This is a genomic window from Plantactinospora sp. ZYX-F-223 (genome assembly GCF_039649625.1).
Classification (GTDB): domain Bacteria; phylum Actinomycetota; class Actinomycetes; order Mycobacteriales; family Micromonosporaceae; genus Plantactinospora.
Genome location: NZ_JBDJAV010000001.1, coordinates 403,699 through 519,041, shown reverse-complemented (window position 1 = coordinate 519,041; position 115,343 = coordinate 403,699). Strand labels below are relative to the sequence as shown.

General features: G+C 72.8%; 97 protein-coding genes and 4 pseudogenes (1 of these 101 running past the window's edge). 38 read left to right on the top strand and 63 right to left on the bottom strand.

What is annotated here, in order from left to right; translation table 11 throughout:
* The first annotated feature begins 50 nt into the window (after positions 1–50).
* Together AAH979_RS02175 and AAH979_RS02170 are read left to right on the top strand one after the other, a co-directional pair.
* Positions 51–920, top strand: coding sequence for a shikimate dehydrogenase (locus AAH979_RS02175; protein ID WP_346256051.1), 870 nt, complete (start codon positions 51–53; stop codon positions 918–920).
* A 104-nt stretch (positions 921–1,024) separates the two neighbouring features.
* Positions 1,025–2,446, top strand: coding sequence for an Nramp family divalent metal transporter (locus AAH979_RS02170; protein WP_346256050.1), 1,422 nt, complete (start codon positions 1,025–1,027; stop codon positions 2,444–2,446).
* A 52-nt stretch (positions 2,447–2,498) separates the two neighbouring features.
* Here the strand turns inward: AAH979_RS02170 and AAH979_RS02165 are convergent, their stop codons facing one another.
* Both AAH979_RS02165 and AAH979_RS02160 read right to left on the bottom strand, forming a co-directional pair.
* The gene (locus AAH979_RS02165; protein WP_346256049.1) at positions 2,499–3,197 is read right to left on the bottom strand and encodes a UdgX family uracil-DNA binding protein; all 699 of its coding nucleotides are present in this window, start codon (positions 3,195–3,197) and stop codon (positions 2,499–2,501) included.
* A 29-nt stretch (positions 3,198–3,226) separates the two neighbouring features.
* A complete protein-coding gene (locus AAH979_RS02160; RefSeq protein WP_346256048.1) occupies positions 3,227–4,567 on the bottom strand; it encodes an aminotransferase class I/II-fold pyridoxal phosphate-dependent enzyme in 1,341 nt (446 codons plus the stop codon).
* Positions 4,568–4,606: 39 nt separating this feature from the next.
* On the opposite strand from AAH979_RS02160, the gene AAH979_RS02155 reads away from it, so the two are divergent.
* Complete coding sequence (locus AAH979_RS02155) at positions 4,607–5,902, top strand: bifunctional pyridoxamine 5'-phosphate oxidase family protein/GNAT family N-acetyltransferase (RefSeq protein WP_346256047.1); 1,296 nt, start codon at positions 4,607–4,609, stop codon at positions 5,900–5,902.
* Entirely contained in the window at positions 5,899–6,567 is a 669-nt protein-coding gene (gene leuE / locus AAH979_RS02150) for a leucine efflux protein LeuE (RefSeq protein WP_346256046.1), read from the top strand. The genes AAH979_RS02155 and leuE overlap by 4 nt, the downstream gene beginning before the upstream one ends.
* A gap of 33 nt (positions 6,568–6,600) precedes the next feature.
* Here the strand turns inward: leuE and AAH979_RS02145 are convergent, their stop codons facing one another.
* The 3 genes from AAH979_RS02145 to AAH979_RS02135 all read right to left on the bottom strand — a co-directional run bounded on the left by AAH979_RS02145 (position 6,601) and on the right by AAH979_RS02135 (position 10,145).
* Complete coding sequence (locus AAH979_RS02145; RefSeq protein ID WP_346256045.1) at positions 6,601–7,581, bottom strand: sporulation protein; 981 nt, start codon at positions 7,579–7,581, stop codon at positions 6,601–6,603.
* A gap of 138 nt (positions 7,582–7,719) precedes the next feature.
* Positions 7,720–8,784 (bottom strand): hemolysin family protein, encoded by a 1,065-nt coding sequence (locus AAH979_RS02140; protein ID WP_346256044.1) that lies wholly within the window; start codon positions 8,782–8,784, stop codon positions 7,720–7,722.
* Positions 8,781–10,145 carry a hemolysin family protein gene (locus AAH979_RS02135; RefSeq protein WP_346256043.1) on the bottom strand — a complete coding sequence of 455 codons (1,365 nt, stop codon included), beginning with the start codon at positions 10,143–10,145 and terminating at the stop codon, positions 8,781–8,783. Before AAH979_RS02135 ends, AAH979_RS02140 begins: the two co-directional genes overlap by 4 nt.
* Before the next feature lie 279 nt (positions 10,146–10,424).
* Here AAH979_RS02135 and AAH979_RS02130 point away from each other — a divergent pair, with 279 nt between their 5' ends.
* A complete protein-coding gene (locus tag AAH979_RS02130; RefSeq protein ID WP_346256042.1) occupies positions 10,425–11,615 on the top strand; it encodes a D-arabinono-1,4-lactone oxidase in 1,191 nt (396 codons plus the stop codon).
* Positions 11,615–11,995, top strand: a complete 381-nt coding sequence (locus AAH979_RS02125) for a sensory rhodopsin transducer (protein ID WP_346256041.1) — start codon at positions 11,615–11,617, stop codon at positions 11,993–11,995. The genes AAH979_RS02130 and AAH979_RS02125 overlap by 1 nt, the downstream gene beginning before the upstream one ends.
* Positions 11,996–12,143: 148 nt before the next feature.
* Here the strand turns inward: AAH979_RS02125 and AAH979_RS02120 are convergent, their stop codons facing one another.
* From AAH979_RS02120 to AAH979_RS02090, 7 genes are all read right to left on the bottom strand, one after another.
* The gene (locus tag AAH979_RS02120) at positions 12,144–12,989 is read right to left on the bottom strand and encodes an MOSC N-terminal beta barrel domain-containing protein (RefSeq protein ID WP_346256040.1); all 846 of its coding nucleotides are present in this window, start codon (positions 12,987–12,989) and stop codon (positions 12,144–12,146) included.
* Between the two features lie 123 nt (positions 12,990–13,112).
* A complete protein-coding gene (locus tag AAH979_RS02115) occupies positions 13,113–13,358 on the bottom strand; it encodes a VOC family protein (RefSeq protein ID WP_346256039.1) in 246 nt (81 codons plus the stop codon).
* A 213-nt stretch (positions 13,359–13,571) separates the two neighbouring features.
* On the bottom strand, positions 13,572–14,378 hold the full coding sequence (locus AAH979_RS02110) for an SDR family NAD(P)-dependent oxidoreductase (protein ID WP_346256038.1): 807 nt from the start codon (positions 14,376–14,378) through the stop codon (positions 13,572–13,574).
* Entirely contained in the window at positions 14,375–15,019 is a 645-nt protein-coding gene (locus AAH979_RS02105; protein WP_346256037.1) for an NAD(P)H-binding protein, read from the bottom strand. Before AAH979_RS02105 ends, AAH979_RS02110 begins: the two co-directional genes overlap by 4 nt.
* Before the next feature lie 3 nt (positions 15,020–15,022).
* Positions 15,023–15,280, bottom strand: coding sequence for a DUF3817 domain-containing protein (locus AAH979_RS02100; RefSeq protein WP_346256036.1), 258 nt, complete (start codon positions 15,278–15,280; stop codon positions 15,023–15,025).
* A 3-nt stretch (positions 15,281–15,283) separates the two neighbouring features.
* Complete coding sequence (locus AAH979_RS02095) at positions 15,284–15,748, bottom strand: DUF2269 family protein (protein WP_346256035.1); 465 nt, start codon at positions 15,746–15,748, stop codon at positions 15,284–15,286.
* 10 nt (positions 15,749–15,758) lie between these two features.
* A complete protein-coding gene (locus AAH979_RS02090; RefSeq protein WP_346256307.1) occupies positions 15,759–16,430 on the bottom strand; it encodes a DJ-1/PfpI family protein in 672 nt (223 codons plus the stop codon).
* A 159-nt stretch (positions 16,431–16,589) separates the two neighbouring features.
* Between AAH979_RS02090 and AAH979_RS02085 the strand changes: the two genes are divergently transcribed.
* Entirely contained in the window at positions 16,590–17,540 is a 951-nt protein-coding gene (locus tag AAH979_RS02085; RefSeq protein WP_346256034.1) for a helix-turn-helix domain-containing protein, read from the top strand.
* Between the two features lie 249 nt (positions 17,541–17,789).
* Here the strand turns inward: AAH979_RS02085 and AAH979_RS02080 are convergent.
* The 8 genes and pseudogenes from AAH979_RS02080 to AAH979_RS02045 all read right to left on the bottom strand — a co-directional run.
* Positions 17,790–18,020 (bottom strand): annotated as a pseudogene (locus AAH979_RS02080) (VOC family protein); the annotation flags it as partial.
* 111 nt (positions 18,021–18,131) lie between these two features.
* Positions 18,132–18,494, bottom strand: a complete 363-nt coding sequence (mnhG, locus tag AAH979_RS02075; RefSeq protein ID WP_346256033.1) for a monovalent cation/H(+) antiporter subunit G — start codon at positions 18,492–18,494, stop codon at positions 18,132–18,134.
* Positions 18,491–18,751: a monovalent cation/H+ antiporter complex subunit F gene (locus AAH979_RS02070; protein ID WP_346256032.1), complete on the bottom strand. Its 261-nt coding sequence runs from the start codon at positions 18,749–18,751 to the stop codon at positions 18,491–18,493. The genes mnhG and AAH979_RS02070 overlap by 4 nt, the downstream gene beginning before the upstream one ends.
* Entirely contained in the window at positions 18,748–19,425 is a 678-nt protein-coding gene (locus AAH979_RS02065) for a Na+/H+ antiporter subunit E (RefSeq protein WP_346256031.1), read from the bottom strand. Before AAH979_RS02065 ends, AAH979_RS02070 begins: the two co-directional genes overlap by 4 nt.
* Complete coding sequence (locus AAH979_RS02060) at positions 19,422–20,927, bottom strand: Na+/H+ antiporter subunit D (RefSeq protein ID WP_346256030.1); 1,506 nt, start codon at positions 20,925–20,927, stop codon at positions 19,422–19,424. Before AAH979_RS02060 ends, AAH979_RS02065 begins: the two co-directional genes overlap by 4 nt.
* Positions 20,924–21,418, bottom strand: a complete 495-nt coding sequence (locus AAH979_RS02055) for a Na(+)/H(+) antiporter subunit C (protein WP_346256029.1) — start codon at positions 21,416–21,418, stop codon at positions 20,924–20,926. The genes AAH979_RS02060 and AAH979_RS02055 overlap by 4 nt, the downstream gene beginning before the upstream one ends.
* Positions 21,415–24,324, bottom strand: a complete 2,910-nt coding sequence (locus AAH979_RS02050) for a Na+/H+ antiporter subunit A (protein ID WP_346256028.1) — start codon at positions 24,322–24,324, stop codon at positions 21,415–21,417. The genes AAH979_RS02055 and AAH979_RS02050 overlap by 4 nt, the downstream gene beginning before the upstream one ends.
* 424 nt (positions 24,325–24,748) lie before the next feature.
* Positions 24,749–25,075 (bottom strand): annotated as a pseudogene (locus AAH979_RS02045) (hypothetical protein); the annotation flags it as partial.
* Between the two features lie 181 nt (positions 25,076–25,256).
* On the opposite strand from AAH979_RS02045, the gene AAH979_RS02040 reads away from it, so the two are divergent.
* The 6 genes from AAH979_RS02040 (at position 25,257) to AAH979_RS02015 (ending at position 37,823) form a co-directional block, all read left to right on the top strand.
* Positions 25,257–29,948: a DEAD/DEAH box helicase gene (locus AAH979_RS02040; RefSeq protein WP_346256306.1), complete on the top strand. Its 4,692-nt coding sequence runs from the start codon at positions 25,257–25,259 to the stop codon at positions 29,946–29,948.
* Positions 29,949–30,378: 430 nt separating this feature from the next.
* Positions 30,379–31,314 carry a siderophore-interacting protein gene (locus tag AAH979_RS02035; protein WP_346256027.1) on the top strand — a complete coding sequence of 312 codons (936 nt, stop codon included), beginning with the start codon at positions 30,379–30,381 and terminating at the stop codon, positions 31,312–31,314.
* A gap of 208 nt (positions 31,315–31,522) precedes the next feature.
* On the top strand, positions 31,523–32,299 hold the full coding sequence (locus AAH979_RS02030) for an SAM-dependent chlorinase/fluorinase (protein WP_346256026.1): 777 nt from the start codon (positions 31,523–31,525) through the stop codon (positions 32,297–32,299).
* 144 nt (positions 32,300–32,443) lie between these two features.
* A complete protein-coding gene (locus AAH979_RS02025; RefSeq protein ID WP_346256025.1) occupies positions 32,444–32,689 on the top strand; it encodes a CPCC family cysteine-rich protein in 246 nt (81 codons plus the stop codon).
* Positions 32,690–33,022: 333 nt separating this feature from the next.
* A complete protein-coding gene (locus AAH979_RS02020; protein ID WP_346256024.1) occupies positions 33,023–33,853 on the top strand; it encodes a DNA-formamidopyrimidine glycosylase family protein in 831 nt (276 codons plus the stop codon).
* 310 nt (positions 33,854–34,163) lie between these two features.
* Positions 34,164–37,823: a multicopper oxidase domain-containing protein gene (locus AAH979_RS02015; protein ID WP_346256023.1), complete on the top strand. Its 3,660-nt coding sequence runs from the start codon at positions 34,164–34,166 to the stop codon at positions 37,821–37,823.
* A 41-nt stretch (positions 37,824–37,864) separates the two neighbouring features.
* Here the strand turns inward: AAH979_RS02015 and AAH979_RS02010 are convergent, their stop codons facing one another.
* The 10 genes and pseudogenes from AAH979_RS02010 to AAH979_RS01965 all read right to left on the bottom strand — a co-directional run bounded on the left by AAH979_RS02010 (position 37,865) and on the right by AAH979_RS01965 (position 48,851).
* Positions 37,865–38,644, bottom strand: a complete 780-nt coding sequence (locus tag AAH979_RS02010) for a hypothetical protein (RefSeq protein ID WP_346256022.1) — start codon at positions 38,642–38,644, stop codon at positions 37,865–37,867.
* Positions 38,645–38,776: 132 nt separating this feature from the next.
* Positions 38,777–39,640, bottom strand: a complete 864-nt coding sequence (locus tag AAH979_RS02005) for a PspA/IM30 family protein (protein ID WP_346256021.1) — start codon at positions 39,638–39,640, stop codon at positions 38,777–38,779.
* Positions 39,641–40,387: 747 nt separating this feature from the next.
* A pseudogene (locus AAH979_RS02000) lies at positions 40,388–40,654 on the bottom strand (helix-turn-helix transcriptional regulator); the annotation flags it as partial.
* A gap of 365 nt (positions 40,655–41,019) precedes the next feature.
* Positions 41,020–41,544 carry a CinA family protein gene (locus tag AAH979_RS01995; protein ID WP_346256020.1) on the bottom strand — a complete coding sequence of 175 codons (525 nt, stop codon included), beginning with the start codon at positions 41,542–41,544 and terminating at the stop codon, positions 41,020–41,022.
* 96 nt (positions 41,545–41,640) lie between these two features.
* Positions 41,641–42,183: a CDP-diacylglycerol--glycerol-3-phosphate 3-phosphatidyltransferase gene (pgsA, locus tag AAH979_RS01990; RefSeq protein ID WP_346256305.1), complete on the bottom strand. Its 543-nt coding sequence runs from the start codon at positions 42,181–42,183 to the stop codon at positions 41,641–41,643.
* A 220-nt stretch (positions 42,184–42,403) separates the two neighbouring features.
* Positions 42,404–43,915 carry a 30S ribosomal protein S12 methylthiotransferase RimO gene (gene rimO / locus AAH979_RS01985; protein ID WP_346256019.1) on the bottom strand — a complete coding sequence of 504 codons (1,512 nt, stop codon included), beginning with the start codon at positions 43,913–43,915 and terminating at the stop codon, positions 42,404–42,406.
* Positions 43,916–43,975: 60 nt separating this feature from the next.
* Entirely contained in the window at positions 43,976–44,935 is a 960-nt protein-coding gene (locus tag AAH979_RS01980) for an ornithine cyclodeaminase family protein (protein ID WP_346256018.1), read from the bottom strand.
* A 28-nt stretch (positions 44,936–44,963) separates the two neighbouring features.
* Positions 44,964–45,608, bottom strand: coding sequence for a DUF3291 domain-containing protein (locus AAH979_RS01975; protein ID WP_346256017.1), 645 nt, complete (start codon positions 45,606–45,608; stop codon positions 44,964–44,966).
* 32 nt (positions 45,609–45,640) lie between these two features.
* Positions 45,641–46,354 (bottom strand): transcriptional regulator, encoded by a 714-nt coding sequence (locus tag AAH979_RS01970; protein ID WP_346256016.1) that lies wholly within the window; start codon positions 46,352–46,354, stop codon positions 45,641–45,643.
* A gap of 28 nt (positions 46,355–46,382) precedes the next feature.
* Positions 46,383–48,851: a DNA translocase FtsK 4TM domain-containing protein gene (locus AAH979_RS01965; RefSeq protein ID WP_346256015.1), complete on the bottom strand. Its 2,469-nt coding sequence runs from the start codon at positions 48,849–48,851 to the stop codon at positions 46,383–46,385.
* Between the two features lie 190 nt (positions 48,852–49,041).
* Here AAH979_RS01965 and AAH979_RS01960 point away from each other — a divergent pair, with 190 nt between their 5' ends.
* Positions 49,042–49,500, top strand: coding sequence for a YbjN domain-containing protein (locus AAH979_RS01960; protein WP_346256014.1), 459 nt, complete (start codon positions 49,042–49,044; stop codon positions 49,498–49,500).
* A 94-nt stretch (positions 49,501–49,594) separates the two neighbouring features.
* Complete coding sequence (locus tag AAH979_RS01955) at positions 49,595–51,283, top strand: YbjN domain-containing protein (RefSeq protein ID WP_346256013.1); 1,689 nt, start codon at positions 49,595–49,597, stop codon at positions 51,281–51,283.
* Here AAH979_RS01955 and AAH979_RS01950 read toward each other — a convergent pair.
* The 5 genes from AAH979_RS01950 to thyX form a co-directional block, all read right to left on the bottom strand.
* Entirely contained in the window at positions 51,225–51,641 is a 417-nt protein-coding gene (locus AAH979_RS01950) for a DUF2784 domain-containing protein (protein ID WP_346256012.1), read from the bottom strand. The two genes, AAH979_RS01955 and AAH979_RS01950, sit on opposite strands and share 59 nt — an antisense overlap.
* A gap of 143 nt (positions 51,642–51,784) precedes the next feature.
* On the bottom strand, positions 51,785–53,458 hold the full coding sequence (locus AAH979_RS01945; protein ID WP_346256011.1) for a S1 family peptidase: 1,674 nt from the start codon (positions 53,456–53,458) through the stop codon (positions 51,785–51,787).
* 250 nt (positions 53,459–53,708) lie between these two features.
* Entirely contained in the window at positions 53,709–55,397 is a 1,689-nt protein-coding gene (locus AAH979_RS01940; protein ID WP_346256010.1) for a ribonuclease J, read from the bottom strand.
* Positions 55,398–55,464: 67 nt separating this feature from the next.
* Positions 55,465–56,385 carry a 4-hydroxy-tetrahydrodipicolinate synthase gene (gene dapA, locus AAH979_RS01935; RefSeq protein ID WP_346256009.1) on the bottom strand — a complete coding sequence of 307 codons (921 nt, stop codon included), beginning with the start codon at positions 56,383–56,385 and terminating at the stop codon, positions 55,465–55,467.
* A 46-nt stretch (positions 56,386–56,431) separates the two neighbouring features.
* Positions 56,432–57,175, bottom strand: coding sequence for an FAD-dependent thymidylate synthase (gene thyX, locus AAH979_RS01930; RefSeq protein WP_346256304.1), 744 nt, complete (start codon positions 57,173–57,175; stop codon positions 56,432–56,434).
* 228 nt (positions 57,176–57,403) lie between these two features.
* On the opposite strand from thyX, the gene AAH979_RS01925 reads away from it, so the two are divergent.
* Both AAH979_RS01925 and AAH979_RS01920 read left to right on the top strand, forming a co-directional pair.
* On the top strand, positions 57,404–57,916 hold the full coding sequence (locus AAH979_RS01925; RefSeq protein WP_346256008.1) for a toxin-antitoxin system HicB family antitoxin: 513 nt from the start codon (positions 57,404–57,406) through the stop codon (positions 57,914–57,916).
* 139 nt (positions 57,917–58,055) lie between these two features.
* On the top strand, positions 58,056–58,853 hold the full coding sequence (locus AAH979_RS01920; RefSeq protein WP_346256007.1) for a DUF4097 family beta strand repeat-containing protein: 798 nt from the start codon (positions 58,056–58,058) through the stop codon (positions 58,851–58,853).
* A 37-nt stretch (positions 58,854–58,890) separates the two neighbouring features.
* On the opposite strand, the gene AAH979_RS01915 is transcribed toward AAH979_RS01920, so the two are convergent.
* Both AAH979_RS01915 and AAH979_RS01910 read right to left on the bottom strand, forming a co-directional pair.
* Positions 58,891–59,070, bottom strand: coding sequence for a hypothetical protein (locus AAH979_RS01915; protein ID WP_346256006.1), 180 nt, complete (start codon positions 59,068–59,070; stop codon positions 58,891–58,893).
* An 82-nt stretch (positions 59,071–59,152) separates the two neighbouring features.
* Positions 59,153–62,149, bottom strand: coding sequence for a BTAD domain-containing putative transcriptional regulator (locus AAH979_RS01910; RefSeq protein WP_346256005.1), 2,997 nt, complete (start codon positions 62,147–62,149; stop codon positions 59,153–59,155).
* A 131-nt stretch (positions 62,150–62,280) separates the two neighbouring features.
* On the opposite strand from AAH979_RS01910, the gene AAH979_RS01905 reads away from it, so the two are divergent.
* From AAH979_RS01905 to AAH979_RS01885, 5 genes are all read left to right on the top strand, one after another.
* The gene (locus AAH979_RS01905) at positions 62,281–64,161 is read left to right on the top strand and encodes a serine/threonine-protein kinase (RefSeq protein ID WP_346256004.1); all 1,881 of its coding nucleotides are present in this window, start codon (positions 62,281–62,283) and stop codon (positions 64,159–64,161) included.
* Positions 64,158–66,641, top strand: a complete 2,484-nt coding sequence (locus tag AAH979_RS01900; protein WP_346256003.1) for an FHA domain-containing protein — start codon at positions 64,158–64,160, stop codon at positions 66,639–66,641. Before AAH979_RS01905 ends, AAH979_RS01900 begins: the two co-directional genes overlap by 4 nt.
* 47 nt (positions 66,642–66,688) lie before the next feature.
* Complete coding sequence (locus AAH979_RS01895) at positions 66,689–67,369, top strand: hypothetical protein (protein WP_346256002.1); 681 nt, start codon at positions 66,689–66,691, stop codon at positions 67,367–67,369.
* A 338-nt stretch (positions 67,370–67,707) separates the two neighbouring features.
* Positions 67,708–71,082 carry a S8 family serine peptidase gene (locus AAH979_RS01890; RefSeq protein ID WP_346256001.1) on the top strand — a complete coding sequence of 1,125 codons (3,375 nt, stop codon included), beginning with the start codon at positions 67,708–67,710 and terminating at the stop codon, positions 71,080–71,082.
* 152 nt (positions 71,083–71,234) lie between these two features.
* A complete protein-coding gene (locus tag AAH979_RS01885; protein WP_346256000.1) occupies positions 71,235–71,615 on the top strand; it encodes a VOC family protein in 381 nt (126 codons plus the stop codon).
* Between the two features lie 13 nt (positions 71,616–71,628).
* Here AAH979_RS01885 and AAH979_RS01880 read toward each other — a convergent pair whose 3' ends face one another.
* Together AAH979_RS01880 and AAH979_RS01875 are read right to left on the bottom strand one after the other, a co-directional pair.
* Positions 71,629–72,192, bottom strand: coding sequence for a DUF2752 domain-containing protein (locus AAH979_RS01880; RefSeq protein WP_346255999.1), 564 nt, complete (start codon positions 72,190–72,192; stop codon positions 71,629–71,631).
* A 103-nt stretch (positions 72,193–72,295) separates the two neighbouring features.
* A complete protein-coding gene (locus tag AAH979_RS01875) occupies positions 72,296–73,525 on the bottom strand; it encodes a crosslink repair DNA glycosylase YcaQ family protein (RefSeq protein ID WP_346255998.1) in 1,230 nt (409 codons plus the stop codon).
* An 80-nt stretch (positions 73,526–73,605) separates the two neighbouring features.
* On the opposite strand from AAH979_RS01875, the pseudogene AAH979_RS01870 reads away from it, so the two are divergent.
* A pseudogene (locus tag AAH979_RS01870) lies at positions 73,606–74,046 on the top strand (GNAT family N-acetyltransferase); the annotation flags it as partial.
* Between the two features lie 9 nt (positions 74,047–74,055).
* On the opposite strand, the gene AAH979_RS01865 reads toward AAH979_RS01870, so the two are convergent.
* Positions 74,056–75,360 carry a glycosyltransferase 87 family protein gene (locus AAH979_RS01865; RefSeq protein ID WP_346255997.1) on the bottom strand — a complete coding sequence of 435 codons (1,305 nt, stop codon included), beginning with the start codon at positions 75,358–75,360 and terminating at the stop codon, positions 74,056–74,058.
* Between the two features lie 35 nt (positions 75,361–75,395).
* Between AAH979_RS01865 and AAH979_RS01860 the strand changes: the two genes are divergently transcribed.
* On the top strand, positions 75,396–75,998 hold the full coding sequence (locus tag AAH979_RS01860) for a GNAT family N-acetyltransferase (protein WP_346255996.1): 603 nt from the start codon (positions 75,396–75,398) through the stop codon (positions 75,996–75,998).
* Positions 75,999–76,001: 3 nt separating this feature from the next.
* On the opposite strand, the gene AAH979_RS01855 is transcribed toward AAH979_RS01860, so the two are convergent.
* The 4 genes from AAH979_RS01855 to AAH979_RS01840 form a co-directional block, all read right to left on the bottom strand.
* Positions 76,002–76,922 (bottom strand): carbohydrate ABC transporter permease, encoded by a 921-nt coding sequence (locus AAH979_RS01855; protein ID WP_346255995.1) that lies wholly within the window; start codon positions 76,920–76,922, stop codon positions 76,002–76,004.
* Between the two features lie 2 nt (positions 76,923–76,924).
* Complete coding sequence (locus AAH979_RS01850) at positions 76,925–78,097, bottom strand: sugar ABC transporter permease (protein ID WP_346255994.1); 1,173 nt, start codon at positions 78,095–78,097, stop codon at positions 76,925–76,927.
* Positions 78,098–78,187: 90 nt separating this feature from the next.
* On the bottom strand, positions 78,188–79,432 hold the full coding sequence (locus tag AAH979_RS01845; protein WP_346255993.1) for an extracellular solute-binding protein: 1,245 nt from the start codon (positions 79,430–79,432) through the stop codon (positions 78,188–78,190).
* A gap of 109 nt (positions 79,433–79,541) precedes the next feature.
* Positions 79,542–80,627 (bottom strand): substrate-binding domain-containing protein, encoded by a 1,086-nt coding sequence (locus AAH979_RS01840; RefSeq protein ID WP_346255992.1) that lies wholly within the window; start codon positions 80,625–80,627, stop codon positions 79,542–79,544.
* A 156-nt stretch (positions 80,628–80,783) separates the two neighbouring features.
* Here AAH979_RS01840 and AAH979_RS01835 point away from each other — a divergent pair, with 156 nt between their 5' ends.
* Positions 80,784–82,844, top strand: a complete 2,061-nt coding sequence (locus AAH979_RS01835) for a glycogen debranching N-terminal domain-containing protein (protein WP_346255991.1) — start codon at positions 80,784–80,786, stop codon at positions 82,842–82,844.
* 344 nt (positions 82,845–83,188) lie between these two features.
* On the opposite strand, the gene dapB is transcribed toward AAH979_RS01835, so the two are convergent.
* The 8 genes from dapB to AAH979_RS01795 form a co-directional block, all read right to left on the bottom strand.
* On the bottom strand, positions 83,189–83,986 hold the full coding sequence (dapB, locus tag AAH979_RS01830) for a 4-hydroxy-tetrahydrodipicolinate reductase (protein WP_346256303.1): 798 nt from the start codon (positions 83,984–83,986) through the stop codon (positions 83,189–83,191).
* 84 nt (positions 83,987–84,070) lie between these two features.
* Entirely contained in the window at positions 84,071–85,426 is a 1,356-nt protein-coding gene (locus AAH979_RS01825; protein WP_346256302.1) for a pitrilysin family protein, read from the bottom strand.
* A 172-nt stretch (positions 85,427–85,598) separates the two neighbouring features.
* Complete coding sequence (locus AAH979_RS01820) at positions 85,599–87,986, bottom strand: polyribonucleotide nucleotidyltransferase (RefSeq protein ID WP_346255990.1); 2,388 nt, start codon at positions 87,984–87,986, stop codon at positions 85,599–85,601.
* Between the two features lie 311 nt (positions 87,987–88,297).
* The gene (gene rpsO, locus AAH979_RS01815; protein ID WP_318395265.1) at positions 88,298–88,567 is read right to left on the bottom strand and encodes a 30S ribosomal protein S15; all 270 of its coding nucleotides are present in this window, start codon (positions 88,565–88,567) and stop codon (positions 88,298–88,300) included.
* Positions 88,568–88,798: 231 nt separating this feature from the next.
* Positions 88,799–89,743, bottom strand: coding sequence for a bifunctional riboflavin kinase/FAD synthetase (locus AAH979_RS01810; RefSeq protein WP_346255989.1), 945 nt, complete (start codon positions 89,741–89,743; stop codon positions 88,799–88,801).
* Between the two features lie 48 nt (positions 89,744–89,791).
* Positions 89,792–90,760, bottom strand: coding sequence for a tRNA pseudouridine(55) synthase TruB (truB, locus tag AAH979_RS01805; protein WP_346255988.1), 969 nt, complete (start codon positions 90,758–90,760; stop codon positions 89,792–89,794).
* Positions 90,757–92,115, bottom strand: a complete 1,359-nt coding sequence (locus AAH979_RS01800; protein ID WP_346255987.1) for a DEAD/DEAH box helicase — start codon at positions 92,113–92,115, stop codon at positions 90,757–90,759. Before AAH979_RS01800 ends, truB begins: the two co-directional genes overlap by 4 nt.
* A 309-nt stretch (positions 92,116–92,424) precedes the next feature.
* Positions 92,425–92,670, bottom strand: a complete 246-nt coding sequence (locus tag AAH979_RS01795) for a hypothetical protein (protein ID WP_346255986.1) — start codon at positions 92,668–92,670, stop codon at positions 92,425–92,427.
* Between the two features lie 190 nt (positions 92,671–92,860).
* On the opposite strand from AAH979_RS01795, the gene AAH979_RS01790 reads away from it, so the two are divergent.
* Both AAH979_RS01790 and AAH979_RS01785 read left to right on the top strand, forming a co-directional pair.
* On the top strand, positions 92,861–93,442 hold the full coding sequence (locus tag AAH979_RS01790) for a Uma2 family endonuclease (RefSeq protein WP_346255985.1): 582 nt from the start codon (positions 92,861–92,863) through the stop codon (positions 93,440–93,442).
* Between the two features lie 728 nt (positions 93,443–94,170).
* Positions 94,171–94,701 (top strand): hypothetical protein, encoded by a 531-nt coding sequence (locus tag AAH979_RS01785; protein WP_346255984.1) that lies wholly within the window; start codon positions 94,171–94,173, stop codon positions 94,699–94,701.
* Between the two features lie 95 nt (positions 94,702–94,796).
* Here the strand turns inward: AAH979_RS01785 and AAH979_RS01780 are convergent, their stop codons facing one another.
* The gene (locus AAH979_RS01780) at positions 94,797–95,033 is read right to left on the bottom strand and encodes a hypothetical protein (protein WP_346255983.1); all 237 of its coding nucleotides are present in this window, start codon (positions 95,031–95,033) and stop codon (positions 94,797–94,799) included.
* Between the two features lie 308 nt (positions 95,034–95,341).
* Entirely contained in the window at positions 95,342–96,520 is a 1,179-nt protein-coding gene (locus AAH979_RS01775; RefSeq protein ID WP_346255982.1) for a right-handed parallel beta-helix repeat-containing protein, read from the bottom strand.
* 141 nt (positions 96,521–96,661) lie between these two features.
* Here AAH979_RS01775 and AAH979_RS01770 point away from each other — a divergent pair, with 141 nt between their 5' ends.
* From AAH979_RS01770 to AAH979_RS01760, 3 genes are read left to right on the top strand one after another with little or no spacing between them, the layout of a single operon-like run.
* Positions 96,662–97,084, top strand: coding sequence for a hypothetical protein (locus AAH979_RS01770; protein WP_346256312.1), 423 nt, complete (start codon positions 96,662–96,664; stop codon positions 97,082–97,084).
* Positions 96,997–97,551, top strand: a complete 555-nt coding sequence (locus tag AAH979_RS01765; RefSeq protein WP_346256301.1) for an SUMF1/EgtB/PvdO family nonheme iron enzyme — start codon at positions 96,997–96,999, stop codon at positions 97,549–97,551. Before AAH979_RS01770 ends, AAH979_RS01765 begins: the two co-directional genes overlap by 88 nt.
* Positions 97,523–98,536 (top strand): DUF5954 family protein, encoded by a 1,014-nt coding sequence (locus tag AAH979_RS01760; protein ID WP_346255981.1) that lies wholly within the window; start codon positions 97,523–97,525, stop codon positions 98,534–98,536. The genes AAH979_RS01765 and AAH979_RS01760 overlap by 29 nt, the downstream gene beginning before the upstream one ends.
* Here AAH979_RS01760 and AAH979_RS01755 read toward each other — a convergent pair.
* Positions 98,456–98,800 carry a nuclease-related domain-containing protein gene (locus tag AAH979_RS01755; RefSeq protein WP_346256300.1) on the bottom strand — a complete coding sequence of 115 codons (345 nt, stop codon included), beginning with the start codon at positions 98,798–98,800 and terminating at the stop codon, positions 98,456–98,458. The genes AAH979_RS01760 and AAH979_RS01755 overlap by 81 nt on opposite strands.
* A gap of 121 nt (positions 98,801–98,921) precedes the next feature.
* Positions 98,922–100,274: an MATE family efflux transporter gene (locus AAH979_RS01750; protein ID WP_346255980.1), complete on the bottom strand. Its 1,353-nt coding sequence runs from the start codon at positions 100,272–100,274 to the stop codon at positions 98,922–98,924.
* 176 nt (positions 100,275–100,450) lie between these two features.
* Here AAH979_RS01750 and AAH979_RS01745 point away from each other — a divergent pair, with 176 nt between their 5' ends.
* From AAH979_RS01745 to AAH979_RS01735, 3 genes are read left to right on the top strand one after another with little or no spacing between them, the layout of a single operon-like run.
* Complete coding sequence (locus AAH979_RS01745; protein ID WP_346255979.1) at positions 100,451–101,065, top strand: hypothetical protein; 615 nt, start codon at positions 100,451–100,453, stop codon at positions 101,063–101,065.
* Positions 101,062–101,730: a hypothetical protein gene (locus AAH979_RS01740; protein WP_346255978.1), complete on the top strand. Its 669-nt coding sequence runs from the start codon at positions 101,062–101,064 to the stop codon at positions 101,728–101,730. The genes AAH979_RS01745 and AAH979_RS01740 overlap by 4 nt, the downstream gene beginning before the upstream one ends.
* On the top strand, positions 101,727–102,641 hold the full coding sequence (locus AAH979_RS01735) for a hypothetical protein (RefSeq protein ID WP_346255977.1): 915 nt from the start codon (positions 101,727–101,729) through the stop codon (positions 102,639–102,641). The genes AAH979_RS01740 and AAH979_RS01735 overlap by 4 nt, the downstream gene beginning before the upstream one ends.
* Here the strand turns inward: AAH979_RS01735 and AAH979_RS01730 are convergent.
* Genes AAH979_RS01730 through AAH979_RS01720 form a run of 3 tightly spaced genes read right to left on the bottom strand, consistent with a single transcriptional unit; the run spans position 102,617 to position 106,477 of the window.
* Positions 102,617–104,122 carry a hypothetical protein gene (locus AAH979_RS01730; protein ID WP_346255976.1) on the bottom strand — a complete coding sequence of 502 codons (1,506 nt, stop codon included), beginning with the start codon at positions 104,120–104,122 and terminating at the stop codon, positions 102,617–102,619. The genes AAH979_RS01735 and AAH979_RS01730 overlap by 25 nt on opposite strands.
* A 40-nt stretch (positions 104,123–104,162) precedes the next feature.
* Positions 104,163–106,238: a hypothetical protein gene (locus AAH979_RS01725; protein WP_346255975.1), complete on the bottom strand. Its 2,076-nt coding sequence runs from the start codon at positions 106,236–106,238 to the stop codon at positions 104,163–104,165.
* 11 nt (positions 106,239–106,249) lie between these two features.
* The gene (locus AAH979_RS01720) at positions 106,250–106,477 is read right to left on the bottom strand and encodes a DivIVA domain-containing protein (protein ID WP_346256299.1); all 228 of its coding nucleotides are present in this window, start codon (positions 106,475–106,477) and stop codon (positions 106,250–106,252) included.
* A gap of 363 nt (positions 106,478–106,840) precedes the next feature.
* Between AAH979_RS01720 and AAH979_RS01715 the strand changes: the two genes are divergently transcribed.
* The 5 genes from AAH979_RS01715 (at position 106,841) to AAH979_RS01695 (ending at position 109,068) form a co-directional block, all read left to right on the top strand.
* Positions 106,841–107,107: a winged helix-turn-helix domain-containing protein gene (locus AAH979_RS01715; protein WP_346255974.1), complete on the top strand. Its 267-nt coding sequence runs from the start codon at positions 106,841–106,843 to the stop codon at positions 107,105–107,107.
* Between the two features lie 298 nt (positions 107,108–107,405).
* Complete coding sequence (locus AAH979_RS01710; RefSeq protein WP_346255973.1) at positions 107,406–107,669, top strand: hypothetical protein; 264 nt, start codon at positions 107,406–107,408, stop codon at positions 107,667–107,669.
* 36 nt (positions 107,670–107,705) lie between these two features.
* On the top strand, positions 107,706–107,963 hold the full coding sequence (locus AAH979_RS01705) for a hypothetical protein (protein WP_346255972.1): 258 nt from the start codon (positions 107,706–107,708) through the stop codon (positions 107,961–107,963).
* The gene (locus AAH979_RS01700) at positions 107,963–108,616 is read left to right on the top strand and encodes a hypothetical protein (protein WP_346255971.1); all 654 of its coding nucleotides are present in this window, start codon (positions 107,963–107,965) and stop codon (positions 108,614–108,616) included. Before AAH979_RS01705 ends, AAH979_RS01700 begins: the two co-directional genes overlap by 1 nt.
* A gap of 5 nt (positions 108,617–108,621) precedes the next feature.
* A complete protein-coding gene (locus tag AAH979_RS01695) occupies positions 108,622–109,068 on the top strand; it encodes a hypothetical protein (RefSeq protein ID WP_346255970.1) in 447 nt (148 codons plus the stop codon).
* 21 nt (positions 109,069–109,089) lie between these two features.
* Here AAH979_RS01695 and AAH979_RS01690 read toward each other — a convergent pair whose 3' ends face one another.
* The 4 genes in view from AAH979_RS01690 to AAH979_RS01675 are tightly spaced (at most 52 nt apart) and all read right to left on the bottom strand, a layout consistent with a single transcriptional unit that may run on beyond the window.
* The gene (locus AAH979_RS01690; protein WP_346255969.1) at positions 109,090–110,478 is read right to left on the bottom strand and encodes an extracellular solute-binding protein; all 1,389 of its coding nucleotides are present in this window, start codon (positions 110,476–110,478) and stop codon (positions 109,090–109,092) included.
* Between the two features lie 8 nt (positions 110,479–110,486).
* Complete coding sequence (locus AAH979_RS01685; RefSeq protein ID WP_346255968.1) at positions 110,487–111,641, bottom strand: hypothetical protein; 1,155 nt, start codon at positions 111,639–111,641, stop codon at positions 110,487–110,489.
* Complete coding sequence (locus AAH979_RS01680; RefSeq protein ID WP_346255967.1) at positions 111,641–113,149, bottom strand: VWA domain-containing protein; 1,509 nt, start codon at positions 113,147–113,149, stop codon at positions 111,641–111,643. The genes AAH979_RS01685 and AAH979_RS01680 overlap by 1 nt, the downstream gene beginning before the upstream one ends.
* Positions 113,150–113,201: 52 nt before the next feature.
* Positions 113,202–115,343: the 3' portion of a tetratricopeptide repeat protein gene (locus AAH979_RS01675; protein WP_346255966.1), read on the bottom strand. 81 nt of this gene lie beyond the right edge of the window; only the last 2,142 of its 2,223 coding nucleotides appear in the window; its start codon lies beyond the right edge, outside the window — the gene reads right to left on this strand; the stop codon is at positions 113,202–113,204.

The window sequence follows — 115,343 nt, the reverse complement described above, 5'->3', positions numbered from 1 at the left end:
CCGACGGCACCCCGCCGGTCCGGACCGCGCCGGACCAGGACGGGAGCACCATGCGGACCTGCCGCTACGGGTTGATCGGAGCGGGCATCGGCGCGTCGCTGTCGCCGGCACTGCACGAGGCCGAGGGCCGGCACCAGGGCCTCGACCTGTCGTACTCGCTGCTCGACGTCGACCGGCCGGAGACCCCGGCCGAACTGCGCAGGTTGCTGGACGACGCCGAGGCGGCCGGGTTCGCCGGGCTGAACATCACCCATCCGTTCAAGCAACAGGTGATCGAGCTGCTCGACCGGCTCGCCCCACCGGCCGACGACATCGGCGCGGTCAACACGGTCGTCTTCCGGGGCGGGCGCCGGATCGGTTACAACACCGACGCCTACGGGTTCACCGAGTCGTTCCGGCACGGGCTGCCCGGCGCCGCCACCGGCCGGGTCGTGCAGCTCGGGGCCGGCGGTGCGGGCGCCGCCTGCGCGTACGCCCAGCTCGAGGCCGGCGTCGGGCACCTCACCGTGGTCGACCCCGACCCGGACCGGCGCGGCCTGCTCGCCGAGACCCTGAGCCTGCGGTTCGACACCGAGCGGATCGCGGTGGCCGGCCCGGCGGAGCTGCCGGCCGCCGTCGGCGCCGCCGACGGGCTCGTCAACACCAGTCCGGTCGGCATGCGGGCGCATCCGGGCGTACCGCTGCCGGTCGAGCTGCTGCACCCCGGACTGTGGGTGCTGGACGTCATCTACATGCCGGTGGAGACCGAACTGCTCGCCGCCGCCCGGGCGGCCGGCCTGCGGGCGGTGGGCGGCACCGGCATGTGCGTCTTCCAGGCCGCCGCCGCGTTCGAGCTGTTCACCGGCCGGACCCCGGACACCGGCCGGATGCTGCGCCACCTCGACCTGCTGCTCGCCGGGCGAGCCCGGCACGCCGCCTGAGCCGATGCCGCGCGGTCACCTCCGCACGGCGCCTCCGCACCACCGGCCGTCCGACCGGGACGGTCCACACCCACACCCCCACCCCCACACCCCCGGAGTATCCGATGAGCCGACCGGCGACCACCCCCGACAGCGCCGCACCCCCTGACGACCCCGTCACCCGAGAGCTGCCCGTACCGATGCCCCTGCGCCGGATGGTCGGCCCCGGCGTGGTGGCGGTCGGCATCGGGATGGCCGCCGGGGAACTCATCCTCTGGCCGTACCTCACCGCGCTCGGCGGGCTCGGCCTGCTCTGGCTGGCGATCGCCACCCTCGCCGTCCAGTTCGTCATCAACATGGAGATCGAGCGTTACACCCTGGCCAGCGGCCAGACGGTCGTCGCCGGGTTCTCCCGCTGGTGGAAGGGCTGGGGCATTCTCATCTGCCTCGCCGGAGCCTTCCAGTACGTCTGGCCCGGCTGGGCCACCAGCGGCTCCGCCGTCTTCACCTATCTGGTCGGCGGCGGCGACGCGGTCTGGATCACCGTGGGTGTGCTCGTCGCCATCGGCGTACTGCTCTCGGTCTCCAAGGTGGTCTACCGGACCGTCGAGCGGGTCGAGATGGTCAAGGTCGCCCTCACGCTCTTCTTCCTGGCCGTGGTGGTGGTCTTCGTGATCTCGCTGAGCACCTGGGGCGAGGGCGCGAAGGAGACGGTCGTCGGCTTCGGACAGATCCCGGCCGGGATCACCTTCACCATGCTGCTCAGCGCGATCGGCGCCGCCGGGGCCGGCGGGGTGCACAACCTGGTGCTGAGCAACTGGATCCGCGACAAGCGGTACGGGATGGGCGCGCACGTACCCCGGCTCATCTCGCCGATCACCGGCCGGGAGGAGGCTTCCGGCTCGGACCGGTACTCCTTCCCGCAGGACGAGAGGAATCTGGCCCGCTGGGCGATCTGGTGGAAGCGGGCCAACATCGAGCACTTCTTCACCTTCGCGCTGGTCTGCTTCGTGACCATCACGATCATGTGCCTACTCGCCTACCAGACCCTCTTCGGCCGGGACGACCTGAAGAACGACCCGTCGTTCCTGCGGATCGAGGGCGAGGTACTGGCGGCCGAGGTCGGCACCTGGGTCAAGCTGCTGTTCTTCGCGATCGCCGTGGTCTCGCTCTGGGCCGCCGCGATGGGGCTGCTGGACGTGATCGGCCGGGTGGCCAGCGACTTCCTCCGGCGCAACTACCTCACCACCTCCACCCGGTGGACCGAGGCCCGGCTCTATCTCGCGGTGGTCTGGGCCGAGATCGTGCTCGGCTCGATCATCCTGCTCGCCGGCTTCAGCCAACCGCTCGGCCTGCTGATCATCTCCACCTGCGCGGCCTCGGTGGTCACCCTGCTCTACTCGATCCTGCTGGTCCGCCTCAACATCCGTGACCTGCCGGCGGCCGTCCGGCTGCGCGGCTGGCGGCTCGGCGGCATGCTGGCGGCGATCGGCTTCTACGGCTTCTTCGCCGTCGCGATGGTGGTCACCCAATTGCAGCGGCTCTGACGCCGCCGGTGGTGCCGGCCCTGCCCGGGTCGGCACCACCGGTCGCCCAGGCTCAGCCCAGCGCTCCAGCCACCACTTTCAGGTCGGCGACCAGGCCGGCGTACGCGGCGTCCCGGTCGTCGGCGCGGAGCACCGCGGAGGGGTGGATGGTGGCGACCAGCCGGGTCGGCGCGACCGACTCGCGTTCCCCGGTCGGCCCGACCGGCACCTTGGCGAAGTCCTGCGGCCGCTGCGCCGACTCGGGCCAGGGCAGCAGTACGCCCCGGGACTGGGTGACCCGGAACGAGGGGCCGAGCAGCGCCTTGGCCGCCGTCGCGCCGAGTACCACCACGACCTCGGGGTGCAGCCGGGCGAACTCGGCGACCAGCCAGGGCCGGCAGGCGACGATGTGCACCCGGTCCGGGGTCTTGTGCAGCCGGCGCTTGCCGCGCATCTCGAACCGGAAGTGCTTGACCGCGTTGGTGATGTAGAGCTGCGCCGGGTCGATGCCGGCCTCGTCCACGGCACGCCGCAGCAGGTGCCCGGCCGGCCCGACGAACGGCAGCCCCTTCTGGTCCTCCATGTCGCCGGGCTGCTCTCCGACGAAGACGACCCGAGCGTGCTCGTCGCCCCGGCCGAAGACAGTCTGGGTGGCGTCCCGGTACAGCTCGCAGCCCCGGCAGCCGCCGGCCGCGTCGCGCAGCTCGGCCAGGCTGTCGGCGCCGGGTGGGATGAACTCCTGCGCTCCGGGAGCGGTCTCCGTCTCAGGCATAGCGCATGTTCTACCCCGTACCCCCCGGATCACGCACTCAGGGTGGCCGGCGTGGCGGGCGCGGCGGCCCGGGCCACCGCGTCGGCCAGCGGCGCGATGTCGGCCTCGGCGAGCGGGCTGACCGTGATCCGGATTCCCGGCCCGCTGGCCAACCGGAACAGTGCGCCGGGGGCCACCACGTAGCCGGCGTCGCGGAGCACCGCGACCGCCCGGGTCTCGTCGGGCACCGGCAACCAGACGTTGATCCCGGTACGGCCGTGTCCGGCCAGCCCGCGCTCGGCGAGTGCGCCGCGCAGCGCGGCGACCCGCTCGGCGTAGCTCGCCCGGGCCAGTGCGATCCGCTCGGTGACCGCCGGATCCCGCCACAGCGCGAGGGTGAGCCGTTGCAGCAGGGTGGAGACCCAGCCGGAGCAGACCCGCAGCCGGCCGGCCACCCGGGCCACGGTCACCTCGTCCCCGGCGAGCACGGCCAGCCGCAGATCCGGCCCGTACGGCTTGCTGGCCGAGCGGACGAAGGCCCAGTTCCGGGTGGCGCCGGCCAGGCTGTGCAGCGGCTCGACGGCGAGCTCGGCGGCGTGGTCGTCCTCGACCAGCAGGACGTCGGGGCGGTCGGCCAGCACCGCCCGCAGCGCCACCGCCCGGTCGGCGGTCACCACCGCCCCGGTCGGGTTCTGTGCCCGGCTGGTCACCAGCACCGCCCGGGCACCGGCGGCCAGCGCGGCGCGCAGCCCGGCCGGGGTGGGCCCGGCGTCGTCGACCGGCATCGGCACCGCGCGCAGCCCGAGCGTGGCGACCAGGTCGATGGTGTTGGCCCAGCCGGGATCCTCGATCGCGACCGCGTCGCCCGGGCTCAGGTTGCTGACCAGTAGCCGTTCGATGCCGTCCGACGCGCCGCCGGTCACCGTCACCGCCTCGGCCGGCACCCCGTCGGCGGTCAGCCGCTCCCGGGCCGCCTCGACGAGTTCCGGGAGGACGCCGCCGCCCCGGTAGTTGACCGAGGCACCGGCGGTCTCGGCCAGCGCGGCCAGGTGCGGGCCGATCGGCGGGAGCAGCCCGGGGTCGGGCTCGCCGACCGAGAGGTCGAGCGCACCGGGCGGCGCGGGCAGCCGCAGTGCGGCCCGGCGGCCGGTGACCGGTGGCTTCGGGCGGACCCGGGTGCCGTTGCGGCCGGCGGTCTCCACCACCCCGCGTTGCCGCAGTCCCTGGTACGCCTTGGCGACCGTCGCCGGGCTGACCCCGAGCCGCTGCGCCAGGGCCCGGACGGCGGGCAGCGCGGCACCGGCCGGCAACTCCCCGGTCCGGACGCCCGCCTCCACACTGGCCGATATCTCGGCTGCCGTCGTACCGGCGACCTGATAATGTGCTGTCACAGTTTGAAGATTGTACTATCACAAAAGGGCGGACGCGAGATGGCCGAGCAGACCCCGACGCAGACGCATCCGGACGGCGCACCGGAGACCTACCCGCAGACCCGGCGGAGCACCGCCACCCGCGACCGGTCGAAGATGACCTACCAGCGCTCCGCCGCGCACGACCTGCTCGACGAGGCGTACCACTGCCACCTCGGGTTCACCGTGGACGGTGAGCCCCGGATCCTGCCCACCCTGCACGTCCGGATCGGCGAGACGCTCTATCTGCACGGCTCGACCGGCAGCCGGCCGCTGCTGGCCGCCCGGTCCGGCGCCGGGCTGCCGGTCTGCGTCGCGGTGACCCAGTTGGACGGGCTGGTCTACGCCCGGTCCCAGTTCCACCACAGCGCCAACTACCGCTCGCTGGTCGCGCACGGCACCGCGCATCTGGTCGCCGACGAGACGGAGCGGCGGAGGGTGCTGGCCGCGCTGGTCGAGAAGGTCGGCCAGGGCCGCAGCGCCGACAGCCGGCCGCCGAGTCGCCGGGAGCTGGCCGAGACCGCCCTGCTGGCCCTGCCGTTGCGCGAGGTCTCGGTCCGCACCCGCACCGGAGGCGTACGCGAGGAGCCCGCCGACCACGGCCTGCCGCACTGGGCCGGAGTGCTGCCGCTGCGTACCGTCGCCGGGCGGCCCGAGCCGGACGCCGGGGTGACCGCCGCGCTGCCGGCGTACCTGCGGGCCGACCGCTCCCCCTGGCACACCCCGGCGCCGATGGCCGGCGCGCACGTCCGGCTCGCCCCGCTGGCCGAGTCGCACGTCGACGCCCTGTACGCGGCGACCCGCGACCCGGAGGTCTGGCCCCATCTGAGCGCGGCGCAGCCGCAGGACCCGGCCGGGATGGCCGAGATCGTCCGCACCGCGCTCGACGCGCACTGGCGGGGCGAGCGGGTGCCGTGGGCACAGCTCGACGCCGTCACCGGCGCGGTGGTTGGCACCACCTCCTACTACGAGATCGATCCCAGGCACCGGTCGGTGGCGATCGGACACACCTGGCTGGGCCGGCGCTGGTGGCGTACCGGGGTGAACACCGAGGCGAAGCTGCTGCTGTTGACGAGGGCCTTCGAGGAGTTGGGCGCGGAGCGGGTGGTCTGGCACACCGACATCCGCAACGAGCGGTCGCAGCGCGCCATCGAGCGGCTCGGCGCCACCCGGGAGGCGGTGCTCCGGCGGCACCGGCGGCGGCCGGACGGCTCGTGGCGGGACACCGTGCAGTACGCGATGCTCGCCGACGAGTGGCCGAAAGCACAGGTCAGGCTCCGGGAATTGCTTCGCCCGGGGGTCCCGGTGGGGCGATGATGACCGGCGTGCTGGGGATCACCGACATCTGGACGTACGTGCTCGGCACGGTGGCCATCATCCTGCTGCCCGGGCCGAACTCGCTCTACGTGCTCACCACCGCCGCGAAGACCGGGGTACGCGCCGGCTACCGGGCCGCCGCCGGGGTCTTCCTCGGCGACGCGGTGCTGATGGTGCTCTCCGCCGCCGGGGTGGCCTCGGTGCTCAAGGCGTACCCGCCGATCTTCATGGTGATCAAGTACGCCGGCGCGGCTTACCTCGGCTATGTCGGGCTGATGATGCTGCGCGGGGCGTGGCGGCGCTGGCGTACCCGGAACGACCCGGCGGTGGCGCCGCTGGTCGACACCCGGCCGGCGGCGGCCGACCGGCCGTTCCGGCGGGCGGCGGTGATCAGCCTGCTGAACCCGAAGGCGATCCTCTTCTTCATCTCCTTCTTCATCCAGTTCGTCGACCCGGCCTATCCCTACCCGGCGCTGTCGTTCCTGCTGCTCGGCGCGATCGCCCAGGTCACCAGCGCGCTCTACCTGACCGTGCTGATCTTCACCGGCGCCTTCCTGGCCGCGCAGTTCCGCCGCCGCCAGCGGCTGGCCGCCGGGGTGAGCACCGGAATCGGCGCGCTCTTCCTCGGCTTCGGCATCAAGCTCGCCACCGCCAGCACCGGCTGACCGCCCCGGATCCACCGGAGCCAGCCGAAACCCTCAAGTTCCGCCGCCGCCACCGCCGCCACCGCCCGCGCCACCGCCGATCCCGCCCTCACCGCCGCCGATCGGGCGCAGCCCGCGGTCCGGATCGTGGCCGGCGGCCGGTGCGGCACCACTGGGCTCCCGGCCCGGCGGCTCGCTGTCCCGGGTGTCGGTGCCGGACGGGCCGGGGTGCGACTGGTCGGGGTCGGTCGGGCGGGGCGGCGGCGACGGACGGCGTTCCGTGCGGACCTGGTAGCCGGCGGCGGTGGCCGAGTGCCGCTGTACGGCGTACCGGAGCCAACTGTCCACCACGGTGATCCAGTCGAGTTCCGCCGCGCCCCGGTGGTCCACCCGGAACCGGCTGAAGCTGACGTGTCCGGCACCGGCCAGCGCGACCCGGCGGTCCAGCGCGAAGAGCACCTCCACCCGGTACGGGTCGGTGAAGAACGAGACCTCCAGTTCGCTGAACGGGCCGCCGTACAGCGGTGCCGCCCAGTACGCGATCTTCTGGTGGAACGGCAACCTCTGGTCGATCCCCGGCAGCCGCTCGGCGAGCAGTCCGACCTGCCGCAACTCGAAGCCCAGCTCGCTCAGGGCGGCGAGCACGCCGGCCTGGGCGGGGAGCGGGTGCACGTACACCGGGCGCAGGTCGCCCCGGTCGAGCAGCGCGCTGACCGCGACCTCGGCCCGCAGCCCCATCCGCAGGTTGAGCAGGCAGTGCCCGTTGACCACCGTCACCGGCGTCTCCCACGGCACCGGCACGCCGAAGTCGAGGACCCGGCGCTCCTCCGGAGCCAGCGCGAACGCCCCGGCGGCGGCCACCCGGTGGAACTCCACCGGCTGGTACTCCAGCTCGCCGCCGGCCGGCTCGACCCGGGTGACCAGCCCGAGGGTCACCCGGTCGACCGTCACCGGCGACCGGCCGGCGGTGAGGGTGACCCGGCCGGGCAGCGACAGCCCGGGCCGGGTACTCGGATTGGTCAGCACGGTCCGCACGGTCAGACCCGAACCCGGCAGGAGTCCCCCGAAGCCCACCGTCGTCCCCTCCCGTCTGCGCCCGGCCGGGCCCCACCCGACCGCTCCGCCGCACCGCCCCCACCCCGGAGCGAGCCGCCGGGCGGGAACGGCGGACGCTCAGCGCAGCCGGCGGCCCCGTGGGATCGGGTCGGTCTCGTCGTCGAATTCCCCGATGACCTCTTCCAGCAGGTCCTCCAGGGCGACGAAGCCGATCGGCCGGCTGACACCGGCACCGTTGCTGACCAGCGCCAACTGCACCTGTTCGGCCCGCATCGCGGCCACCGCCTCGGTGACCGTCGCGGTCGCGTCCAGGGTGAACGGCACGGTCATCAGCTCCCGGGCCGTCGCCGGTCGTCCGGCGGTGGTGGCCCGGACCGCCTCCCGGACGTGCACCAGCCCGGCCACCTCACCCGGCGCCTCGAAGACGGCCAGCCGGGACCGGCCGCTGGACCGGCACACCTCCTCGATCCGCTCCGCGGAGTCGTCGGGGCGTACCGAGACGATCGTCTCGACCGGCTCCATCACCTGGGCGACGGTGGTGCCCTGGAGTTCGAGCATGCTGGTCAGCATCTCGTGCTGGTCGGCGGCGAGCAGGCCGTGCTCGCGCGACTGCTGGAGCAGCATGCGCAGCTCCTCCGGCCCGTGCGCCACCGCCAACTGCTCCTCCGGGCGTACCCGGGCCAGCCGCAGTGTCACGTTGGCGAGCCCGTTCAGTGCGGAGAGCACCGGCCGGGCCACCCGGGCGAACGCCCGGAACGGCAGCGCGAGCAGCAGGGCGGAGCGCTCCGGGTCAGTGATCGCCCACGACTTCGGGGCCATCTCGCCGACCACCAGGTGCAGGAAGGTGACCAGGGCGAGCGCGAAGACCAGCGCGATCGCGTGGCTCGCCGTGTCGGGCAGGCCGACCGCGTGCAGCAGCGGGCTGAACAGGTGCTCGATCGCCGGTTCGGCGAGGGCACCCAGCCCCAGCGTGCAGACGGTGATGCCGAGCTGGGCACCGGCCAGCATCAGGGTCAGCTCGCGTACCCCGTCCAGCGCGGCCCGGGCGGCCCGGCCACCGGAGGCGGCGGCCTGCTCCAGCCGGTAGCGCTTCGCGGCCAGCAGGGCGAACTCGGCGGCCACGAAGAAGCCGTTCAGCGCGAGCAGCAACAGGGAGATCAGCAACGCCCACGTCGTACTCACGGGGTGCGCTCCGTCCCGCCCTGCGGCACCAGCACCCGGAGCCGGACCGAGTCGGCGACGTGCCGGTCCACCGCCAGCACCTCGACGTGGGCCCGGGGCAGCGTCGCCTCCTGGTCCGGCTCGCCGTCGGCGGAGAGCTTGATCTCCAGCCGGTCACCGACCTCGGGTATCCGGCCCAGCTCCCGCATCACCAGCCCGGAGAGGGTGTCGTATTCGGGTGCCTCGGGCAGGGTGATCCCGGTGCTGTCGGCGACCTCGTCGATCCGCCAGCGGGCCGGCACCACCCAGGATCCGTCGGCCTGCCGGACCGGGGCCCGCTCGGGCGGGTCGTCCTCGTCCCGGATCGGGCCGACCAGCTCCTCGGCGATGTCCTCCAGCGTGATCACTCCGGCGAAACCGCCGTACTCGTCCACCACGCAGGCGAGCTGGCGGTGCCCGGCCCGGAGCCGGTCCAGCACCGTCGGCAGCGGCAGCGTCGCCGGAACCAGCAACGGGGGTACGGCGACCGCCTCGACCGGGGTGGTCGCGCGGCGCGCCGGCGGCACCCCGAGTACGTCGGCGATGCCGACCACCCCGACGACGTCGTCCACCCCCTCGGCGCCGCGGACCGGGAAGCGCGAGTGCCCGGTGTCGAGCAGCTCGACCAGCCGGCTGAGCGGCTCGTCGGCCCGTACGGTGTGCACGTCGACCCGGGGCACCATCGCCTCGGCGGCGGTGAGCTGCCGGAAGTCGAGTCCCCGGTCGAGCAGAGTGGACATCTCGGCGTCGAGGTGCCCCTCCTCGCGCGACTCGGCGATGATCTGTTCCAGGTCCTCCGGCGTCGCCCCGCTGGGCAACTCCTCGACCGGTTCGATGCCGATCCGGCGCAGCAGCCGGGTGGCGGCGGCGTCGAAGAGCCGGATCAGCGGCCCGGCGACGGCCAGGTAGATCAGCGTGGAGCGGCTCAGGGCCCGGGCCAGCGCCTCCGCCCGGACGATGGCGAGGTTCTTCGGAGCGAGTTCGCCGAAGACCATCTGCACGACGGTGGCGATCACCAGGGCCAGCACGACCGCGACCGGCGTGCTGACCGCGGCCGAGACGCCCGCCACGCCGAGCAGGTCGGCCAGGCCGTCGCCGAGGTACGGCTCGGCGACGTAACCGACGAGCAGCGCGGTGACGGTGATCCCGAGTTGGGCTCCGGAGAGCATGAAGGAGAGCCGTCCGGTCACCGTGAGGGCGCGTTGCGCCGCGACGTCGCCGTCCTCGGCGAGCTGGCGCAGTTTGCCCCGGTCTACGGCGACGTAACCGAATTCCTGGGCGACGAAATATCCCGTCGCCACGGTAAGCAGGATGATCAGGACGAGACCGAGCGCGATCAACACGGGGTGCTCAGCGCTCCCCGTCGTCGCGGCTGGTGTGGGAGATGCCGGGTCCGACCCGGCTGGCTACAGCTGCCCTCCTGGACAGTTGAGTCGATCACCAGACCATCCTACCGAGCCCCGGAGGCCACTGCCCGGACAACCACCACCGGCCCCGACCAGCCGTTTTTCCGACCGCCCACCGGGTAGAGACGCGTGTCCCGATCCACCCCGCCCGGTCTGGTACCTCACCGCTACCTCACCGTGCGGTTGCCGGCCGGGCAGCCGGGAAGGGAGGCCGCATTGGGACGGGAGTGGCGCAACTGGTCGGGGAGCCTCCGGTTCACCCCACGGGAGTACGCCACGCCGGAGAACGAGGACGCCGTCCGGGCACTCGTCGAACGGGCCCGGCAGACCTCGACCACGCTCCGGCCGGTCGGCTCCGGCCACTCGTCCAGTCCGCTGGTCCGGACCGACGACGTACTCGTCAGCCTGGCCGGACTGCCCCGGACCATGTGCCGGCACGACGATCCGCAGCTGGCCACGGTCGGTGCCGGGGTGCCACTCGGTGAACTGGGCGAGGCGCTCTACGAGGCCGGGCTCGCCATGGACAACCTCGGTGACGTCGACGTGCAGTCCATCGCCGGTGCCACCGCCACCGGTACGCACGGCACCGGCCTGGGTTTCGGCAACCTCTCCACCCAGGTGGCCGGAGTCCGGCTGGTGACCGGCACCGGTGAGGTGCTGGAGATCTCCGGGCAGCAGAACAGCGACCTCCTGCCGGCGGCGCGACTCTCCCTCGGCGTGCTCGGCGTGGTGACCACGCTGACGCTGCGGCTCAGCCCCACCTACCACCTGCGGCGGCGCAGTTGGTGCTCGTCGATCGCCTGGACCCTCGACCATCTGCACCAGTTGCAGCGGCAGAACCGCAACATGGACTTCTACTGGTACCCGCGTACCGACACCACCCAGATCCGCACCCTGAACCGGCGCGGCGAGGAACCGGAGCTCACCCCGGCCGGCGAGCCCCGGACCTGCGAGTCCGGCCCGAGCCACCGCACCATCCCCCGGCACCGGGAGCTGCGGTTCGAGGAGATCGAGTACGCCATTCCGTCGGAGGCCTTCCACGCCTGCTTCACCGAGATCCGGCGCCGGATCCTGGACCGGCACCGCGTCGGGGTGGCCTGGCGGGTCCTGGTACGCACCTGCGCCCCGGACGACATCTGGCTCAGCCCGGCGTATGGCCGGGCCACCACGACGATCGCCTGCCTGCAGAACAACTCCCTGCCCCACCGGGAGTACTTCGCCGACGTCGAGGCGGTGTTCCGGCAGCACGACGGGCGCCCGCACTGGGGCAAGAAGCACTCGCTGACCGCCCGGGAGCTGCGCGGCGTCTATCCACAGTGGGACAGGTTCCAGGATCTCCGGCGCCGGCTCGACCCGGACGAGGTGTTCCTGACCCCCGACCTCGCCCGGCTGCTGAGGGACGGCTGATGGCCGGGCTCGGCGGGCGGGTCTGGGTGGTCCCCGGCGGCCGGATCCCCTTTCCCAGCAACGGTGAGGAACCGGAGTTCACCAGCTTCGACCAGTTGTCCGTGCTGAACACCGGTGACGAGCCGGCCGAGCTGGAGATCACCGTCTACTACGAGGACCGGGAACCGGTCGGCCCGTACCCGGTCAGGGTGGACGCCCGCCGGATCCGGCACGTACGCCTCAACGACCTGGTCGACCCCGAGGCGATCGTGCTGAGCCGGCGGTTCGGCTGTGTCGTCCGCTCGCCGGTCCCGGTCGTGGTGCAGTTCCTGCGCCAGGACAGCCGGCTGCCCGGCACCGTCGGGCTGACCGGCACGATGGCCTTCCCGGCCGACTGCTGACCACCTGGCTGCCCGGAACCGTTACCGCCAGCGGCCGGGTGGACAAGATCCGCATGCCGTGGGATGGCCGTCGACAGCGCCGAAGGCTCCCACCGCCACCAGGGCGGGTTGCCCGAGCTGACCACGACCGCCCCCGCCATGCTCACCGTCAGTCCAGCACCTCCACGGTGTCACCGACGCTGACCGTACGACCTTCGTGGGCAGGCCCGCCCGGTTCGGCCCGCACCGTCATCTGGAGACCGAAGAGGAGCTTCTTGCCGATGTTCCGCCGTGCGGCGAGCATCCATAGCGGCTCCCGCCCCCGCTGTCCGGTCTCCTGGTCGATCGTCGCGATCAGACAGCGGCCACACTCGGCGGCGCCGTGAAACATGGCCCCGCCGATCCTGATCCGCCGGCCGACCCACTCGTCCTCGGCCCACGGCGCGGCACCGCTGATCACCAGGTTGGGGCGGAACTGGATCATCGGCAGCGGCCCCTCGGTGCTGCCCGACTCCAGCAGCCATTCGTTGAACGCGTCCAGCGACGCGGTGTTGGCCAGCAGCAGCGGAGTGCCGTCGGCGAAGCTCAGCTCGGCGCTGGAGCCGGCCGGGACCGTCCAGGGAACGAGGTTGCCGGTGGGATCGCCGAGCCAGACCAGCCGGGCGGGGCGCCCCAACAGCCGGTTGAGCCAGTCGTCCGCCTCGGGGCCGGCGGCGCGTACCGGTGCGGGCGGCCGCCCCCGGTACACCCGGACCTGGATCGCCTCGCCGTCGGTCGGTTCGGCCAGATCGAGCGGGGCCAGCCCCGGCGCGTCCAGGGTCAGCCCACCCGGCCGGGACACCGCCCGCATCGTCACCAGTTCCCGGTGCTGGCGCTGGGTCAGGCCGAGCCCGTGTTCGTCCACGATCAGCCAGCGCCGGTCGCCGTCCAGGCCCCACGGCTCGACCCGCGCCGTGTCGCGGTCCATCCGGCGGCACCCCTTCACCGGGTACGTGTGCATCGAGACGACTCGCATCCGGTCAGGATGACACGACGCGGCGTCACGGCGGTACCCTCGCTCCGGCGGCCGCCCGGCACCAGGCGACCCCGATGCCGTCACCGGGAACCAGCGCCGGGCCGGAGTCTGACTCAGGGCCACTCAGTCGAGACAGAACTCATTCCCCTCGATGTCCTGCATGACGAGGCACGACTCGTTGTCGCCATCGGCAGGCAGTAGTCGCACGCGTACCGCACCGAGCGCGACCAGTCGGACGCATTCGGCCTCCAGTGCGGCCAGGCGCTCTTCACCCACCAGCCCGGTGCCGACCCGCACGTCAGGATGCAGCCGATTCTTGACGATCTTGCCTTCGGGATCATAGAGGGACAATCGGACATCTTGTCTCATGTCGTCATGGGCAACCACGACGAACCAAGAACCAATCGTCGCCGACGTGCGCCCAGCGGAGCAAAGCCGGCTCGTTCGATGGCTGGCCCAGGGCCCGCAGGCGGAGATCCAGCGTTGTCCGTGTGCGCGGATCGGGCTCCCACCAACAGTAACCTGCTACCGATCATCGACGTCAGACAGCAAAGAATAATCCACAGAATTTCGGTGTCGCGCTTACGCCGTGGTCAGTTGTTCGGCGAGCTTCCACACCCGGCCGCCGAGGTCGTGGTCGTTGAGCAGCGGCGATCCGGGCGCGGGTCGGTTGCGCACGAAGTAGGTGCCGTCGATGTCGTCGGTGGTCTGTACCAGATGGATCAGGCGGTATGCGGCCGTCGCCGGTGAGTCGAGCACGGGAGTGGCGGCGACCTTAAGAACGGTGCCGAGTGGGCCGAGGTAGCGGCCGAAGTCCGAGGCGATGATGCCGGGGTGGAAGTCGGCGACGGTGAGGTGCGGGTACCGGCGACCGAGCTCTCGGAGCAGGATGCCGGCGACGAGCTTGGCTCGGGCGTAGGTCCGGTGGGGGCCGAGGCCGCCGGTGCTGGTGGCGATCTGGTCGAGCTGTGCGGTGGGCAGCGTCGCGCTGGTGTGGGAGCGGGAGGATGTGGCGATGACCCGGGCACCGTCCAGTGCCGGGTTGAGCAGCCGGGTCAGAAGCCAGGGGCCGATGGCGTTGGCCTGGAGGATGGGTTCGATGCTGTCGACGGTGAGCCGCTGGGTGGCGGGGATGCCGCCGGCATTCGCGGCAAGCACGTCGATGTGGGGGTGGTCGCTGAGCAGCCGACGGGCGAGGAGGTGGACGCTGTCGAGCCGGGTGAAGTCGACGGTGTGGCCGGTGACGCCGAGCTCGGCGGCCAGCGCGGCGGTCCGATCCGGCGAGCGGCCGACGGGCACGACGCGGGCGCCGAGTCGGTGCAGTTCGCGGGCGGCTGCGGCGCCGAGTCCGGAACTGGCCCCGGTGATCACGACGATCTCGCCGTTCATGGCCGGTCCCCGTTGAGTACGACGCGACGGCATACGAAGGTGTCCCGCTCGGCCGCGCCGACCAGGAACCGGGCGAGGTCATCTCGGGCGATGGCCAGTGGACGCGGGGTGCGGACCTGGGTCGACGCCCGCCACCGCGTGGTGTCCTCGCGGTCGGTCAGCGCGCCGAAGTAGACGATCGTCCACGACAGACCGGAGGCGGTGAGGATCTGCTCAGCGGCGTCGAAGTCGCGGTAGGCGCGGCGGATCAGGGTGGCGGCGACGGTGCGGACCAGTGGTGAAGCGGCGGTCCGGCTCTGCCCGGTGCCCCAGGCCAGCGGTACCATAATGCGGGGCACGCCCGCGGCGTGCATGGCGGTGACCAGGTTGGTCATGGCCGCCGCGAGGATCGCCGGGCCGCGCCTTCCGGTGAGCCACAAGGGGTTGCCCAGCGCGGACAGGACCGCGTCGTGGCCGGCGACCACGTCGCGAACCCGGTCCGCCTGGTCGGCGACCGCGCCGATCTCCACGGTGAGGGCGGGGTGCTCGGGCAGGCCACCGCGGTTACGTACGAAGGCGGTGACCTCGTGCCCCTCGACAAGTGCCCGGGTCACGACGCATCGGCCGAGGCGCCCGTTCGCGCCGACAACGAGAACGCGCACCCCTCAGTCCTGCCGCGTGTGGGCGAGTTGCCGCAGGACGAGCAGGCCGCCGATGCCGGGGACCACGGCCGCCACGCGGGTGCGAGTGGCCCGGCTCTGGCGGACGGTGAGGATGATGACGAACAGGTAGGCGCACCCGTGGATCGGTCCGACCAAAGAGGACACCTGTGGCGAGTGCACGGTGACCAGGTTGGTCAGCAGGATGGCCAGGGTCGTGAGCTCCGCGCCGGCCGCGATCCGCAGCGCCTGCAACCGGTTCACGCCTCACACTCCGGTGGTGGAGCCGGGGCGGACGATCATCAGCACGGTGACCACGGCCCACAGCACATTGAACATGCCGGTGTACATGGCCAGCCGCGCCGGCCCGCGCTCATCGACCCCTGAGCTCGCCGGCGCCTGGGTGAGGATGCGCGCCTGGCGTGGAAGGACAAGCAGCACGAGCACGCCCGCGGCGGCTATCGTCAACACGATCGAGGTGATCAGCCATGCGTCGCCGAGCACGCCGAGGCTGCTGGCGGTGGCGAGCCCGAATACCGGCACCACGATCCCGACCGCCGCGTAGACCCGGCAGATCCGATGCAGGGAGCGCAGCACGGCCAGATCCCGGCCCGTGCCGGATTCGGCCAGGGCGCGGCGCGCCGCGGCTGGGAACATGCTGGCGGCGACCGTCACCGGCCCGATCGCGATGATGGCGGCAAGCACATGGACCGAGAGCAGGAACTTTGTCATCGGCCCTGCCTCAGCCAGTGACCATGGGCGCAGGTCCGGTGTTGCGCCAGACGGTGCCGCGACGTTCGTGGCCGAACAACCGCTCAGCGGCGCGGGCAACGCGTGGGCCAAGGTCCCGCTCCAGCAGATACAGGCCCAGGTCAAGCCCGGAGGTCACGCTGGATGCCGTGACCAGATCCCCGTCGTCGACCACCCGGGCGTCGACCACGGCGGCGCCGGTGGCGGCCAGGGCGTCCAGTCCAAGGTGGTTGGTGGTCGCGGGACGGCCGCTGATCAGGCCGGCCATCGCCAACACCATCGATCCCCCACACACCGTGGCCACGGTCAGGCCGGGACGGTCGAGGGCCTGCTTGAGCAGGCCGGGCAGCGGCGTATCGAGGGTGCGGGCGAGGATGACGGGGATGCTGTCCTCCCGCACGTCGTCCTCGCCTTCGGGCAGGCTCCCGGCCGCGCCAGGAACGACGACCAGGTCCGCGCGCTTTGGCTCCAACCGGGCGGTCGCCTCCAACGACAGCAGGCCCATCCCACTGGGTACCTGACGCGGTCCTTCGGCCGAGACGAGCTCCACCTCCAACATCCCGCCCGTGATCGCACCACCCGCGGCCAGGACCTCGTACGGTGCGATGACGTCTAGCGGATCGAACCCGTCGAACAACACGAACTGCGCGAGCAAACCGATCAGTCCTCCCTCTCTGGCGTGAGGCCGACGCTAGTCACCCGGTGCAGTCACAGGAAGCGGCTGGATTGCCACGCTCCAACGGATTCTCGCCACCGGCGATTACCAGCGGATATCGGCGAACAGCGCCTTGGCGGTAATGAGGCGGTGACGTACTTTGTCGCCATGCACACCGTGGCCGTGCTCGCCCTGGATAGGGCCATACCGTTCGACCTGTCCACTCCGATTGAGGTGTTCACCCGTACCCGGCTGCCCGACGGCCGCCCCGCCTACCGCGTCCGGGTCTGCGGCGCCACCCCTGCCGTCGACGCCGGAGCGTTCACGCTGCAGCCGCCATGGGGCCTGGACGCCCTCACCGACGCGGACACGATCATCCTCCCCGGCTGCGCCGACCCCACCGCCGCGGTCCCCGACGAGGTCCTCGACGCCCTGCGACAGGCCGCCGCCAACGGCACCCGAATCGCCTCCATCTGCGCCGGCGCTTTCATCCTCGCCGCCACCGGACTGCTGGACGGGCTACGCGCAACCACCCACTGGCTCGCCACCAGCCTGCTCGCCGACCGCTACCCCGCCATCGATGTCGACCCCGACGTCCTCTACGTAGACAACGGTCAACTGCTTACCTCGGCCGGCGCCGCGGCGGGTCTGGACCTTTGCCTGCACCTGATCCGCCGCGACCACGGCTCCGCCGTAGCCGCCGACGCCGCCCGACTGTCCGTCATGCCCCTGGAACGCGAGGGCGGGCAAGCCCAGTTCATCGTTCACGACCAACCACCCACCCCACGGGGATCCACCCTCGAACCCGTACTGCGGTGGATGCAGGACAACGCCGCCAAAGACCTCACCCTCGACGACATCGCCACCCACGCCGGCATGAGCACCCGCACGCTCAACCGCCGCTTCCGCGAGCAAACCGGAACCACGCCCCTGCAATGGTTGCTACGCATCCGCATCCGCCAAGCCCAGTACCTGCTCGAAGCCACCGACCACCCGATCGACCGCATCGCCGCCCAGGTCGGATTCGGCTCACCTACCGCCTTCCGCGACCGTTTCAAACGAATCGCCGGTACCAGCCCCCACGCCTACCGTGCCGCCTTCCAGAAACCCACCGACTGAGCGCGTCCAGACCCGGTCCGCAGTCTGCGTCGCGTACACGTCCCGCATCAGCCTGTCGGCCGGCGGCAATTTCCGTTCGAGGTTCCGCTGCGCGACGACCACTCAGAGCTGGACAGTCTCATGGCAATGATTAGTCCTCGGTCATTAGGCCGGCGACCGGGCCTTCCCCCGGCCTGCCACGACACCACCCCGATCGACCATGGGTCATCCGCTACGGAAGCCCGGCATCGGTTCTTAGTTCGTCAGGTTCCCCTCGGGAACGCGCTGGAAGAACAGTCGCGGGCCCACACCTGTGGGATCAAGGCATGCGAACGCTGCACCCCGATGCTCAGGCGGCAGCGTGCTATCGAAATCGTCCCAGGTAGCGAACCCCTCCGGTGGCGGCGGTACGACGTACCCCAACACCTCGCACCAGAAACGAGCGACCCGCTGAGGTTCTGCACAGTCGAAGGTGACCTGGATCTGCCTGACCGACGCCATCGGCCCAGCATAGAGGCAGGTCTGTCGTCGTCGCCCGGGCCGAGCAGGTGCACGCCAGGCAGGACGGACACCGACCGGACGTACGGGTGGCAGCTCGGCCGCCAGGATTGCTCACCCGGCAGGGCCAGAACCGGCGTTGTCGCGGTCGGCCAGTTCGTCGACGTCCAGCGACTCCCGGTGGACCCGCCCGGTGCGGTACGCGGCCCGGCCGATCATCTGGGCCGCGAGCGGGGCGGTGGTGAGCTGGAATCCGCCGATCAGCACCAGCGTGGCCAGGTCGGCGCCGTTGCGCAGGCTCACCGCCAGCGCCAGCAGGATCAGCAGTACGCCGAGCACCTGCGGTTTGGTCGCCGCGTGCATCCGGCTGAGCACGTCCGGGAAGCGGACCAGCCCGATCCCGGCGACCAGGCTCAGCAGCCCGCCGGCGACCAGGAAGACCCCGACCAGCACGTCGAGCACGACCTCGCCGGTCACGCCTCCTCCCCGGCGGCGAAGCGCACCAGGGCCACCGAGCCGACGAAGCCCAGTGTGCTGAGCACGATCAGGATCGGCAGCGTGGTGGCGTGCCGGGTGACGGCCGCCTCGACGCCGAGCGCACCGATCATGATCGAGATCAGCACCTCGGCGGCGACCACCCGGTCCAACAGCGCCGGGCCGCGTACGACGCGGACCAGGGCCAGCGCCGCTGCGGTCGAGAGCAGGACGGCGACGACAACGACGGCAACGGTCACGGTGGTCCTCCCGGTTCGGTGTCTCCAGTGGTCGGCGAGAGCAGCCGCAGTTCCGTTTCGGAGCCGATGGCGCGGACGAGGCGGGCCTCCAGGGCCAGGATGCGTTCCCGGCTCCGGGCCAGGTCCTCGGCGCCGCGTACGTCCAGCACGTGCACGTAGAGCGTCCCGGTCTCCCGGTCCGCCTCCACGATCAGCGTGCCGGGGACCAGCGACAGCACCTCGGCGGTCAGTGCCAGGTTGAGGTCGGTACGCACCCGCAGCCGGACCGCGACGATAGCGCTCCGGGGCTGCCCGGGGCGCAGCGCGACCCAGCCGACGTGCACGCTGGCGACCACGAGTTCGACGACGAACCGCCCGACGAATCCGGCCACCGCCAGCGGCCGGAGCCGGCCCCCGAAGGTGACCCGGGGCAGTGGCAGGAAGACCAGGATCACCACGGCCACCAGCACGCCGCCGACCAGGTTGCCGACGGTGAACTCGCCCCAGAGCAGGCTCCAGACCGTGACCAGCCAGCCGACCGTGATCAGGTGATCCCGCCAGCGCCGCCGGTCCGGGAACCGGCGCCACAGCGCCCGCCAGCGCCGCCGGTCCGGCAGCCGGCGCCGCAGCGCCAGCCAGCCCGGTACGGCCCGGCGCGACGGGTCCGGTGCGGCCGCCCGGGCGCCGCCGGTCACGGCGGGCCGCCGGGGAAGACCGCCCGCACGTACGGGACGCGTTGCCGCAGGTCGTCGGCGGCCTCGGCGCTGAAGCCGAAGAGCGGGCCGGCCGCCACCGTCAGCCCCACCCCGAGCAGCACCAGTACGGTGGTGGCGCCGACCATCAGCCGGGGCAGCCGGGCCGACGCCTCGGCCTCGACCAGCCGGGGCGGACGCCAGAACGCCAGGCTCCACACCTTCGTCGTCGCGTAGAGGGTGAGCAGGCTGGTCAGGGTGCTGGCGACCACCAGCAGCCAGGGCAGCACGCCGCCGGCCGACACCCCGGCCTGGATCAGCCCCAGCTTGCCGAGGAACCCGGAGAACGGCGGGATGCCGGAGAGGTTCAGCGCCGGCACCAGGAACAGCACCCCGAGCAACGGAGCGGTCCGGGCCAGCCCGCCGATCCGGTCCAGGTTGGTGCTGCCGGCCCGCCGCTCGACCAGCCCGGCCGCCAGGAACAGGGTGGTCTGCACGGTGATGTGGTGCACCACGTAGAAGATCGCGGCGGCCAGCCCGGGCCCCGAGGTCAGTGCCACCCCGAAGAGCAGATATCCGATGTGGCTGACCAGGGTGAACGACAGCAGCCGCTTGATGTCGGACTGCGCGACCGCGCCTAGGATGCCGACCAGCATGGTGAGCAGGGCCAGCACCAGCAGCAGATCGGCGGCACGGCCGCCGGGAAAGAGCAGCGTCTCGGTCCGGATGATGGCGTAGATGCCGATCTTGGTCAGCAGGCCGGCGAAGACCGCGGTGACCGGGGCCGGGGCGGTCGGATAGCTGTCCGGAAGCCAGGCCGCCAGCGGGAAGACCGCCGCCTTGATGGCGAAGGCGAGCAGCAGTACGCCGTGCAGCGCCAGCCGCAGGTCGGCCGGGAGGGCGTCGAGCCGGCCCACCAACTGGGCGAGGTTCAGCGTGCCGGTGGAGGCGTACACCAGGCCGATCGCGGTGAGGAAGATCAGCGACGACACCAGGCCGACCACGACGTACGTGGTGCCGGCCCGGATGCGCTCCTCGGTACCGCCGAGGGTGAGCAGCACGTAGCTGGCCGACAGCAGCACCTCGAAGCCGACGAAGAGGTTGAACAGGTCGCCGGCGAGGAAGGCGTTGGTCACCCCGGCCGTCATCACCAGATAGGTGGGGTGGTAGATCACCACCGGGGCGTGTACGCCGGGATCGGCCCGGTCCTCGCCGATCGAGTAGAGCAGCACGCAGAGCGTCACCGCCGCCGAGACCACCAGCATCAGCGTGGCCAACTGGTCGGCGACCAGGACGATGCCGAGCGGGGCGGGCCAGCCGCCGACGTGCACCACCAGCGGGCCATGCCAGTGCGCGCGCCAGAGCAGCATGCCCGCGACGACCAGGGTGATCACCAGGGCGGTGACGCTGATCGCCCGCTGCGCGATCGGCCGGCGGCCCAGCACCAGGGTCAGCGCCGCGCCGAACAACGGTACGACCACCGGCAGCGGTACCAGGTAGTTCATGCCTTGCCCGCCTCGCCGTCGAGCCGGCGGGGCGGCGGCTCCGGGTCGACCTGCTCCGGGTCGGTACCCATCACCCCACCGGCCGGTGGCCACGGCCCCTCACCGACGTTGTCGTCCGGGCCGGCGAGCTCGTGCCGCTGCGCACGGCGGACGATCCGGCGGTCCTCCGGGTCGTCGCGTACCTCGTCGTGCCCGGTCAGCTGCCAGCTCCGGTACGCCATCGCCAGCAGGAACGCGGTCAGACCCAGGGTGATCACGATGGCGGTCAGCACCATGGCCTGGGCCAGCGGGTCGCTCATCTCCGCGCCCGGCGTGACCCCGAGGATGGGCGCCCCACCGGGCCGGCCGCCGAGCAGGAGCAGCAGGTTGGTGGCGTTGGTCAGCAGGATGACGCCGATCAGCACCCGGCTGAGGCTGCGCTCCAGCAGCAGCACCACCCCGCTGCCGAACAGCACCCCGACGACCAGCGCCAGCACCAGGTTCGGGGTCATCGCCGGCCGTCCGTACCGGCCGCCCCGGCGTCCGTACCGCCCGGAGCGTCCGGCGACCCCGCACCCGCCGCCGCCTGCTGCGCCGGTCCCGCCGGCCGGTCCGTACGCAGCCCGGTGCCCGGCTCGTCCTCCACCTCGATCTGCCGGTCCACCTCGGCGCCGAGGCTGCGCAGGATGTCCAGCATCAGCCCGACCACGACCAGGTAGACGCCGATGTCGAAGAAGATCGAGGTGACCAGGTGCAGTTCGCCGACGAGCGGCAGCTCCGGCTCCAGGAGACTGCTGCGCAGCACCTCCCCACCCGTGGACATGGCCAGCAGGCCGGTGCCGACCGCCACGAAGAGGCCGACCCCGAGCAGCAGCCCGGCGTCGACCGGGGCCGCCTGGTCGAGTTCGTGCCGGCCACCGGCGAGATAGCGGACCGCGAGCGCGAGCCCGGCCACCAGGCCGCCGACGAAGCCGCCGCCCGGGGCGTTGTGGCCGGAGAAGAGCAGGAATATGGAGAAGAGCACGATGGTGTGGAAGATCAGCCGGACGACCACCTCGAAGACGATCGAGCGGCGCCGGGTCCGCAGCGTCGGCCCGGCCCGCAGCCAGGCCCGCTCGGCTCCGGGCGGCGGCAGGTCGTCCCGCCGGGGCCGGTCCGGACCGCGTCGACGCTGGAAGATCAGGCTGGCCACTCCGGTCGCCGCCACCACCAGCACGGCGATCTCGCCCATGGTGTCCCAGGCCCGGATGTCCACCAGGGTGACGTTGACGACGTTGCGGCCGTACCCGAAGGAGAGCGCCGGCCCGGGAAACTCGGCCGAGACCGGTGGCGCCCGCCGTGCCCCGGTCGCGGCCACGGCCGTCGCGGTGACCACGGCCCCGACCGCCACACCGACGGCGAGCCGGGTCCACCGGCTGCGCCGCAGCGGCCGCACCGAGAACCGGGCCGGCAGCCGGCGCAGCACCAACACGAAGATCACAATGGTGACGGTCTCCGCCAGGAACTGGGCCAACGCCAGGTCGGGCGCGCCGTGCAGCACGAACAGCATGGCGGTGCAGTAACCGGTGACGCCGGCCAGGATCACCGCGGTGAGCCGGCGCCGGGCCCGCACGGTGAGCACCGCGGCGACCCCGAGCACCACCCCGACGACGGCCTGCAACGGATGGTGCGGGGAGCCGACCCGGTCCGGCCACGGGCCGCGCAGCAGCGCGCCGCCCAGCACGAGCACCAGGGCCAGCAGGATGATGCCGAGGTACTGCGGCAGCGAACCGCGCTGCGTCGCACCGGTGACCGCCACCGCGACCCGGTCGAACCCCCGGCTCAGCACCTGGTAGGCGGTGTCCCCGTCGAACGGTGCCCGCACCCGGGCCTGCACCGCGCCGACCGCGCCGCGCGACGCGAAGACCAACAGGCCGCCGAGCAGGGCCAGCAGCGACATGCCCAGGACCGGCCCCGGCGCCGGCACGAACGTGAGCTGGTGCGCGATCGGCCCGAACGACCGGGCATAGGCGGCGAGCGTCCCGCCGACCGGCCCGGCCAGTACCCCCAGCACCAGCCCGGCGACGGCGAGCAGAGCCGCCGGGGCGAGCAGGACGGTCTCGACCGGGCGGATCGGAGTCGCCTCCCCGGATGGTGAGCGACCGGCGAACGCCCCCCAGCCGAACCGGGCGCTGTACGCGGCGGTCAGCACGGCGCCGAGCAGCAGCGCGGCGAGCAGCACCGGGTCGCCGGTGAACGCCCCGAGGACGGCCTCCTTGGCGACGAACCCGATCAGCGGCGGCACCCCGGCCATCGAGGCCGCGCCGAGTACGGCGGTCGCGCAGACCAGCGGCATCCGCCGGTACAGCCCGGAGAGCACGGTCAGGTCCCGGGTACCGGCCCGCCGGTCGACGATCCCGACCACCAGGAACAGGGCCGCCTTGAACAGGGCGTGCCCGAGCAGCATCGCCACGCCGGCGAGCGCGGCGTCCGGGGTGCCGGCGCCGACGAGGACGACCAGCAGCCCGAGCTGGCTGACCGTGCCGTACGCCAGCAGCAGCTTCAGGTCGACCTGGCGCAGCGCGAGCCAGCCGCCGGCCAGCATGGTGACGATCCCGGTCACGTAGATCACCGGGCGCCACGGGCCGACCTGCGCGTACGCGGGGGCGAGCAGCGCGACCAGGTAGACGCCGGCCTTCACCATCGCGGCGGCGTGCAGGTAGGCGCTGACCGGGGTGGGTGCGGCCATCGCGGCCGGCAGCCAGAAGCTGGTCGGGAAGATCGCCGACTTGCTGAGCGCGCCCACCAGGATCAGCACCACCGCGATCGCGAGGTACCCGCCGGGCGGCGGCGGCCGGGCCGCGATCTCCGACCACCGGTACGTGCCGGCGTGCTGGCCGAGCATGACGAAGCCGACCAGCATGACCAGGCCGCCCAGGGTGGTCACCAGCAGCGCCTGGTTCGCCGACCGCCGGCTGGCCTGCTGCTCCGGGTGGTGCGCGATCAGCAGGTAGGAGAAGACGCTGGTCAGTTCCCAGCAGACGTAGAGCAGCAGCAGGTCGTCGGCGACCACCACCCCGAGCATGGCTCCGGCGAAGCCGACGAAGACGGCGGCGAACCGGCCGAGCCCGGGCTCGTCGGCGTCGAAGTAGCGGACGCAGTAGACCAGCACCAGGGCGCCGATCCCGCCGACCAGCAGCATCAGCAGCCAGGACAGGGTGGTGACCCGCAACGCCAGTTCGAGACCGAGTTCCGGCACCCAGGGGTACACCTCGACGACCGCCCTGCCGTCCCGGACGGTGCCGGCGTACCCGAGCGCCCAGCCGAACGCGCTGGCCGGGGCGACCGCCAGCGGCAGGAAGGCCCGGCGTCCCCACCGGCGCACCAACGCGGGCGCCAGCGCCGCAGCCACCAGGTGCAGCGCCAGCAGCATCAGCATGCGTACTCCAGGTGGGTGTCGGCACGGTCCGGCGGCGAGGACGTGGACTCAGACAGATCACACGCCAGAGTCCGGCTCGACACGCGGAATTGCCCGAAACCACCCGAGTGGGACCTGGGATGGGCGATCAAGCGGCCCGGCCGGTCCGGCGGCGGTCCCGGGCCGGCGGGTGGCGCCGCTGGCGCGAGGGACCGCCCGCCGGTTCGAGCCGCTGGGCGGCGCGGCCGGCGGCCCGAAGAGCCACCCGGCGATCCGGGCCGGCGGTGGCGGGACTACCGGGCGGGCCGGGGTGCGCGGGTCGGAGGTGTTACCCGACGGCGCACGGCGAGTCGAGGCCGTGCGCGGAACCCTGGTCACGGAGGGCCGGTGCCGGGCCGCCGTCCAGGGGGGCGCTGGCGGCCGTGCCGTCCGGGACGTCGGGTGTGGACGGCACCACCAGGTCGGCCCGGCCGAGGTGCCGGACGACCTGGTTGATCACCTGCTGGGCGCCGGCGAGGGAGCGCCGGGGCAGCACCCGGCCGTGCGCCTCGCGGCGTAGCACCAGGGCGTGCACCGCCGCCCGGACCCGGGCCCGGTCCGCCGCGCTGGCGGTGGCGGTGGCCGCCACCAACTGGCGCAGCGAATCGACGAGCCGCTCGGCGAGTTCGAGGTCGGCGCCGCGCAGACCGGCCCGCGCCACGGTCAGGTAGGTCTCGACCCGACGGGTCAGCACGTCCGTGGCGGCGGGGACGTCGCGCGGAACGCCGGTCATCCGTACCCCCTTGGCGCCGAGCTTGGGTTTCGGAGAAGTTACTGTATGTCGCACTTCATTCGCAAGCAGTTAAGTGAGACTTAGCCCTCATCTCAGGCGAAAACAACGATCAACCGGGCATGCGGACAACCGTTCCGGTGAACCTGTCGGACCGACCGGGCACGATGGGTCGGTGAGTGATGTGCTGGCGACGTTCGGCGCGGCGACCCGGGAGTGGTTCGGCGCCGCGTTCGCCGCGCCCACCGATGCCCAGGCCGGTGCGTGGCGTGCGGTCGGCGCCGGCCGCAACGCCCTGGTGGTCGCACCGACCGGCTCCGGCAAGACCCTCGCCGCGTTCCTCTGGTCGCTGGACCGGCTGGCCCGCGAGCCGGTCCCGGCCGACCCCCGGCACCGCTGCCGGGTGGTCTACGTCAGCCCGCTGAAGGCGCTCGCCGTCGACGTCGAGCGCAACCTGCGCACCCCGCTCACCGGCATGCGGCAGGCGGCGGCCCGGCTGGGCATCCCGCCGCCCGAGATCACCGTCGGGATGCGGACCGGGGACACCCCGGCCGACGAGCGGCGGGCGTTCGCGCGTACCCCGCCGGACATCCTGATCACCACGCCGGAGTCGCTCTTCCTGCTGCTCACCTCCGCCGCCCGGGACTCGCTGCGCGGCGTGCAGACCGTGATCGTCGATGAGGTGCACGCGGTCGCCGGCACCAAGCGCGGCGCCCACCTGGCCCTCTCCCTGGAGCGGCTGGACGCCCTGCTGCCCGCCCCCGCGCAGCGGATCGGGCTCTCCGCCACGGTGCGCCCGATCGACGCCACCGCACGGTTCCTCGGCGGCGCCCGGCCGGTCACGGTGGTGCAGCCCGAGACCGCGAAGACCATCGAGGTCAGCGTGCAGGTGCCGGTCGAGGACATGACCCGGCTGGACGAGCAGGAGGCGCCGGAGGACGAGTTCGGCACCCCGCGCCGCGCGTCGATCTGGCCGGCGGTCGAGGAGCGGGTCTACGACCTGGTCCGGTCGCACCGGTCGACCATCGTCTTCACCAACTCCCGGCGCAGCGCCGAGCGGCTCTGCGCCCGGCTGAACGAGCTGGCCGCCGACGAGGCCGAGTTGGCCCCCGACCCGACCGACGGGGCCGCGGACGGCCGCCCGCCCTTCCCGGGCCGAGCCGGGGACGACCGGCCGCCCTCCACCGGCCGGGCCGGAGACGACCGGCCCGCGCCGGTCCGGCCGGCGGCACCGCCCCGGCTGCCGGCGGAGATCATGGCGCAGTCGGGCGCGGCGATCGGGGCGGCGCCGGTGATCGCCCGGGCGCACCACGGCAGCGTCTCCCGGGAGGAGCGCCGGCACATCGAGGAGGCGCTCAAGTCCGGCCAGTTGCCGGCGGTGGTCGCCACCTCCAGCCTGGAGCTCGGCATCGACATGGGCGCCGTCGACCTGGTGGTGCAGATCGAGGCCCCGCCGAGCGTCGCGGCCGGCCTGCAACGGGTCGGCCGGGCAGGGCACCAGGTCGGCGCGGTCTCCCGGGGCGTGGTCTTCCCCAAGCACCGGGGCGACCTGCTCTCCTGCGCGGTGGTGGCGGAGCGGATGACCGACGGCGCCATCGAGGAGCTGCACTATCCTCGCAACCCGCTGGACGTGCTCGCCCAGCAGATCGTCGCGATGGTCGCCCTCGACGAGTGGCGGGTCGCCGACCTCACCGCGCTGATCCGTCGTGCCGCACCCTTCGCCGAACTGCCCGACTCGGCCCTGCACGCCGTACTCGACATGCTCTCCGGGCGCTACCCGTCCACCGCCTTCGCCGAACTGCGTCCCCGGCTGGTCTGGGACCGGGTCGCCGACCTGCTCACCGGCAGACCCGGCGCGCAACGGCTGGCGGTGACCAGCGGCGGCACCATCCCCGACCGGGGACTTTTCGGGGTCTTCCTGGCCGGTGCCGAGCGGGCCGCCCGAGTGGGTGAGCTGGACGAGGAGATGGTCTACGAGTCCCGGGTCGGCGACGTCTTCCTGCTCGGCTCGTCGTCCTGGCGGATCGAGGACATCACCCCGGACCGGGTGCTGGTCTCGCCCGCACCCGGCCAGGCGGCTCGGATGCCGTTCTGGAAGGGCGACCAGCTCGGCCGCCCGGTCGAGCTGGGCCGGGCGCTCGGCAACCGGCTGCGCGGACTGGTCCGGGCCGACGACGAGGCGGCCCGCGCCGCGCTCCGCTCCGGCGGGTTGGACGACTGGGCCGCCGGCAACCTGGTGGCGTACCTTCGCGAGCAGCAGGCCGCCACCCGCTCGGTGCCGGACGACCGGACGATACTCGTCGAGCGCTTCCGCGACGAGTTGGGCGACTGGCGGCTGGCCGTGCACTGCGTGCTCGGCGCCCGGGTCAACGGGCCGTGGGCGCTGGCCATCGCCCGCCGGCTCACCGAGCGGTACGGCGTCGACGCCCAGGTGGTCCCCTCCGACGACGGCATCGTCGTCCGGCTGCCCGACACCGCCGACGATCCGCCCGGCGCCGAGCTGGTGGCCTTCGACCCCGACGAGATCGCCGCCCTGGTGGAGGAGTCGGTGGGCGGGTCCGCCCTGTTCGCCGCCCGGTTCCGGGAGTGTGCCGCCCGTGCCCTGCTGCTGCCCCGCCGCGACCCGCGCCGCCGCCAGCCGCTCTGGCAGCAGCGTCAACGCGCCGCCCAGCTGCTCGACGTCGCCCGGGAGTACGCCGACTTCCCGATCACCCTGGAGGCGGCCCGGGAGTGCCTCCAGGACGTCTTCGACCTGCCCGGCCTGGTGTCGCTGATGCGGGAGGTGGCCGCCCGCAAAGTCCGGCTGGTCGAGGTGGAGACGCCCCGGCCGTCGCCGTTCGCCCGCTCGCTGCTCTTCGGCTACGTCGGCGCTTTCCTCTACGAGGGTGACGCCCCGCTGGCCGAGCGACGGGCCGCCGCGCTGGCGCTCGACTCGGCCCTGCTCGGCGAGCTGCTCGGCCGGGTCGACCTGCGGGAGCTGCTCGACCCGACGGTGGTGACGGAGACCGAGCGGCAGTTGCGCTGGCTGACCGAGCAGCGCCGGCCCCGGGACGCCGAGGACGCGGTCGAGCTGCTCCGGCTGCTCGGCGACCTCGCCGACGCCGAGCTGGCCGAGCGCGGAGTCGCGCCGGAGTGGCTGACCGGGCTGGCGGCGGCCCGGCGGATCCTCCGGGTCCGGGTCGCCGGTCAGGAGCGCTGGATCGGGGTCGAGGACGCCGGTCGCTACCGGGATGCACTCGGCGTGGCCCTGCCGGTGGGAGTGGCGCAGGCGTACCTCGAACCGGTGGCCGACCCGCTCGGCGATCTCGTCGCCCGGTACGCCCGCACGCACGGCCCCTTCTCCGCAAGCACCTGCGCGGCCCGGTTCGGGCTCGGCGTCTTCGTGGTGGAGCAGACGCTGCGCCGGCTCGGCGCCGACGGGCGGGTGGTCTCCGGCGAGTTCTCGCCGACCGGCGCCGGTCCGGAGTGGTGCGATGCCGAGGTGCTCCGCCTGCTGCGCCGCCGTTCCCTGGCCGCGCTGCGCCGGGAGATCGAGCCGGTGCCGGCCCAGGCGCTGGCCACCTTCCTGCCCCGGTGGCAGCAGGTCGGTGCGGCCGCCCGGGGCGTCGAGGCGGTCGCCGCCGTGGTGGAGCAGTTGCAGGGGGCCGCGGTGCCGGCGTCCGCGCTGGAGAGCCTGGTCCTGCCCGCCCGGGTCGCCGACTACTCCCCCGGCTATCTCGACGAGCTCTGCGCCAGCGGCGAGGTGGTGTGGGCGGGTTCCGGCGCGATCAGCCGGGGCGACGGCTGGGTCACCCTGGCGTACGCCGACAGCGCCGCCCTGCTGTTGCCGCCGCCGGACGAGGCGCTGGCGCTGACCCCGCTGCACGAGGCGGTGTTGGCGGCGCTCGGCGACGGGCAGGCGCTGTTCTTCCGGTCACTGGCCGAACGGGTCGCCGCCGACGGGCGGGTCGCCGGCGCCGCTGCCGCCCCGGTCGACGACGCGACGCTGGTCGGGGTGGTGTGGGAGCTGGTCTGGGCCGGCTGGCTGACCAACGACACCCTGGCGCCGCTGCGCGCCGTACTCGGGGGCGGGGGTGCGCACCGGCCGCGTACCGGCGCGCCCCGGACCCGCTACCGGCGGCCGGGCCGCCCCGCACTGCCGGCCCGGGGCGGGCCACCGACGGTCGCCGGGCGCTGGTCCCGGCTCCCCGGCCGGGACACCGATCCGACCCGACGTGCTGCCGCGCTCGCCGACGTACTGCTGGAACGGCACGGGGTCGTGACCCGGGGAGCGGTGGTCGCCGAGGGAGTGTCCGGCGGCTTCGCCGCGGTCTATCCGGTGCTCTCCGCACTGGAGGAGCGCGGGGCGGCCCGCCGTGGCTACTTCGTCGAGGGGCTCGGCGCGGCACAGTTCGCGGTGCCCGGCGCGGTGGACCGGCTTCGGGCACTCGCCGAGCCGGAGGAGCTGCGCCGTCGGGCCGGCGGGGCCCGGGTGCTGGCCGCCACCGACCCGGCCAACCCGTACGGCGCCGCGCTGCCCTGGCCGGCCCGGGTAGTCGACTCCGGCGACGGCACGGTCGAACCCGACGGCGGTTCCGCCGGTACGGCGACCGGGCACCGGGCCGGGCGTAAGGCGGGTGCCCTGGTGGTGCTGGTCGGCGGCGCGCTGGTGCTCTATGTGGAGCGCGGCGGCCGGACCCTGCTCTCGTTCACCGACGACGGCGAGGCGCTGACCGCCGCCGCCCAGGCGCTCGGCTCGGCGGTCAGCTCCGGCGCGCTCGGTGCACTGGCGGTGGAACGCGCCGACGGTGGTTCGGTGCACGCCTCGCCGCTGCGCGACGCGCTCACCGCCGCCGGCTTCCGGACCACGCCGCGCGGGCTGCGTCTGCGCGGCTGATCCGGAAGGTCTGCCAGCCGGTCCGACCGGATGGCCTTCGCCGATGTGCCGGTGCCCGAGCAGGTCGGCCGGCTCGGCTGAGGCGCCGCGTCCCCTGCAACGTCCCCTTCGCTGACCGGGCCGGTGACCGGCAGTTGCGAGTCGGCCCGCCGAGACCCGAGTTGACTCAGGCTTGGGCGTTTTGCCTCAGGTTTGGGCGTTCGGCCGCGGGTCGGCGGGGCCTAGGTGGGTGAGGCAGGCGAAGGTGTAGGGCAGTTGCCAGCGGATCGGTCACCGTCCGCCGGAGTCGGCCAGGCGGGCGGGGCAGTGAGAAGGCGCACCCCGACCACGGCGTCCGACTCCCCGACTGACTTTCCAGCCAGGTTAGGCTAACCTAACGACACGCCGCGCTCGCGAGTCTGCCGGCGTCGCGTACCGAGAGGTTGGCCAGATGACCGAGCTTTCCACCGCCCCGTCGCTCGTCGCCCCGTGGCGGCTCTTCCCGGCCGAGGTCGTCCGGCTGCACCGGCTGAGCCCGTCCTTCCTCCGGGTCACCTTCACCGGCGACGACTTCGACACCTTCGCCGACCCCGGCTACGACCAGCGGATCAAACTCGTCTTCCCGATCCCGGTGCACGGCTTCCGCCACCTGCCGACCGGCACCGACTGGTACCCGCGCTGGCGGGCCCTCCCCACCGAGCTGCGCAACCCGTTCCGCACCTACACCACCAGGGCGGTACGCCGGGAGGCCCGCGAGGTCGACGTCGACATCGTGCTGCACCCCGACGGCGGCCCGTACGCCGCACACGGACCGGCGGCCCGCTGGGCACTGGCCGCCACACCCGGCGACCGGATCGTCATCATGGGGCCGGACCACGGCTACCTCGGTGATCACGGCGGCCGGGAGTTCCAGCCCGCACTTACCACCCGCACGCTGCTGCTGGCCGGGGACGAGACGGCGGTACCGGCGATCGCCGCGATCGTCGAACGGTTGCCGGCACACTGCCGCGGCGAGGTACTGCTGGAGGTCCCGGACCCGGCCGACGTGCTCGACCTGCCGGCCCCGCCGCTGGTGACCGTGACCTGGCTGCCCCGCTCCGGTGCGGCGCACGGCAGCCTGCTGGTCCCGGCGGTCCGGGCCGCCGCCGAACGGCTCCTCCCGGCGGACCGGCCGACCCGGTCCGACGCCCCGGACGAGGCCGTGGACGACGAGCTGTGGGAGGTGCCGGTCGGCCTGTCCAGCGGCGGGCACTACGCGTGGCTGGCCGGCGAGTCCGGGGTGATCCGGGCGCTGCGCCGGCACCTCGTCTCGGAGCGCGGCCTGGACCGGGAGTCGGTCGCCTTCATGGGCTACTGGCGACTCGGCAAGGCGGACGACGCGGCCTGACGCCAGCCGCGCCCCGGTCAGCACTGCGGGCTCGGCTCAGAGCCGGGGCGCCACCTCCGCGGCGATCAGGTCGAGATGGTCCAGGTCGGCGGTGTCGAGCACCTGGAGGAAGATCGGGCTGGCACGTGCCCGGCGTACTCCCGGAGCTGCTCGACGACCCGCGCTGCTCCGCCGGGCCGCGCCGCCACCGGGGGCTACCCTTCCGGCTGTGCCCGATTACGCATGGCTCAGCCTGACCACCGACTACGGCCTCTCCGACGGGTTCGTGGCCGCCTGTCACGGAGTGGTCGCCCGGATCGCCCCGGCCGTCCGGGTGATCGACGTCAGCCATCTGATCCCGCCCGGGGACATCGCCCGCGGCGCCACCGTACTGGCCCAGACCGTGGAACACCTTCCGCCGGCGGTACACGTGGCGGTGGTCGACCCGGGCGTGGGGACGGCGCGGCGCGGCGTCGCGTTGGGTACCCCCGGCGGACTGCTGGTCGGGCCGGACAACGGGCTGCTCCCCCGGGCCGCGGGCGTACTCGGCGGCATCGTCGAGGCGGTGGAGCTGACCAGTGCGGAATGGTTCCCCGACCCGTCCCGCACCTTCCACGGCCGGGACGTCTTCGCCCCCGCCGCCGCCCGGTTCGCGCTCGGCGCACCCCTGACCGACGCCGGCCCGGCCGTCGACCCCGCGACCCTGGTACGGCTCCCCGAGCCGGTGCTGCTGGAGGGCGACGGCTGGCTGGAGGCCGAGGTGCTGACCGTCGACCATTACGGCAACGTCCAACTCGCCGCCCCCGGCTCCGCACTGCGGCACCTCGGTCCGGTGGTCCGGATCGGTGCGCGCCGGGCGGTCCGGGGCGGCACCTTCGGGGATGCCCCGACCGGCGAACTCGTCGTCTATCCGGACTCGGCCGACCACCTGGCGGTGGCGGTCAACGGAGGCCGCGCCGACGAACTCCTCGGGGTCAGCCCGGGCGCCGTGCTGCGGCTGGAGTGAGCGCCGCGCCGAGCGGCGCCGACCCGGCCCACGCACCGCCTGCGTCGAGCCACCGGACAGCGCCCGGAATCGGCCGGTGGAGCCGAAAAGGATGACAAAACTGTCTACTGTGCCCGCGCCCGGCTGCTGTGAAATGCTTACCGCGTGGGGAAACAAACGATCGATGTCGCCGCCTGCCCATGCTGCGCGCACCGGACCGGCGGCGGCACCTGCCCGATCTGCTTCTGGACCGACGACGGTTCCACCGACCAGAATGCCGGCACCGCCCGGGGCGGCCCCAACGGTGACCTGAGCCTGTCAGACGCCCGGCTCAACTACGCCATCTACGGCGCGAGCCACCCGCGTTACCAGGACGCCGTCCGCCAGCCCCGTCCCGAGGAGTTGCCCTGAACCTGGGTGGGCGGCGGTAGGGCGCGGCTCCGCCGCCACGCCGCCGTCCCCCGAGGGGCCCGCCTCGGCGACCGGCCACCCACAGCCACACCCCCCGGGAGCACCTTCTTCCGCCCGCACGGCTCCGGACGGCCGCGTAGCGACTCCGGACGGGCGCGCAGCGACTCCGGACGGCCGCGTAGCGACTCCGGACGGGCGCGCAGCGACTCCGGTGGCCGCGCGGCGGCTTCGGACGTCCAGCGGCGGTGTGAGCGCGACCGCCCAGCTCACGACCCGCAGCGGAGATCGGCGCGTGCGCGGCCGGTGGGCGTACGGCTGGAGGAGGATGGACGGGTGCCCGAAGGCGACACCGTGTGGAACACCGCCCGTGCGCTGCACCGTGCCCTGGCCGGTGACCGGCTGACCGCCGCCGACTTCCGGGTGCCGCGACTCGCCACCGCCGACCTGACCGGCGCGACCGTGCTGGAGTCCGCCGCGCGGGGCAAGCACCTGCTGCTGCGGCTGCTCACCCGGGACGACGAGGCGCGGCTCACCCTCCACTCCCACCTGCGGATGGACGGAGCCTGGCGGACGTACGCCCCGGGGGAGCGCTGGGCGGCCCGCCCCGCGCACACCATCCGGGTGGTGCTGCGTACCGCCGACGCGGTGGCGGTCGGCTACCACCTGCACGACCTCGCCCTGGTCCCGACCGCCGAGGAACCGTCGCTGGTCGGGCATCTCGGGCCCGACCTCCTCGGGGAGGACTGGGACCCGGCCGAGGCGGTACGCCGGCTCGCCGCCCAGCCGGCCCGGAGCATCGCCGAGGCCCTGCTCGACCAGACCAATCTCGCCGGAATCGGCAACCTCTACAAGTCCGAGCTGCTGTTCCTGCGCGGTGTGTCGCCGTGGACACCGGTCCGGGAGGTGCCGGACCTGCCGGGCATGGTGGCGCTGGCGCACCGGCTGCTGATGGCGAACCGGGGGCGGTGGACGCAGAGCACCACCGGGTCGCTGCACCGGGGCCGGACCAGCTACGTCTACGGCCGCCGGGCCGAGCCGTGCCGCCGGTGCGGCGCGACGATCCGGAAGCGGGAGCAGGACGAGCGGGTCACCTACTGGTGCCCGGTCTGCCAGCCCGAGCCCGGCCGGCGCCTCCCCACCGGCCCCGGCCACCCCACGCACTGATCAGCCGCACCCCCCGGACGCCCCCGCCGCCCGTGTGCCGACCGGCGCCGTGTGCCGACCATCCCGCGCACGACGGTGAGCCCCGACCGACGGTGAGCCCGATGGCCGGACGACGCCGTCGTGTGCCAATCCGAAGTCGAGGCACTCTCACCAGGCTGGTGACCGTATCCAACACTGGCTGTACACGGTTGACTGCTTACGGATCGTCAGCAGCTCACTCCGCAGGCCGGGGCGGACCGGTCGCGGAACTCGGGCGCTGGCGGACGGAGCGATCCGGTCGAGCTGATCTTCCCGGGGAAGGGGTGCGGTCATGTTCAGGAGGTTCGCGGCAAACCGGGCGGCCCGGGCGGAGCAGGCCAGGCGGCAGGGCGGGAACAGCGAGCAGACCGGCACCGGCCGGGCGGGGCCGGTGGTGCCGGCCGCCCGGACCAGCACCGATCCGCTGCCGGCGGCCACCCTGGACCCGACCGCCCCACCGGACTACTTCGGCTTCGTGCCGAACTTCGCGTACAGTCCGCTGCCGGTCTGTGACGGCGACGGGCGGGTGGCGCCGGGCACCGGAATCCGGAAGTTCGTCACCTCGCTGCCCCGGCCCGGCGACACCCCCAACGAGTTGGGCAACCTGATCCCGGTCGCGGTGCCGGACACCACCACCTATCCGGGCTGCGACTACTACGAGATCGGCGTGCAGGAGTACCACCAGCGACTGCACCCCGACCTGCCGCCGACCCGGCTGCGCGGCTACCGGCAGCTCAACAACGGGACCGACGACACCGGGCACAACACCGTGGCCCCACCGGTCCGGCCGTACCATCTCGGGCCGCTGATCCTGGCGCAGCGGGACCGTCCGGTCCGGGTCAAGTACGTCAACCGGCTGCCGGTCGGCGAGGCGGGTGCACTCTTCCTGCCGGTGGACCCGACCCTGCCGGGCGCCGGTACGGGTCCGCTCGGCGGCACCGAGCGCTATCCGCAGAACCGGTCGGCGGTGCACCTGCACGGCGGGCGTACCCCGTGGATCAGCAACGGCGGCCCGGCACAGTGGACGACCCCGGCCGGCGAGTCGACCTCGTACCCGCGCGGCGCCGGCTACGCCAGCGTGCCGGACATGCCCGATCCCGGCGCCGGGGCGAGCACCGCCTACTACCCCAACCAGCAGAGCGGCCGGCTGCTCTGGTTCCACGACCAGGCGGAGGGGATCGCCCGGCTCACCGTCTATTCCGGACAGGTCGGCCTCTACCGGCTGGACGATCCGGTGCAGCGGCAGCTCGTCGACGACGGCGTGCTGCCGGCCGAAGAGATCGTGCTGGTGCTCCAGGACAAGACCTTCGTACCGGACGAGACCCAGCTCGCCGCCGAGGACCCGACCTGGGACGTGGCCCGCTGGGGCGGCCTGGGCAGCCTCTGGTTCCCGCACGTCTACATGCCGAGCCAGAATCCCTACAACGAATCGGGGACGAACCCGATGGGCCGGTGGGACTACGGGCCCTGGTTCTGGCCGCCGTTCACCGGGATCACCCACGGGGCGGCGCCGAACCCGTACTACGACCCGGCCAACCGGCCGTGGCAGCCGCCGGTCCAGCCCGGCACCCCCGCCCCATCGGCGGTGCCGGACGCGTTCCTGGACACCCCGCTGGTCAACGGTGCCGCCTATCCCTACCTGCGGTTGCGGCCGGCGGCGTACCGGTTCCGGATCCTCAACGCCTGCAACGACCGCAGCCTGAACCTCCAGCTCTACTACGCGGCCTCGAACGCGCCGATGTGGCACCCGGACGGCACCCTGCGGGACGGCGACGCCGGCGAGGTGCCGATGGTCGCGGCCCGGCCGAACCCGGACTTCCCGCCGGCCTGGCCGACCGACGGCCGGTGCGGCGGGGTCCCCGACCCGAACGCGGCCGGACCGGACTGGATCCAGATCGGCTCCGAGGGCGGACTGCTGCCGGCGGTGGCGGTGCTGCCCAGCCAGCCGATCAACTACCAGTACAACCGGCGGGACGTGACGGTGCGGGGCGTCACCGAGCACGCCCTGCTGCTCGCCCCCGGCGAGCGCGCCGACGTGGTCGTCGACTTCTCGTCCGTGCCACCCGGGTCGAACCTGATCCTCTACAACGACTGTCCGGCCCCGATGCCCGGCTTCGATCCACGCAACGACCACTACACCGGCGCCCCGGACCGGACCTCGTCGGGCGGGCCGCCGACCACCCGGCCCGGTTACGGTCCGAACACCCGGACCCTGATGCAGATCCAGGTGGTCGGCACGCCGGCCCCGCCGTTCGACACCGACCGGCTCCGGGTCGCGCTCCCCCGGGCGTACGGGGAGAGCCAGCCCCCGCCGATCGTGCCGCAGAAGGCGTACGACGCCGCGTTCGGCACCGCCACGCCCCGGAACACGTACGTCCCGATCGACGACACCTCGATCACCTTCACCCCGTACGGCGGGGGTACGCCGGTGACCCTGCCGCTGCGGCCCAAGGCGATCGTGGCCGACTTCGACCCCGAGTACGGCCGGATGAACTTCCTGCTCGGCACCGAGCTGCCGAAGACCAGCTCGCTGATCCAGACCACCATCCCGCTGACCCGGATCGACCCGCCGACCGAGGTGCTGCTCCCCTCCGACCCGGCCGCCCCGGTCGGCTCCCCCGGCGACAACACCCAGCTCTGGAAGATCACCCACAACGGGATGGACACCCAGTCCATCCACTTCCACCACGTCAACGTCCAGCTCGTCAACCGGGTCGGCCGGGACGGGGCGATCAAGCCGCCGGAGCCGAACGAGGTCGGCTGGAAGGACACCGTCCGGATGAATCCGTTCGAGGCGACGGTGGTGGCGATCCGGCCGACGCTGCCCGAGCCGCTGCCGTTCACCGTCCCGGACAGCACCCGGCTGCACGACCCCACCCGGCCGGCCGGGACGTCGGACGGATACACCCAGGTCAACCCGGAGACCGGCGAGCCGGCCGCGGTGACCAACCGGGTACACAACTTCGGTTGGGAGTACGTCTGGCACTGCCAGCTACTCGGCCACGCCGACGCCCAGATGGCCCGGCCGATGGTGCTGCGGTTCTCGCCGGCCGCGCCGACCGGGCTCGCCGCCAGGCCGGAACCCGGCTCCGCGACCGTACTCCCGGCGATCGTGCTGGCCTGGACGGACAACTCCCGGCCGCCGGCCGGCACGGGTACGGCGGCACCGCCGGCCACCGGCAGCCTGGTGCAGCGGGCCACCGACGCCGGCTTCACCCGGGACCGGCGCACCTTCGCCGTCCCGGCCGGCGACAACCGGTACGTCGACTCGACCGTCGTCCCCGGGCGCACCTACTACTACCGGGTCCGGGCGGAGAACAGCGTCGCCCACTCGGCGTACTCGAACCCGGCCAGCGCGATGGTGCAGCTACGGCCGCCGACCGGGCTGGTCGCCACGGTGGCGAGCGGGCCGCCGCTGCGGGTCAACCGGGGTTGGGTGAACCGGTCCTTCGCCACCACGGTGGACCTGCAACGGGCCACCAACCCGACCTTCACCAGCGGGCTGGTCACCAGTACCGTCCCGGTCACCGGAAGCTGCCCGGACCCACGGGTCGCCCCGGACACCACCTACTACTACCGGGTCCGCACCTGCTATCTCGGCGCCACGTCACCGTGGTCGAACGTCTCCACTGTGGTCACCCCGGCGGTGCCGGCGGCCCCGACCGACCTCGCGGTGACGCTCGACGGTGTGGCCGGCGGCCAGCGCGGGGTCAGCGTGGTGCTGAGCTGGGCCGTCCCGCTGACCAGCGTGGTCGGCGGATTCAGACTGCACCGGGCCACCGACTCCGGCTTCACCACCGGGGTGGCGACGTTGCCGGTGCCGGGCGCGGCCCGCTCGTTCACCGACACCGGGCTGGCCCGCGACACCGTCTACCACTACCGCATCCAGGCCGGCAACGCCGCCGGCACCTCCGTGGTCAGCCGCTCGGTCTCGATCCGTACGCCGGCCTGACGCCTCACCGGCCCGGCCCGATAGCACGACGACCGGCGCCGTCAGGACATCGCCTGGGTCGGGCCGGTACGGGAGCGCAGGTCCGCCAGGCCAGCGGCCACGCCCCGGAGCAGGTCGGTCGCCTCGGTGAGCCGGGTCACCGAGGAGTTGTCGTCGTACTCGCGGCCGTCCTCGGCCACGAAACGCGCCGCCGCCGCCACCAGCCGCTCGTACGCCGACACACCGCTGTCGAGCTGCACGGTCAGGTGCCGGTGCGCGGCATCCAGCTCGGCCCGGGTCTCGGCCGGAGCCACCCGTACCGCCCGGTCCACACTGGCCACCCGTTCGGCGAGGTCCCGAAGCGACTGCTCCGCCACGGCCGCCTCCAGCACGGCCGGGCCGGCGGGACCGGTCAGCCGGCCGGCGAGCCCCGCCATCGTCGTGGCCGCCTGATCCAGCCGGGCCCACGGCTCGGCCGCGGACGAGCCGCGCAGGGCGACCCGGGCACGCTGCCGGCGTACCTCGGCGAGGGCCTGACGCCCGGCGGGCAGCCGCTCGACCGCGGCGACCAGCCGGGCGCGGACCTGTTCCGGGGAGACCGGCTCGGGAGCCGGCGGCACCGGCTGCGCGGCCAGCGCGCGGAGGTCCGCCCAGCGCCAGACGGCGAGCATCACCGAACCGCCGGCCGCCGCCGCCCAGGCCGCGTCCGGCAGTCCCAGCCCCTGGTAGGGGGTGAGGATCGCCGCCGCCCCGCCGAGGCCACCCGCGAGCACGCTCCACCGCCGCACCGACCGGCGCAGGCTCCGCAGCCGGCGCAGGTGGCGGGTTCGCAGATCCGCCATCTCGACCTCACTCCCCGACGGCCGCCGGTCCGGCCGGCGGCTCCGCTCCCCCTATGGTCGCCGGCCAGAGCCGGCGCCCTATGGCCGCCGGCCAGAGCCGGCGGCATCCCGCGTTCGCCGGATCGCGCCGGCTCAGCCGGCGGCGCTGCCGCCGCCGGCCTGCTTGTCCCGGCCCATGCTGGCCCGGATCTCGTCCAGCCGGGCCACCCCGGCCGGGTCGGCTGCCGGAACCGCCGGCTCGACCGCCGGGCTGGTGGTCCCGCCGGCCAGCTTCTCGCCGGCCATGCTGGACCGGATCTGCTCCAGCCGGGACGCGCCGGCCAGGTCGAGGGTGGACTTCTGGATCTCCAGCATCCGGCCCTCGACGGAGTTGCCGGCCAGCTCGGCCCGGCCCATCGCGTTGGCGTAGCGCCGTTCGATCCGGTCCCGCACCTCGTCGAGCGAGGGGGTGTTGCCCGGCGCGGCGAGCGCCGACATCGACTCCAGCGACTTGGCCACGCTCTCCTGCATCTTGGCCTGCTCAAGCTGGCTGAGCAGCTTGGCCCGCTCGGCCAGCTTCTGCTGGAGGATCATCGAGTTGTTCTCGACCGCCCGGCGCGCCTGGGCGGCGGCACCGATCGCCTGGTCGTGCAGGGTCTTGAGATCCTCGGTCGACTGCTCGGCGGCGACGAGCTGGGTGGCGACGGTCTGCGCACTCTGCTCGTATTTCGTCGCCTCGGTCTCGTCACCGGCGGCCCGGGCCCGGTCGGCGAGCACCAGCGCCTGGCGGGCCATCCCCTGCAACCGCTCGACCTCGGACATCTGCCGGGACAGCCGCATCTCCAGCTGGCGCTGGTTGCCGATGACCGCCGCGGCCTGCTGGACCAGCGCCTGGTGCTGGCGCTGCGCCTCCTCGATGGCCTGCTGGATCTGCACCTTGGGATCGGCGTACTCATCGATCTTGGCGCCGAACAGCGCCATCATGTAGCGCCAGCCCTTGACGAACGGGTTCGCCATCTCCCGGTATCCCCTCAGTGTCATCAGTCCGGTGGCCGTGTCTGCCGGCCCAGGAAGGCGCCCGCGCGACAGGATCTCCATCGTCCCAGGATCGCGCCACCCCGGCATACGACCTCAGGGGGATATCCACCGGATATGCCGCTAGGGGCCCACCGTAACGCGGTAGGCCCCGGCGAGCCACACCTTCAGCGACGCCGTGCGCCCTGACGCGCCGGTCAGTCGATGCCCGGGCCGGTCAGCCGACGCGGCGGAAGGCCCGGGCGGGGCCGGGCGCTCGGTCGGGTGGAGTCAGCCGACGCAGACGACGTCCCGGTCGGAGCTGGCGGTCGGGCGGATCCGGCGGGTGGTCCGCAGGGTCGCCTTGAGCGGCGATTCCTGCCGTACCGTCACCGAAACGGTGCCATCGGACGCGATCTGCCGTACCGGCTCGGCGCCGAGCTGGTGCACGCCGCCCTCGGCGAGGGTACGCAGGGCCCGGTCGGCCAGCGCCGGCCCGACCAGGGACGCCTCGACCCGCGCCGACTGCGCGGCGGGCTCGGTGCGGGCCGGTTCGGCCGCCGCGGCCTGCCGGGCCGGCTCGGCGGTGCGGGGCTGGCGTACGGGCTCGGCGGTGGCCGGCTGGCGGGCCGGCTCTGCCGTGCCGGACTGCCGGACCGGTTCCGGGTACCTCGACGCGGCCCGCGCGGCCTGCTCGGCCGGTCCGCCGGAGTCCGGGCGCCTCGCCCCGTCCCGCCCGGATACCGGGCTCTCCTGGACCGGCACCAGCACCCCGGGCAGCCCCTCGGCCACCTCGACGGTGTCACTCACGTCGCGGAGCAGTTCGGAGAGCCGGGCACCCAGCGCGTCGCAGATGGCGGCCAGCAGTTCGCTCGACGCTTCCTTCTGGCCCCGCTCGATCTCGGAGAGGTAGCCCAAGCTGACGTTGGCGGCGGAGGAGACCTCGCGCAGGGTCCGGTGCTGCCCCTGCCGACGCGCCCGTAGCGCGTCACCGATCACCCGGCGTAGCAGGACCATCGCACCTCCCGTGTCGCGGGCTCGGATCCTCCCGGACGTCGGACCGGCGCCGTCACCTCGACCCCGCCGCGATACGGCGGAATCGACCTCGCCGCGACACGCGGCGTCGATCCGGCCGCGCTGCGGCGGTGACCGCGACGTCGACTGCCCGAGCCTTCCCGCAACCGTACCCGGTGCGGCCGCCGACGACATCCCGCCCCGCCACTCCGCTCCTCCTCCCCGCTCGTCCGCCGGCACCCCCGCACCGGCACCGGCCAGCCCGGCAAGAGGGGATCAGTGCTGGTGACAACCGGTCGGCTGCCGTACCGGCCGGGTGCCGACCCGGGACATCCGGCCGGACCAACCCGCCGGCAGGCGAGTGGAAATCAGCACTCGCCGTCGACCGGGCTCTCGTCGGCCTCGGCGTGCAGCCGCTCGGCGAGCAGGTGCAGGGCGCCGCTCACCGCCCCGATCCGGATCCGCAGCCGGTTGCCGTCGAGGTCGAGTCGGCGTACGACGGTGCCGGAGGGTCCGGCCGCCGCCACGAAGACGAGCCCGACCGGCTTGCCGTCCTGCGGCTCCGGGCCGGCGACCCCGGTGGTGGCGAGACACCAGTCAGCGCCGCAGCGCGCCCGGCCCCCCTCGGCCAGCGCCACCGCCACCTCCGGGTCGACCGCGCCCCGCTCGGCGAGCAGCTCGGCCGGTACGCCCACCAGCGACGACTTCAACTCGGTCGCGTACACCACCAGGCCGCCCCGGAACACGCTGCTGACCCCGGCGATGTCGACGATCGTGGCGGCCAGCAGGCCACCGGTGAGCGACTCCACCACCGCCAGGGTGGCGCCCCGGTCGACGAGCGCGTGTACGACCGCCGCGGCCCCGTTGTCGGCTGCCCGTGCCGGGTCGTCCATCGATCCTCCTCCGGTCAGGCGGTGTCTGTCGCGTGTCGATCTGTAGCCCGTCGCACTGTTCGTGGCCGGTCGAGCGGATGCGTGTCCGGCACGCCGTCAGGGCGCGGCGCGCCGCAGCCGCAGCGCCCGGACCACGTAGTCGAGCCCGGTCAGCACGGTCACCACCACGGCGACGCCGAGGATCCAGGGCCCGACCCAGGTCACGCTCTCCGGCACCGGCCAGAGATACCAGACGATGGCCAGGATCTGGACGGCGGTCTTGGCCTTGCCGCCCCGGCTGGCCGCGATGACGCCATACCTGATCACCCAGAACCGCATCAGAGTGATGCCGAACTCGCGGACCAGGATGAGTACGGTGATCCACCCGGGGATACGGTCATACCAGGACAGTAAGACCAGAGCGGTGCCGGTCAGCGCCTTGTCGGCGATCGGGTCGGCCACCTTGCCGAACGAGGTGACCAGCGCCCAGCGCCGGGCGATCCAGCCGTCGACCAGATCCGTCACCGAGGCGACGGCGAAGGTCAGGCAGGCGGCCACCCGCCAGCCGGAGTGCACCATCCCGGAACTGATCACCAGCCCGACGAAGACCGGTACCAGCGCCAGCCGGAGCGCGGTGAGCCCGTTGGCGGCGTTGACCACCGGGACCGGACCGACCCGACCGGAGGGCGCCGGATCGACGGCCGCCGCCGCCCGGCCCGGCTCGGCACCCCCGCCACCCCGGCCCGCCCCGGAGCCGACCGTGCCGGCCGGCACCGGCGGGCCCGGTACCGGATCCGCCGCCTCGGTCACGACGGCGTCCCGCCGCCGAGGCCGGCGCACCGGCGGTACGCTCCCGACGGGACCGTCGCTGCCACCCTGGTCACCCCGCCCCACGCGGCGCCGCCGACACCATCTCCTCCGGTACGGCCACCAGGTCCACGCCCTCGGTGCCGGTGACCCTGGCCCGGACCAGGTCGCCCGGGCGTAACGCGGCCAGGTCGACCCCGCCGCCGATCGGGGCGACCAGGGTGGTCGAGCCGTCCACCTCCGGTGCCTGGTGGGCCGCCCGGCCCTCCACCACACCGCCGTGCACCGAGTCGACCAGCACCTCCACGGCCGCGCCGAGCCGCTCCTCGGCGCGCTGGGAGCAGAGCTCGTCGGCGAGCGCGGAGAGCCGGTCGTAGCGGCGCTTGACCGTGGCCGGCGACACCTTGCCGGGCAGGCCGGCGGCCTCGGTGCCGTCCTCGTCGCTGTAGTCGAAGACGCCGATCGCGTCCAGCCGGGCGTCGGTGAGGAAGCGCTCCAGCTCCTTCACGTCCGCCCGGGTCTCGCCGGGGAAGCCGACGATCACGTTGCTCCGGGCCCCGGCGTCGGGGGCGAACTCCCGCACCGACGCGAGCAGTTCGAGGAACCGGTCGGTCGAGCCGAACCGGCGCATCCGGCGCAACACCGCCTCGCTGGAGTGCTGGAACGAGAGGTCGAAGTAGGGCGCCACGCCCGGTGTGGTGGCGATCACCTCGACCAGTCCCGGTCGGGTCTCCGCCGGTTGCAGGTAGCTGGCCCGGACCCGGACGATGCCGTCGACCGCGGCGAGCTGCGGCAGCAGCTTCTCCAGCAGCCGGGGGTCGCCGAGATCCTTGCCGTACGAGGTGGAGTTCTCGCTGACCAGTACCAGCTCCCGGACACCCGAACGGGCCAGCCACTCCGCCTCGGCGAGCAGCTCGTCCGGGGTACGCGAGACGAAGGCGCCGCGGAACGTCGGGATGGCGCAGAACGCGCAACGCCGGTCGCAGCCACTGGCCAGCTTCAGCGAGGCGACCGGACCGGAGTCGAGCCGGTGCCGCAGCACCGGGCGCAGGTGCGCGGGAGTGTGCTCGTCGGCCACCAGCGTGCCGCCGGCCGGCCGGGTGGCGGTCCCGCCGTGCCCCGGCACCACCACCGCTCCGCCCTGCCGGGCCACCGGGGTCAGCGGCAGCAGTTCGCGCCGGTCCCGGGGAGTGTGCGCGGGGAGCTGCTTGCCGGCCAGCACATCGTCGAGCCGGGCCGAGATGTCGGGATAGTCGTCGAAGCTGAGCACCGCACCGGCCTCGGGCATGCCGTCGGCGAGCTCCCGGCCGTACCGCTCGGCCATGCAGCCCGCCGCCACGACCTTGGCCCCGGTGTCGGCGGCGGCGAGCAACGTCTGGATCGAGTCCTGCTTGGCCTTCTCCACGAAGCCGCAGGTGTTGACGAGCACCACGTCGGCGCCCTCGCCGTCGGTGGTCACCTGCCAGCCGTCGGCGTGCAGCCGGGCGGCCAACTCCTCCGAGTCGACCTCGTTACGGGCACAGCCGAGGGTGAGTAGCGCGACCCGGCGGCCGGCGGTCGAGGAGGGGGAAGTGGCAGACACCATCCGAGCCTACCGGGACGGCTGGACGGCCCGGCCACGGCGGCTGCCCCCGCGCCGGGCGCGTCACCCCGGCCCGGCACCCCGAGCCGGCGGCGCCCCACCGGCCGGCTCGGCCGCCGGCCGGGTCAGCCGGTCGAGCAGGAACGCCTCGCTGCCGGCCAGGCCGACCGAGCAGAAGACGGTCACCTGGTCCGCCGTGGTCCGGCCGGGGAGCGCGCCGGCCAGCACCGCGCCCAGCGCCCGCAACCGCCCGGCGTACGCCCCGACGGTGCCGAGCATCGGCGGGTCGTACCCGCCGGCCTGGGCCAGCGAGTCGGTGACCAGCAGATCCGCCCGGTCCAGCAGGTCGGGGCCGAACTCCGCCCGGCCCACCTGCTTGTGGCCGATGGTGTTGAGGTGACTGCCGGGGCTCAGGTCGGCGGCCGAGATCACCGGTGTGGGGCTGGTGGTGGCGAGCACCACCACGTCGCGGTCGCGTACCGCCTCCGGGGCGGTGCAGACCGCCCGGGCCGGGATGTCCAGTTCGGCCCGGACCCGGGCGGCGAACTTCTCCCGCCCGGCCGGGGTACGACAGAAGACGGTGACCTCCCGCAGCCGGCGTACCGCCGCGATCGCCCAGACCTGCGCCCACGCCTGGCCACCGGCACCGACCACTCCCAGCGTGGTCGCGTCCGGCCGGGCGAGCGCGTCCACCGCCACCCCGCCGAGCGCCCCGGTACGCCGGGACCCGATCTCCTCGCCGACCGCGATCGCCCGGACCCGCCCGGTACCGGCCTCGTGCAGGGCCACCACCTGTTCGCCCTCGGCATGCCCGAAGGTGTCGTACGAGCGGAAGCCGTACCACTCGCCGGTGAGCTGCCCGGCGGTGAAGACCAGCCGGCCGCCGGCCAGCGGCGCGGCCACCCGGGGCGGGGCGACGAGCCGGCCCCGGTGCGCCGCCAGCAGCGCGTCCCGGATCGCCCGTACCGCCGTTGCCGGGTCCAGCCGGGCCGCCACCTCGGCGTCGGTGATGAACTGGGTCATCAGCGGATTCTGATACTTCAACCGCGGTTCAGGTCAACCACCGGTTCGCGGCGCCGGGCTCCGGCTGTGTCGCCGGCTCGGGAGATGCCACCGGCTCCGGACGCGATCCCGGCTCCGGGCGTGACCCCGATTCCGGGCGTGACCCCGGCTCCGGGCGTGACCCCGATTCCGGACGTGACCCCGGCTCCGGGCGTGACCCCGATTCCGGACGTGACCCCGGCTCCGGTGCCGGGAAGGGGTGCCGGAGGGTGAACGCGTCCGGGGTCGGGCCGGTGCGGGCGAGCCGGTCCAGCCGGGCCCAGGCGTCGGCCAGGGTCGGCAGCTCGCCGGCCGGCAGCCACCAGAGCACCAGGTGCGGATCGGCGCCGGCCGGATGGAACCACTCCCGGCGGCGGCGCAGCGACTCCAGGTGCGGGCTGCGGTAGGCGTAGTCGCGCAGCGCCGGCACCGACTCCCAGACCGTGAGGTTGACCAGCACGTCCGGCCCGAACGGGCGCAGCGCGGTGGCGTCGTCGCTGCCGCCGTCCTCGTCACGCAGCCGCCAGACGAATCCCGGGGAGGTGTCGGCGAGCCCGTTCAGCGTCGGCAGGTCGGCGACGAAGTCGGCCATCAGCGAGTCGTCCAGCGGCGCACGCAGCCGGGCGATGTTGAGTTGGGCAAGGTGAAAGGCCATGTCCGCAGCGAACCAGCCGGCGAATCTCTTTGTCAATCCTCATTGTCTTTAGAAGACGCCGGTTTGTCTCCGGACGGCTGCCGGGTGCCCTCGGTGCGCTCCAGCAGCACGCAGCAGAGTCCGGGCCGGGGGTCGAGCCGGGCCCGCCAACCCGGCCGGTCCGAACCGGTCAGCAGCCCGGTCAGCAGGGCCAGGTTCATCCCGCAGACGGCCGGCGGATAGTCCCCGGCGAGCTGGTGGAACGGGCAGTTGCGCAGCCGGATGTCGGCGCCGTCCGGCACCGGCTCGTACCCCTGGGCGTGCAGCACGTCGAGCAGCTCCGCGCCCGGCCCGACCGCCCGGCCGGCCTGCCGGCCCCGCTCGGCGGCCACCTCGAAGAGGGCCTCCTCCCCGCCGAGCCGCACCACGGTCTCGGCGAGCAGCTCCGCACCCAGCCGGTACGCCCGGGGCGGCACGCTGACCACGTGCTCCCCCGGCGCCCGCCGGTAGAGCTTCGCCGGACGGCCGGCACCCGGACCCGAACGGCCGGACCGGCGCGCCAGCGACACGGTCAGCAGCCCGGCGTCGACCAGCTTGTCCAGGTGGAAGGCGGCGAGAGTACGCCCGATGCCGACCTCGGCGGCCACCTCGTCCCGGCCGACCGGCCCCGCCCCGGCTGCCACCACCCGGTACGCCGCCCGCCGCACCGGATCGACCAGTACGGAGACGGCGTCGAGGCCCGGTTCCAGATCGTCCAGACTCGCCACCCTCCCAGGGTAGGGCGAGCCTCCCCGGTCAGTCGTCCGGGCGGAGCGCCGCCAGCGCCTCCTCCAGCTCGTCCGGCTTGACCAGCACGTCCCGGGCCTTCGAGCCCTCGGACGGCCCGACGATGCCCCGGGTCTCCATCAGGTCCATCAGCCGGCCCGCCTTGGCGAAGCCGACCCGCAGCTTGCGCTGGAGCATCGAGGTCGAGCCGAACTGCGAGGTGACCACCAGCTCGATCGCCTGCACCAGCAGGTCGAGGTCGTCGCCGATGTCCTCGTCGACCTTCTTCTTGGTGTCCTGCGCCGGAGCGAGCACGTCGGGCCGGAACTCCGGCTCCCGCTGCTCCTTGCAGAACTTGACGATGTCGTTGATCTCACCCTCGGTGACCCAGGCGCCCTGGATGCGTACCGGCTTGGAGGCGCCCATCGGGAGGAACAGGCCGTCGCCCCGGCCGATCAGCTTCTCCGCGCCCGGCTGGTCGAGGATGACCCGGGAGTCGGCCAGGGACGAGGTGGCGAAGGCGAGCCGGGACGGCACGTTCGCCTTGATCAGACCGGTCACCACGTCGACCGACGGGCGCTGGGTGGCCAGCACCAGGTGGATGCCGGCGGCCCGGGCGAGCTGGGTGATCCGGACGACGGAGTCCTCCACGTCGCGCGGCGCCACCATCATCAGGTCGGCCAGCTCGTCCACGATCACCAGCAGGTACGGGTACGGCCGGATCTCCCGCTCGCTGCCCGGTGGCGGCTTGATCTGACCGGCCCGGACCTTGCGGTTGTAGTCGTCGATGTGGCGTACCCCGGCGGCGGCCAGGTCGTCGTAGCGCATGTCCATCTCGCGGACCACCCAGTCCAGCGAGTCCGCCGCCTTCTTCGGGTTGGTCACGATCGGGGTGACCAGGTGCGGGATCCCCTCGTAGTTGGTCATCTCGACCCGCTTCGGGTCGATCAGCAGCAGCCGCACCTCGTCCGGGGTTGCGCGGGTCAAAATGGACACAAGTAGGCTATTCAGACATGAACTCTTGCCGGCACCGGTCGCGCCGGCGATGAGGATGTGCGGCATCTTGGCGAGGTTGGCCACCACGAAGCCGCCCTCGATGTCCTTGCCGAGCGCCACCAGCATCGGGTGGTGGTCACTCGCCGCCGCCCTGGACCGAAGCACGTCGCCGAGCGCCACGTCCTCCCGGTCGCTGTTCGGGATCTCCACTCCGACCGCGCTCTTGCCGGGAATCGGACTGAGGATCCGCACGTCCGGCGACTTGACCGCGTACGCGATGTTGCGGGAGAGCTGGGTGATCCGCTCGACCTTCACGCCGTGCCCGAGCTCGACCTCGTACCGGGTGACGGTCGGCCCCCGGGTGAAGCCGGTCACCGCCGCGTCCACGTCGAACTGGTCGAAGACCCCGGTCAGCGCGGCGATCACCTCGTCGTTGGCCCGGCTGCGGGTCTTCGGCGCACCGCCGGGACGCAGCAGGTTGGCCGGCGGCAGCGTGTAGTCGCCGGCCAACCCGGTGATCGCCAACTGCTCCGCCCGGGTCGGTGCCGGGGAGTGCTCCGGCGGCTCCGGTGCCTTCCGGGCGGCCGGTACCTTGCCCTTCGGCTTGCGCGGCAGCGGAACGGTCTCGTGCGCCGGAGTGTCGATCTCGTAGCCGGGCTCGTCCTCGTCGGCCGGGCCGGGCAGCGGCGACGGTCGGCGGCGCGGCCGTCGGCCCGCGGAGCCGCGCCTCGACTCGGGCTCGGAGTCCTCCTCGGACTCCGGCCGGCCGAGCACCGCACCGGCGAGCAGCCCGAGCCGCTCCGGCACCTTGTTGATCGGGGTCGCGGTCACCACCAGCAGCCCGAAGAGCAGCAGCAGCACCAGCAGCGGTACGGCGACCCAGGCGCTGACCGCGCTCTCCAGCGGGCCGCCGACGCCGGCCCCGATCAGGCCACCGGCGTAGTCCCGCTCGGTGTTGTCGGCCGGATGCTGTCCGATGTGCAGCAGCGCCGCCGTGCCGACGATCAGCGCGGTCCAGCCGACCAGTCCCCGGCCCCGGTGCTCCGGCTCGGCGGGCGCGCGCATCAGCCTGACCGACCCGATCAGCAGCAGGATCGGCAGCACGATCGAGATCGCGCCGAAGAACAGCCGGATGGTGTCGGCGAGTCGGCCGCCGAGCGGCCCGGCCGAGGAGAACCAGACCGCCACGGCGCTGAGGATCGCCAGGCCGAGCAGGAACAGACCGGCACCGTCCCGGCGATGCTCCGGGTCGAGGTCGCGGGCGGTCGCCGCCTGCCGGCCGGCCGCCCGCATCGCCCAGCCGACGCCGTGCGCCAGCCCCATCCAGGTCGCCCCGAGCGCCCGGCCGACGTACGCCGCCGGACTGGTCCGGGTCGGCCGGCGTGCGGCGGCCCGGCCCCGGGCCGGCTGCCGCGCCCGGGTGTTGCCCGCCCGAGTACCGCCGGTGCGGGTCGTGGACCCGCTCCGGCGCCGGTTCGCCTGAGAGGAGGCACGGCCCGCCATAAGTTCACACGTTAGCGGCGCACGCTGAGGATTCCCCGCTTTTGCGCGTCGTGTCTGACCAGCTACCTTGCGGATCACACCCGACACCCACCGCCCGCACCCCGGCGACCCCGGCCCGGCCCGTCCCGGTACCGGCGGCCGTGGTCCTACCATCACGGGCGGAGCCGGAGCCGTCCAGGAGGGACCCCGCATGCCCGTACCGGACTTCGTGGACGCCTCGGACCGGCCCGGCGGCGGCCGGCCGGAACGGCTGCGACCGCTGACCGACGAACTCCTCGGCACGGTGCTCGGCGGCCGGGGCCACACCTGCTACACCGACCCGGACGGTGACCTGGTCGGTAGCTGGGACGGCAACCTGGTCTACTTCCTCCGGGCCGGCGAGGTGCTCCAGGTCCGCACGATGGCGGCGAGCCGGTTCTCGGTCGACGACGTGCCCGTCCTGTACGCGTTCTGCAACACCTGGAACCGCGACCGGCTCTGGCCGAAGGCGTTCGTGCAGGTCAACGACGACGGCAGCGCCCGGGTCTGCGGTGAGGTGGTCACCGACCTGGAGTGTGGGGTCACGGTGCGGCAGCTCGACCAGTTGCTCGACTGCGGCATCTCGACCGGCCGGCAGATGTGCGCTGCCGTGGCGGAGCTGCGACGCTGAGTAAACTCACCGGCGGCCCGTCCCGACCCCGTGAAACCGGCCCGACCCCGTGAAAGCGAGACCCGTCCATGACCCGACCCCACGCGGCGGCCGCGTGACCCGCGACGAGTTGTTCGCCGCGCTGGCAGACGCCCGGGACCGGCCGGACGACGCGGCCAAGGTCGCCGAACTGGACCGGATCGTCGCGCACGCCGACGCCGGCGGGGACGTCCGGCTCGGCGTCGCGGCCCGGCTGGCCCTGGTCGAGGTGCACCGGCAGGTCGAACCGTGGCGGATGCTCCCGCCGGTCCGATGGTGTCTGGACGTCGTCGACCGGGCACCGGGGACGCTCGACGCCACCGACGCCGCCCGGCTGCACGGCTACCACCGGGAGGCGGTGGCCGCGCTCTGCGGCACCTCCCGGATCGGGCTGACCCGCGCCGGGGCCGCCCTCGACGACCTGGAGCGGCGGCTCGGGGCGGCCGGGCAGAGCTGCGGGCCGGCGTACGCCCTGCGCTGCCAGATCGCCGACCACGTCGGCGCCGAGTCGACCGCCCGACGGTGGCTGGTGCGCTGGCGGGCCGCGCCCCGTGCCGAGTGGAGTGGCTGCGTCGCCTGCGAGCCGGCCGAGCAGGCGAGGCTGCTGACCGGCTGGGGCCGGTGGACCGAGGCGGTCGAGCTGGTCGAGCCGGTGCTCGCCGGCACGCTGCGCTGCCCCGACCAGCCGGAGCGGGCGCTCGGCACGATCCAGTTGGCGTACCTGCGGCTCGGCCGGTACGACGAGGCCGCCGACGCACACGTACGCGCCTACCGGCGGCACCGGCGGGAGCGGGCAGGGTTTCCGTTCCTCGCCGACCACCTGCGGTTCTGCGCACTAACCGGTCACTACGATCGCGGACTGGAGATCCTCGCCCGGCACCTGCCCGAGTTGGACCGCCCCTACGACGAGGCGTCCGCGCTGGAGTTCGCCGCCGCCGGGGCGCTGCTCTGCCGACTGGCCGGCCCGGCCGGCTTCGCGCGACACCTGATCCACCGCCCCGGGTACGCCGGGCGGCACGCCGCCGAGCTGACCGTCACCGCGCTCGGCACCGAGCTCACCGCCACCGCCGAGGACCTGGCGGGCCGGTTCGACGCCCGCAACGGGACGAGCCACCAGTCCGGCCGGATCGCCTCCTGGCTGGCCGAACGCCCGCTGCCCGGCCCGGTACGCCTGCCGCCCGAGCCGGTGGACGAGCCCGAACGAGCAATCGAACCCGAGCCGGTGGACGAGCCCGAACGAACGATCGATCCCGAGCCGGAAGCGGCGATCGAACCCGAGCCGGAAACGGCGGTGGAGCCGGAGCCGGTGGCTGAGCCGGTGCCGGCGGGGTGCCGGGACCGGGGCGACGGGCTCGCGGTGGTCGGGCCGCTGACCGTGGCGGCGATCGTGGACGTGCTGCGGGACCGGGCGGACCAGCACGTACTCGGTCCGGCGGGCACGGTCGGCGGCCGGTGGGGCGACGCGCTGATCGAGTTCCAGCGGTTGGGTGAGCGGGGTGAGATCCTGCACGCCAGGGTGACTGCCGAGCGCCGGCTGCCAGCGGACCGGCTCGGGCAGGCGTACGAGTTCTGCAACGCCTGGAACCACGAGCAACTGCTGCCCAAGGCGTACGTCCTGGATCTCGGGGCGGGGGAACTGGTGCTGGCCGGCGACGTCAGCACCGACCTGGAGCACGGCGTCGCCGCCGGTCAGCTCGCCGTACTGGTCAACGCGACCCTCGCCAGCGGAGCCGCCTTCGCGGCCGCGGTGGCCGCGCTGCCCTGAGCCCCCGAAACAGACCCAGCCGCTGGGACAGGCCGAGCCAGGAGACCAGGATCAGCACCGCGACCAGTGCCTGGGCGAGCGCGGCGTACCGCTCGGGATAGATCACGCCCTCGACGTAGCGGTCGATGAAGCCCTGCCCGACGCCGGGTTCGCCGGCTCGGCGCCGCGCCCAGTGTTCGAGATAGGTCAGCGGACAGACCAGTTGGGCGGTTGTCACCAGCACGCCCCAGGCGGCGGCACCGAGATGCAGCCAGACCGTCCTCGGCCAGCGCCAGGCGAGGAACCCGCCGAGCACCAGATAGGCCAGGAAGCCGAAGTGCAGCACCAGGACCAGCATGATCAACAACCGGTAACCCATCGCCGCCTCCCGGGCAAAGGCTACCCAGCCGGGCGGCCGGCGGACCGGGTACGAATACTCAGCCCGCCGGCCGGCGCTCTCGGATCGTCTCGGCGCCCGGCTACCTCAGTGCGAGTCGCCACTCAGTGCAGGTCGGCCACCACTCAGCGCAGCGAGAAGCCGAGGGTGTAGGTGCCGGAGCCGCGCCGGGACTCCACCCGGTAGCGGTAGAAGCCGGCGCTGCCGCGGTAGGAGATCTGCTCGTCCGCGGTCGGCCCGGCGGAGACGGCGACGGTACGCCAGCCGCCCCGGCTCCACCTCTGGAGTACCAGGTCGAAGTTGGCCCCGGACGGCCCGTCCAGACAGCCGACCTGCCGACCGTGTCCAGCCCGGAAGTAGCGACCGGCGGGCTGCACCTGACGGCGCCCGGCCCCGAGGGTGGCGGCCTTCAGCGCCTTGTGCTCGGCGCACTCGGAACCCGGCGGCGGGCTCGGCGGCTCGGTCGCGCCCGGCGGCTCGGTCGCGGCGGGCGGCTCGGTCGCAGCCGGCGGTTCCGTCGCGGCGGGCGGTTCCGTCGTGGCCGGCGGGTCGGTGGTCGCCGGCGGGTCGGCCGGGGGCGCCGTCGGCCCGTTCGCGGTGGTGACCAGGGTGAGCTGGTTGACCTCAAGGATCTCGGTCAGCGGCTGGAAGAAGGTGATGCCACCCACCGTGCAGTCGCCGGAGCCGCCCGAGGTGACCCCCTGGGCCTGGTCACCGGACATCCAGGAGCCGCCGGAGTCGCCCGGCTCGGCGCAGACGTTCGTCCGGGTGAGCCCGGTGACCGTGCCCTCCGGGTAGACCACGGTGGCGTTCAGCGCCTCGACGACACCGCACCGGGCGCCGGTGGTGGCGCCGAAGCGGCAGATCGAGCTGCCGACCGGTGCCTCCTGCCCACCGGCGACCGCGATCGTTCCGCCGTCGAAGTCGTTGACCACCGGCTGCGGGACCCAGTCGTCGTTGGTCTCCACCACACCCCAGTCGTCGCCGGGGAACGAGGAGGCCGACACGACACCCTGGGCGACCCCGTCCGGGCTGCTGGTGGTGGCGCCTGGCGCTCCACAGTGGCCGGCGGTGACGAATCCGCCGACGACGGAGAAGCCGATCGAGCACCGGGAGCGGTCGTCGATCACGTACGGGTCACCGCCGCGTACGTCGATCAGCGGCACCGGCGCCTCGGCCGAGGCGACCACCTCGACCGCGTTCGCCGGGGCGCCACTGGCCTGCACGAACCGCCGCACGGCGGCCTCGGTACCGGGCTGGGCGCGTACCACGACGCGGTTGTTCGACACGTCGACGTACCAGCCGGCGACGTCCGGGGTCGCGTCATCGGCGATCCGGTCGAGACTCGCCTTGACCGTGTCGAGCTGCCGGGCGTTCCGGGTGACCAGCTTCGGTTCGGCTCCGGCGGCGCGTACCCGGGCGGCAGCCGCCTGGTCGGTCACCGCCACCATCAGCTGGTTGCCGTCGGCAGCGAGCCAGGTGCCGCCGTATCCGGCCCCGAGTTCGGTACGCAGCCGCTGGGTGGTCCCGCGAGCCCACTGCTCCCGGTCCAGCCGGGCCCGCGCCTGGGCCTCGGTCAGCGACAGGTCCCGGCGCAGCGCGTCGACGAGCTGCCGGGCCGGGCCGGCGGGCGTCGGCTCCGATCGCGGCGGGTCCTCCCCGGCCAGCGCCGGCCAGGTCACCGCCGCCAGACCGGCGACGGTCGCCACCGTCACCCCGATCGCGATTCCCCGTCGCTGTGCCGTACTCCGCCGACTGACCGTGCCTCGCCGGCTCCGCGTCGCGCGTCCGCGATCCATCGATCGCCTCCTTCACCATCGGGCAGCCCGCGGGAAGGTACGGCCGGCACGCGGCCGCCGATGAACGGATCGGTGATGGGCAATCTCACAGCCGATCGGCTGAACCGGAAGCGGCTCCCGTCCGTATCACCTGGAACGGCGGCGACCGGGGCGCAACGGCCCTTCCGCACGCTGGCCCTCCCGCACGCTCTCCGCACGGAAGGGCCTGGCCCGGCAAACTCGCAGACGCCGGTCGGCGCCGTGGATCCGATCAGACCTCGACCACGGTCGGGACGATCATCGGACGGCGCCGGTACGCGTCGTTCACCCAGCGGCCGACCGTACGGCGGACGATCTGCTGCAACTGGTGCGGGTCGGTGATGCCCTCGGTGGCGGCCCGGCCCAGCGCCTCGGTGATCAGCGGGATGACCGGGTTGAACGCGTCGGGGTCGTCCGAGAAGCCCTTGGCGGAGACGGTGGGACCGCCGACCACCTTGCCGGTGACCGAGTCGACCACCACGGTCGCCGAGATGAACCCGCCGTCGCCGAGGATGCGCCGCTCGGTGAGGAGCGATTCGCCGACGTCGCCGACCGCGAGGCCGTCAACGTAGACGTACCGGCTCTTGAGGTGACCGACCACCCGGGCGTGCCCCTCGACCAGGTCCACGACGTCGCCGTCCTCGCAGAGCACCACGCGGTCGGCGGCGACCCCGGACTCGATGCCGAGCCGGGCGTGCGCCCGCAGGTGCCGCCACTCGCCGTGCACCGGCATCAGGTTGCTCGGCCGGACGACGTTGAGCAGGTAGAGCAGTTCACCGGCCGGGGCGTGTCCGGAGACGTGCACCTTTGCCACGTCCTTGTGGATCACGGTCGCGCCGGCCCGGCAGAGCTGGTTGATCACCCGGTAGACCGAGGTCTCGTTGCCCGGCACCAGCGAGCTGGCCAGCACCACCGTGTCGCCGGGGGCGACCGTGATGTGCCGGTGGTCGCCGGTGGCCATCCGGCCCAGCGCGCTCATCGGCTCGCCCTGCGAACCGGTCGACATCAGCACGATCTGGTCCGGCGGCAGCGCCGTCGCCTCGTCCAGCCCGACGACCAGGCCGGGCTCGATGCGCAGCAGCCCGAGGTCGCGGGCGATGCCCATGTTGCGGACCATCGACCGGCCGATGAAGGTGACCTTCCGGCCGTGCTCGGCGGCGGAGTCCAGCACCTGCTGCACCCGGTGCACGTGCGAGGCGAACGAGGCCACGATGATCCGGCCGCGCGCCTTGGCGAAGATCGAGTCGAGTACCGGCCCGATCTCCCGCTCCGAGCTGACGAAACCGGGGATCTCGGCGTTGGTCGAGTCCGAGAGGAGCAGGTCGACGCCTTCCGCGCCGAGCCGGGCGAAGCCGGCCAGGTCGGTGACCCGGCCGTCCAGCGGGAGTTGGTCCATCTTGAAGTCGCCGGTGTGCAGCACCAGCCCGGCCGGGGTCCGGATGGCCACCGCGAGGGCGTCCGGGATCGAGTGGTTGACCGCGAAGAACTCGCACTCGAAGGGGCCGAGCCGCTCCCGGCCCCCCTCCCGCACCGTCAGCGTGTACGGCTCGATCCGCCGCTCGGCCAGCTTCGCCTCGACCAGGGCGAGGGTGAACTGCGAGCCGACCAGCGGGATGTCCGGTTTGTGGGCCAGTAGGTAAGGCACCGCCCCGATGTGGTCCTCGTGCCCGTGCGTGAGCACGATCGCCTGTACGTCGGCGAGCCGGTCCAGGATCGGCGCGAAGTCCGGCAGGATCAGGTCGACGCCGGGCTGCTCGACGTCGGGGAAGAGCACCCCGCAGTCGACGATCAGCAGCTTGCCGTCGTACTCGAAGACGGTCATGTTCCGCCCGATGGCGCCGAGGCCGCCCAGCGGCACGATCCGGAGCCCGCCCTCGGGCAGCTCCGGCGGCAGCTCCAGCTCAATTCCCGGCTGACTCATGCGGGCACTCCGCTTCGCTCCGTGCCGTCACCAGACACCCGCCTCCCACCGCTGTCCCTGCCCCCGCTCACGGCAACTCCAGCCCGGCTTCGGCGCAGTCCGTCCGCAACTGGGCCATCTCGTCGGAGGTGGCCTCCACCAGCGGCGGGCGTACCGGCCCGGCGGGCAGGCCCCGGGCGGCGAGTGCCGCCTTGACCAGGATGGTGCCCTGGGTGCGGAAGATCCCGGTGAACAGCGGCAGCAGCCGCCGGTGCAGGGCCAGCGCCTCGGCGGTGGCACCCCGGTCGTACGCCTCGATCATCTGCTTGGTGAGCGCCCCGGTCAGGTGGGTCGAGGTGCCGACCAGGCCGACCCCGCCGATCGCCAGGGCGGGCAGCGTCAACGCGTCCTCGCCGGAGTAGTAGGCCAGGTCGGTCCGGCCGGTCACCACCGAGCTGGCGATCAGGTCGCCCTTGGCGTCCTTCACCGCGACGATCCGCTCGTGGTCGGCGAGCCGCAGCAGGGTCTCGGTGGCGATCGGCACGCCGCTGCGGTGCGGGATGTCGTAGAGCATCACCGGCAGCGCGCTGGCGTCGGCCACCGCGGTGAAGTGCCGGACCAGCCCGGCCTGCGGCGGCTTGTTGTAGTACGGCGTGACCACCAGCAACCCGTGCGCCCCGGCCTTCTCGGCGGCGCTGGCCAGCTCGATGGTGTGCCGGGTGTCGTTGGTGCCGACCCCGGCGACCACCTGGGCCCGGTCACCCACCGCCTCGACCACCGTGCGGATCAGCCGCTCCTTCTCCGCGTCGGTGGTGGTCGGCGACTCGCCGGTGGTCCCGTTCACGACCAGCGCGTCGTTGCCCTGCTCGTCCACCAGGTAGGCCGCGAGCCGGGCCGCGCCGTCGAGATCCAGCGAGCCGTCCGGGGTGAACGGGGTCACCATCGCGGTGAGCAGGCGCCCGAACGGGCGGGGTGCCGCCCGACCGGCGTTGTCAGGGTGGTGGGTCATGCGAACAACCTATCGGACTGCCGCCGCCCGACCGGCGGGGAAGGGTTCAGGACAGCTGGGCGTACGGGCTGGTGGCGATCTCGGTGCCGTCCGGTAGCGCGCTGATGGTGAAGTCGGCGAAGACGTTCGGCGCGACGCGCTGGAGCTGCCGCAGGCACTCGACGGCCAGCTCACGAATCTCGACGTCGGCGCCCTCGGTGGCCCGCATCGCCACGAAGTGCCGCCAGGCGCGGTAGTTGCCGGTGACCACGATGCGGGTCTCGGTGGCGTTCGGCAGCACCGCCCGGGCGGCCTGTCGGGCCTGCTTGCGGCGCAGTGTCGGGTTCTCGACGTCGGCGAAGCGCCGCTCCAGCCCCTCCAGCAGGTCGTTGTAGGCCCGCAGGCTCGCCTCGCTCGCCTCCACGAACCGCTTGTGCAGCTCGGCGTCCTCGGCGATCACCGAGGGCTCCACCATGGCGGCCTCGCGCTCCGGCACGTACCGCTGGGAGAGCTGGGAGTAGGAGAAGTGCCGGTGGCGTACCAGTTCGTGGGTGAACGAGCGGGACACGCCGGTGAAGTAGAACGTCACGGTGCCGTGCTCCAGCACCGAGAGGTGCTGGCTCTCCAGGATGTGCGCGAGGTAACCCGCGTTGGTCGCGGTGGCCGGGTTGGGCTTGCGCCACGACTGGTAGCAGGCCCGGCCGGCGAACTCGGCCAGCGCCTGGCCGCCGTCCGCGTCGGTCGACCACGGTACGTCCTCCGGCGGCTCGAAGTGCGTCCACGCGATGACCTTGACCTGGGGGGCAACCATCTCCGGCATTCCTCGGACTCTAGTCGCCTCCGGCGTCATCCCGACGACCCCCTGTCGGCGTCGATGCCCGAGCGCCGCCGCCCCTGCAGCACCACCCGAAACGGGTCCATCGGGGTACCGAGGAGAAGCCGGCACCGGCGGCACGAACGACGGACGACAGCCTGAGCCGTCAAGATGCCGTCACACTGACGCTTGCGGGTGACGTCACTTCGATGTCATAGTGACGTCATGGACCTGGCTCCCTATCTGGCCGCGCTGCGCCGCGACCTCGCCGCCGCCGCCGCACCGGGCGGCCCGGAGATCAGCCGGGCGGCAGAACTGCTCGCCGGCTCGCTCGACATCTCTGCCCGGCTCTGCCTGCTGGAGGTGCTCGCCGACGCGACCGCCGAGATCACCGCCAAGCTCGACGGGCCGACGGTCGAGGTGCGACTGCGCGCCCGGGAAGCGGACCTGGTGGTGCACCGGGAGACACCGGAGCAGCAGCCCGCGACGGCGGCTCCCGGCCCACCGCCAGCACCGCCCCCGCCGACCGAGCCGCCCGGTGACGTCGCCCGGATCACCCTGCGGCTGCCGGACACCCTGAAGGACGCCGTGGAGCGGGCCGCCACCGCCGAGGGCATCTCGGTGAACGCCTGGCTGGTCCGAGCGGTCGCCGCCGCCGTGCCGGGCGCCGCCCCGCCGCCGACCGGCCGGGCCGGCCGGGGATCCAGCCGCCGGATCACCGGCTGGGCCCAGGCCTGACCACCCGACCGCCGCCCCGGGCGCGCCGGCCAGCCCGGCCGCCCCGACCATCGCCCCGGCATCACCCAGCCCGGGGCGACGCCCGCGTGCCGGGCAACCGGCCCGCATCCGCCACCCGAGACTTCCGCTTGGAGGAACCATGCACGAGTTTCCCCGTACCGCACCGGTCACCGTCGCCGCCGACCTGCCGGCCGGCGTCTTCGAGATGGTCGCCGAGGACCGCGACTCGGTCGTCGTCGACGTACGCCCGTACGACGGCAGCGCCGGATCCCGTGAGCAGGCCGCGCGTACCCAGGTCGGGTTGGACGGGGACGTGCTGTCGGTGGTCGTCCCCGACCGGGCCGGCGGGCTGTTCCGGCTCCGCTTCGGCGGGGTACGCGTGCTGGTCCGCGTCCCGCTGGACAGTTCCGGACGGATCAAGGTCGCCTCTGCCGACGTCCGCTGCCGGGGCCGCTACGCCGAACTGACCGTCGGCTCGGCGTCCGGCGACATCGAGATCGAGCATGTCACCGGCGACGCCGATGTCGACACGGCGAGCGGCGACATCGAAGTGTCCCGGGTCGACGGCCGGCTGGAGGTCAAGGGTGCCTCCGGGGCCCTCGTCGCCCGGCAGGTCGGCGGACCGCTCCGGGCCCGGCTCTCCTCCGGGAACGTCGACATCTCCGACGCCGCGGACGCCGTCGAGATCAAGACCGCCTCCGGCGCCGTACGCGTCGGGGCGACCCGGCGCGGCCGGGTGCGGATCGGGACCGCCTCGGGCGACGTGGGCATCGGGGTACGCCCCGGCACCGGGGTCTGGCTCGACCTCAACACCATCTCCGGCACCACCCGCAACGGGCTGGACGTGGGCACCGCACCCGTCGTCGCCGGCGGCCCCGACCTGAGCCTCGAAATACGTACGGTGAGCGGCGACATCGAGGTACGCCGGGCGGCCTGACCGGCCCGCCGCACCGGCCTCGGGCCCGGTGGCCGGATCACCGGTGGTACCTCGGGCGGCGGTCCAGCGGGATCCTGCACGAGCCGGCGACCGCCAGCACCGTCGCCGCGACGAACGCGCTGCCCAGCCCCAGTCCGAACAGGACCAGCCCGGAACAGTGCCGGAGATGGGAACCGTCGACCGGGATCCGGGACAGCGACGCCTGCCCGACCGCCACCAGCCCCACCCACGTTGTCGACGATGCGGAGCCGAAGGGAGCAGTTGATCCCGATGATCCGCCGGCGCCCGAGGACCCACGCTCATCGGTCGAGGAACGGCGGGAGTTGCAGCGCCGCCTCCGCCAGGCTCAGCCCGTCGAGGATGGCCCGCCACTTCACCCGGTACGCCGCGGCGGCGCCACCGTCACCGACCGCGACGCTGACCCGGTCCAGCCGGGCCAGTACCCGGGCGGCCTGCGACCGAGCCCCGATCCGCCGGTACAACTCCAGTGCGCGCCGAAGCGACGCTTCCGCGTCCACCCACCGGCCCTCGGCGGCGGCCAGGTCCCCCAGGGAACGCAGCGTTTCGGCGAGCCCGTCGCGGTGCCCCAGCGCCTCGTGTCCGGCCAGCGCCCGGTCCAGTCGCCGCGCCGCCTCCGGCAACCTGCCCTCGCGGATGTCGACATCGGCGAGCGCCTGCTCCAGGTACGCCGTGCCGAGGTCGTCGCGGAGCCGCACGCTGACCTCCATCGCCTCGGCGAGTGCCTGCCGCGCGCCACTCAGTTCACCGGTGTCGGTCAACGCCAGCCCGTAGTGGTAACGGTGCAGCGCGTCCCGCAGCGGAGGGATCGGTGCGTCGCTGACGGCCAATGCCTCCGCCAGCAGTGGAACGGCCCGGCCGGGGTCGCCCATCTCCCAGTACGCGAAGCCGAGGGTGGCCAGGGTGTCGCGTCGCAGGTGACCGGGCAGTTGCAGGTCACGGGCCGTGCTCACCGCCCGGGCCAGCCAGTCGAACGCCTCCCCGGACGGCCCGGCGCGCAGCGCCGCCAGGCCGGAGTTGGTGAGCGCGCGTACCAGCAGGTGCGGGTCGTCGATCCGGCGAGCCACCGCGAGCTGGTCAGCCGCGATGGCGGGCAGTTCGGCGTACCGGTCCCGCCCGAGGCAGGCGGCGAAGAGTTCGCCGAGCAGTCGGGCCCGGAGCGGATCCGCCCCGGAGGTGGGCACGCAGGACAGAGCGAACCGCAGCATGTGCTCCAGGTCGTCGTCGTAGGAGCGGAGCCGGAGGAAGCCGGACAGCCGCAACGCGAGCCCGCCGGCCAGCTCCGGCAGGTTGGCCCGGCCCGCCTGGCCGACCGCCGCGACCAGTCCGGCGCGTTCGGTCTCGAACCAGGCGAGCGGGTCGGCACGGAGGGCACGCTGACCACTGCTGACCATCGGACCGGTCTCCCGGTTCCGTTCCGCCTCGGGCGTGCCGAGCAGCTCGTCGGCCTCGCCGGCCAGGTCGAGCCAACCGCGCAGCAGCCGGGCCAGCGCCTGCTCCCGGTCGGCCGGCTCGTCGTCGACCATGAGCCGCTCCCGGGCGTACTCGGCGACCAGGTCGTGCAGCCGGTACCGCTGCTGCCCCACGGCGTCCCGACCGAGCGGTTCGACCAGGTGTACGTCGGCGAGCTGGTGCAGCAGCGCACGGGCCCGGCCGTCGGTGGTGTCCAGCAGCGCCTGCGCGGCCCACCGTGCCGAGTCGGTGGTGCTGAGCAGCCCGAGCCGCCGCACCAGCCGCCGTGCCTCGGCGGGCAGCGCCCGGTAGCTCAACGCGATGCTGGCCCGGACGTCGAGGTCACCGACGGCCAGTTCGTCCAGCCGGCCCCGTTCCACCGCCAGCCGCTGCCGTAGCTCGTCGACGGTCTCCTCGGGCCGTACCGCCAGCCGGGCGGCGGCGATGCAGAGCGCCAGCGGCAGCCCGCCGCAGAGCCGCGAGATCTCGCGCGCCGCTTCCGGTTCGGCGGCGATCCTCGCCTCGCCGACAGCCTCCGTCAACAGCCGTACCGCGTCCTCGGTGGACAGCGCCGGTACCGGGACCCGGGCGGCGCCCAGCATCGCGGCGAGGTGCCGCCGCGAGGTCACCACCGCGCCGCTGCCGGCCGATCCCGGCAACAACGGCCGTAGCTGCGCCTCGTCGGCCGCGTCGTCCAGGACCACCAGCATCCGGCCCCGGGCCAGGTGGCTGCGGTACAGCGTCACCCGCTCCTCGGGATCGTCCGGGACATCACCGCCCGCGACGCCCAACGCCCGCAGAAGACGCTCCACGATCCGGTACGGATCTCCCGGCGTGTCGTGGCTGCCCCGCAGGTCGGCGTAGAGCTGCCCGTCCGGGAAGGCCGCACCCAGCCGGTGACCCGCCGCCAGCGCCAGCGCGCTCTTGCCGACCCCGCCGGGACCGGTCAGGAGCACGACCGGGGCGCAGGCCGGATCAGCGGTGGTCATCTGCCCGAGGATCCGGTCGAGCAGCGACTCCCGGCCGGTCAGCGCCGGCGCCGGCGGAAGCTGCCTCGGCACCGGACGGGTCCGTTCCGTGCCCGCCCCGGCCACCGGTTCGCCCAGCAGGATCCGCTGTTGTGTCGCGCGCAGCAACGGCCCCGGCTCCAGACCCAGGCCGTCGACGAACCGTCGGTAGGCGCGGCGGTAGACGGCGAGCGCCTCAGCGCGCCGGCCCAGGCCGGCCAGCGCCGACATCTGCTGGCAGTAGAGCCGCTCCGCATACGGATTGTCGGCGAGGAGCGGCTCGACCTCGCGCAGCACCGCCTCGTACTCCGCGAGCCCCAGCACGGCGTCGAGCTTGGCCTCGGCCGCACCGAGCCGCTCGCCGTGCAGGGCCTCGCGGAGTCGCCCGCTGTCCACTCCGGCGACGTCGGCCAGCGCCGGGCCGCGCCACAGCGCCAGCGCCTGGTCGAGCAACGCCACCGCGGCGGTGTGGTCCCCACCCGAGGCGGCCGCACGTCCCCGGTCGGCAAGGTCGCGGAACTCGGTCAGATCCAGTCGGTGTCCGCGCAGGCGCAGCAGGTACCCGGTGGGTCGGGTCTCGATCAGGTCCGGGTCCACGGCCCGGAACCGGCGGCGCAGGCCGCTTATCAGGTTGTGCAGCTGTGCCCGGGCGGAGCCGGGCGGCTGCTCCCAGAGCCGGGTGATCAGCACGTCCGCGGGGAGCACCTTCCCGGCGCCGAGCAACAGGCTGGCCAGCACCAGCCGTTCCCGCCCGCTGCCGCTGGGCAGGAGCCGCCCGTCGTGTCGGACCTCGACCGGCCCCAGGATCCCGAACTGCACGGGCCATTGTTACCGCACCTCACCCAGGTACTCACAACTCGCTAACAAGCGGCGGATCCACACCCGGAAGATCCGTTAGCTTGACGGCGGACGCGGCCAGGGCGGAAGAGATCGGGTGGATCAGGGTGTCGATGGACGGGGGGCCCGGGTACGTCGGCCCGGCGGACGCGCCGGACCGGTACGAACTGGTGCAGCGGCGTGCGGCAGGTGGCGAGGGCGAGGTCTGGCTGGCCCGGGAACGCCACGGCGCCGACTCGTTCTCGTACGCCGTGAAGCTGATCCGGCTCGACGACGACTCGGCTGCCGACCGGCAGTTGGAGGAGTTGCGGCTCCAGGCGGCCCTGCTGACCCACCTGGAGCATCCGGCGCTGGTGAAGGTGAAGGAGGTCTTCGTCGGCGCGCCGCCGCATCCGGCCGGGCACCAGCCGGATGCGGCGGGCCGGCGGCTCTACTTCGTGATGAAGTGGATCGAGGGTCCCAGCCTCCAGACGGCGCTGGAGCGCGGTGACGTGCGCGGGCTCGACGTGCTGGCCCCGCTACAGCAGGTCGCCGAGGCGATCGACTACCTGCACAGCGGTCGGGACACCAACGCCGCCCCGGTGCTGCACCGCGACATCAAACCGGCGAACATCCTGCTCGCCCCCGACGGCCGGGTCTACCTGGTGGACTTCGGGCTGGTACGCCTGCGCAGCACCGACCGCACGTCGCGGATCTTCGGCACCGCTCCGTTCATGGCACCGGAGTCGCTGGCCCGTGGCGAGTACACCCCCGCGACCGACCGGTTCACCCTCGGCGCCACCGTCTACTACGCGATCACCGGGAACCCACCGCTGCCCGGTGACCCGGCGGGAATGGTGCAGCGGCTGACCGCGGCGCTCGGGCCAGGCCAGGATCGGCAGGTGCGGGGCATCGTCGCAATGCTCGCGGTGCAGCCGGAGGCCCGGCCGGCGAGTGCGGCGGCCTGGATCCGGGCGTTGCGTACCGCGCCGCCGGAGACCTCCGTCGGCTCCGGGGTCCCGGGCGCCGCCGGGCCGGAAGGGATCCCTGGATCATCGGCCGGCTCGGCGCTGCCCGAGACGTCGTTCGGGCCCGCGCCGCCGGTCTCGCCGGCCGCCGCCCCGGCGTCGCCCGGCTATCCGATGCCGCCAGGCTCGATCGGTGGCACCCGGCCGACGTCGCCACCGCCGGGCTACCCGATGCCGCCGGGCTCGACCGGTGGCACCCGGCCGGTGTCGTCACCGCCGCCGCCACCGTCGGGCTACCCGATGCCGCCGAGCAGCCCGGGTGGTCCACGGCTCTCCCCGGCCGTCGGTGGTTTCCTCAGCACCCCGCCGCCGCAGAAGAGGGGCAGCAAGGCACCGCTGATCGTCGTCGGCGTGCTGCTCTTCTCCCTCGTCGCCTGCTGCGTCGGGATATACCAGGCCTCGCCGGACGGAGACCTGTTCGGGACCGGGCCCGGCGCCACCCCCACCCGGTCGTACGACAAGAGCAAGCCGCCGCCACCGGTGACCGCGTTGCAGCCGGCGCTGGTCACGGCCGCCGACATCACGGCCGTGCTGAAGGCCCGCCGCGAGGTCATCCGTCCCCGGGACGCGGACGACATCCTGCAGGGTGGGCTTTCCGCGCTGAGCCTGTGCAGCGACGGGAGGGTCACCGCGAACGCGATCGGCGCCAGCGAGACCAACGGCTTCGACGTCAACACCGGAAGCTACCCGAACGTGGGCTCGGCGGTCGCGGGCTTCTACGCCGACGAGGCGAACGTCTTCTTCGACGCGGTCCGGACGAAGGCCGCCGGCTGCGAGAAGTGGTCCGAGATGCAGGTCCCGAAGCTCGGTGACGAGGCCCTCGGCGTCTTCGCCGACACCGGGCAGTACTACGACATCGCCATCGTCTTCGTCCGACGCGGGCAGGTGGTCATCGAGGTGGTGGTGGAGGGTAAGGGCGGATACCAGTCCGACGCGATCCAGCTCGCCACCGCGATGGCCAAGCGACTGCCCAAGGGTGGGGCATGACCGACGCGATCCTGCTGATCGGCGCCCCGGACGGGGAGCGGCGGGTCACCCCGGCGGAGGGGGCGCTCCGGGTCGGCCGGGACCCGCTGTGCCGGATCGTCGTCGACGACCCGCGCGTCTCCCGGGAGCACCTGGAGCTGCGGTACCAGGCCGGGCGCTGGCGGATGCGCGACCTGGGCGGCCAGAACGGCACGTACACCCCGGCCGGCCGGGTCTCCGAACTGGACCTGACCGGGCCGGTGGAGGTCCGGCTCGGCGGGTTCGACGGTCCCCGGCTCACCCTGCGGCTGGCGTCGACACCGGCACCGGTCACTCCGCCACCACTCGCGCCGCCACCGCCGACCATGGCCGCCGCGGCCAGGCCGCCGGGCCCGCCCGGCACGGCCACGCCGCCGGGTACCCCGGGCACACCGTCGGGGATGCCGGCCGGAGGTACGTCCGACGCGGGCACGCCACGGTTCGAGGCCGGGCGGGTGCCGTCCGCGACGTACCGGGCGGCTGGGCGGACCCGGATCGGCCGCGCCCCGGACAACGACATCGTCCTGGACGACCTGCTGGTGTCGCGGTACCACGCGGAGCTGCTCCGCACCCCCGCCGGCCTGAACCTGGTCGATCTCGGCACCCGCAACGGCACCTTTGTCAACGGCCGCCGGGTCACCACCGCCGAGGTGCGCCCGGGCGACCTGCTGTCCTTCGGCCGGCACCAACTCGTCGTCGACGCCGCCGAGCTGCGCGAGTACGTCGACGCCGGGCGGGTCTCGCTGCACGCCGACGGGCTGGGCGTCACCGTGGCGGGTGGCAAGCGGCTGCTCGACAAGGTCAGCTTCGCGTTGGACGAGTGCAGCCTGCTCGCCGTGATGGGTCCGAGCGGGGCGGGTAAGTCGACCCTGCTCGCCGCGTTGACCGGCTACCGCCCGGCGAACGAGGGCACGGTCAGCTACCAGGGCCGCGACCTGTACGCCGAGTACGACGAACTGCGTCACCGGATCGGCCTGGTGCCGCAGGACGACATCCTGCACTCGGCGCTGACCGTACGCCGGGCCCTGCGGTATGCCGCCGCGCTGCGCTTCGGGCCCGACGTGACGGGCGCGGAGCGGGAGCGGCGGGTCAGCGAGGTGATCGACCAGCTCGGTCTGGTCAGCCAGGCGGACCAGCGGATCGACACGCTCTCCGGCGGTCAGCGCAAGCGCACCTCGGTCGCGCTGGAGCTGCTCACCGAGCCGTCGCTGCTCTTCCTCGACGAACCCACCTCCGGGCTCGACCCGGCGCTGGACCGGGACGTGATGACCGGTCTGCGGGACCTCGCCGACCGGGGCCGCACCGTCGTGGTGATCACTCACAGCCCGCTGCACCTCAACGTCTGCGACCGGGTACTCGTGCTCGGCCGGGGCGGCAAGGTGGCCTACGTCGGACCACCCGACGGGCTGCTGCGGTTCTTCGGCGCCCGGGAGTACGCCGACGTGTTCAAGCAGGTGGCCGACGACCCGGACGGCTGGGCCGCGCGTTATGCGGCCACGCTGCCGCCCCGGCCCGCCGCCGTCGGACCGGCCGGGCCCGGCAACCGTTCCGGACAGGCCCACCCGGCACAGGCCCACCCGGCGTACGACCCACTGGCGCAGGCCCGACCGGCCGACGCCCAGCCCGCCCCGGTCCAGCCGGCGCGGCAGAGCTGGCGGCGGCAGCTGACAATCCTGACCCGGCGGATGGCGGCCGTCACCCTGGCGGACCGGACGTACGCGGCCCTGCTGCTCGGCCTGCCACTCGGTCTCGCCGCGCTGCTGCACGTGATCCCCGGTGGCGCTGGCTTCACCCGGTCGGCCTCCGGGCCGAGCCTCGAACCGGCACAGTTGCTCGTCGTGCTGATCGTCGGTGGGATCTTCATCGGGCTCGCCGGCGGCATCCGGGAACTGGTCCGCGAACGTGCCATCTACCGGCGGGAACGTGCGGTGGGGCTGGCGCCGAGCGCGTACCTGGGGTCGAAACTGCTGGTGTTCGCGGTGGTGACCGCGGTCCAGGCGGCGCTGTTCGTGGTGGTCGGCCTCGCCGGCCGGCCCGGGGCACCGCGGGCGCTGGCGCTGCCGTGGCCGCTGCTGGAGCTGATCGTGGTGGTCTGGCTGACCGCCCTGACCGCGACCGTGCTGGGGCTGCTGGTCAGCGCGTACGTCTCCACCGGGGAGCAGACCATGCCGATCCTGGTGGGGCTGGTGATGGCACAGCTGGTGCTCTGCGGCGGCCTCTTCGAGGTGGTCGACCGCACCGGCGTGGCGGAGCTGTCGTGGCTCGCGCCGGCCCGGTGGGGGTACGCCGCCGCGGCGGCCACGGTCGATCTCCGTTCGCTGACGGTCGACCCGTCCGCGGACGCACTGTGGCGGCACACGACCGGCGCGTGGTGGTGGGCGATGGGTGCGCTGGCGCTACAGGGCGGCATGCTGACCGCCGCCACCCGCTGGGCGCTGCGGCGCCACGAACCGGGGCGCTGACCAGGCAGGACATCGCATTTCAGCACTGAGAGGGACGGGGGAAACCGGTGGGCCGCCGCAAGGACGACGCGATCGACGTCGCTCATCGCGAGGGATGGGCCAACGCCTGCCAGTTGTACGAACACCTGCACGCCGGGGGCGCCCTCACCGCGCTGCCGCCGGGCGCGGTACGACTGAACCGGGACGAGGTGGCGTACGCCGAAGCCGTGCTCGGCTACGCCCGCTTCTACGGCACGTCGGTGTCGTACCGCAGCAGCAGCACCCTGCTGCTCGGTTCCGCGACGTTCGTGGCGGCCGGTCTGGCGGCGAACGCCATGGCCAACTCCTCGGCACGGCGGCGCGCCGAGGCATCGGCGGCGGCCCAGTGGCGGGACCACGCGCACGTCCGGACCATCCTCACTGATCAGCGCCTGCTCTGCGACTACCGGGGCCAGTGGCTGAGCTTCTGGCACCAGGGCGTGGTGGAGTTCCAGGGTGACATGGGGCAGTGGCTGTTCGTACTGCGCTACGAAGTCGGGGACCCGATCATGCTGCACGGGCCGGCGGCGCCGTGGTTCGCGGTGAGCGCCGCGCACCTGGTGTACGGCCAGCAGGGCCTGCGCCTGCCGGCCCTGGCCGCGATCGCCTGGTCGGTGTCGGAGGCGGCGGCGCACCGGCGGCGGGCCGTGAGCGGCGAGATCGTCCCGGACGACGGTTCCGAGGGCCGTCGGGCATTGCCGGCGCCGTGAGCGGCGACTGGTACGGCAGCCGCCGCCCGTTCGTGGCCTGGTTCGTTCAGGCTCGAACCGGTACCGCCGGCCGTACCCGAAGCGCTCGTGTTGGTTGCCGCCCGTGCTGGCCTTGCCCGGCGCGGCGGGTGAGGTTGTCCAGCGCCGCCGTGGAGGAGTTGTAGATCGAGGAGCCGGCCCGACCGCCCGTTCGAGGGATCCGGGCGGTCCACTGTGGGTAGTCGCTCCAGCCGGCGATCATCCCAATCTATGGACGTCTATGTTGCTGCCTCTCCGGTGATGTGTTTCGGTCAATGCAGAGGAGTGCCGGTATGACCGGTATCCAGGGGAGGCACACCATGAATCCAGTTAAAAGGCTTACGTGGGGAGTAACGGGTCTCGCCCTGCTGCTCGCGTTCGCCGTACCCGGACCGCCGGCAGGCACGGCCGCGATGGCGGGACCGCCGGGCCTCGCCGGATACGCGGTACCGGCCGAATCCTCGGCCCCGCCCGGCACACCCGGGGCCGACCCGACGGCGGGTACCGGTGCCCGGACCGTCAGCCTGGTCACCGGTGACCGGGTCACCGTCACCACCGACCTCAAGGCGAGCGTCGAGCCGGGACCCGGCCGGACCGGCATCGAGTTCCTGACCCGGAGAGTCGGCGACCGGCTGCACGTCATCCCGACCGACGCCCTCGCCCTGGTCCGCAGCGGGCGCCTGGACGAGCGGCTCTTCGACGTCACCGCCCTGCTGGAGTTCGGCTACGACCGCCGGGGAGACCTGCCGCTGCTGGTGACGTACGCCGGTATCGACGACCGGGTGCAGGGAGAGCGCGCGCTGGTCGGGGCCGGCGCGCGACTGGTCCGCGACCTCCCCCCGGTCGCCGGGCAGGCCGTCGCGGTGGACCGGGCCGGGCTGCCCCGGTTCTGGACCGACCTGACCGGGACGGAGCCGACCCGGCGCACCATGGCCGCGACCGTGCGCACCGTCTGGCTCGACGGCCTGCGCCGGCCCGCCCTCGCCGAGAGCGTCCCGCAGGTCGGCGCGCCGGCCGCCTGGGCCGCCGGCTTCGACGGCAGCGGAGTGACCGTCGGGGTGCTGGACACCGGCATCGACGAAACCCACCCGGACCTCGCCGGACAGGTGACCGGGCAGCGCAACTTCACCGACGGCGCCGAGGACGACCGGGACATCGCCGGACACGGCACGCACGTCGCCTCCACCGTGGCCGGTACCGGTGCGGCCCGGTTCAAGGGCGTCGCCCCCGGCGCCCGGCTGCTGGACGGCAAGGTCTGCGCGGCCGGCGGCTGCGCCGAGTCCGCGATCATCGCCGGCATGCAGTGGGCGGCCGAGTCGGGCGCTCAGGTGGTCAACCTGAGTCTGACGGGGCTGGACAGCCCGGTGGTGGACCCGGTCGAGCAGGCCCTCGGGCAGTTGACCGAGGCGCACGACACCCTCTTCGTGGTCGCCGCCGGCAACATCCCGGGCACCAGCACCATCGGCTCACCGGCCACCGCCGACGCCGCGCTGGCGGTCGGCGCGGTCAGCAAGTCCGACACCCTGGCCGGCTTCTCCAGCCAGGGCCCCCGGCAGGGCGACGGCGCCATCAAGCCCGACCTGACCGCCCCCGGCCTGGACATCGTCGCCGCCCGGAGCATCGACACCGGGCCGGACGTGCCCGAGGGCAGCGGGATCAGCATGTCCGGCACCTCGATGGCCACACCGCACGTCGCCGGGGCCGCCGCCATCCTGGCGCAGCGCCAGCCGGACCTGCCGGCGGGCAACCTGAAGGCCGCGCTGATGGCCGCCGCCCGGCCTAACCCCGAACTCAGCGTCTTCGCCCAGGGCGCCGGCCGGCTGGACGTCGCCCGGGCGCTCGACCAGCGGGTCACCGCCGATCCGCCGAGCCTGAGCTTCGGCCGGCAGGCATGGCCGCACGACGACGACACCCCGGTCCGGCGTACGGTCAGCTACCACAACGCGGGCACGGCGGCGGTCACGCTGCAACTCGGGGTACGGGCGGTCGCGCCGGACGGCACCGCCGTGCCGACCGGGATGTTCGCGGTCACGCCGAGCAGCGTCACCGTGCCGGCCGGCGGCACCGCCGAGGCGACCGTCACCGCCGACACGGCCGGCAGCGGCGGCCCGCTGGGGCAGCTCACCGGCCACCTCACCGCGACCGTGAGCGGTGGCGGGAGTGTGCCCACCCCGCTGGCGGTCGACCGCGAGGTGGAGAGCTACGACGTCAAGGTCTCGCACCTCGGCCAGGCCGGCGAGCCGACCAACGGTTATCTGACCATGCTGGCCGCGCTGGACAGCGCCGGATCGATCTCGATGCCGGTCACCGAGGACGGCACGGCAACCCTCCGGGTGCCGAAGGGGCGCTACGCCGCGCTCACCGCGATCACCAGCCCGCTGGACGGCACCTATCTGACCAGCATCCTCGCCCAGCCCGAACTGGAGGTCAGCGGCGACCGGAGCGTCGTCCTCGACGCCCGGCTCGGTCGACCGCTGGAGGTGACCGTGCCGAACAGCGGCGCCCGGCAGGTCTTCGCCGAACTGGCCACCAGCGTGCTGGCCGCCGGACGCACCGCCGAGGTCGGCACCCTCGGCGGCACCTTCGAGCGGCTGCGTACCGGTCGGGTCGGGCCGGACCAGGCGGCCGCCGGGTTCGTCTCCCGGACCACCGCCACGTTCGCCCCGGCCGACGCCGCGGACCACTCGTACGCGTACCTGCTGTGCTGGCTCGACGAGGGGCGGATGGGCAACGGCTTCACCCGGCAGGTGACCGCCGCCGACCTGGCCACGGTCCGAGCCGACCACGGCCACGAGTCCTCCGGCAGCAGCGGCCGGAAACTGGCCTGGGCGGTGCTGCCGGAGTCGGTGATGGGCGGGTTCGCACACGCGATGACCTTCCCGCTGCCGTCGACCCGGATCGAGTACTACAACACCGACGGCCGGGCGCAGTGGTTCCGTTCGGTCGACGAGACGACCGGCTCCGGTACGGAACAGGCGTACCTGACCAGCCTGGTGGCGCCGCCGGTGGCGTACCGGGCCGGGCAGTCGTACCAGGAGCAGTGGAGTCGCGGGGTGTTCGGGCCGACGGTGGCGGCACCGCCGTACGAGCACCAGTGGGTGACCCGGCTCGGCGACACCCTCACCGTGCAGGCCCCGCTCTACGGTGACGGCGTCGGCCGGGCCGGCTTCTCCTCGATCGCCACCGGCCGGATCACCCTGGAGCGCGACGGCAAGGTACTGGCCGAACTCGACGGTCTGAACGGGACGATCGAACTGCCACCCGAGACCGGCAACTACCGGCTGACGATGACGGCGGAGCGGGGCGGGCCGGCGACGCTCTCCACCCGGGTCAGCGTGACCTGGACGTTCCGGTCCGGGCACGTCGCCGGGGAGTCGCCGGTCCGGCTACCGATCTCCACGGTGCGCTTCTCGCCCCGGGTGGACAACGACAACAGCACCCCGGCCGGACAGACCGGCACCATCCCGGTGACCGTGACGGCGCAGCCCGAGTCGGGAGCCGGCGCCAACGAGAACCTGACCGTCGAGGTGTCGTACGACGACGGGGTGAACTGGGCTCCGGCGGAGGTGACGGCCGGGCAGGCGGTGCTGCGGCATCCGGCCGAGCCGGGCTACGTCTCGCTGCGGGCCAGCGCCACCGACACCGCCGGGAACACGGTCACCCAGACGGTGATCCGGGCATACAAGATCGGGTAGCGGGCGTACGGGTGCGGTGGCCGGAGTCTGCCGGTCACCGCACCCGTTGACCATCCGGCGGAGAGCCACGGCTTCCTCACCCGGACGGGGTAGGGTCCCAGAGGTCGCACCCACACCAGCACGGATGGCGAGTCGGCGACGTGGAGTATCGGATGGCCCAGGAAGTCACGTTCGACAGCGTCGCCCCGGTGGTGCCCGTGCGGGACCTGGACGCCGCGCTCGACCGCTATCAACGGCTCGGCTTCACCGTTCGTCCGTACGACGGCGGTGAGCGCTACGGCTTCGTCGAGCGCGGGCCGGTATCCCTGCACCTCACGGAGTGGGCAGAGCACGACCCCGCCCGGACGGCGGCAACCGTCTACCTCTACGTGTCGGACGCCGACACACTGCACGCCGACTGGGCCCGGTCAGGTGTCGAGGGTCGGCTGGGCGAGGTACGGGACACCCCGTACGGCCTGCGCGAATTCGCCTTCGTCGACCCGGACGGCACGCTGCACCGGATTGGCTCCCCGAGCCCGGCCCGGCAGACGTAGCCGTCCGGTCCCGTCAGACGTAGAAGGCGTCGAAGGGCGCCCAGGGCAGGTTGCGCAGCACCGAGAAGACCCCCCAGGCGGCGAGGAAGATGCCGATCGTCTTCGGAGTGATCTCCAACTGCGGCAGCTTCCAGCCGAAGATCTGCCGCCCGGCCCAGGCCACGTAGAGGTAGAGCAGGAAGGGTAGGGCGAAGACGAAGAGCAGGTGGTGCCGGGCCGCCGCCGGCAGGTCTCCGTGTAGGACGTACCAGAACGCGCGGGTGCCGCCGCAGCCCGGGCAGTCCAGCCCGGTGGTGAGTTTGAGGATGCAGGACGGCGCCGCATCGGGTGCGCTCCGGGTCGGATCGGCGAAGAGGGTGTAGCCGACCGCGCCGGCCAGGCAGCCGAGCGCCGCCACCGGGGCGAGCCAGCGGGGCGCCCGCGCCTGGATCCGGTTGACGAACCGGGTGAGCCGGTCGGGCTCGGGAGCCTGGTAGGGGGGCACCGGATAATCCGGATAGGCCGCCGCCCCGCTCGGCCAGCCGGCGTCAGGTGCCGTCCCGGCTTCGCCGGACCGGGTCTCGTCAACGCTCGTCATTCCGCCCTACCCGTCGCCGATCGCGTCCGCCACAGCGTCGGCATCGCTCGCCACCGCTCGCGACGCGCCGCCCGCCGGCCCAGCGGACGCCGGCCGGCTCGTCTCACCGTACCGCGAGCATGCTGGCGAGGGCGGCGGCGAGGGGCCCGGCGAGGTCTCCGCCGACCGGGGCCGCCACCGCGCCCAGGCCGAGCCAGCCGGCCAGCCGGTGCAGCTCGGCGGCGAGGGCCCGGGCGGTCTCGACCGGATCGATGCCGGGCTCGGCCCAGGCCGCCGGCACCAGCAGCGTCCCCGCCTTGCGGTCGGCCTTCAGGTCGACCCGGGCGACGAACCGGTCGCCGAGCAGGAACGGCAGGACGTAGTAGCCGTACACCCGTTGGGGTGCGGGCACGTAGATCTCGATCCGGTAGCTGAACCCAAAGAGGCGCTCGGTGCGGGACCGTTCCCAGATCAGCGGGTCGAAGGGGCTGACCAGGGTGCTGGCCCGGATCCACCGGGGCAGGCGGGCGTCCCGGTGCAGATAGCCGGGCAGCCGCCAGCCCTGCACCGTGACCGGCCGCAGCACGCCCGCCTCGACCAGCTCGGCGAGGGCGGTGCGGGCGGCGGCGACCGGCAGCCGGAAGTAGTCCCGCAGCTCCGGCTCGGCCGCCACCCCGAGCGCCCGGGCGGCGATCTCGACCAGCTTGCGGTGGGCCTCCGCCGGCTCCGGGGTCGGCGCGGCCAGCACCTCCGGCGGCAGCACCCGCTCCGGTACGTCGTAGACCCGGGCGAAGGAGCTGTTCCGGGCGGCGGCGGTCAGCTCACCGGCCCAGAAGAGGAATTCACAGGCACGCTTCACCGCCGACCAGTTCCAGCCCCAGTTGCCGGTCTCCCGGGGCGCGTCGTGCTCGATCTCGGCGGCGGTCATCGGGCCGCTGGCGCGTACCTCGTCGAGGACCCGGGCGACCAGCTCCGGCTGCTCGACGGCGATCCGGCGCATCCCGCCCCAGGCGTCGGTGTGCGCGGCGGCCATCCGCCAGCGCAGCGCCGGTTGCAGGTCGACCCGGACCAGCGACGCCTCGTGCCCCCAGTATTCGAAGACGTCCCGGGGACGCCGGTAGGCGGCCCGGTCGAGCAGCTCGGCCGGATAGGGCCCGAGCCGGCTGTAGAGCGGGAGGTAGTGCGCCCGTTGCAGGACGTTGACCGAGTCCATCTGGAGCAGGCCGAGCCGGTCGAGCACCCGGCGCAGATGCCGACGGGTCGGCACGGCTCCGGGCGCGGGATCGGCGAAGCCCTGAGCGGCCAGCGCGATCCGCCGGGCCTGCGGCAGCGACAACGATTCGGGTACGGCCATCGCCCCGGACCCTAGTCGACGGGTCCGACACGACGCGCTGGGCCTGGACCTGACCCGCAAAACGGGATAAAACAATCCTGATGTTAGCCGTCAGCCCCGAGGCCCCCGGCGACGCCCTGGCCATCGCCGAGGTGCACGTCCGGAGTTGGCAGACGGGGTACGCCGAGATCATGCCGGCCGAGGTACTGGCCCGGCTGAACGTCGCCGCCTGGGCGCAGCGCCGCCGTGACCTCGGCACCGCCGAGCCCGACCACCCGTTCCGGACCCTGGTGGCCCGGAGCGACGACGAGGCGGTGCTCGGCTTCTGCACCGCCGGGCCGTACCGGATCGACCAGGACCCGGACCGCCTCGACCACCGGTACGCGGAGATCCTCGGCCTCTACGTCCGGCCCGGGCACTGGGGCGCCGGAGTGGGCCGGGAACTGCTGGCCGCCTCGGTCGCCGAGCTGACCGCGCTCGACTGGACCGAGCTGCGGCTCTGGGTGCTCGCCGACAACCGGCGGGCCCGCCGGTTCTACGAACGGGCCGGGTTAGTCGCCGATGGTGAGCGGTCGAGCTACGAACTGCAACGGTCGGGGGGACGGCCGCCGCTTGGGCTGGTCGAACTCCGCTACGCCGCCCGACTCGGCGAGCTGGCCCGGTCCCCGGACCGGTAGCGCGAACAGCAGTGCGACGCTGATCCAGACATAGAAGTTGCTGCCCAGGAAGCCGAGCAGGCCGTCGAAGCGGCGTTCCCAGATCCAGACCAGCCGACTGATCAGCACCAGGTACGCGAAGACCGCGAACCGCAGCAGCCAGCGCCGCCGCCCGCTGCCGGCCGGGGCGGCGTACGCGTTGTCGACCAGCAGGATCAGCGCGGGGATCAGCCAGACCAGGTGGTGCACCCAGGTGACCGGGCTGACCAGGCTCTGCACCACACCGGTCAGCGCCAGCCCGGCCGCCTCGTCGCCGACCGCCGCCGCGGCCCGGGCCCGCCAGATCCAGACCCCCACCGTCGCCGCCACCAGCACCAGCCAGAGCAGCATGTTCGGATGGTCCGGGTCGAGCCGGGCGACCACGCCCTGCCACGACTGGTTCGAGATGAACGACAGCGACCCGACCCGGTCGGTGTCCCACAGCGCGGTGGTCCAGAACTCCCGGGACGCGTCCGGGGCCACTCCGGCGGCGAGCAGGGTGACCGCGGCCGCCGTGCCGCTGGCCACCAGCGCCGCCCGCCAGCGCCCGGTGACCAGCAGATAGACGATGAAGATGCCCGGGGTCAGCTTGATCGCGGTGGCCAGCCCGATACCCACCCCGGCGAAGCGGCGGTAGCGCTGCGGCAGCCGGCGCCCGAACGGGGTCACCGGGGCGACCAGCCAGAGCAGGTCGGCAGCGACCAGGAACAGCAGCAGCATGTTGACCTGGCCGAAGTTGACCGTCTCGCGCATCGGCTCGAAGGCCGCCGCCAGGCAGAGCGCGACGGCCAGGGTGAACCACCGGGTCCAGCCCGTCCGGCGGGCGATCGGGTCGACCAGCCACCAGATCAGCAGCGCGCTGGCCAGCACGGTCAGGGTGACGCTGATCACCATGGCCGCCGGCCAGCTCAGGTACGCCAGCGGCAGCATCACCAGGGCCGCGAACGGCGGATAGGTGAAGCCGTACTTGCTGTCCGGCTTGAGCCAGTCGTAGATCTCGCCGTCGGCGCGTACCCAGTGGTGCAACGCCCCGTAGTAGACCCGGAGGTCGAAGAAGCCGTGCCGGACCGCCGCCACCGAGAGGAACCCGGTGACCAGCACCGCCAACGCGATCACGAATAGCACCTGGTACCGGGTACGCCAACCGGCACCCTGCGCCATTGCCGCCCCCCTTGCCCTGCGTAGGCTTCCCACTCATGGCTCTCGGGTACGTCCGCCCGGCGCGTCCGTCAGACGCCGGCGAGATCGCACGCATCCAGCTCGCGACCTGGCGGGTCGCCTATCGGAGGATGCTGCCCAAGCACGTGCTCGACAACCTGGACGAGGAATGGCTCGGTCGCCGGTGGAGTGCGGCGGTCGAGGCGCCCCCCTCCGAACGGCACCGCGTCCTGGTCGCCGTCGAGCAGGCCGAACAATCGTATCTGGTGGGATTTGCCGCATCCGGCCCCCCCGACGAGCAGGCGCTGGCCCCGGAGGAACCGGCCGAGGCGCTCGGCGCGGGTGTCGTCGCCGTGACGGACCTGCTGGTCGAGCCGAGGTGGGGCCGGCGCGGGCACGGCAGCCGGCTGCTCGCCGCCAGCGTCGACCTGTGGCGCACCGACGGCTTCGACACGGCGGTGGCCTGGGCCTTCGAGGGTGACGCCGCGACCCGGAAGTTCCTCGGCGGCGCCGGCTGGGAGCCGGACGGGGCGGCCCGGGCGCTGGACGTCGACGACCTGCTGGTGCCGCAGCTCCGGCTGCACGTCTCGCTCGCCGCCGAACCCGAGCCGGGCGCCGCCGCCGAGCCCGCGCAGGGGTGAACGTCAGCCCTTCTCGGCCCCCTCGTTGGCGCCGCGCACGAAGTAGCGCTGGAAGACCACGAAGATGATCGCCACCGGTACGGTGGCCAGCAGCGCCGCCCCGAGCTTGAGCGGGTACTGGTTGCCCTCGCCGAGCGAGCCGCTGACCAGGTCGGCCAGCCCGCGCGGCAGGGTGAACAGTCCCGGATCCTGCACCGCGACCAGGGTGTGCGGCAGCTCGTTCCAGGAGCCCTGGAAGGACATGATGGTCACGGTGATCAGCGCCGGCCGCGCCATCGGCAGCACCACCGACCAGAACATCCGGAACGCCCCGACCCCGTCGATCCGGGCAGCCTCCTCGACGCTGACCGGGATCGACTCGAAGAACTGTTTCATCACGAAGACCCCGGTCGCGTCGACCAGCAGCGGCACGATCAGCGCCGAGTAGCTGTTGTAGAGGCCGAGCTGGTTGAGCACCAGGAACTTCGGGATCAGCAGCACCACCGGCGGTACCGCCATCATCGCCACCACCACGGCGAAGACGGCGCGCCGACCGGTGAACCGCAGCCGGGCCAGGGCGTAGCCGGCCAGCGAGGCGAAGAAGACCCGGCCGAGCGTGACGACGACGGTGACCAGGGTGGAGTTGCCGAGCCAGAGCGGGAAGTCGGTCCCCTCGAAGATCCGCTGCACGCTGCTCAGGTCCAGCACCGACGGCACCGGGGAGAGCGGGTTCGCCGCCGCGTCCGGCTCGGTCTTGAAGGCGTTGCCGAGCTGGATGACGAACGGATAGAGGAAGACCAGCGCGAAGAAGACCAGCACGGCGTACCCGGCGAAGGCGGCCGCCGGGTGGCCGCCCGGCCGGCGGCTCCGGTTCGCCGGGCGCGGGTCGCCGTCGTGGGGCGGGCGGATCGTCGGCCCCGAGCCGGGCTGGGTGAGTACGGCCATCGTCAGGACCTCCGTCCGGTCTCGGCGGTACCCGAACGTCCGGTCCCGGCCGCATCCCGGCGGGTGCGGCGGCGGGATCGTCGACCGGAGCCGCGTTCGCGCAGCAGCCAGCGCTGGCCGAGGGTGAGCAGGATGATGATCAGGAAGAGCAGGAACGAGATCGCCGCCCCGGAGCCGTACTCGAAGTCCCGGAACGCGGTCCGGTAGGAGAGGTACGCCGGGGTCAGGGTGGTCTTCGCCGGATCGCCCTGGCTCATCACGTAGATCTGGTCGAAGACCTGCCAGCTACCGATCACGCCCAGCGCCAGCACCAGGAACATGGTCGGCCGCAGCGACGGCAGGGTGATGAAACGCAGCCGCTGCCAGCGGGTCGCCCCGTCCAGCTTGCCGGCCTCCTCCAGCGCCTCCGGCACCTGCTGCAACGCGGCCAGGAACATCAGCATGAAGGTGCCGGAGGTGGTCCAGACGACCAGCAGGATGATCGAGCACATCGCCACGCTGGGCCCGGCGAGCCAGTCCCACCAGGGCAGCCCGAAGGGTCCGCCCGAGGCCAGCGCCGCCGGTGGCTCGTCCACCCCGACCGCGCCGAGCAGGATGTGCAGCACGCCCCGGCTGTCCGCGAACCACTGCGGCCCGTCGACGCCGAAGAGCGCCAGCAGCCGGTTGACCGCTCCCGAGTTGGCGAAGATGAAGAGGAAGACCACGCTGATCGCCACCGAGCTGGTGACCGACGGGAAATAGAACGCGGCCCGGAAGAATCCCCGCCCGCGCAGCATCCGGTTGTTCACCACCAGCGCGAGGAAGAGCGCCAGCGCGGTCTGCGCCGGCACCACGATCCCGACGTAGTAGAGGTTGTTCCGGATCGAGGTCATGAAGTTCTGCCGGGCCAGCCCGTCCCGGGTGAACAGGTCGGTGTAGTTGTCCAGCCCGACCAGCGGCACCCGGGAGGTGAACGGGCTGCCCTGGCCGTTCCAGTCGGTCAGGCTCACCCAGAGCGCCATCAGGATCGGCAGCAGCATGAACAGCCCGAGGATCACCACCACCGGCGTGACGAAGACCCACCCGGCGACCGTCTCGCCGCTGCGGATCCCACCCCGCCGTCGGGTACGCCGGGGTGCCGGGGTGGGCGCGGCCGGCCGCGTGTCGTCCGGTCCGGCCAGTACGTCGGTCGCCATGGTCCTTCCTCGGGTTCGGTGCGGAATAAGGCGGTGGGGCTGGCCCCGGTCCGGTACGGGGGAGACCGGGGCCGGGGCCAGCGGTCCGGCTCAGCCGCCGAGCGCGGCCTGGGTGTTCTTCTGTACCCGCTCCAGCAGCGCCTTCGGGTCACCCCGGTCCAGCCCCTGCAGGCCGGTGTCGAAGTCGGCCAGCACGCTGTCCATCTTCGGCGCGTTCACCGGGCCCTGGGCGTACTCGGCGCCGTCGATGAACGCCTTGTCGGCCGGGAACGCCTGGGTGTACTGGTCCCGGGCGGCCTGCCGGGACGGCATCACGCCGAACGCCTTGGCGAAGCCCATCTGCTGCTCCACCGAGATCATCGCCTCGACGAACGTGATCGCCTGCTCCTTGTACTTGCTCTTCGCCGCGATCCCCCAGCAGTTGGTGAAGGAGAGCGTGGCCTGGCCCTTCGGCCCGGCCGGCAGCGGGTGCACGGTGTACTTCACGTTCGGGAAGTCGTTCTGCAGCGCACCCTTGATCCAGTTGCCCTCGATCGTCATCGCCGCCGAGCCCTTGCCGAACGCCTCGCCGGCCCAGCCCGCGTCGAGCTGCTTCGGATAGCGGGCCAGTCCCTCGGTGAGCAGGCTCTTGACGTACTGGAGGGCTTGCAGGTTCTCCGGGGTGTCGGCGGTGGCCTGCTTGCCGTCCGGGCTGGTGATCCAGCCGCCGTTCTGCTTCAGGAAGGCGCCGATCCGGTCCCGGGTGTCGCCGATCACCAGCGGGGTGACGCCCTTCGCCTTGAGCTTGCGGGCGGTCGCGGTGAACTGGTCCCAGGTGGTCGGGATGTCCGCGTCGGTCAGACCTGCCTTGGCCCACAGCTCGGTGTTGACCTGGAGGGCGAGCGTGGAGAAGTCCTTGGGGGCGCAGTAGAGCTTGCCGTCCCGGGTGAACGCGGTACGCAGGCTCGGATAGAAGTCCCCGGCGTCGGCGAGCTTGTCCCCGTACGGTTCGAGAGCGCCGACGCTGGCGTAGTCGGCGAACCGGCCGGCGTCGACGTAGAAGACGTCCGGCGGGGTGTCACCGGCGAGTGCCTGGCCGAGCTGCTGGACCAGGTCCTGCGCCGGGGTGACCGTCGCGGTGTTCCCGGAGGCGCTGGCCCAGCTCGCGGCGGCCTGCTGCACCGCCTTCGTCTCGGCTTCGCCGGACGAGCCGATCAGGATCTGCAACGCCGCCGGCCCGCTGCTCTGGCTGGTCTCGGCGCCGTCGTCGAAGCCGCTGCCGCAGGCGGCCGAGCTCAGCAGCGCCGTGGCGGCGATGCCCGCCACGGTCGCCCGGCGAAGGAATCGTCGTGCCATCTCACTCTCCTGGTGGGATTTCGGGGTGTCACGGTGGTCGGGAACGTCCTGGTCTCTGGTCTGCCCGCCGGCCGCTGTCCGCTCGCGGCGCCGGCCGGCGGGCGGGCGGTCAGCCGCTCTGCCGCACCACCAGCGAGGGGCGCAGCAGCACCTGCCCGGGGCCGCCGGCTGCCGGGCCCGACCGGCGGGAGCCGGCCGCGCCGCCCCGCCGCCCCCCGTCGAGTACGTCGGCGAGCAGGTCCACGCAGCAGGCCGCGGCCTCGGCCAGCGGCTGGCTGACGCTGGTCAGCCCGATGGCCTGGGCCACCGGTGTGTCGTCGAAGCCGGTGACGGCGAGCCGGGGCCGCTGGTCCGACCCGGCCGCCCAGTCGCCCGGTCCCCGGACGGCCTGGAGCGCGCCGAGGGCCAGGGAGTCGCTGGCGCAGACGATCGCGGTCGGTGGCTCGGCCCCGGCGAGCAGGTCCCGGGCCGCCGCCTCGCCCTGGGCGAACCCGTCCGGGGCGGCCCGGTCCAGGCCGGTCGGGTCGAGCCCGGCCGACCGCAGCGTGTCGAACCAGCCGGACCGCCGGTCGTCACCGACCTCGGAGCCGGCGGGCCAGCCGACGAAGCCGACCCGCCGGTGGCCGGTGTCGAGCAGTCGACGGGTCGCCTGCGCGACCCCGTCGGCCCCGTCGACGTCGACCCACGGGTGCGGGGACGGCACCGCCGTACGCGCGCCCGATCGCGCCTTCGCCGGGTCGTCCCAGGGCCGGCCGAAGGTCACGAACGGTACGTCCCGCTCGGTCAGCCACGCGGTCCGGGCGTCGTCGTACTCGGTGCCGGTGAGTACGAAGGCGTCCAGGTCGTACGCGCCGAGCAGGCTGTCGTACGCGTCGATCTCGCCCCGGGAGTCGGGCGCGGTGTAGAGCATCACCCGGTACCCGGCGGCCTCGGCGGCCTCGGTCAACCCGTGCAGGAAGCGGTCGAGCACCGAACCGTTGACCCCGTCCCGGGTCGGCTCGATCCGGACCGCGATCAGCCGGGACCGGCCGGTACGCATCTGCCGGGCCGCCTGGTTGGCCCGGTACCCGAGCGCGCTGATCGCCTCCCGCACCCGTTCCCGGGTCTCCTCCCGGACCATGTGCGGGGCGTTCAACACGTTGGAGACGGTCTGCCGACTGACCCGCGCCCGGCGGGCCACTGTCGCGATCGTCACTTTTTCCGCCATAGAATCCCTCGTCGCCCCTCTTGAACGATCCAAAAGAAGTAGGGCAGTATTGGATCGTTCAAGTTGCTGGAATGTTTCGCACTTTGCACCCCGCACGACGATCTGTCAAGGCACCGCGTACCACCCCCGGATCAGGAGTTCCTTGTGGCCGACCGGCACCTCCAACCGCTGTTACACGATCTCGTCGGCGTCGTGCTGGCCCCGACCAGCGTGTTGACCGACGCGGACGGACAACTCAGACCTGTCGGCGTGCAGGGGGTCTTCCACGCCGACGCCCGGGTGCTGCGGCAGGCCGAGTTCCGGCTCGACGGCCGCGACCTGGAGGCGATCGGCAACGGTCCGGACGGTCCGCACGGGGCACGCTTCGTCTCGCTGGCCCGCTGGCTCGGCGACGAGGGCCCCGACCCGACGGTACGGGTCGACCGGGTCCGCCGGGTCGTCCCCCGGGGCGTCACCGAGGAGATCCACATCGTCTCCACCGCCGCCGACCCGGTACGCGCCACCGCCACCCTCGACCTCGGCTGCGACCTGGCCCCGGTCGAGACGGTCAAGTCGGGGCTGCCGACCAGCCCGCTGGAGGCCAAGTCCGGTCAGCCCGGCCAGCTCGGCTGGACCGCCGAGGGGATCACCGTCACGGTCAGCGGCGAGGGTGCCGACGCCGAGCCCGGGACCGGCCGGCTCCGCTGGTCGATCGAGCTGCCGCCGCGCGGCCAGGTCGTGCTGCGCTGGCGCCTGGCGGTGGACGACCCCCGGGCGGTCGTGGTCACCCCGCCCCGCGAGCCCGCCTGGTCCCGGCCGGAGGTGTCGGCGGACGACCTCCGGCTGGTCCGGCTGCTCGACCGTTCCCTGGACGACCTGCGGGCGCTCCGGCTCGCCGAGGCCGAGAGCCCGCACGAGGTCTTCCTCGGCGCCGGGGTGCCGTGGTTCCTCACCCTTTTTGGCCGGGACAGCATGTGGGCGGCCCGGATGCTGCTGCCGCTCGGCACCGAGCTGGCCGCCAGCACGCTGCGGGTACTCGCCCGTCGGCAGGGCACCCGGGTCGACGAACGGGCCGGCGAGGCGCCCGGCAAGATCATGCATGAGCTGCGCCGGCACGAGTTCGTCGCGGTCGGCAACGGCCTGCGGCTGCCCGCCGCCTACTACGGCACCATCGACGCCACCCTGCTCTGGGTGAGCCTGCTGCACGACGCCTGGCGCTGGGGCCTGCCCGACGAGGAGATCGTCCCGCTGCTGCCGCACCTGGAGGCGGCGCTGCGCTGGCTGGCCGAGCACGCCGACCCGGATGGCGACGGCTTCGTGGAATACCTCGACCTCAGCGGGCAGGGGCTGGCCAACCAGGGCTGGAAAGACTCGCACGACTCGATCCGGTTCCGCGACGGCAGCCTCGCCCGGCCCCCCATCGCACTGGCCGAGGTGCAGGGCTACGCCCACCGGGCCGCCCTGGACGGCGCGGCGCTGCTCGACGCCTTCGACCGCCAGGGCGGCGAGCGCTGGCGGGCGTACGCGGCCGGGCTCGCCGACCGGTTCCGGGCCAGGTTCTGGGTGGACGGGCCACTCGGCGCCCATCCCGCCCTGGCGCTGGACCGGGACAAGCGGCGCGTCGACTCGCTGACCAGCAACCTCGGGCACCTGCTCGGCACCGGTCTGCTCGACGCCGACGAGTCGGCCCGGGTCGCCGAACTACTCGCCGACGAAACCCTGGCCGGCGGCTACGGGCTGCGCACCATGTCGACCAAGGACGCCGGGTTCAGCCCGCTCTCCTACCACTGCGGGTCGATCTGGGCCCACGACACCGCCATCGCGATCGGCGGGCTGGCCGCGAGCGGCTACGCCTCGGCGGCGGCCCGGCTCGCCGACGGCCTGCTCGGCGCGGCGGAGGCGTTCGACTACCGGCTCCCCGAGCTGTTCAGCGGCGACGACCGGACGGCACTGGCCCGACCGCTGCCGTACCCGGCCGCCTGCCGTCCCCAGGCGTGGAGCGCGGCGGCCGCCGTGGTCCTGCTCCAGGCGGCGGTCGGCCTCTACCCCGACGTGCCCGCCGGCCAGGTCCAGCTCCGGCCCCTCACCGGTACGCCGTTCGGCGCGGTCACGGCCCGCCGGCTCCGGATCGCCGGCACCCCGGTCGACGTCACCGTCGACCGCACCGGCCACGGCACGATCTCCGGCCTGCCCTCCGGGCTGGTCCCCACACCCCGGCAGCGCTAGGGACTGTCTCGCCACGGGTGGTGCGCCTGGCCGGATGACCGTACCGACGGAACTGTCGACCTGCCCCGTCCACGCGCCCACCCGGCCGGCGATGCCGGCGATCCCACCGGCTGCGCCCACACACCGCCCGGACGGCACCTCCGACACCTGCACAGTGCCTCACACGAGCACTGTCGAGCTGCCCCGCCTGTGCTCCCGCCCCGCCGCGCGCCCGCCGGCCGAGTCGCTGCCCGGGTTCACCGGACGTGCCCCGCTTGTGCACCCAGCTCGACAGCGTGCGCGGCAGACCCCTCCCGCTCGGGCGCCTCGGCGCCAGCCGTCGGCGGCCGGTCGCCGGTCGTGCCTCAGGCCAGCAGCGCGTCGATGCCGACGGTGAGCCCGGGGCGCTGCGGCACCGAGCGCACGGCCAGCAGCACGCCGGGCATGAACGACGCCCGGTCGTACGAGTCGTGCCGGATGGTCAGCGTCTCACCGGCGGTACCGAACAGCACCTCCTGGTGCGCGACCAGGCCGGCGGCCCGGACCGCGTGCACGCGTACCCCGTCGATGTCGGCGCCGCGCGCACCCGGCACCTCGTCCTTGGTGGCGTCCGGGACGGGGCCCAGGCCGGCCTCGGCCCGGGCCTGCGCGATCAACCGTGCGGTGTGCGTGGCGGTGCCGCTGGGCGCGTCGAGCTTCTTCGGATGGTGCTGCTCGATGATCTCCACCGACTCGAAGTAGCGGGCTGCCCGGGCCGCGAACTGCATCATCAGCACCGCCCCGATGCCGAAGTTCGGTGCGATCACCACGCCCACCCCGGGCCTGTCGGCCAGCCAGCCACGCACCTGGTCGAGCCGCTGCTCGGTGAAGCCGCTGGTGCCGACGACCACGTGGATGCCCTGCTCGATGCACCAGTGCAGGTTCTCCATCACCACGTCCGGGTTGGTGAAGTCGACCACCACCTCGGCGCCCGCGTCGGAGGCACTGCCCAGCGAGTCGTCCTCGTCGACCATCGCCACCAGTTCGAGGTCGTCGGCAGCTTCCACCGCCCGGCACACCTCGACGCCCATCCGGCCACGGGCGCCCAGCACACCGACCCGCAGCGGCGCTCCCGCCGGCCGGGCCGACGACTCGGCGGACGATCCGGCCCGGGGTTCACGCACGTCACTCACGCGGCACAACTTATCCCACCCCGGGAGGTACGTCCGCCGGGTGCCCCGGCTGGCGTAGCGGCCGGGGCGAACGGCTCAGCCGGCGGCCGGGAAGTCGTCCGGGCCGAACGGGCCCACCACGGCCAGCGACATCGGCCGGGCCAGCAGGTCGGCCGCGAGCGCGTTCACCTCGTCCGCGCTGACCGCGTCGACCCGGGCCAGCAGCTCGTCGACCGGCAACAGGTCACCGAAGAGCAGCTCGCCCTTGGCCAGCCGGCTCATCCGGGAACCGGTGTCCTCCAGGTTGAGCACGTATGAGCCCTTCGCCATGCCCTTGCCCCGGGCCAGCTCGGCGTCGGTAACGCCGTGCGCGGCGACCTCGGCCAGTTCGGCCCGGACCAGCTCCAGCACCTCGTCGACCTTGCCCGGGGCGCAGCCGGCGTAGACCGCGAAGAGGCCGGTGTCGGCGTACTGGCTGGAGTAGGAGTAGACCGAGTAGGCCAGGCCACGCCGTTCGCGGATCTCCTGGAAGAGCCGGCTGGACATGCCGCCGCCCAGCACGTTGTTGAGTACCCCGAGCGCGAACCGCCGGTCGTCGAGCCGGCCGATGCCGGGACAGCCGAGTACGACGTGCGCCTGCTCGGTCTCCTTGTGCTCGACCACGCTGCCGGGCCGGCTGGTGCGTACCCGGGTGTCGGCCGGGCGCAGCGGGGCCGGTGCGGCCGGCTCGCCGTCCAGTACGGTGCCGTGCAGCGCCTGCCGGACCAACTTGACCACCTCGGTGTGTTCGAGGTTGCCGGCGGCGGCGATCACGATCGACGGTGCGGTGTAGCGACGCCGGTAGAAGCTCTGGATCTGCCGCCGGGACATCGGGGAGATGGTCTCCTCGGTACCGGAGATCAGCCGGCCCAGCGGGTGGTCGCCGTAGACCGCCCTGGCCAGCAGGTCGTGCACCTCGTCGCCGGGCTCGTCGTCGTGCATGGCGATCTCTTCGAGGATCACCCCGCGCTCGGTCTCCACGTCGGCGGCGGCCAGCACCGAGTCGGCGACCAGATCGCACATCACGTCGATGGCCAGCGGCAGGTCCTGGTCGAGTACCCGCGCGTAGTAGCAGGTGTATTCCTTGGTGGTGAAGGCGTTCGTCTCGCCGCCCACCGCCTCGATCGCCGCCGAGATGTCCAGCGCGCTGCGCTTGCGGGTGCCCTTGAAGAGCAGGTGCTCCAGGAAGTGCGAGACGCCGGCCTGCGGCCCGGTCTCGTCCCGGGACCCGACCGCCACCCAGATGCCGAACGAGACGCTCCGCATCGTGGGGATCGCCTCGGTGAGTACCCGCAGCCCGCTGGGGAGCACGGTGCGGCGTACGGTCCCGCCGAGCGGGTCGCTGTCCACCACCCGGGTCACCGCCCGGCCCGCCGGACCGGAGGCACCGCGAACGCCACCGGCGCCCGACACTCGTTTCGCCCGACTCAAGGGACCTGGCTCCTACCTGTACGCCGACGGCGCGGCGGACGCCGCACCCGGAACAGTGCGGCACCCGTACCCGATTCCGGTGCGGTGGTGCCGCGCGCGCCGCGCCGGCCGGGCCGCACGATCAGGTGCGGCATGGCCAGCGCGGCGCGATCGATCAGCTGTGCCGGTTGCGCCGGCGGCGCGGCTCGCCGCCACCGCCCTCGCCGCCACCTTCGCCGCCCTCGCGGTCGCCCCGGCTCGGGCCACGGTCGCCCCGGTCCCGGTCGCTGCGGTCCCGCGGGCCACGGTCGCCCCGGTCCCGGCCGGCCGGACGCTCGCCGCCGGCCGCCTGGTCCGGTGCCTCCTCGCCCTCGGGCCGCACCTTGTCCAGGTAGATCTTGCCGCGGGCGTCGATGTCGGCGATCTGCACCTCGACCTTGTCGCCGACGTTGAGGAAGTCCTCGACCCGCTCGACCCGCTTGCCGTCGCCCACCTTCGAGATGTGCAGCAGGCCGTCCCGGCCGGGCAGCAGCGAGATGAACGCCCCGAACGCGGCGGTCTTGACCACCGTGCCGAGGAACTTGTCCCCGACCTTCGGCAGCGTCGGATTCGCGATCGCGTTGATCCGCTCGACCGCGGCCTCGGCCGACGGGCCGTTGGTCGCGCCCACGTAGATGGTGCCGTCGTCCTCGATCGAGATCTCGGCACCGGTCTCGTCCTGGATGGCGTTGATGGTCTGGCCCTTCGGCCCGATCACCATGCCGATCTTGTCGACCGGGATCTTCACCGTGGTCACCCGCGGCGCGTAGTCGGACATCGTGGCCGGGGCCTCGATGGCGTTCTGCATCACGCCGAGGATGACCTGCCGCGCCTCGTACGCCTGCTGCAGCGCCGCCGCCAGCACGTCGGACGGGATGCCGTCGAGCTTGGTGTCGAGCTGGAGCGCGGTGACGAAGTCCTTGGTGCCGGCGACCTTGAAGTCCATGTCGCCGAAGGCGTCCTCGGCGCCGAGGATGTCGGTCAGCGTGACGTACTGCGTCTTGCCGTCGACCTCGTCGGAGATCAGGCCCATCGCGATGCCGGCCACCGGGGCCTTCAGCGGCACACCGGCGCTGAGCAGCGCCAGGGTGGAGGCGCAGACCGACCCCATCGAGGTGGAGCCGTTCGAGCCGAGCGCCTCGGAGACCTGGCGGATCGCGTACGGGAACTCCTCGCGACTGGGCAGCACCGGGATCAGCGCCCGCTCGGCCAGCGCGCCGTGCCCGATCTCGCGCCGCTTCGGCGCACCGACCCGGCCGGTCTCACCGGTCGAGTACGGCGGGAAGTTGTAGTTGTGCATGTAGCGCTTGGTCTTCTCCGGAGAGAGGGTGTCCAGCGCCTGCTCCATCCGGAGCATGTTCAGCGTGGTGACGCCGAGGATCTGCGTCTCGCCGCGCTCGAAGAGTGCCGAGCCGTGCACCCGGGGCAGCACCGCGATCTCGGCGGTCAGCGGCCGGATGTCGCGCACACCGCGGCCGTCCATCCGGACCTGGTCGCGCAGCACCCTGGCCCGCACCTCGGACTTGTTCAGCGAGCGGAAGGCCGCGCTGAGTTCCTTTTCCCGGCCCTCGTAGCTCGGGGCGAGCTGCTCGACGACCCGGTCCTTGATCCGCTCCAGCGCCTCTTCGCGCTCCGCCTTGCCGGCGATCTTCAGCGCCTCGGCGACCTCGCCGCGCGCCACTCCGGCGACCGCCTCGTAGACGTCGTCGGTGTAGTCGAGGAAGACCGGGAAGTCGGCGACCGGCTTGGCCGCCACCTCGGCCAGCTCGCTCTGCGCCCGGCACAGCTCCCGGATGGCCGGCTTGGCGGCCTCCAGACCGCTCGCCACGACCTCCTCGGTCGGCGCCGGGGCACCACCGGCGACCAGCGCCACGGTGTGCTCGGTGGCCTCCGCCTCGACCATCATGATCGCGACGTCGCCGTCCGGCAGGGCGCGACCGGCGACCACCATGTCGAAGGTGGCCCGGGCCAGCTCCTCGATGGTCGGGAAGGCGACCCACTGGCCGTCGACGTGCGCCATCCGGGTCGCCCCGATCGGGCCGGAGAACGGCAGGCCGGAGAGCTTGGTGGAGAGCGACGCGGCGTTGATCGCCACGACGTCGTACGGGTGCTGCGGGTCGAGCGCCAGCACGGTCTCGACGACCTGGACCTCGTTGCGCAGCCCCTTGACGAAGGACGGGCGCAGCGGCCGGTCGATCAGCCGGCAGGTGAGGATGGCATCCTCGCTGGGCCGCCCCTCGCGCCGGAAGAACGAGCCGGGGATCCGGCCCGCCGCGTACATCCGCTCCTCGACGTCGACGGTGAGCGGGAAGAAGTCGAACTGCTCCTTCGGGTGCTTGCTCGCGGTGGTCGCGGAGAGGACCACGGTCTCGCCGAGCTGGGCGAGGACGGAGCCGGCGGCCTGCCGGGCCAGACGCCCGGTGGAGAAGGTGATCTCGCGGGTGCCGAAGGACCCGTTGTCAATCACGGCGGTGCGGTGCTGGGTGCCCAGCGTGCTGCTGTTGGGGTTGGTCGTTTCGGTCATGGTGCGGTAGCACTCCTTCGATCGGGGGCCCGCGACTGCCCTCCGCGCCGGCATCCACCGGTGCGAGACCGTGGCCAGAGGAGCTGCCCAGACAACCGGTCTTCGATCGAAGCGCCCGGGGCGCCGGGAGTGCCGGCCGGCCCGGGGGCCACTACCGAGGACCGGTGCGTCGACCGGCTCCCCATCGGGTGGTCGCGCTGGCCCCTGGTTACGGGTGTGGCGAGGTGGGCGGGTGGAGCGACTGCCCGTCGGTGCCGTCGGCGACGTCGTCTCGCCGGGCCGGCACCGGGACGGCCGCTCCCCCGCTCAGATCACCGCCGCAGACCGAGTCGCTCGATGAGCGACCGGTAGCGGTTGATGTCCTTCTTCTGCATGTAGTTGAGCAGCCGCCGACGGCGACCCACCAGCAGCAGCAGACCACGACGGCTGTGGTGGTCGTGCTTGTGCACCTTGAGGTGCTCGGTGAGGTCGGCGATCCGCTTGGTCAGCACCGCCACCTGCACCTCGGGTGACCCGGTGTCACCCTCGGCGGTCGCGTACTCCTGGCGGATCTTGGCCTTGCTTTCCTGGTCGAGCGCCATGTCTCCCTGTTCCTGGATTGTCGTCTCCGCCCGGGCCGGTCGGTGGACCGGGCCGGGGCGACCCCGCACCCGCGGCGTCGTGCAGGCACGCGAGGCCACGCCGGTAACCCGACGTCCTCGTCAGGTTACCAGCCTGCTCCGGTCCGGCCGAGTCAAGGGCACGCCCGACCTGGGCGGGTCACCCCGCCTGGGAGGGTTTTCCCTGTTCAGCACGGGCTTGACTGCGGCCGGTCAGCCGAGTACCTGGCGGGTCCGCTCGACGTCGGCCCGGATCTGCGCCACCAGCGGCTCGATGCCGTCGTAGCTGCGCATCTCCCGCAGGTACGCCACGAAGTCCAGGGCGAGGCGTTCTCCGTAGAGATCGCCCGAAAAGTCCAGCACGTACGCCTCGACTCGGCGCTCCCTGCCGGAAAATGTCGGATTTGTTCCAATCGACACGGCGGAGGGGAGCCGTTCGGCGCCCTGTCCTGCCCGGCCGCCCCGGCGGATCAGCCAGGCCGCGTAGATGCCGTCCGCCGGCACCGCCGCGTACCGGTGGCAGAGCAGGTTGGCGGTCGGGAATCCGATCTCCCGCCCCCGCTGGTCGCCCCGGACCACCACACCCTCCAGCCGGTGCGGCCGGCCCAAGGCCGCCGCCGCGGCGGTCACGTCACCGGCGGCGACGCAGGCCCGGATGTAGGTGGACGAGAAGACCGTGTCGGCGTCGGCGACCAGCGGCGCCCCCTCCACCCCGAAGCCGAAGGTGCGGCCCAGCCGCTCCAGCAGCGCCACGTCGCCGGCCGCCCGGTGGCCGAACCGGAAGTTCTCCCCCACCACCACCAGCGCGGCGTGCAACTGCTCGACCAGTACGTCGTGCACGAACGCCTCCGGCGACAGCCGGGAGAAGTCCGGGGTGAACGGCACCACGCAGAGTACGTCCACCCCGAGCGCCTCGATCAGCTCCGCCTTGCGGGCCGGTTCGGTCAGTACCGCCGGGTGTGAACCGGCCCGGACCACCTCGGCCGGGTGCGGGTCGAAGGTGACCACCACCGACTGCACGCCCATGTCCCGGGCGCGCTTCACGGCGTGCCCGATGATCGCCTGGTGTCCCTGGTGTATCCCGTCGAAGACCCCGATGGTGACCACCGACCGGCCCCAACCGACCGGCGCCCCGTGGTACCCCCGCCACCGCTGCATCCCTGATCCCTTTTCCTTCCGTGCGCCTTCGCCGCCTCGGCCGCGCCGTCAGGCCGGGGCGAGCACGATCTCCGCCCGGGCCCGGCCGTCCCGATCGCTGACGATAGCGATCAGCCCGCCCGCCGGATCGAAGACCGCGTACGGCCCGGTGATGCCGGCCGGGTCGAGCGGGCCGCCGTGCGAGAGCACCTTCGCCTCGTCGGCGCTGGCCTGGCGCTGCGGGAAGAACCGCCGGGCCGCCGCCTCGACCGTCAGGTTGACCACCTCCGGGGCGCGTTCCTCAAGCTCCGGCAGGGTCGCCGCCTCGGACAGGGTGAACCCGCCCACGGCGGTACGCCGCAGCGCGGTCAGGTGCCCGCCGACCCCGAGCGCAGCGCCGACGTCCCGGGCCAGCGCCCGGATGTACGTCCCGGACGAGCAGTCCACCGCCACGTCCACGTCCAGCACCGCCAGCCCGCCACCACCGTTCCCGGTCGCCAGCCCGCCACCACCGTCCCCGGTCACCGCCCCGGCCGTCGTCGGTAGGTCGAGCCGGCGGATGGCCAGCAGGTCGAGTCGGGAGACGGTGACCCGGCGCGCGGCGAGGGCGACCGCCTCGCCGTCGCGTACCCGCTTGTAGGCCCGCTGCCCGTCGATCTTGATCGCGCTGACCGCGCTCGGCACCTGGTCGATCTCCCCGGTCAGCGCGGCGAGCCCGGCGGCGACGGCCTCGTCGGTGACGTGCCCGGCCGGGGTGGCCGCGAGCACCTCGCCCTCCGCGTCGTCGGTCACCGTCGACTGGCCGAGCCGGATCGTCGCGGTGTAGCTCTTGCCCGCCCCGATCACGTACGTCAACAGCCGGGTCGCCTTGCCGACCCCGATCACCAACACGCCGGTGGCCATCGGATCCAGGGTGCCGCCGTGCCCGACTCGGCGGGTCCGGGCCAGCCGGCGGATCCGGGCCACCACGTCGTGCGACGTCATGCCGCCGGGCTTGTCGACCACGATCAGACCGTCGGCGCCTGCGGGAGCATTCACGGGCAACCAGCCTGCCAGATACCGCCACCGCCGGCCGCTTCGCCCACGCCGGTGCGGGCCCGGCCAGGGCCCGGCGGTGCTGCCGCTGACCGGCCGCGAGCCGAACGGGTTGCTCCAACCCCGACGCGCGCGGCCGGACAGGTTTGGCGCCATGCTGCACGTTTGGACCGGCCGGTGTCATGCTCGGGTGCGGTGTGCTGCTGTCGACGGTGCCGTTCACCGACCGCTCCCTGGTGGTCGGCGTAGCCGTACTGGTGATCTTCTGCGCGCTGGCCGTACGGCTGTCGCCGCTGGTCTTTCCCCGGCCGACCACCGCCACCGAGGCACAGGCACGCAGTACGGACGACGGCCGGCCGATCACTACTGGCGGTCGGGCTGTCGCTACTGCCTCCGACTTCGGTCCCGGCTCGGGCGCCAGGCCCGGCAGGCGTACTGGGTCGACATCTGCGCGTCCCGTCCGGGGCTGCCGCCGTACGAGCCGTGACCGGTGGTGACGAGACGGTGCCGACGCCTTCCGGGGCGAGTCGTTCGTCAATCCGCTCGTCGGCGGAGAGGGACGCATGGGAGAGGAAGGTGGTCAGGCCCTTCGCCCGCAGCAGCTGGCCCAGTTCCTCCACGGTCTGCCTCGACTCGCAGAACACCAGGCGCTTCTCTCCCGCGTGCAGCGCGGCGATCACAGTTGCGACGTTGTCGAGCGAGTCGACGTAATCCAGTTCGATGTCACCCGGCGGCGGCCCCGGCATCACCGCCCCGGCAGCCGCTGGTCGCGGCAGCGGTTCCGGTGCGACGACCCGTCCCGGCCGGTTGCCGACGCCGGAGCCCTGGAGCCAGGCCAGCAGCTGGTCCGGGTTGCCCACGGTGGCGGAGAGCCCGACCCGTTGCAGCGGCCGGCCGACCAGGTGGGTAAGCCGTTCCAGTACGGCGAGCAGGTGCCAGCCCCGGTCGTCGCCGGCGAAGGCGTGCGCCTCGTCCACCACCACTGCCCGTAGGCCGGCGAAGAAGAGCCGGTGGTCGACGTTGACGCTGACCAGCATCGACTCCAGGGACTCGGGTGTGGTGAGCAGGATGTCGGGGCGCTCCCAGAGCACCGCTCGACGGCGGCTCGCGGTCACGTCGCCGTGCCAGACCGCAGCCCGGCGCCCGAGCCAGCCGGCGTACCGCTCCAGTCGGGGTAGCAGGTTGTTGAGCAGTGCCTTGAGTGGACAGAGGTAGAGGACCGAGGTGCCGGTCCACTGTTCGGCCGTCATCCGGGCCAGCAACGGGAAGGCCGCCGCCTCGGTCTTGCCGCCGGCGGTCGGGGCGAGAAGGATGGCGTCCTCGCCGGCGAGCAGCGGCGGCACGGCGTCGCGCTGCAACGGCCGCAGGTCCGGCCGGCTGCACCGGCCCCTCGCGCAGCGCGGCGAAGAACGCCCCGTCCCCCATCCGCCGCCGGATCCCGTCAGCGTCCGCGAGCAGCGCGTCCGACCGGTGTACGGCGGGGACCGGCTCCTCCGGGTGCAGGGCGGTGACCCGCCGCAGGTACGCCTCCAGGATCGCCTGCTCGACCGACGCGGCGTCGAGCATGTGGCAGGTGAGGGTGAGGATCTGCTTCCCGGGCAGCCACGGGTCGGCGGCGCTCACCGGCTCGGCGAGCTTGCGGATCTCTCGCGCCTGCGGGTTGTGCGTCAGGATCTCCCGGAGCACCGCCATGAAGTGCGACTTCCGGAGCCGAACGAGCCGTGCAGGAACATCGCCTGGGACCGGCAGGTGGAGATGGCGTGCCCGATCCGCCGCAGTGCCTGGTCGAAGCTCTCTCGGAGCTGGTCGGTGACGACGTACTGGTCGAGGTCGGCTCCTTCGGCGGCCTTGACCACGAAGTCGCTCTCGCCCACCGAGGTCGGGATGTCGATCAGGTCCCGCAGCAGGGTCATCCGCTCTCCTCCACCGCTGTGCCGCCGTGCCGCTCCGCCGCCCGCCACCGTACGCCGCCGAGGCGTGACGGCCAGCTACCCACCGCCCGCCACGCGCGTAAGGACGGGCTGCCGCGCGCACCACCACGCCGGAACGGCACTCTTCGTTATGCTGAGCGTCACGGGCAGGTCGACCGCAGGGGGTGAGGCGATGAGTGCCGAGCCGGTGTACGAACGGTTCCGCCCGCCGCCCGGTGGCTTCACCGCCGATGATCTCGACCGGATTCCCGGCCTTCCCCCGCACACCGAGCTCATCGACGGGAGCCTCGTCTTCGTGAGCCCGCAGAAGCTCTTCCACATGAAGGTGCTCCGGCTGCTGGAGCAGGCGCTGGCCCTCGCCGCGCCGACGGACCGGTTCCGGGTCCGGCGGGAGATGTCGGTGGTGCTCGGCCCGCAGCAGCGCCCCGAGCCGGACCTGATCGTGGTGCACGCCGACGCCGACGTCGACAACGACCAGACCTGGTATCCGGCGGACGCGGTGGTGCTCGCGGTGGAGGTGGTCTCGCCCGACTCCGTCCTGCGCGACCGGGAACGCAAGCCGCAGATCTACGCCCAGGCCGGCATCCCGCACTTCTGGCGGGTCGAGGACAGCTCCGGGCAACCCACCGTCTACGTCCATACCCTGGGGACGACGTCCCGCACCTACCGGCCGACCGGCATCTTCCACGGCCGGCTGAAGCTCTCCGAGCCCTTCGAGCTGGACATCGACCTCACCGGGATCGACCGGATCTGACGTCCTGGCCGTTCCGGCGGGGTCGGCGCCGCGCCGGAAGAAGTCACTCAGCCCTTCGGCGGCCTCGCCGGAGATGTCGAACCGCCACACCTGGTTTGTGCTTGTCGAAGAGCTTGCCGGTGGCGCGCAGCCCGGACAGGTATTCGAACGCCTCCCGCAGCCAGTCGCGGTCGTTCTTCCGCGAGTTCTTGACCAGGTACGCCTGCCGTCGCTCGATCGCCCGCTCGGCCGGCGCGGCCGGGTCGTTGCTTCCGCAGGTCGTCCACGAGGTTCCGTACCTGTCCTTGCAGCGCCCGTAGCTCGATCACGACCAGATCCTACGGGCGCCGTTGGGCCTGGGCCTATGCCCGTTCAGCCCCGACGGTCCGGTAGGACGACGGATGCAACAGGGCTTTCCGTCTGCTCCAGATGGTCCACCACCTACGTGATTATCCAGATCACCGACGCGTTAATCGATAGCACGGCAGCCAAGATATCTCCAGCGGACGTCATTCACGCGACAGATCATTGAGTCGATCAATACAGGCCCATAGGTTCTCCTCTATGGCTGACGCCACTTCCGTCCCCCTCCAGCCATCAGCCGACGACTCAAAAGATCCGGTTGAAAACCCCAAGGCTGGCTGGCATCCCGACTTCTTGAAGGGAAAGATCCTCAAGAAGGAGGATGTGCTGTATTACAGAACTTCTGGTTCAGGGTCACACGCCTCTGGCTCCTACTGGGGAACCCCGTGATCCTGGCGCTTGGCATCGCCGCCATGGTTGCCCTGAAAACGCCCATCGACGGGCTCCTGCCGGCGATTCTCTTCGGCGCGTTAGTGCTTTCGCTAGCCCTGTCGTCGGCGCTCTGCTACCGACAGTTCAAGCGGGTCCGGGCGACCAGACTCTACCTCAAGCAACTGAACGTGATCTATCGCAGCACGCTCCATGAGCACCTGTCCGAGTCAGCCCAATCAAGTCAAGATGCCACTCTGATCCATCAGAGACGTTATCGGGAGGACATGCCGGACCTCATCTCACAATTTCGAGAGGAGGCCAACCGGAACCGCAGAATCCACAATAGAATCCACAATCGCTGGCAGATCGTCATGATCGTCGGATCGGTAGCAGCCTCCGCAGTCGCTACCGCGTCCGCATTCTTCAGCGGCACTCGCTGGTTCTCTGTTGCAATAACCGCATTAGTGGACTGGCAGCCGGCTTCACTGGATATTTCAAATATCACGAACACAGCTTCAACCTACAGCAGACGGCGGACGCCATAGAGCGGGAATACGAGGCGGTCGAACTCCGAGTTGGGCAGTACGCCAACAAAGACGACAAGGAAGCATACAGCCTGTTCGCACAGACCGTCGAACGCCTACGAGACGAACAAAGCAAGCGCCAGCAGCAGTTGGATCAGCCGGTTGAGGTCAAGCGTGACGAGTGAGCAGGTCACGCTGGCCGTAGGGCTTGTCGCCTTCGCGATAGTCACCGCGACGACCTGGTTGTCCGTGCACAAAGAGCCAACCAGAGACTCGCGCTTCCAGCATCGAACCGCGCTCCTGCCAATCGCGTGCCTCATACTTGCGCTCATCGGCGTCATCATCATGATCATGTCACCGTAAATTCGAGCCTGGGACCGCAGCTATCGTCAACGAGACAATGACCCTACCTCCTTCGGAGCTGCAGATTGATGCGCGGCAGACCAATCCAATTCCCCGTACCCTATTAGGAGAGGACCGGCCGAGACGCTGGCGGCGTGCCGCGGCCCGGCACGGACACGGTGCCGGCCGGCGCCCGACAGACCCCGCCACCGCACCAGTCGTACCGCGCCGTAGGCGACGATCGTCACCGCGAAGCTCGCGCACCGACCGCCCGAGGTGGCGTGCCCGGCGGCCCCGGTAGGGCCGCCGGGCGCACGAGTCAGTAAGTGTTGTTCGCCGTGGTCAGCCGCACCTCACCCGCCGGCAGGGCCGGGCACACCGCGGCACCCTTGTACGTCGCACCAGCCGGGGTGATCAGCCATGCCGGCAGGTTGGCGGTGCTGCCGACGAGATAGGTGCCGAGGTCGTTGTTGGCGAACCGGACGTGGTACGACGCGCACTCGTCCGAAGCCTCGTTGAGCTCCTCACGGTAGTGGGTCATCGACGGCGAGGACCGGAGGAACCCGTTGGCGCCGAAGACGTTCTGCTCGAACGTGTTGAAGTTGCTACCGTCGCGCACCTTGATCGGCTCGCTGCTCACGCCGGTCACCTGGTTGCCCACGAACCGGTTGCGGTTGCTCTTGTGGGTCACGTAGATGGCGTGGATGTAGCTGTTCTCGGAGTTCCGCAGGTCCACGAAGTGGTTGTTCTCGATGCGGTTGTCGGATGACTCGGTGAGCACGATCCCGCCGTAGCCGCACCGCAGGAAGTCGGGGTTGTCGCACGAGCCGCCGGTGTAGGCGTTGCCGATCTTCGTGAAGAGCATCCCGAAGACGGTGTTTCCGTCAAGTCCCCGCGCCGAGGGTAGGCCCGGCGCCGACGAGCGCTGGTAGCCCCCGCCGCACGACCCCGCCGAGCCGTCCAGCGAAATGGCCGAGGCGGCGTAGTACTCCACCTGCAGGTAGTAGAACCGCAACCCGGATGTCCCGCCCTCCGCGAGTGGCTGGCCGGGGTTGCCGGGACAGGCATAGAACCACGGTCCGCCGATGTACCGGCCCGACCCGCTGGCCCGTTGGTTCTGGAACACCGGCCGCGCCGCGATGCCCCCGATGCCCTCGCCGTACTCGTAGTCGTCCGGCATGAACGAGATCGTGTGGCCCGGACGGTAGGTCTGCCAGACGATGCCCTGGGCCACGTACGTGCCGGCGTGGATGCGCACCTCGACGTCCATGTCGAGCGGGCCGGCGGCGACGAGCTGCTGCACCCGCGCCAGGCTGCGGACCGCGGTGGCGGGCGTCGCGCCGTCCCGGGCGTCGTCGCCGGCCGCGTTCAGATAGATGGTCTGGACGCCCTCGGCAGAGCTGGCCTGGACGTTCTCGGCAGCGGCGGGCGACGTGCACACCACCACCGTCGACAGCCCGAGCACCATCACCGCAAACAGATGTTTGAGACTTCTCACGCACACTCCTCCCGTACGCGGACCCGTCGACCACCTGGAGGCACCGACGGAGATCGTTTCCGCACGGTCATGATGTCACGCGCACCCTCGCGAAGGTCACCCGTACGACGCACGCCCACCGCTGCCGTAGCGTTCGGCGCCATGTGGAGCGAGGAGATCGTGGCCGGGCGCCCGGCATGGCGGCACACCCCGTCCGGGGTGGTGTTCCGGAAGGTTCCCGGCGGGACGTTCCGGATGGGCCTGTCCGACGCGGAGCTGGGCGCGGTGCGCGCCATCGAGCGCGCCGGCGAGGTCGAGGACACCATCGAGCCGTTCCTCGCCACCGCCGGCGACGCCCAGCCGGTACGCGAGGTGCGGGTCGAGCCGTTCCTGATCGCCCGGCACCCGCTGACGGTGGCCCAGGTCCGGCATGGCTCCTCGACTACGAGGACGCGTACGCCGAGACCGACACCGCCACCGCCCGGCTCGAAGACGACCTGGACGACCTGCTCGGCCTGCTGCCGTTCGCGCTGCCCAGCGAGGCCCAGTGGGAGTACGCGGCCCGAGCCGGCACCACCACGCTGACCTTCCGTGGCGACGGGAAACCCGACGAGGAGCAACTGCTCGACGACTTCGCTGACGAGAAGCGGACGGCCTCGTCGGAGAACGCGTTCGGGCTCGCCGCGATGGGGTCAGCGGGCGAACTCTGCGCCGACGTGTGGATCCCCGGGTATGCGGGCGCCCCAACCGACGCCCGACCCCGGACCGGCGACGGCCCTCGAACCGTACGCGGCGGCGCCGCCGACCTCTCTCCCTGGCAAGGCTGCGACGAGTGGCTGCTGCTACTCTCCGCCACCCGGTACGAGCACGCCCAGTTCACCGCGGTACGCCCGGGGTCTGGCCGCCGCGATCCTGGCTTTGTCAAGCTTGTGTGGAGCGTTGTGGGGAAGATGATGAGATTTATGGACGAACTGTGGCGGTGGCGGGGCTGCGGTTCGGCAACGGAGGCAACACAATGCGTACATGAACAGTCACGACAAGTCGGCGCCTGATCACCTGCTAATCAAGATCGAGCAGCGGGACGACCCCGTCTCGATGATCTCGGAGGACGACGCCCGACGTCGCTCGCTCGCCTACCCCAAGACCATGTGGGGTGCCCCGATCTTCGGCCTCGCCGAAGAACTGGATGCCGGCCGGTGGCGGATCATCCGGCTCGACGCCGAAGAGCCGCAGTACGCCCGGGACAGCCTCGCCCACCACCTCCACAGGCGGCACAGCGAGACACCGGACACCCCCGAGAACGCGACCGAGCGGGCCGAGTGCGAGGCCGCGTACGAACTGCTCGACTGGGAGCCCGTCAACGACCTCACCGTCAACGGCCGCCGATACCGGATCATCCGCGCCCAGCCGTTCATCCGGATGGGGCCGGACGGGCCCGAGCCACCCCGACCCACCGACCCCGACCCGTACCCGCCCGGCCAGGCGGAGAAAGCTCCGTCCCAGATGGAGGGGTTCGTCATCGACCCGACCGCCGGCACCGGACTCACCGACGGAATCGTCCGGATGGAGATGACCTCCGCCTTCCACCGCGCGGAAACCGTCCCCGAGGAGGTCCGCGCCGACTCCTACCGGGCACTGGACACCCACCCCAACGCGGTGCTGCTCCCTGTCGGTTTCACCATCGGCGGGTACGTCGACGGCAGTTGGCGACCCAAGTCGTTCGACGCCTACCCGACCCCACAGGCTGCCCGGGACGCCGGCTCCTTCTCCATCGTGCGCCCCCGGATGGACGAGACCACCACGATCGAGGAGTTCATGGCGGCATGCGAGCGCGCTCGCGCGGCACACCAGCCGCCGCGTACCGACGACTTCGAGATGAACGGCGTGCCGTGCCGGGTCACCCGGGTCGAAACCTTCGTCCGGGTCGGCCCCGACGGACCGGAAGGACCGCGCCCCTCAGACCACGACTCCCAACCACCACCGGCCCGACACGTCGCCGACCTCCGCGCCCAGGGCCTGATGCCCGACCCCGACTGACCGACACCGGTGGGCATACGGCCCGGTACACCGCTTGACCCAGCGGAGAGCCCCGGTGCAACGCCTCGGCAGCTGCCGGGTCCAGTGGGTGCCGCTGCCCTCGATCACGCCCTGCCAGTGCTTCAGCTCCACCACGTACAGACCACTGCGAGTGAGCACCAGCGCGTCGATCTCGTTGATCGACCCGTCCGTGCCCACGAACTCGACATTGGCCCAGACGTGGTACGGGTGGGCGTCTGGCAGGTAAGAGGCGAGCTCCCGCAGGCCGTCCTTCTCGTGCGGAAAGTACAGGGTCCTACTCGTCCTGGCAGGCTACCTGCACCTGTCACTGAAGACGGTTCTCGGTCAGTGGGCATGTTTCGGTAGGAGCCGCCGACGGCCGCACTCACCGGGTCGCGCCGAGTACCGCCCAGCGGCCGGAGCGCATCCGGAGCAGCAGGCCGACCAGCCGGGCCACGATGAAGAGGGTGAGCCCGGCCCAGATGCCGCCCAGGCCGAGGTCGAGGGCGAAGGTGAGCCAGATCGCCGGCAGGAAGACCCCGAACCCGCTGACCACGGTCAGGTTGCGCAGGAACCGGATGTCACCGGCGCCGATCAGCACCCCGTCGAGCGCGAAGACGACTCCGGCCAGCGGCTGCATCCCGACGAACCACGGCCAGGCGACCATGGCCTGCTCGCGTACCTGCGGATCGTCGCTGAACCAGCTCGGCACGATCCCGGCACCGGCGCCGATGATGATCGCGAAGGCGACGCCGCAGATGCCACCGTAGATCGCGATCCGCCGGCCCAGCAGCCGGGCGCTGGCCCCGTCGCCGGCCCCGAGCGCCGCCCCGACCAGCGCCTGGGCGGCGATGGCCAGCGCGTCGAGCAGCAGCGCGGTGAAGAACCAGAGTTGCAGGGCGATCTGGTGTGCACCGACGGCGGCCACCCCGAACCGGGCCGCCACGGTGGTCGCGGAGAGGAAGCTGGCCTGGAAGGCGGCGCCCCGGATCAGCAGGTCCCGGCTGAGCACCAGTTGCCGGCCGATCACCCGGGGCCGGGGCGCCAGCGGCACCCGCTCGGCGACCAGCGCAGCCGCGAAGAGCAGCCCGGAGAGGGTCTGCGCGACCGCGTTCGCAATCGCCGAGCCGGCCAGGCCGAGCCCGGCCGGATAGACCAGCAGCGGGCAGAGCAGCGCGGAGAGCAGGTTCGGCCCGAGCACGAACCAGAGCGGCCGGCGGGTGTCCTGCACGCCGCGCATCCAGCCGTTGCCGGCCGCCGCGAGCAGCAGGCCGGGGGCGCCGATCGCCGCGATCCGCAGCCATAGTGCCGCGCCGTCGGCCACCTCGGGGGCGCCACCACCCGCGACGGTACGCGCCAGCGGGCCGGCCGCGAACTGCATGGCGACCGCCAGCAGCAGGCCGGCGGCGAGGGCGAGCCAGGACGACTGGACGCCCTCGGCGACGGCGGCGGCCCGGTCGCCGTACCCGAATCGGCGGGCCGCCCGCCCGGTGGTGCCGTACGCGGTGACGGTGCCGATCCAGACGACCAGGGTCATCACCGGGCCGCCGACGGCGAGTGCGGCCAGCGGCACGGCCCCGAGGTGCCCGAGTACGGCGGTGTCGACCAGCACGTAGAGCGGTTCGGCGGCCAGCACCACCACGGCCGGCAGGGCGAGCCCGAGGATCCGCCGCGCGGACGCGTCGACCGCCCCGGGCTGTGGGGCGGCCTGCGAGATGGGGGCGGTGGGCTGGCTCATCGCGAACGATCCTGGCATGACAGTTGTAAGGAACACAAGGCTACTCGACGCTTACCGCTCCTGACTGGGTGACCTTCCGGGCCGCGCTGTCGAGCTGCCCCGTCCGTGCGCCCATCCCCTGGGACCGACCGCGCCGCACTGGCCCGATCAGCGACCAGTGCCTATGCTCCGGAACCGTGTCGAACCACGGCGGGGGGCCGGGAGCGGGCCGATCGGGACTGGCTGCCCGACTGTTGGCGGTGCCACTGCGCTGGTTGGGGCTCGGCACCGGGGTGGCCGGGCTCGCCGCCTCGGGCCTGTTCGGCGGCCTGGAGACGGTGGCGAAGCCCGAGGTGCCGACGGTCGCGGTCGGCAAGGCGGTCGACGGCGGGCCGTGGAGCGTCACGGTGACCGGCAGCCGGCTGGTCGGCAAGCTGCCGACGCTGTACCTCCGTGATGGCAAGCGCTGGTTCACGGTACTGGCGACGATCGAGAACACCGCCGACGAGAGCCGTACCGACTTCGACGACGCGATCAGGCTGAGCGGTGTCGCCGGGATCGCCGAGGAGCGGCCGAGCCAGGTCCGGCTGGTACGCGACGGAAGCAAGCCGACCTATCTCAATCCCGGCCTGCCCGAACGGCTCGCGTTCCTCTGGGAGCAGGACGACAGCACCCCCGTGCCGACGAGCGTGAAGGTGCAGGTCTGGGGTACGACGCGCCGCCTCGACACCATCGGCGACACCTGGGAATGGCTCGACCCCGAGCGCCGGGCCGAGGTCGAGGTGCCGGTGCAGGACCGGAGGGCCGGATGACCGTACCGGCCCAGCACCCGGATCCCGACTCCGTCGGCAGTCACCGGGCGCCGCCCGGCCGCGTGCAGCGGATGGGTCTCCGGGCCGGTGCCGGCACCCTGATCCTCGCGGCGCTGGCCGTGGGCGGGGCCATCGCCAACTGGCGACCGATCAACGGCGGCGGTGCCGAGGCCCGTGAGCGGCCGTTCGTCCAGGCGGGCAGGTTCGGCGAGACGGTGTCGACCCGGGTCTTCGACGCGACCGTGCTGGACGTCCGGGGCGCCGCGAAGGTGTCCAACGGCGGCCAGTCGTACGACACGGCGGGAGTCTGGATCGTCCTGCGGGTCCGCCTGGCGACCCGGGACAAGGCGACGAGCATCGGGTACGCGGCCCTGCGCGACCAGCGGGACCGGGAGTTCCGGGCCACGACCCGGTTCACCCAGTCGCTGGTCGGTGCCGCCCGGGTCCTCCAGCCGGGGATACCCGTCGAGGGTGACCTCGCCTTCGAGGTACCCCGGGACGCGGCGACCCGGCTTTCCGCGTACTTCGCCCAGCAGCAGATCGACATCCGGATGGACGACCTGGCCGAGGTACCGCTGCCCGCAGTGGACCGGTCGCGGGTCGACGAGTGGGCGGGCGCTCCGGCACCGGTACCGCTGGCGAGCGCGCGGGCGGTGGCGCCGTGACCCAGCCACCGCCAGTCCCGTCCGGCCAGGGCCTGGACGCACTCGGCCCGCCACCGCCCGCACCGCCCCGGCGGGATCCGCTCGGCCCACCGCCACCGTGGACCGGCCCGCCGACCGTGATCCTGCGGTACGCCGAGGTCGACACGGCGATGCTGCCCGTGGTCGAGCCCGGCCCGCCACCACCCGCCGCCCCCAGCACAGAACCGGCCCGCCCACCCACCGCACCATCGCCCGTCCCCACCGCCTCACCGGCCCCCACCGCACCCTCGCCCGTCCCCACCGCACCGTCACCCGTCTCCACTACGTCGTCGCCCGTCTCCCGCCCGCTCTCGGAGCCGGTGACCACCGCACCGGCTGCCCCCGGTGGCTCGGGCACCGGACCGGTCGGCTGGTGGCGACGTAACCGATGGGGTCTGCTGGCCCTGCTGCCGGCCCTCCTCCTGGCCCTCGGTCCGGGCGTCAAGGACGGCTACGAGCGGTACTCCCGGGCGGAGTACCTCGAACCGGTCGGTGTCGGAGCCGACGGGTGGGTGGAGTTCTCCGGTGCCCGGATCCGCCTGGTCGAACTGGTCGAGGCGTCCTCCGTACCGGCGCGCGGCAGCCGGCCGGTCACGCTGCCGGAGGGCGTACGCGTCTGGCGGGCGACGGTGGCGTTCGAGCTCTCCGCCCCGGAGGCGCTGATCGGCTGCCTGCCCTATCTCGAGGACGGGGACGGTCGGCTGTTCAGCGTGAACCCACCGGAGTTGAGCGGTGCGCGGCTGCCGGTCACCCAATGCGTCGCGGACGACCCCGCGCAGCGGTCGTTGCAGGCGGAGGCGTACTTCCTGCTGCCCCGCCCGGCCGCCCCGGTCGCACTGCGGATCGTCAAGCCGACCCAGCGGCCGCGCTACGCCCGGCTGCCGGTCGGCTGATCCCCGGCGGGCTGGTCTCCTGCCGACGTCTCGGCGGTCGACCTCTCGGTGCCGGATGCCGAGGGCGGCGGCTGGATCCGCAGCACCCGATCGACGGCGGCGCCGAGCAGGCAGGCCAGCACCACGGTGCCGACCGCATCGTTGAGCAGCGCCAGCTGCCCGGAGAGCGGCATCCAGATCGACTCGAGGTCCTGCCCGCCGATGATCATCCGCTCCGCCTCCCACAGCCACTCCCGGGCGGTCTGGGCCAGCAGGAAGGCCAGGCAGAAGAAGAGCATCGGGGCCAGTCCGGCCCGCGCCATCAGCCGCAGGCTGTGCACCATCGGCGCGAACCGCTCGCGGAGGTCGGCGCCGAGGTTCGCCCCGACCACGCGTACTGGTCGGGGCAGCGCCCGCCAACGCCGGGCGGCCCGTTCCACCAGGTCGGCCTCGGACGGCGGAGGTGGGGTGAGCCGGTGGCCGTAGACGACCGCGCCGACCGCCAGCCAGGCCAGCGGTACGATGATGGCCACCTGCACCGATCCGGCCGCACCGACCAGGAACGCCCCGGCGGCCCGGACCGGCCCGGACAGCGGCCCGAGTTGGTCGACCAGCGTGTGCCAGGCGTCCAGCAACCAGACCACGATCCGGCGCTCCTGGAGCCATTGCAGCAGCGGGTCCTGTGCCTGCGCGACCGTGGTGGCGACGACAGAGATCCAGACGACCTCGACGTAGGCGCCGGGGATGCCGAGCCAGCCCATCCGGGACCGCTCCTGCCACTTGCCGAGCAGCCAGCGCAGCACCACCGCGACGGCCACCACCGCCAGGATCGTGCCGGTGAGGTCGAGCGGCATGCGGCGCTCCGCGTTCTCGGCGACCTGGCCAGGATCGGTGAAGATGGCGGCGTCGGCGAGGTAGGTGTCGACGAAGACCTTGTAGAGGTAGTCGGTGAGATCCTCCTGGAGGTACCCCCAGGAGGCGTATACGGCGAGGAACGGCACGAGCGCACTGCCCAGGTGGTCGAGGAGTGTCTTGCGGCGCGGCGGGCGACCGCCGGTGTCACCCGCCGGCCAGATCCCCACCTCCCCTGCCTCTGCCACTCCCGCCGCCTCGGTCGTTCCGATGTCCGGCGGCTCGGTCGAGTCGATGTCTGCCGTCTCGGTCGTCGCGGCCGAGAGCCACGGCAGGGACGGGCGCAGGGCACGCAGCATCAACACCAGCGCGGTCAGCGTCGCGATCGGTCCCAGGACGACGACCAGCATTCCCAGCACACCGTTGATCTTGCTGACCTGCACCGCGCCGAGTACGACGAACTCCCGGGCCGCCGCTCCGGCGAAGTAGAGCGCGAACAGCACCGGCCAGTGCCGGACCAGCAATCGCAGCGAGGTGCCGACTACGGCGACGGCCTCCAAAAGCGCCGCGCCGAGGGTACGACGTCGGCGCGGCGCCTGGGTCCACAATGGTGGAGCCGTCGCCGTACCGTCCGAGCCGCCGCCGATCACGGGCCACAGGGTACCGCCGGTGGCGGCGGCGCGAGGGGGCTCAAGTCGGGTACAGGCCGAGGTCGGTGAGCGCGGCGGGCAGGGTCGGCGCGGTGGTCAGGTGCCGGACGCTGTCCCGCTCGCGCAGGTGGAGCTGGCAGGTGACGCCGTCGTAGTGCACGGCGACCGGCTGTCCCGGGTGGTGTCGAGCGAGTCGCCGGACCAGCGGCGCCGGATCGTCCACTGTGCTCGGCTGGGGTGCCTGCGGCACCCGGATCGGCTCGGTGGGATCGTCGGGCACGCTGCGTACGACCGCCAGTTCGAGGTATTCGAGGCAGAACGCGATCGCGGCCTCCGGGGTGTTCCGGGTGGGTGGCGCGGCGGGGTCGACCGGCACGCCGGGCAGACCGACGGTGACGTCCCAACTGTCGCCCTGGACGAGGCGGGGGTCTCCGGCGTTGCGGCTGTGGTCGGTGGCCGTGACGGTGACCGCCAGCCCCAGGCCGAGGACGAGCCGGACGAGTTCGGCCAGGGTCGGCACCTCGGGCCGGGTGGCGCCGACGAGCAGCCGGGCACCGGGCTGCCCCCGGCCGGCCCGATGCAGATAGCAGGTGAGCGGGTCCGCCCCGACGTGGGGCAGGGTGACGACGCCGTCCCGCAGGTCCTGGTCGAGGGTGGCAGCGCCGTCGAGTTCGGTCAGGTCCTCCGGGCGTACCCCGAAGGTGCCGGCCCAGGTGCCCAGCCGGTAGGCGTCGGGAAGCTGGTGCACCGGCCGGCCGCCGGGTTGGCTGGCGACGAGCGGCGCCGGCACCGGTTGCCCGGGCCGCCAGGTCAGGTGTACGACCCGGCCGTCCAGGTCGGTGACGGTGACGTTCACCCCGTGATGGATCCGTCGGGTGCCCTGGCAGGTCCGGCAGGGCATCGGCGACGGGCTGCGGCCGGAACCGGCGCAGGCCCGGCAGTCGGGATCGGCGGCCCGACCAGCCAGCGTGCAGGAGCAGGCGCGGAGTCGACTGTGCGGGTCGCAGTCGCGGCACTCGGCGTACCCGATGGGCGGGCCCTGCCAGGACGGTGCCGGCGGCTGCCACCCACGCCGCAGCGCAACCGCCTGGCGGCACGCGATCTGTCCGGTGCTCCGCTCGACGAACGTCTCGACGGTGCCGGCGATCCGCAGGCTGGTGTGCCACCAGCGGCCGTCCCGCCAGATCGCCTGCGCGCCGGCCGCCGGCGTGCCGCTGCCCAGGTCGGTGCAGTCGGCGACGATCCGGCGTTCGAGCTGGTCAAGGTCGACGTGCGGGACTTCCGGCGGCTGCCGGTCGCGCCCGGTCAGGTAGTACGCGGGGGCGGCTCGACCGCGCTCCCGCAGGCCGTAGAGCGCGTCGGCGACGGTGGTGGCCGCGACCGCGCCGGGCAGGTCGTCGGCCCAGCCACGCGACTCGGCCGGCACCTCGCCGCCCGGGACCTCGTAGCGGACGCTCCAGGCGGGGTCGTCGGCATGGCCGCGACGACGCGCCTCGACCACCAGGTCGAGATGGAGCAGGTCGGCCAGGCGGCACCAGCGGCCCAGGTCGGCGGCGAGGTTCCGGGGCGGGGCGGCGGCGGTGCGGCCGAGTAGGACGTGCCACGGCTGGCCGCTCTGGGTCGCGATCGCCTCCGCCTCCAGGGCGCGGCGGGTCGGCTCCGGCAGGCTCGGCCGCCACTGTCGGGGCAGGAACACCACCGGCCCGTCCGGCGTCCCGTCCGGCGCCCGCACGTCCCGCCACGAGCCGGCACCGACCGTCGCCGCCAGCTCCCTGACCAGCGGCGCCAGCGGCAGGTGCCACCCTCCGCCGCCGGGCCACGGCACCGGTTCCACCACTCCGGGTACGACGTTCGCCGACGCCACCGCCCCGGTGTCCACGTTCGCCACGCTGAGCACAAGCTGGGCGCGACGCCGCCCGGTCTGCCCGCACCCGTGGCAGGGCCGGGCCACCGTGCCGACGCCCTGACAGAGCTCACAGTTCCGGTACGGCTCCCCCGCCGAGGTCCGGTCGTCCTCGATCAGCAGCCGGTTTCCGCCCCGGACGCAGGAGCACTGGTCGAGGGTGAAGGTCATGCCGTCGCAGCTCCGGCAGAGCACGACCGGCACCCCGCTCACCGGCCCGACCATCAGCGACCCGCCAACCCGTGCGGCGAGGCGACCTGTCGGGACTGCCAGCGGCGCAACGCGTCCTTGATCCGGGCGTTCTGCTCCCGGGTACGCGCCAGCTCGGCATATGCCCAGGCCAGGTCACCGGCCACCCGGTCCAGGAACGTCGCCACCTCCCCCGGGTCGACTCCGCGCCGACCGAACCGGACCGGGGTGAACCGACGAGCCCGCACCTGCGACGGCCACATCGGCCGGTACGCCGCCGACCGGTAACCGGTCCCCGGCGTACTCGGTGTTCGACGACCACTGCCCAGCGGCCAGCGCGACGAAAGACGCACGACCTCACCAACCTCTCCTCGGCTCAACAAGACATGGACGGGTTGGCCCACCACCTCGGCCGCAAACGGTGGCCGCAAGAGCAGGGCCGATCTTGAGGCCGGGACGGACAACCCGTACACGCTGGCCGCCCCGGCCGGGAGGTGAACGCCCCGCGTGCCATGCAAGGAGCGCCCGTGACAGAACTTAGGCGCAGTAGGCGCCTATGTCAACGAACGCTTGTCGGGATCTCGCTCTTCGTGATCAAATCGGGGTGCCATGCAAGGAGCGCCCACATGCCTACACAGCCGGACTACGTTCGGATTTCAAACGCCTATGCGGCCGCCATCGTCGAAGGACGACTGAAGCCCGGAGACAAACTGCCGACGATCGCCGAGATGACGGAGCGGTACTCCGTCGGAGCAACGACGATCAAGATGGTGCTCGTACGCCTCGAAGCTCGGCGTCTCGTGCGTCGCCACCAAGGCAAGGGGACGTTTGTCGAACCCAGTGACAAGTGGCTACTTCCCGAGGACGACGACGAGCCGAGCGTGGAGATCTAGATCAAAGTTGCTCGTCCCGGCGACCAACCGCCGTCCGCAGCCCAACTACAGTTAAGTACGGCGTCGGCAACTACACAGTCCTCCTGAAGTCCGAAGGTCTCGTCTACGGCCATCAGGGCAAGGGCGTCTTCGTCACCAGGCCGGAGTAGCCAACGCGACAACCCGTCGAGCGACGATCCACCGGGGCTGCGCCCTCCACCCCCTCTCGGATAGTGTTCGGTCGACCACGCAACTGTGACGGCGAGCCAGGCCCACCTGTGCTGGTGGATCGCGCCGCCGGCAACCGGGGAGGATCGCGATGGCCAGCATCGAGGAAGTCAAGGCCGCACTTGCTCAGGCCGCTGACCAGGGCAATACCACCCTCAACCAGATCCGCTCCGCCATGGAGAACACCGAGCAGGTCCTCGCCCGACTCCGCGCCGTCGCCGCCGGCACCGGCCATCCGAAGATCGCCGAGGCCATCAACCGTGCCGAGCAGACCAAGCAGCGTCTTACCGAAGCCGCGACCATGATCCAGGGCAGCGCCGCCGCAGCCCGCGAATACGCCAGCGTCCTCGGCTGACAGAGATCGGGCCGCAAGCGACTCGGGACAAGCCTGATGGACATCACTCAGGTCAAGGCGACCATCAGACAAGGCGAACAGGCAGCCAACGACGGCAGCGCCTTGATGCAGGTGGTCCAGGGCCGAGCCGAAGAGGCCCGGTCCCTAGCCGCCGCAACCGCCCACGACAGCGCACACCCGGAGGTCGAGGCGGGCCTGACGAGGCTCAAAGAGGCGCTGCGAGAGTCGTCGCGGGTAACCGAACTAATACAGTCCGGCGCGGAATCCGCACGCAAATACGCATCGAGGCTCTGATGGCCGACACCTCCATCGGCGATGTCGTGGCAGGGTTCCGTACCGTCATCGGCATCATCGACGAGGCCGCCGTGACCGCCAAGCGCGCAGCGGAGAATGCCAGGCAGGCTCAGGCCGAGTACACCGAAGCGTCCCATGGCACGGACGACCGGTCCATGCGGAAGGCGGTCGTGGACACCCGCACCGCCGCAGAAAAGGCCGGCAAGACCGCACGACTCCTGTCCGAAGCCGCCGAGCACTTCACCACCTACGTCAACATCATCGCCCCCGGCACCGTGCCACCCCGCTCCTCCGCACCGGAGGCGACACCTGGAGGCGACAAGCTCGCTGCCGCCGGGTTGGACCAAGGCCCTCTCTCCGCAAAGTTGCTCGGCCGGACTGCAGCCGTCCGCAATGCCGACGACGGCCTTCAGCATGCGAAGAAGGTGGCAACGGCCATCCAGAATGCCACAGGCTCCGGCGGGGTGGCAGTCGCGAAGACACCCAAGCCAGTGATCCGGTCAGCCAAGACCGAGTCCGCAACAGCGGGTGATGCGCTGCTTGCCGCGTTCGCGCTCACCCTGCTGGGGATCAAAGGTGCCGAGGTGGCCGCGAAGATCCGCCGCAAGGCCAGAGCCAAAGAGGACCACCAGGACAACCCGGAAAGGCAATAACGACGATGCACGACAACACACGGTTTCTCAAAGCAATGCTGCAACAGGACTGGGATTCGTACGACGCGCTCGTCGCGGAGTTCGAGAGGCAGGGAAAGGGCACCCCAGCCGCCATCATCGGGTTCGCCTTCAATCTCGCCGTCCATCGCCGATTCGGGCAGAACAAGGATTTGGACGACATTATCAGGTTCGTCGCGGAGACCCGGACCTTCCTGTCGGAGGGCCGGGACCTCCCGGCGAAGGAGGCCGAGGCGCTGACTTGCGCCACGCTCGACATGGATTTGCCCGGAGTAGCGGAGACGATCGACCGTCTTGACGTCGGCACGATCACCGAGATCGAGGGGCAACTACTGTTCAAGCTCGTCTCCGACGAGAACCTGTCTCAACAGGAACTGGACGACTTCTTGCTTCAGGCCGAAGCGCTCGCCGAGCAGTGGCAGAACCAGACGTAAGCGGCGGAAGCCCGACTCTTGCTACGCCGGGCCGCTGCACGCGCCCGGCAGCCACTCGTCCGGCCCGATCGAGGCGCGGAGCCGTTCGAGATCGGCCAACAGGGAGCCGAGCCGGTCCGGATCGTGCAGAAACTCCAGTACGGCGTGCTGGAACGCGTTCGCCATGGCGCTCGGCATCACGTCCGAGGCGTCCAGACACAGCGGGCGTTGGCTCGCCGTCAGCGTCTCCGCGACCCTCTCGCTCACCTCGGGCCGTCGGTCCGGCCGGTTGGCAAACGCCGGCTCGGCCGGGACGCTCGGCCGCACCTCCCGGTTGACCGAGAAGAAGCTGCCGGCGCTGCTGCCCTGCCAGATCCGCTGGGCCTGGTCCGTGGCCAGGAACTCGACCAGACGCCGGGCCACCGGCTTGTCGCTGAACAGGCCGGCGAAGTCGGCCGACACCACCGAGCCGTCCCGGCCTTCCGCGCCGGGGTCCGCGCCGCCAAAGGTCGGGAAGGGAAAGTAGTCCGCACCTCGGACATCCGCCGCCTGGATGACCCCGCCCGGCTCGTCGTCGGGATAGCCGGCCCGCATGCCGATCACGAACGATGCCTGGTGTTCGAGGAGACAGCCGGGCTGGCTGGTGAACATCGGCTTGCCGGCATCGGTGAACTCGGTCAGCAGAGCGGCGGCGCTGCCGCCCCGGACCATCCCCGGGCCGGTGACCAGCTCGCCCCACGCCGCCCAGGCCGCCCGTACCTCCGGTGAGTTCCAGCCGAGCCGACCGGCTGACCAGGCGTCGTAGGCGGCCACCCCGGAGCGGTGCAGCAGGATGTCCTCTATCCAGTCCGTCCCCGGCCACCCGGAGCCCGGGGTGGCGCTCATACCCAGACACCACGGCGTCCTCCCCGCCGCCGCCATTGACCGGCTGGTCTCGACCAGCGCCTCCCAGCTTCCCGGCGGTCCCGCCGGGCCGAACGGCGCCCGTTCCGGGAGGTACCAGACAAGGCTTTTCAGGTCAGCCTTGATCGGTACCACGTCCAGCCCGCCGCCCGCGTTCAGTTGGGCCAGCCTGCGCCACTGCGGACTCATCGAGGATGCGGGATCGCCGTCGAGCGGTCGGAGCACTCCCCGTCGGAGGTACGCCGCCATCTCGCTCAGGGTCGGCAGCACCGCGACGTCCGGCGCGGTGCCCTTCTGCACCTCGGCGAGGAGGATCTGGCGTACGGCCCGGGTGCCCCGGTAGTCGACCTCGACGCCGTACTGCTCGGTGAACGCGTCCAGTACGGCCCGGAAGCTCTCCTCCTCGGCGCCCGTCCAGGAGGCGAGCACGGTCACCGTCTCCCCGTCACGCTGTCCCAGGCAGCCGCCCAGGCCCAACCCGACGACCAGTACCGGCAACAGGGCCAGCTCGGCAAGCTTGCGTCGCATGGAGAGTCTCATCTCGACCGGTACCGGTATTCCTCGATGCGCGGCCGCAGCCCCAACCAGACGAGGAGCGCGATCGGCGACGCCAGAAGCAGTACGACAAACGCGCCGGAGGTCGCCCCGGTGGCCAACGCCGCCTGGTCGTCGACCTCCTCCGCGCGGCGCAGCACGTCGCGGTCCGCCACCGGCATCGCGGACGCCGACGGAGACGGCGGCGCGGCCGGGGACCCGGCGTCGGGCCGGCTGCGGAACACGTCGCTGCGCACCTCGCACCCACCCGCCGGGGAGCAGAAGCCCGCGAGGAGTCCGTCGAGCGCGGTGATGCCCTCCTGATCGGCTCCGGCGGCCTGCTCCGCCGACAGCCGGCGGACCTCCGACAGCTCCGCGTGGGCGTCGGCGAGCTGCTCGTTCGAGACCAGCACGAACGACGTACCGGCGGTGAGCACGACGAGCAGCACCGTGGCGGCGGCGAGCCCCCAGTTGACGCCCCGGCGGAACCGTCGGCGCAGGAAGAGTTGCGCGCCGACGAGGAGCAGCAGCAGGAACAGCACCGGCAGTACCCAGACCAGCGTCGTGCCGGGGCTCAGCCATCCGGACGAGAGCCGCGTCTCCAGCGTCGCGGTCTCCGCCGCCAGCAGTGTGTCGAGCTGGGCGAGGATTCCGCCGTCGGAGTACAGCAGCCGGGAGGCGTACCAGGCGTAGACGGTGGCCAGGCCATCCGCCCCGCTCTGCCGGTAGTGCGCGTGCGCCTGCCCCATCAGGCTGATGTACGTGACCAGCAGCCCTTCCACGACCTGGATCTGCCGGCTGCTGGTGTCGCCGGAGCCGATGTCCTCGGCGGCCTGCGCCAGGCTTTGGCTGGCGGCGGCGATCTGGTTCTGGTATTCCTCGCCCGGCCCGACGAGTCCGGCCTGCCGGGTCTGGAAGCTGGTGATCGCCGCGGTGTCGGCCCGGACCAGGGCGGTACGCACCGCCGCCAGCTCCATCACCGCGGGCAGGCTCCGGGTGCGTACCGTCTCGGCGGTGCGGTGGGTGCCCCAGACCACGGCGAGCGAGCTGGCCAGCACCAGCACGGTCGTGCCGAGCAGGCAGCCGAGCAGGCGCAGCAGCGTACGCCGGGTCGTGCTCGGCCGCACCGCACTGCTCGCCGCCAGCTCCGTCGTCATCAGGCCCCCTCAGCCCCGGCCGCCGGCTCGCGGAACGGGCGGCGGCAGGCGTCGCACACCACCGCCTCCGGCGGCGAGATCCGCCCGCAGGGACAGACCTGGTCGGCGGTACCGGTCCCCGGCGCCGGCTCGGGTGCCGACGGGGACTGCGGCGAGGGCCGGGGCTGGCGGGCGGCCCACGGCGGCTCCGCGCCCCCGACCATCACCGAGCTGACCGCGACCCGCAGCAGTGCGCTCCTGGTCCAGTCCGCCTTGAGCCGTACCGGCCGGTCGGAGTCGCCGGTGATCTCCACCAGACCAGCCAGCCGGTGCAGCACCTCGGTGTTGCCGAGCCGCTCCGCCAGGCCGACGGCGAGCCCGAGCTGCGCCTCGGCGGTCTGCCGGTCCCCGGCCTCCAGGGCGTCGCAGCCGGCGGCCACGGCGTCGCCCAGTTCCTCCTGCCCCAGGTGCCGGGCGACCAGCGGCTCGATCCGGGTCGGCGCCACCGGGTCGTCCGTCCAGCGCAGCACGATCGGTCGCGGGTCGGCGCACCGCTCGCCCGCCATCAGCAGGTCCACCCGGGCCGCCCGGACCTCCTCCTCCAGCGGCGGGCGGTCACCGTCCGACCCGTAGCCGATCGCCAGGTCCACCAGGAAGTCGCGGCTCTCGTCACCGGTCCAGGAGCCGGTGTAGAACTCGGTGGTCCGGTCGTCCAGCACGGTCGCGTGCTCGGTGAGGTCGGCCAGCGTCGGCGTCTCCTGGCGTACCGACCGGACCCGCACGCCGGGGGCGGTGGTGAGCCGGATCCGCAGGTCGGCCACCTGCTTGCCCATCGCCCTGTCCATGATGGACTGGAAGTCGGCGACCAGCTCGTCGACCTGCCCGATCGCCTCGGCCGTGCCCCGCAGCACCGAGGCGATCCGCAGCAGTTGACGGTGGTCCCAGTCCTCACCGATGCCCCGGGCGTCGCAGACGAAATTGCCCGCGCAGCCGGTCAGCACCTCTTCGAGCTGTTCCGGAGTCTCGTGCTCGTTCCGGCCGTCGGTCAGCAGGATCACGTGCCGCACCAGATCCGGGTACGGACCCAGCAGTTGGTCCGCCAGCCGCAGCCAGCGCCCCATCGCGGTACCGCCGCCGGCGTAGAGGTGTCCGGTGGCCCGCTTCGCCGCCGCCCGGGTGCTCTCGCTGGCGACCGCCGTCGTCGCCCGTTCGGGGTAGACCATCCGGGCGGTGTCGGTGCCGGCGACGATGGCGAAGCTGCTGCCGTCCTGGATGGTGTCGATCGCCGCCCGGGTGGCCTGCTTCGCCGCCGTCATCTTGGCCTGCGGATAGCCCATCGAGCTGGAACAGTCGACCAGCACCACCACCCCGGCCGAGGTCGGCGCCGGCACCACCGCCTCGGCCGGGGACCGCGCCGTCACCCTGAGCACGACCGCCATCCCGGTGTCCGAGGTCGACCGGTACGGGTTCTGCACGACCTCCAGCCCGAAGGCGTGTGGCGGGCCGCCCCCGCCGGGTCCTGGCGTCACGTCGGCACCTCCCATCGGATGGTCACCACGGTCGGGTTCACCACGGTCGGTTTCACCACGGGGTCCTCGGCCGTACCGCGTTGGCGAGGTCCACCAGCGCGCCGTGGTCCTCGATCGTCCGGGCCTGCGCGGCGAGCACCCGCATCGACCGCTCCAGCCGCCGCCGGAGGTCGTCCACGGTCGGCTCTGGCCCGAGCACCTCGCCGCCGTTGCCGAGGCCGTCCCCGGCACCGCCCTCCAACAGGCCGAGCGCCGCCGTCTGGACCAGCGCGGTCAACCTGTCCCTGGCCTCCCCGGTCGCGTTGCCGCCGTCGAGGTGCAGTGCGGGCAGCCGGCGTACCGCCTCGGCGACGTCGCCCGGGGTCGGTCCGCCGGAGGGCAGCCGGCCGCAGAGGATGCGGATCGCCGCCACCCGGGCCCGCTCGTAGTGCAGGGTCTCCCTCGGCACCTCGTCCAGGATGTCCACCGCCCCGGCCCGGTCGCCGTCGCGCAGCCGCAGCCGGGCCAGCCCGAAGGCGGCACTGCCCTCACTCCGGTCCCGCTGCCAGATCGCCCGGTAGCAGCGGGTCGCCCGGGAGTATTCGGCCAGGTGTTCGGCGCAGAAGCCGAGGGCGAGCTTCGGGGCGATCTCGCCAGGGCAGTCGGAGTAGACGGCGTCGAACTCGGTCTCGGCGGTCGGCACGTCCGCGCGGGCCAGCCCGAGCAGGCCCCGGTGCCAACGGATCCGCCAGTCGTGATCGGCCCGGGCGCCGAGGCCGGAGACCGCCGCTTCCAGGGAGCCGGCCGCACTGTCCGGATCACCCGCTTCCAGGTACGCCCGGCAGAGCGCGAGCCGGACCTCGACCGAGCGCAGCCCGGAGTTGGCCAGCTTCTCGATCAGCCCACGCGGGTCCGCCGCCCCGGCGGTCGCCAGCAGGTCCACCGCCTCGTCGTCCGGGTCCACGATCGGCAGCGGCAGCCCGCCGGCCGCCCAGGACGGCGACGGCGGCGCGACGTCGAGCAGCCCGCTCGTGCCCCGGATCCAGACGTCGAGCCCCGGTACGGCGCCGAGCCCGCCGTCCAGCAGCACCGGGGTCGGGGCGAAGACCGCCGACCGGACCGGATGGGCCCGGCCGGTACGCAGCGACAGCACCTCCCGGAGTACTCCCTTGAGCTGCTGGGACATCTCCGCCGCGGTGGCGAACCGGCGGTCGTGTCGGGCGACGGCCCGGTTGACCAGTCGGACGAACGACTCCACGCCGAACGCGATCCCGTCGGGGTCGGCCGGGGCCGCCCGGCGCCCCTCCTCGCTGACCTCGAAGAGCACCTGGAGCGTCCGGCCGACGGTGTGGATGTCCGACCGGACGGTCAGGCCGTGCCGCCGGATCTCGTCCGGTGGGGCCTGGAAGAAGTCCGTACCCACCACCGGGCTGGTGCGGTCGTCGATCCGGCGTACGCCGCCGACGTCGATCACCTTGATCCGGTCCGGGCAGCGGATCACGTTCGCCGGCTTCATGTCGCAGTAGAGCAGGCCCCGGCTGCCGTGCAGGTATTCCAGCGCGGCGAGGATCTCGTGCCCGTACGCGAGCACGTGCTCGATCGGCAGCGGCGCGGTACCCCGGGCGGCGGCCTCCTGCACGTCCTGCAACGACTGCCCGTTGAGGTATTCCATCACGATGTAGCCGGCCCGCTCGCCGGTACGCGGATCGCGGTGGGTGACCGAGTTGAAGATCCGGACGATGTTGGGGTGCTCGATGGTGGTCAGGAAGCGGCGTTCGGCGACCGCCAGCCGGAGCGCCGCCTCGTCGTTGGTGATCAGTCCCTTGAGGACGACCGGGTTGTCGTCGAGGTGGGTGTCCCGGGCCAGGTAGACCCAGCCGAGACCGCCCCGGGCCAGGCAGCCGTCGACCTCGTACTGGTCGGCCACCAGGTCGCCCCGGCGCAGCTTCGGCACGAACGAGAACGGTGCGCGGCACCGGCCGCAGTATCCCTCCGCCAGCCCGGGCTGGCCGGCGTATCCCCGGCCGACCTCGGCCTGGCAGTGGCCGCAGAACCGGCTCGACTCGGGTACCTCGGTGTCGCCGCGCAGCCGGCTGACCGGGTCGGCGGGCTGCAACTCCGGCATCGACACCAGGCCGCCGACCAGCCAGGACGAGCCGCCGGAGGCCGTGGAGCCGGTGACGGCAGGCGGCGGCCCGGCGGCCGGGGGCGGCAG

Bases quoted from the DNA above. Each gene is read 5' to 3' on its own strand.
- AAH979_RS02175 (WP_346256051.1), top strand. From the start codon at position 51: ATGCGGACCTGCCGCTACGGGTTGATCGGAGCGGGCATCGGCGCGTCG.
- AAH979_RS02170 (WP_346256050.1), top strand. From the start codon at position 1,025: ATGAGCCGACCGGCGACCACCCCCGACAGCGCCGCACCCCCTGACGAC.
- AAH979_RS02165 (WP_346256049.1), bottom strand. From the start codon at position 3,197: ATGCCTGAGACGGAGACCGCTCCCGGAGCGCAGGAGTTCATCCCACCC.
- AAH979_RS02155 (WP_346256047.1), top strand. From the start codon at position 4,607: ATGGCCGAGCAGACCCCGACGCAGACGCATCCGGACGGCGCACCGGAG.
- leuE (WP_346256046.1), top strand. From the start codon at position 5,899: ATGATGACCGGCGTGCTGGGGATCACCGACATCTGGACGTACGTGCTC.
- AAH979_RS02125 (WP_346256041.1), top strand. From the start codon at position 11,615: ATGGCCGGGCTCGGCGGGCGGGTCTGGGTGGTCCCCGGCGGCCGGATC.
- AAH979_RS02120 (WP_346256040.1), bottom strand. From the start codon at position 12,989: ATGCGAGTCGTCTCGATGCACACGTACCCGGTGAAGGGGTGCCGCCGG.
- AAH979_RS02115 (WP_346256039.1), bottom strand. From the start codon at position 13,358: ATGAGACAAGATGTCCGATTGTCCCTCTATGATCCCGAAGGCAAGATC.
- AAH979_RS02110 (WP_346256038.1), bottom strand. From the start codon at position 14,378: ATGAACGGCGAGATCGTCGTGATCACCGGGGCCAGTTCCGGACTCGGC.
- AAH979_RS02095 (WP_346256035.1), bottom strand. From the start codon at position 15,748: ATGACAAAGTTCCTGCTCTCGGTCCATGTGCTTGCCGCCATCATCGCG.
- AAH979_RS02085 (WP_346256034.1), top strand. From the start codon at position 16,590: ATGCACACCGTGGCCGTGCTCGCCCTGGATAGGGCCATACCGTTCGAC.
- AAH979_RS02060 (WP_346256030.1), bottom strand. From the start codon at position 20,927: ATGAACTACCTGGTACCGCTGCCGGTGGTCGTACCGTTGTTCGGCGCG.
- AAH979_RS02055 (WP_346256029.1), bottom strand. From the start codon at position 21,418: ATGACCCCGAACCTGGTGCTGGCGCTGGTCGTCGGGGTGCTGTTCGGC.
- AAH979_RS02050 (WP_346256028.1), bottom strand. From the start codon at position 24,324: ATGCTGATGCTGCTGGCGCTGCACCTGGTGGCTGCGGCGCTGGCGCCC.
- AAH979_RS02035 (WP_346256027.1), top strand. From the start codon at position 30,379: ATGACCGAGCTTTCCACCGCCCCGTCGCTCGTCGCCCCGTGGCGGCTC.
- AAH979_RS02015 (WP_346256023.1), top strand. From the start codon at position 34,164: ATGTTCAGGAGGTTCGCGGCAAACCGGGCGGCCCGGGCGGAGCAGGCC.
- AAH979_RS02010 (WP_346256022.1), bottom strand. From the start codon at position 38,644: ATGGCGGATCTGCGAACCCGCCACCTGCGCCGGCTGCGGAGCCTGCGC.
- AAH979_RS02005 (WP_346256021.1), bottom strand. From the start codon at position 39,640: ATGGCGAACCCGTTCGTCAAGGGCTGGCGCTACATGATGGCGCTGTTC.
- AAH979_RS01995 (WP_346256020.1), bottom strand. From the start codon at position 41,544: ATGGACGACCCGGCACGGGCAGCCGACAACGGGGCCGCGGCGGTCGTA.
- rimO (WP_346256019.1), bottom strand. From the start codon at position 43,915: ATGGTGTCTGCCACTTCCCCCTCCTCGACCGCCGGCCGCCGGGTCGCG.
- AAH979_RS01980 (WP_346256018.1), bottom strand. From the start codon at position 44,935: ATGACCCAGTTCATCACCGACGCCGAGGTGGCGGCCCGGCTGGACCCG.
- AAH979_RS01975 (WP_346256017.1), bottom strand. From the start codon at position 45,608: ATGGCCTTTCACCTTGCCCAACTCAACATCGCCCGGCTGCGTGCGCCG.
- AAH979_RS01965 (WP_346256015.1), bottom strand. From the start codon at position 48,851: ATGGCGGGCCGTGCCTCCTCTCAGGCGAACCGGCGCCGGAGCGGGTCC.
- AAH979_RS01960 (WP_346256014.1), top strand. From the start codon at position 49,042: ATGCCCGTACCGGACTTCGTGGACGCCTCGGACCGGCCCGGCGGCGGC.
- AAH979_RS01950 (WP_346256012.1), bottom strand. From the start codon at position 51,641: ATGGGTTACCGGTTGTTGATCATGCTGGTCCTGGTGCTGCACTTCGGC.
- AAH979_RS01945 (WP_346256011.1), bottom strand. From the start codon at position 53,458: ATGGATCGCGGACGCGCGACGCGGAGCCGGCGAGGCACGGTCAGTCGG.
- AAH979_RS01940 (WP_346256010.1), bottom strand. From the start codon at position 55,397: ATGAGTCAGCCGGGAATTGAGCTGGAGCTGCCGCCGGAGCTGCCCGAG.
- dapA (WP_346256009.1), bottom strand. From the start codon at position 56,385: ATGACCCACCACCCTGACAACGCCGGTCGGGCGGCACCCCGCCCGTTC.
- thyX (WP_346256304.1), bottom strand. From the start codon at position 57,175: ATGGTTGCCCCCCAGGTCAAGGTCATCGCGTGGACGCACTTCGAGCCG.
- AAH979_RS01925 (WP_346256008.1), top strand. From the start codon at position 57,404: ATGGACCTGGCTCCCTATCTGGCCGCGCTGCGCCGCGACCTCGCCGCC.
- AAH979_RS01920 (WP_346256007.1), top strand. From the start codon at position 58,056: ATGCACGAGTTTCCCCGTACCGCACCGGTCACCGTCGCCGCCGACCTG.
- AAH979_RS01905 (WP_346256004.1), top strand. From the start codon at position 62,281: ATGGACGGGGGGCCCGGGTACGTCGGCCCGGCGGACGCGCCGGACCGG.
- AAH979_RS01900 (WP_346256003.1), top strand. From the start codon at position 64,158: ATGACCGACGCGATCCTGCTGATCGGCGCCCCGGACGGGGAGCGGCGG.
- AAH979_RS01890 (WP_346256001.1), top strand. From the start codon at position 67,708: ATGAATCCAGTTAAAAGGCTTACGTGGGGAGTAACGGGTCTCGCCCTG.
- AAH979_RS01885 (WP_346256000.1), top strand. From the start codon at position 71,235: ATGGCCCAGGAAGTCACGTTCGACAGCGTCGCCCCGGTGGTGCCCGTG.
- AAH979_RS01880 (WP_346255999.1), bottom strand. From the start codon at position 72,192: ATGACGAGCGTTGACGAGACCCGGTCCGGCGAAGCCGGGACGGCACCT.
- AAH979_RS01875 (WP_346255998.1), bottom strand. From the start codon at position 73,525: ATGGCCGTACCCGAATCGTTGTCGCTGCCGCAGGCCCGGCGGATCGCG.
- AAH979_RS01865 (WP_346255997.1), bottom strand. From the start codon at position 75,360: ATGGCGCAGGGTGCCGGTTGGCGTACCCGGTACCAGGTGCTATTCGTG.
- AAH979_RS01860 (WP_346255996.1), top strand. From the start codon at position 75,396: ATGGCTCTCGGGTACGTCCGCCCGGCGCGTCCGTCAGACGCCGGCGAG.
- AAH979_RS01855 (WP_346255995.1), bottom strand. From the start codon at position 76,922: ATGGCCGTACTCACCCAGCCCGGCTCGGGGCCGACGATCCGCCCGCCC.
- AAH979_RS01850 (WP_346255994.1), bottom strand. From the start codon at position 78,097: ATGGCGACCGACGTACTGGCCGGACCGGACGACACGCGGCCGGCCGCG.
- AAH979_RS01845 (WP_346255993.1), bottom strand. From the start codon at position 79,432: ATGGCACGACGATTCCTTCGCCGGGCGACCGTGGCGGGCATCGCCGCC.
- AAH979_RS01820 (WP_346255990.1), bottom strand. From the start codon at position 87,986: ATGACCGAAACGACCAACCCCAACAGCAGCACGCTGGGCACCCAGCAC.
- rpsO (WP_318395265.1), bottom strand. From the start codon at position 88,567: ATGGCGCTCGACCAGGAAAGCAAGGCCAAGATCCGCCAGGAGTACGCG.
- AAH979_RS01810 (WP_346255989.1), bottom strand. From the start codon at position 89,743: ATGCAGCGGTGGCGGGGGTACCACGGGGCGCCGGTCGGTTGGGGCCGG.
- AAH979_RS01795 (WP_346255986.1), bottom strand. From the start codon at position 92,670: ATGACCCTGCTGCGGGACCTGATCGACATCCCGACCTCGGTGGGCGAG.
- AAH979_RS01790 (WP_346255985.1), top strand. From the start codon at position 92,861: ATGAGTGCCGAGCCGGTGTACGAACGGTTCCGCCCGCCGCCCGGTGGC.
- AAH979_RS01780 (WP_346255983.1), bottom strand. From the start codon at position 95,033: ATGATCATGATGATGACGCCGATGAGCGCAAGTATGAGGCACGCGATT.
- AAH979_RS01770 (WP_346256312.1), top strand. From the start codon at position 96,662: ATGTGGAGCGAGGAGATCGTGGCCGGGCGCCCGGCATGGCGGCACACC.
- AAH979_RS01760 (WP_346255981.1), top strand. From the start codon at position 97,523: ATGAACAGTCACGACAAGTCGGCGCCTGATCACCTGCTAATCAAGATC.
- AAH979_RS01750 (WP_346255980.1), bottom strand. From the start codon at position 100,274: ATGAGCCAGCCCACCGCCCCCATCTCGCAGGCCGCCCCACAGCCCGGG.
- AAH979_RS01740 (WP_346255978.1), top strand. From the start codon at position 101,062: ATGACCGTACCGGCCCAGCACCCGGATCCCGACTCCGTCGGCAGTCAC.
- AAH979_RS01720 (WP_346256299.1), bottom strand. From the start codon at position 106,477: ATGTGGCCGTCGCAGGTGCGGGCTCGTCGGTTCACCCCGGTCCGGTTC.
- AAH979_RS01715 (WP_346255974.1), top strand. From the start codon at position 106,841: ATGCCTACACAGCCGGACTACGTTCGGATTTCAAACGCCTATGCGGCC.
- AAH979_RS01710 (WP_346255973.1), top strand. From the start codon at position 107,406: ATGGCCAGCATCGAGGAAGTCAAGGCCGCACTTGCTCAGGCCGCTGAC.
- AAH979_RS01705 (WP_346255972.1), top strand. From the start codon at position 107,706: ATGGACATCACTCAGGTCAAGGCGACCATCAGACAAGGCGAACAGGCA.
- AAH979_RS01700 (WP_346255971.1), top strand. From the start codon at position 107,963: ATGGCCGACACCTCCATCGGCGATGTCGTGGCAGGGTTCCGTACCGTC.
- AAH979_RS01695 (WP_346255970.1), top strand. From the start codon at position 108,622: ATGCACGACAACACACGGTTTCTCAAAGCAATGCTGCAACAGGACTGG.
- AAH979_RS01690 (WP_346255969.1), bottom strand. From the start codon at position 110,478: ATGCGACGCAAGCTTGCCGAGCTGGCCCTGTTGCCGGTACTGGTCGTC.
- AAH979_RS01685 (WP_346255968.1), bottom strand. From the start codon at position 111,641: ATGACGACGGAGCTGGCGGCGAGCAGTGCGGTGCGGCCGAGCACGACC.